Source organism: Agathobaculum hominis, from assembly GCF_014288055.1.
In the GTDB taxonomy this organism is placed as follows: Bacteria; Bacillota; Clostridia; order Oscillospirales; family Butyricicoccaceae; genus Agathobaculum; species Agathobaculum hominis.
On record NZ_JACOPK010000003.1, the window covers coordinates 56,866 to 170,402 of the forward strand.

103 protein-coding genes, 1 tRNA gene and 2 riboswitches (2 of these 106 only partly in view) are annotated in these 113,537 nt (G+C 59.5%); of the genes, 60 read left to right on the plus strand and 44 right to left on the minus strand.

All coding sequences use genetic code 11. The annotated features are described in order from the left end of the window. Positions 1-115: the 3' portion of a F0F1 ATP synthase subunit epsilon gene (locus tag H8S02_RS03785; protein WP_118686003.1), read on the plus strand. Its footprint begins 284 nt before the window's first position; 115 of the gene's 399 nt are visible here — the last part of the coding sequence; its start codon lies off the left edge, out of view; the stop codon is at positions 113-115. 299 nt (positions 116-414) lie between these two features. On the opposite strand, the gene H8S02_RS03790 is transcribed toward H8S02_RS03785, so the two are convergent. The 3 genes from H8S02_RS03790 to H8S02_RS03800 are packed head-to-tail and all read right to left on the minus strand — an operon-like array spanning position 415 to position 2,254. After that, entirely contained in the window at positions 415-1,257 is an 843-nt protein-coding gene (locus tag H8S02_RS03790; protein ID WP_186969370.1) for a TlpA disulfide reductase family protein, read from the minus strand. Then, complete coding sequence (locus H8S02_RS03795; protein WP_186969371.1) at positions 1,258-2,136, minus strand: 4Fe-4S binding protein; 879 nt, start codon at positions 2,134-2,136, stop codon at positions 1,258-1,260. Continuing rightward, positions 2,129-2,254, minus strand: a complete 126-nt coding sequence (locus tag H8S02_RS03800) for a CD1871A family CXXC motif-containing protein (RefSeq protein WP_456236873.1) — start codon at positions 2,252-2,254, stop codon at positions 2,129-2,131. The genes H8S02_RS03795 and H8S02_RS03800 overlap by 8 nt, the downstream gene beginning before the upstream one ends. A 329-nt stretch (positions 2,255-2,583) precedes the next feature. Next, a riboswitch (cyclic di-GMP riboswitch) is annotated at positions 2,584-2,675 on the plus strand. Between the two features lie 137 nt (positions 2,676-2,812). Then, positions 2,813-2,901, plus strand: a riboswitch (cyclic di-GMP riboswitch). 46 nt (positions 2,902-2,947) lie between these two features. Here H8S02_RS03800 and H8S02_RS03805 point away from each other — a divergent pair. From H8S02_RS03805 to H8S02_RS03815, 3 genes are all read left to right on the plus strand, one after another. Further along, a complete protein-coding gene (locus H8S02_RS03805; protein ID WP_186969373.1) occupies positions 2,948-6,712 on the plus strand; it encodes an S-layer homology domain-containing protein in 3,765 nt (1,254 codons plus the stop codon). A 312-nt stretch (positions 6,713-7,024) separates the two neighbouring features. After that, positions 7,025-8,530, plus strand: a complete 1,506-nt coding sequence (locus tag H8S02_RS03810; protein WP_186969374.1) for a carbon starvation CstA family protein — start codon at positions 7,025-7,027, stop codon at positions 8,528-8,530. A gap of 81 nt (positions 8,531-8,611) precedes the next feature. Further along, positions 8,612-9,625: an ATPase P gene (locus tag H8S02_RS03815; protein ID WP_186969375.1), complete on the plus strand. Its 1,014-nt coding sequence runs from the start codon at positions 8,612-8,614 to the stop codon at positions 9,623-9,625. A 90-nt stretch (positions 9,626-9,715) separates the two neighbouring features. Here H8S02_RS03815 and H8S02_RS03820 read toward each other — a convergent pair whose 3' ends face one another. From H8S02_RS03820 to H8S02_RS03830, 3 genes are all read right to left on the minus strand, one after another. Next, entirely contained in the window at positions 9,716-11,071 is a 1,356-nt protein-coding gene (locus H8S02_RS03820) for an MATE family efflux transporter (RefSeq protein ID WP_243166409.1), read from the minus strand. 821 nt (positions 11,072-11,892) lie between these two features. Then, on the minus strand, positions 11,893-12,624 hold the full coding sequence (locus H8S02_RS03825) for an amidohydrolase family protein (protein ID WP_118723180.1): 732 nt from the start codon (positions 12,622-12,624) through the stop codon (positions 11,893-11,895). Between the two features lie 13 nt (positions 12,625-12,637). Then, complete coding sequence (locus tag H8S02_RS03830; RefSeq protein WP_118723181.1) at positions 12,638-13,144, minus strand: ECF transporter S component; 507 nt, start codon at positions 13,142-13,144, stop codon at positions 12,638-12,640. A gap of 186 nt (positions 13,145-13,330) precedes the next feature. Between H8S02_RS03830 and hcp the strand changes: the two genes are divergently transcribed. Beyond that, positions 13,331-14,902, plus strand: coding sequence for a hydroxylamine reductase (hcp, locus tag H8S02_RS03835; RefSeq protein WP_118723182.1), 1,572 nt, complete (start codon positions 13,331-13,333; stop codon positions 14,900-14,902). Positions 14,903-14,906: 4 nt separating this feature from the next. Here hcp and H8S02_RS03840 read toward each other — a convergent pair whose 3' ends face one another. Beyond that, entirely contained in the window at positions 14,907-15,782 is an 876-nt protein-coding gene (locus H8S02_RS03840; RefSeq protein WP_186969376.1) for a LysR family transcriptional regulator, read from the minus strand. Positions 15,783-15,972: 190 nt separating this feature from the next. Here H8S02_RS03840 and H8S02_RS03845 point away from each other — a divergent pair, with 190 nt between their 5' ends. Continuing rightward, entirely contained in the window at positions 15,973-17,373 is a 1,401-nt protein-coding gene (locus H8S02_RS03845) for a sodium-dependent transporter (protein ID WP_186969377.1), read from the plus strand. Positions 17,374-17,476: 103 nt separating this feature from the next. On the opposite strand, the gene H8S02_RS03850 is transcribed toward H8S02_RS03845, so the two are convergent. From H8S02_RS03850 to mgtE, 3 genes are all read right to left on the minus strand, one after another. After that, complete coding sequence (locus H8S02_RS03850; RefSeq protein WP_186969378.1) at positions 17,477-17,902, minus strand: hypothetical protein; 426 nt, start codon at positions 17,900-17,902, stop codon at positions 17,477-17,479. Between the two features lie 76 nt (positions 17,903-17,978). Further along, positions 17,979-21,530 (minus strand): S-layer homology domain-containing protein, encoded by a 3,552-nt coding sequence (locus H8S02_RS03855; RefSeq protein WP_186969379.1) that lies wholly within the window; start codon positions 21,528-21,530, stop codon positions 17,979-17,981. A 233-nt stretch (positions 21,531-21,763) separates the two neighbouring features. Next, positions 21,764-23,158 carry a magnesium transporter gene (mgtE, locus tag H8S02_RS03860; protein WP_186969380.1) on the minus strand — a complete coding sequence of 465 codons (1,395 nt, stop codon included), beginning with the start codon at positions 23,156-23,158 and terminating at the stop codon, positions 21,764-21,766. A gap of 394 nt (positions 23,159-23,552) precedes the next feature. Between mgtE and H8S02_RS03865 the strand changes: the two genes are divergently transcribed. Genes H8S02_RS03865 through H8S02_RS03875 form a run of 3 tightly spaced genes read left to right on the plus strand, consistent with a single transcriptional unit; the run spans position 23,553 to position 25,659 of the window. After that, positions 23,553-24,134 (plus strand): L-2-amino-thiazoline-4-carboxylic acid hydrolase, encoded by a 582-nt coding sequence (locus H8S02_RS03865; protein WP_186969381.1) that lies wholly within the window; start codon positions 23,553-23,555, stop codon positions 24,132-24,134. 27 nt (positions 24,135-24,161) lie between these two features. Further along, positions 24,162-24,461 carry a hypothetical protein gene (locus H8S02_RS03870; RefSeq protein WP_186969382.1) on the plus strand — a complete coding sequence of 100 codons (300 nt, stop codon included), beginning with the start codon at positions 24,162-24,164 and terminating at the stop codon, positions 24,459-24,461. Between the two features lie 25 nt (positions 24,462-24,486). Beyond that, a complete protein-coding gene (locus H8S02_RS03875) occupies positions 24,487-25,659 on the plus strand; it encodes a Gfo/Idh/MocA family protein (protein WP_186969383.1) in 1,173 nt (390 codons plus the stop codon). Between the two features lie 59 nt (positions 25,660-25,718). Here H8S02_RS03875 and H8S02_RS03880 read toward each other — a convergent pair whose 3' ends face one another. Next, positions 25,719-26,624, minus strand: a complete 906-nt coding sequence (locus H8S02_RS03880) for a LysR family transcriptional regulator (RefSeq protein ID WP_186969384.1) — start codon at positions 26,622-26,624, stop codon at positions 25,719-25,721. Between the two features lie 286 nt (positions 26,625-26,910). Here H8S02_RS03880 and H8S02_RS03885 point away from each other — a divergent pair, with 286 nt between their 5' ends. Then, positions 26,911-27,627 (plus strand): GntR family transcriptional regulator, encoded by a 717-nt coding sequence (locus H8S02_RS03885; RefSeq protein WP_186969385.1) that lies wholly within the window; start codon positions 26,911-26,913, stop codon positions 27,625-27,627. Positions 27,628-27,742: 115 nt separating this feature from the next. Here H8S02_RS03885 and H8S02_RS03890 read toward each other — a convergent pair whose 3' ends face one another. After that, the gene (locus tag H8S02_RS03890; RefSeq protein ID WP_186969386.1) at positions 27,743-27,952 is read right to left on the minus strand and encodes a hypothetical protein; all 210 of its coding nucleotides are present in this window, start codon (positions 27,950-27,952) and stop codon (positions 27,743-27,745) included. A 108-nt stretch (positions 27,953-28,060) separates the two neighbouring features. Here H8S02_RS03890 and H8S02_RS03895 point away from each other — a divergent pair, with 108 nt between their 5' ends. Then, positions 28,061-29,542 (plus strand): hypothetical protein, encoded by a 1,482-nt coding sequence (locus tag H8S02_RS03895; RefSeq protein WP_186969387.1) that lies wholly within the window; start codon positions 28,061-28,063, stop codon positions 29,540-29,542. Positions 29,543-29,601: 59 nt separating this feature from the next. Here H8S02_RS03895 and H8S02_RS03900 read toward each other — a convergent pair whose 3' ends face one another. From H8S02_RS03900 to H8S02_RS03930, 7 genes are all read right to left on the minus strand, one after another. Next, entirely contained in the window at positions 29,602-30,036 is a 435-nt protein-coding gene (locus H8S02_RS03900; protein WP_186969388.1) for a hypothetical protein, read from the minus strand. A gap of 42 nt (positions 30,037-30,078) precedes the next feature. Next, a complete protein-coding gene (locus H8S02_RS03905) occupies positions 30,079-30,621 on the minus strand; it encodes a YgjV family protein (RefSeq protein WP_186969389.1) in 543 nt (180 codons plus the stop codon). A gap of 146 nt (positions 30,622-30,767) precedes the next feature. Next, positions 30,768-32,273: a Y-family DNA polymerase gene (locus H8S02_RS03910; protein ID WP_186969390.1), complete on the minus strand. Its 1,506-nt coding sequence runs from the start codon at positions 32,271-32,273 to the stop codon at positions 30,768-30,770. A 36-nt stretch (positions 32,274-32,309) separates the two neighbouring features. Continuing rightward, positions 32,310-32,885 carry a hypothetical protein gene (locus H8S02_RS03915; RefSeq protein WP_186969391.1) on the minus strand — a complete coding sequence of 192 codons (576 nt, stop codon included), beginning with the start codon at positions 32,883-32,885 and terminating at the stop codon, positions 32,310-32,312. An 18-nt stretch (positions 32,886-32,903) separates the two neighbouring features. Then, positions 32,904-33,800, minus strand: coding sequence for a hypothetical protein (locus H8S02_RS03920; RefSeq protein ID WP_407926392.1), 897 nt, complete (start codon positions 33,798-33,800; stop codon positions 32,904-32,906). 10 nt (positions 33,801-33,810) lie between these two features. Beyond that, complete coding sequence (locus H8S02_RS03925) at positions 33,811-34,335, minus strand: ImmA/IrrE family metallo-endopeptidase (RefSeq protein WP_330601924.1); 525 nt, start codon at positions 34,333-34,335, stop codon at positions 33,811-33,813. Between the two features lie 6 nt (positions 34,336-34,341). Continuing rightward, positions 34,342-34,752, minus strand: coding sequence for a helix-turn-helix domain-containing protein (locus H8S02_RS03930; RefSeq protein WP_186969393.1), 411 nt, complete (start codon positions 34,750-34,752; stop codon positions 34,342-34,344). A 178-nt stretch (positions 34,753-34,930) separates the two neighbouring features. Here H8S02_RS03930 and H8S02_RS03935 point away from each other — a divergent pair, with 178 nt between their 5' ends. Next, the gene (locus H8S02_RS03935) at positions 34,931-35,179 is read left to right on the plus strand and encodes a hypothetical protein (protein WP_186969394.1); all 249 of its coding nucleotides are present in this window, start codon (positions 34,931-34,933) and stop codon (positions 35,177-35,179) included. A gap of 56 nt (positions 35,180-35,235) precedes the next feature. On the opposite strand, the gene H8S02_RS03940 is transcribed toward H8S02_RS03935, so the two are convergent. Beyond that, positions 35,236-35,424 (minus strand): hypothetical protein, encoded by a 189-nt coding sequence (locus H8S02_RS03940; RefSeq protein ID WP_186969395.1) that lies wholly within the window; start codon positions 35,422-35,424, stop codon positions 35,236-35,238. 174 nt (positions 35,425-35,598) lie between these two features. Between H8S02_RS03940 and H8S02_RS03945 the strand changes: the two genes are divergently transcribed. The 5 genes from H8S02_RS03945 (at position 35,599) to codB (ending at position 43,528) form a co-directional block, all read left to right on the plus strand. Further along, positions 35,599-36,153, plus strand: a complete 555-nt coding sequence (locus H8S02_RS03945; RefSeq protein ID WP_186969396.1) for an RNA polymerase sigma factor — start codon at positions 35,599-35,601, stop codon at positions 36,151-36,153. Beyond that, a complete protein-coding gene (locus H8S02_RS03950) occupies positions 36,140-36,490 on the plus strand; it encodes a DUF4179 domain-containing protein (protein WP_186969397.1) in 351 nt (116 codons plus the stop codon). The genes H8S02_RS03945 and H8S02_RS03950 overlap by 14 nt, the downstream gene beginning before the upstream one ends. Positions 36,491-36,815: 325 nt before the next feature. After that, positions 36,816-40,871, plus strand: a complete 4,056-nt coding sequence (locus H8S02_RS03955) for a hemoblobin-interacting domain-containing protein (protein WP_186969398.1) — start codon at positions 36,816-36,818, stop codon at positions 40,869-40,871. Positions 40,872-41,159: 288 nt separating this feature from the next. Then, entirely contained in the window at positions 41,160-42,257 is a 1,098-nt protein-coding gene (locus H8S02_RS03960) for a hypothetical protein (RefSeq protein WP_207722057.1), read from the plus strand. A 32-nt stretch (positions 42,258-42,289) separates the two neighbouring features. Beyond that, complete coding sequence (codB, locus tag H8S02_RS03965; RefSeq protein WP_186969399.1) at positions 42,290-43,528, plus strand: cytosine permease; 1,239 nt, start codon at positions 42,290-42,292, stop codon at positions 43,526-43,528. Between the two features lie 220 nt (positions 43,529-43,748). Here the strand turns inward: codB and H8S02_RS03970 are convergent, their stop codons facing one another. From H8S02_RS03970 to yedF, 3 genes are read right to left on the minus strand one after another with little or no spacing between them, the layout of a single operon-like run. Further along, positions 43,749-44,885, minus strand: coding sequence for an aminotransferase class V-fold PLP-dependent enzyme (locus H8S02_RS03970; protein WP_186969400.1), 1,137 nt, complete (start codon positions 44,883-44,885; stop codon positions 43,749-43,751). A 15-nt stretch (positions 44,886-44,900) separates the two neighbouring features. Beyond that, positions 44,901-45,143, minus strand: a complete 243-nt coding sequence (locus H8S02_RS03975; RefSeq protein WP_186969571.1) for a DUF3343 domain-containing protein — start codon at positions 45,141-45,143, stop codon at positions 44,901-44,903. Continuing rightward, positions 45,143-45,751 carry a sulfurtransferase-like selenium metabolism protein YedF gene (gene yedF / locus H8S02_RS03980; RefSeq protein WP_186969401.1) on the minus strand — a complete coding sequence of 203 codons (609 nt, stop codon included), beginning with the start codon at positions 45,749-45,751 and terminating at the stop codon, positions 45,143-45,145. The genes H8S02_RS03975 and yedF overlap by 1 nt, the downstream gene beginning before the upstream one ends. Before the next feature lie 220 nt (positions 45,752-45,971). Here yedF and H8S02_RS03985 point away from each other — a divergent pair, with 220 nt between their 5' ends. From H8S02_RS03985 to H8S02_RS04030, 10 genes are all read left to right on the plus strand, one after another. Further along, positions 45,972-46,637 carry a chloramphenicol acetyltransferase gene (locus H8S02_RS03985; protein ID WP_186969402.1) on the plus strand — a complete coding sequence of 222 codons (666 nt, stop codon included), beginning with the start codon at positions 45,972-45,974 and terminating at the stop codon, positions 46,635-46,637. A 281-nt stretch (positions 46,638-46,918) separates the two neighbouring features. Then, positions 46,919-48,316: a Wadjet anti-phage system protein JetA family protein gene (locus H8S02_RS03990; RefSeq protein ID WP_186969403.1), complete on the plus strand. Its 1,398-nt coding sequence runs from the start codon at positions 46,919-46,921 to the stop codon at positions 48,314-48,316. After that, positions 48,313-48,945, plus strand: a complete 633-nt coding sequence (locus H8S02_RS03995; RefSeq protein WP_186969404.1) for a DUF4194 domain-containing protein — start codon at positions 48,313-48,315, stop codon at positions 48,943-48,945. The genes H8S02_RS03990 and H8S02_RS03995 overlap by 4 nt, the downstream gene beginning before the upstream one ends. After that, positions 48,914-52,264 (plus strand): ATP-binding protein, encoded by a 3,351-nt coding sequence (locus H8S02_RS04000; protein WP_186969405.1) that lies wholly within the window; start codon positions 48,914-48,916, stop codon positions 52,262-52,264. Before H8S02_RS03995 ends, H8S02_RS04000 begins: the two co-directional genes overlap by 32 nt. Positions 52,265-52,738: 474 nt before the next feature. Continuing rightward, complete coding sequence (locus H8S02_RS04005; RefSeq protein WP_186969406.1) at positions 52,739-53,923, plus strand: ABC transporter substrate-binding protein; 1,185 nt, start codon at positions 52,739-52,741, stop codon at positions 53,921-53,923. A gap of 198 nt (positions 53,924-54,121) precedes the next feature. Then, the gene (locus H8S02_RS04010; RefSeq protein ID WP_186969407.1) at positions 54,122-55,003 is read left to right on the plus strand and encodes a branched-chain amino acid ABC transporter permease; all 882 of its coding nucleotides are present in this window, start codon (positions 54,122-54,124) and stop codon (positions 55,001-55,003) included. 16 nt (positions 55,004-55,019) lie between these two features. Beyond that, positions 55,020-56,105, plus strand: a complete 1,086-nt coding sequence (locus tag H8S02_RS04015) for a branched-chain amino acid ABC transporter permease (RefSeq protein WP_186969408.1) — start codon at positions 55,020-55,022, stop codon at positions 56,103-56,105. A gap of 3 nt (positions 56,106-56,108) precedes the next feature. Further along, positions 56,109-56,867: an ABC transporter ATP-binding protein gene (locus tag H8S02_RS04020; RefSeq protein ID WP_186969409.1), complete on the plus strand. Its 759-nt coding sequence runs from the start codon at positions 56,109-56,111 to the stop codon at positions 56,865-56,867. Positions 56,868-56,886: 19 nt separating this feature from the next. Next, positions 56,887-57,594, plus strand: a complete 708-nt coding sequence (locus H8S02_RS04025; RefSeq protein WP_118685968.1) for an ABC transporter ATP-binding protein — start codon at positions 56,887-56,889, stop codon at positions 57,592-57,594. A gap of 22 nt (positions 57,595-57,616) precedes the next feature. Continuing rightward, positions 57,617-58,243 (plus strand): cytidylate kinase-like family protein, encoded by a 627-nt coding sequence (locus H8S02_RS04030; protein WP_186969410.1) that lies wholly within the window; start codon positions 57,617-57,619, stop codon positions 58,241-58,243. A gap of 140 nt (positions 58,244-58,383) precedes the next feature. Here H8S02_RS04030 and sdaAA read toward each other — a convergent pair whose 3' ends face one another. From sdaAA to H8S02_RS04045, 3 genes are read right to left on the minus strand one after another with little or no spacing between them, the layout of a single operon-like run. Beyond that, positions 58,384-59,253: an L-serine ammonia-lyase, iron-sulfur-dependent, subunit alpha gene (sdaAA, locus tag H8S02_RS04035; protein WP_186969411.1), complete on the minus strand. Its 870-nt coding sequence runs from the start codon at positions 59,251-59,253 to the stop codon at positions 58,384-58,386. Positions 59,254-59,268: 15 nt separating this feature from the next. Beyond that, on the minus strand, positions 59,269-59,937 hold the full coding sequence (gene sdaAB / locus H8S02_RS04040) for an L-serine ammonia-lyase, iron-sulfur-dependent subunit beta (protein WP_118685965.1): 669 nt from the start codon (positions 59,935-59,937) through the stop codon (positions 59,269-59,271). A 12-nt stretch (positions 59,938-59,949) separates the two neighbouring features. After that, positions 59,950-61,170: a dicarboxylate/amino acid:cation symporter gene (locus H8S02_RS04045; RefSeq protein ID WP_186969412.1), complete on the minus strand. Its 1,221-nt coding sequence runs from the start codon at positions 61,168-61,170 to the stop codon at positions 59,950-59,952. A gap of 306 nt (positions 61,171-61,476) precedes the next feature. Between H8S02_RS04045 and H8S02_RS04050 the strand changes: the two genes are divergently transcribed. The 3 genes from H8S02_RS04050 to fliB all read left to right on the plus strand — a co-directional run bounded on the left by H8S02_RS04050 (position 61,477) and on the right by fliB (position 63,519). Beyond that, positions 61,477-61,785 carry a LysR family transcriptional regulator gene (locus H8S02_RS04050; RefSeq protein WP_186969413.1) on the plus strand — a complete coding sequence of 103 codons (309 nt, stop codon included), beginning with the start codon at positions 61,477-61,479 and terminating at the stop codon, positions 61,783-61,785. A gap of 144 nt (positions 61,786-61,929) precedes the next feature. Continuing rightward, positions 61,930-62,020 (plus strand) — tRNA-Ser (locus tag H8S02_RS04055). A 428-nt stretch (positions 62,021-62,448) separates the two neighbouring features. Beyond that, on the plus strand, positions 62,449-63,519 hold the full coding sequence (gene fliB, locus H8S02_RS04060; protein ID WP_186969414.1) for a flagellin lysine-N-methylase: 1,071 nt from the start codon (positions 62,449-62,451) through the stop codon (positions 63,517-63,519). 57 nt (positions 63,520-63,576) lie between these two features. Here fliB and H8S02_RS04065 read toward each other — a convergent pair whose 3' ends face one another. Continuing rightward, positions 63,577-63,813 (minus strand): hypothetical protein, encoded by a 237-nt coding sequence (locus tag H8S02_RS04065; RefSeq protein WP_186969415.1) that lies wholly within the window; start codon positions 63,811-63,813, stop codon positions 63,577-63,579. Positions 63,814-63,983: 170 nt separating this feature from the next. On the opposite strand from H8S02_RS04065, the gene H8S02_RS04070 reads away from it, so the two are divergent. Both H8S02_RS04070 and H8S02_RS04075 read left to right on the plus strand, forming a co-directional pair. Further along, entirely contained in the window at positions 63,984-64,226 is a 243-nt protein-coding gene (locus H8S02_RS04070) for a hypothetical protein (protein WP_186969416.1), read from the plus strand. Then, a complete protein-coding gene (locus H8S02_RS04075) occupies positions 64,223-64,480 on the plus strand; it encodes a phage holin (RefSeq protein WP_186969417.1) in 258 nt (85 codons plus the stop codon). Before H8S02_RS04070 ends, H8S02_RS04075 begins: the two co-directional genes overlap by 4 nt. Positions 64,481-64,527: 47 nt before the next feature. Here H8S02_RS04075 and H8S02_RS04080 read toward each other — a convergent pair whose 3' ends face one another. From H8S02_RS04080 to H8S02_RS04100, 5 genes are all read right to left on the minus strand, one after another. Beyond that, positions 64,528-65,202 (minus strand): glycerophosphodiester phosphodiesterase, encoded by a 675-nt coding sequence (locus H8S02_RS04080; RefSeq protein WP_186969418.1) that lies wholly within the window; start codon positions 65,200-65,202, stop codon positions 64,528-64,530. A gap of 519 nt (positions 65,203-65,721) precedes the next feature. Further along, a complete protein-coding gene (locus tag H8S02_RS04085; RefSeq protein WP_186969419.1) occupies positions 65,722-66,567 on the minus strand; it encodes an ABC transporter permease in 846 nt (281 codons plus the stop codon). A 98-nt stretch (positions 66,568-66,665) separates the two neighbouring features. Then, a complete protein-coding gene (locus tag H8S02_RS04090; protein ID WP_186969420.1) occupies positions 66,666-67,847 on the minus strand; it encodes an extracellular solute-binding protein in 1,182 nt (393 codons plus the stop codon). Positions 67,848-67,975: 128 nt separating this feature from the next. Then, on the minus strand, positions 67,976-68,947 hold the full coding sequence (locus H8S02_RS04095; protein ID WP_186969421.1) for an ABC transporter ATP-binding protein: 972 nt from the start codon (positions 68,945-68,947) through the stop codon (positions 67,976-67,978). 40 nt (positions 68,948-68,987) lie between these two features. After that, entirely contained in the window at positions 68,988-69,824 is an 837-nt protein-coding gene (locus tag H8S02_RS04100) for an ABC transporter permease (RefSeq protein ID WP_330601925.1), read from the minus strand. Between the two features lie 543 nt (positions 69,825-70,367). Here H8S02_RS04100 and H8S02_RS04105 point away from each other — a divergent pair. From H8S02_RS04105 to H8S02_RS04130, 6 genes are all read left to right on the plus strand, one after another. Further along, on the plus strand, positions 70,368-70,937 hold the full coding sequence (locus H8S02_RS04105; RefSeq protein WP_186969423.1) for a glycerol-3-phosphate responsive antiterminator: 570 nt from the start codon (positions 70,368-70,370) through the stop codon (positions 70,935-70,937). Between the two features lie 391 nt (positions 70,938-71,328). Next, entirely contained in the window at positions 71,329-72,771 is a 1,443-nt protein-coding gene (locus H8S02_RS04110) for an NAD(P)/FAD-dependent oxidoreductase (RefSeq protein WP_186969424.1), read from the plus strand. Further along, positions 72,768-74,030, plus strand: coding sequence for an NAD(P)/FAD-dependent oxidoreductase (locus H8S02_RS04115; protein ID WP_186969425.1), 1,263 nt, complete (start codon positions 72,768-72,770; stop codon positions 74,028-74,030). Before H8S02_RS04110 ends, H8S02_RS04115 begins: the two co-directional genes overlap by 4 nt. Next, positions 74,027-74,371 (plus strand): DUF1667 domain-containing protein, encoded by a 345-nt coding sequence (locus tag H8S02_RS04120; protein ID WP_186969426.1) that lies wholly within the window; start codon positions 74,027-74,029, stop codon positions 74,369-74,371. Before H8S02_RS04115 ends, H8S02_RS04120 begins: the two co-directional genes overlap by 4 nt. A 226-nt stretch (positions 74,372-74,597) precedes the next feature. Further along, on the plus strand, positions 74,598-75,293 hold the full coding sequence (locus tag H8S02_RS04125) for an MgtC/SapB family protein (protein WP_407926393.1): 696 nt from the start codon (positions 74,598-74,600) through the stop codon (positions 75,291-75,293). Between the two features lie 14 nt (positions 75,294-75,307). Continuing rightward, entirely contained in the window at positions 75,308-76,000 is a 693-nt protein-coding gene (locus H8S02_RS04130; RefSeq protein ID WP_186969428.1) for an MgtC/SapB family protein, read from the plus strand. Positions 76,001-76,215: 215 nt separating this feature from the next. Here H8S02_RS04130 and H8S02_RS04135 read toward each other — a convergent pair whose 3' ends face one another. Further along, complete coding sequence (locus tag H8S02_RS04135) at positions 76,216-76,965, minus strand: glycerophosphodiester phosphodiesterase (RefSeq protein ID WP_186969429.1); 750 nt, start codon at positions 76,963-76,965, stop codon at positions 76,216-76,218. 295 nt (positions 76,966-77,260) lie between these two features. Between H8S02_RS04135 and H8S02_RS04140 the strand changes: the two genes are divergently transcribed. The 10 genes from H8S02_RS04140 (at position 77,261) to dnaJ (ending at position 89,210) form a co-directional block, all read left to right on the plus strand. Next, positions 77,261-77,995 (plus strand): polyphosphate polymerase domain-containing protein, encoded by a 735-nt coding sequence (locus H8S02_RS04140; protein WP_186969430.1) that lies wholly within the window; start codon positions 77,261-77,263, stop codon positions 77,993-77,995. Beyond that, complete coding sequence (locus H8S02_RS04145) at positions 77,988-78,665, plus strand: DUF4956 domain-containing protein (RefSeq protein WP_186969431.1); 678 nt, start codon at positions 77,988-77,990, stop codon at positions 78,663-78,665. Before H8S02_RS04140 ends, H8S02_RS04145 begins: the two co-directional genes overlap by 8 nt. A 265-nt stretch (positions 78,666-78,930) precedes the next feature. Then, positions 78,931-81,390: a carbohydrate-binding domain-containing protein gene (locus H8S02_RS04150; protein ID WP_186969432.1), complete on the plus strand. Its 2,460-nt coding sequence runs from the start codon at positions 78,931-78,933 to the stop codon at positions 81,388-81,390. A gap of 85 nt (positions 81,391-81,475) precedes the next feature. Beyond that, positions 81,476-82,237, plus strand: a complete 762-nt coding sequence (locus H8S02_RS04155; protein ID WP_186969433.1) for a sigma factor — start codon at positions 81,476-81,478, stop codon at positions 82,235-82,237. Continuing rightward, on the plus strand, positions 82,222-82,782 hold the full coding sequence (locus tag H8S02_RS04160) for a hypothetical protein (protein WP_186969434.1): 561 nt from the start codon (positions 82,222-82,224) through the stop codon (positions 82,780-82,782). Before H8S02_RS04155 ends, H8S02_RS04160 begins: the two co-directional genes overlap by 16 nt. A 221-nt stretch (positions 82,783-83,003) precedes the next feature. Next, positions 83,004-84,023: a Gfo/Idh/MocA family protein gene (locus tag H8S02_RS04165; protein WP_186969435.1), complete on the plus strand. Its 1,020-nt coding sequence runs from the start codon at positions 83,004-83,006 to the stop codon at positions 84,021-84,023. A gap of 431 nt (positions 84,024-84,454) precedes the next feature. Further along, positions 84,455-85,504 carry a heat-inducible transcriptional repressor HrcA gene (gene hrcA, locus H8S02_RS04170; protein ID WP_186969436.1) on the plus strand — a complete coding sequence of 350 codons (1,050 nt, stop codon included), beginning with the start codon at positions 84,455-84,457 and terminating at the stop codon, positions 85,502-85,504. Between the two features lie 15 nt (positions 85,505-85,519). Beyond that, complete coding sequence (gene grpE, locus H8S02_RS04175; RefSeq protein ID WP_186969437.1) at positions 85,520-86,056, plus strand: nucleotide exchange factor GrpE; 537 nt, start codon at positions 85,520-85,522, stop codon at positions 86,054-86,056. 48 nt (positions 86,057-86,104) lie between these two features. Further along, complete coding sequence (gene dnaK, locus H8S02_RS04180; RefSeq protein ID WP_186969438.1) at positions 86,105-87,952, plus strand: molecular chaperone DnaK; 1,848 nt, start codon at positions 86,105-86,107, stop codon at positions 87,950-87,952. Between the two features lie 106 nt (positions 87,953-88,058). Then, positions 88,059-89,210: a molecular chaperone DnaJ gene (gene dnaJ / locus H8S02_RS04185; protein ID WP_186969439.1), complete on the plus strand. Its 1,152-nt coding sequence runs from the start codon at positions 88,059-88,061 to the stop codon at positions 89,208-89,210. Between the two features lie 412 nt (positions 89,211-89,622). Here dnaJ and H8S02_RS04190 read toward each other — a convergent pair whose 3' ends face one another. The 6 genes from H8S02_RS04190 to gpr form a co-directional block, all read right to left on the minus strand. Continuing rightward, complete coding sequence (locus H8S02_RS04190) at positions 89,623-89,958, minus strand: arsenate reductase family protein (protein WP_186969440.1); 336 nt, start codon at positions 89,956-89,958, stop codon at positions 89,623-89,625. Positions 89,959-90,018: 60 nt separating this feature from the next. Next, positions 90,019-90,825, minus strand: a complete 807-nt coding sequence (locus tag H8S02_RS04195; RefSeq protein ID WP_186969441.1) for a hypothetical protein — start codon at positions 90,823-90,825, stop codon at positions 90,019-90,021. Beyond that, positions 90,818-91,447 (minus strand): Ger(x)C family spore germination protein, encoded by a 630-nt coding sequence (locus tag H8S02_RS04200; RefSeq protein WP_186969442.1) that lies wholly within the window; start codon positions 91,445-91,447, stop codon positions 90,818-90,820. The genes H8S02_RS04195 and H8S02_RS04200 overlap by 8 nt, the downstream gene beginning before the upstream one ends. After that, the gene (locus H8S02_RS04205; protein ID WP_207722059.1) at positions 91,444-92,892 is read right to left on the minus strand and encodes a spore germination protein; all 1,449 of its coding nucleotides are present in this window, start codon (positions 92,890-92,892) and stop codon (positions 91,444-91,446) included. Before H8S02_RS04205 ends, H8S02_RS04200 begins: the two co-directional genes overlap by 4 nt. 279 nt (positions 92,893-93,171) lie before the next feature. Continuing rightward, a complete protein-coding gene (gene spoIIP, locus H8S02_RS04210) occupies positions 93,172-94,230 on the minus strand; it encodes a stage II sporulation protein P (RefSeq protein ID WP_186969444.1) in 1,059 nt (352 codons plus the stop codon). A 59-nt stretch (positions 94,231-94,289) separates the two neighbouring features. Then, positions 94,290-95,174, minus strand: coding sequence for a GPR endopeptidase (gene gpr / locus H8S02_RS04215; protein ID WP_186969445.1), 885 nt, complete (start codon positions 95,172-95,174; stop codon positions 94,290-94,292). 139 nt (positions 95,175-95,313) lie between these two features. Between gpr and rpsT the strand changes: the two genes are divergently transcribed. The 5 genes from rpsT (at position 95,314) to H8S02_RS04240 (ending at position 98,219) form a co-directional block, all read left to right on the plus strand. Beyond that, positions 95,314-95,577, plus strand: a complete 264-nt coding sequence (gene rpsT, locus H8S02_RS04220; RefSeq protein ID WP_118685930.1) for a 30S ribosomal protein S20 — start codon at positions 95,314-95,316, stop codon at positions 95,575-95,577. A gap of 159 nt (positions 95,578-95,736) precedes the next feature. Then, positions 95,737-95,970: a hypothetical protein gene (locus tag H8S02_RS04225; protein WP_186969446.1), complete on the plus strand. Its 234-nt coding sequence runs from the start codon at positions 95,737-95,739 to the stop codon at positions 95,968-95,970. Then, complete coding sequence (locus H8S02_RS04230) at positions 95,970-96,254, plus strand: autorepressor SdpR family transcription factor (RefSeq protein ID WP_186969447.1); 285 nt, start codon at positions 95,970-95,972, stop codon at positions 96,252-96,254. Before H8S02_RS04225 ends, H8S02_RS04230 begins: the two co-directional genes overlap by 1 nt. Next, positions 96,238-96,888: an SdpI family protein gene (locus H8S02_RS04235; protein WP_186969448.1), complete on the plus strand. Its 651-nt coding sequence runs from the start codon at positions 96,238-96,240 to the stop codon at positions 96,886-96,888. Before H8S02_RS04230 ends, H8S02_RS04235 begins: the two co-directional genes overlap by 17 nt. Before the next feature lie 221 nt (positions 96,889-97,109). Further along, on the plus strand, positions 97,110-98,219 hold the full coding sequence (locus H8S02_RS04240; protein ID WP_186969449.1) for an S-layer homology domain-containing protein: 1,110 nt from the start codon (positions 97,110-97,112) through the stop codon (positions 98,217-98,219). 68 nt (positions 98,220-98,287) lie between these two features. Here the strand turns inward: H8S02_RS04240 and H8S02_RS04245 are convergent, their stop codons facing one another. Both H8S02_RS04245 and H8S02_RS04250 read right to left on the minus strand, forming a co-directional pair. Continuing rightward, the gene (locus tag H8S02_RS04245; RefSeq protein WP_186969450.1) at positions 98,288-98,707 is read right to left on the minus strand and encodes an acyl-CoA thioesterase; all 420 of its coding nucleotides are present in this window, start codon (positions 98,705-98,707) and stop codon (positions 98,288-98,290) included. A gap of 647 nt (positions 98,708-99,354) precedes the next feature. After that, positions 99,355-103,086, minus strand: coding sequence for a phosphoribosylformylglycinamidine synthase (locus H8S02_RS04250; RefSeq protein ID WP_186969451.1), 3,732 nt, complete (start codon positions 103,084-103,086; stop codon positions 99,355-99,357). 426 nt (positions 103,087-103,512) lie between these two features. Here H8S02_RS04250 and H8S02_RS04255 point away from each other — a divergent pair, with 426 nt between their 5' ends. The 6 genes from H8S02_RS04255 (at position 103,513) to H8S02_RS04280 (ending at position 107,803) form a co-directional block, all read left to right on the plus strand. Beyond that, the gene (locus H8S02_RS04255) at positions 103,513-103,998 is read left to right on the plus strand and encodes a GNAT family N-acetyltransferase (RefSeq protein WP_186969452.1); all 486 of its coding nucleotides are present in this window, start codon (positions 103,513-103,515) and stop codon (positions 103,996-103,998) included. After that, a complete protein-coding gene (locus H8S02_RS04260; protein WP_186969453.1) occupies positions 103,995-104,945 on the plus strand; it encodes a D-2-hydroxyacid dehydrogenase in 951 nt (316 codons plus the stop codon). Before H8S02_RS04255 ends, H8S02_RS04260 begins: the two co-directional genes overlap by 4 nt. A gap of 15 nt (positions 104,946-104,960) precedes the next feature. Continuing rightward, the gene (locus H8S02_RS04265) at positions 104,961-105,269 is read left to right on the plus strand and encodes a hypothetical protein (protein ID WP_186969454.1); all 309 of its coding nucleotides are present in this window, start codon (positions 104,961-104,963) and stop codon (positions 105,267-105,269) included. 117 nt (positions 105,270-105,386) lie between these two features. Continuing rightward, on the plus strand, positions 105,387-106,070 hold the full coding sequence (rpe, locus tag H8S02_RS04270; RefSeq protein WP_118723393.1) for a ribulose-phosphate 3-epimerase: 684 nt from the start codon (positions 105,387-105,389) through the stop codon (positions 106,068-106,070). Between the two features lie 141 nt (positions 106,071-106,211). After that, positions 106,212-107,189: an ROK family protein gene (locus tag H8S02_RS04275; RefSeq protein ID WP_118685919.1), complete on the plus strand. Its 978-nt coding sequence runs from the start codon at positions 106,212-106,214 to the stop codon at positions 107,187-107,189. Continuing rightward, positions 107,186-107,803, plus strand: a complete 618-nt coding sequence (locus tag H8S02_RS04280; protein ID WP_186969455.1) for an HAD family hydrolase — start codon at positions 107,186-107,188, stop codon at positions 107,801-107,803. Before H8S02_RS04275 ends, H8S02_RS04280 begins: the two co-directional genes overlap by 4 nt. A 56-nt stretch (positions 107,804-107,859) precedes the next feature. On the opposite strand, the gene H8S02_RS04285 is transcribed toward H8S02_RS04280, so the two are convergent. Continuing rightward, positions 107,860-108,834: a serine aminopeptidase domain-containing protein gene (locus H8S02_RS04285; protein WP_186969456.1), complete on the minus strand. Its 975-nt coding sequence runs from the start codon at positions 108,832-108,834 to the stop codon at positions 107,860-107,862. Positions 108,835-109,820: 986 nt separating this feature from the next. Here H8S02_RS04285 and ftsH point away from each other — a divergent pair. Continuing rightward, a complete protein-coding gene (gene ftsH / locus H8S02_RS04290) occupies positions 109,821-111,644 on the plus strand; it encodes an ATP-dependent zinc metalloprotease FtsH (protein ID WP_186969457.1) in 1,824 nt (607 codons plus the stop codon). Positions 111,645-112,026: 382 nt separating this feature from the next. Here ftsH and H8S02_RS04295 read toward each other — a convergent pair whose 3' ends face one another. Both H8S02_RS04295 and H8S02_RS04300 read right to left on the minus strand, forming a co-directional pair. Continuing rightward, positions 112,027-113,499: a D-alanyl-D-alanine carboxypeptidase family protein gene (locus H8S02_RS04295; RefSeq protein WP_186969458.1), complete on the minus strand. Its 1,473-nt coding sequence runs from the start codon at positions 113,497-113,499 to the stop codon at positions 112,027-112,029. Beyond that, positions 113,489-113,537, minus strand: partial view of a hypothetical protein gene (locus tag H8S02_RS04300; RefSeq protein ID WP_186969459.1) — the 3' portion only. 194 nt of this gene lie beyond the right edge of the window; the window shows 49 of its 243 coding nt (coding positions 195-243); its start codon lies beyond the right edge, outside the window — the gene reads right to left on this strand; its stop codon occupies positions 113,489-113,491. The genes H8S02_RS04295 and H8S02_RS04300 overlap by 11 nt, the downstream gene beginning before the upstream one ends.

Genomic DNA, 113,537 nt, shown 5'->3' on the forward strand with positions numbered 1-113,537 from the left:
GCGCGCCCGCGAGCGCGCCGAGGAGCGTCTGCGCCAGAAGCAGAGTATTCGTGAATATCATCTATCCAAGGCGGCGCTGGCTCGTGCCATGGCACGACTCAAGGCGACCCGCTGACCTCTCTCCCAGCGCCTGCCCCGGTGTCATCAGATGGAACATCGGAGCAGGCGCTTTTTCGATAAAAAAGCAGGGGCTGACTCAGAATGATTGCATGAAATCACCTGAGTCAGCCCCTTTAGGGCAACACCGCACAATTAAAGCTGCGGCGCTTTGCGGAAATTTTGTGCCCTGACTTTGTTGCGATTTCACGGTAATACATCAAGTATTACCGCAAAACCGCGCCTCGTCAGCACGCAAAATTTGCTCGCAAATCGCTCTTGTTCAATTATGCGGTATTGCCCTAGCTGTGCTCTGTCTTATTTTTGATCGGCGGCGAGGGCGGCGTCGATGTTTTTCTGGAGCTGCGCCAGATTATCGGCGTTGTCGATGCCGCCGAGCAGCGGCTCGCCGACTGCGTTTCCGTTCCGGTCGAACACATAGGTCGTCGGGAAGGCCATGATGCCGAGGGCGAACGTACCGGCGTCGCTCGAGGAATCAAAATAGATGTTGCGGTAGGTCGCGCCCTTGGTTTGCAGGATCTCCTTTGCGGTGGCGATGGCATCGGCGTTGCCGTCGAGCGTTTCGGTATTGATGCCGATCACCTCGCCGCCCTGCTGCTTTGCGGTCTGGTTCAGCTTGTCCAGCTCGCCCAGCTCAGCGACACAGGGCTTGCAGCCGCTGAACCAGAAGTTCACGACCGTGTAGGCGTTGTTCGCGAACAGGCTGCTGTCGACCGCATTCCCGTCGAGATCCTTGCCTGTAAACTCCGGGAACGCACTGGCCGCAGCCGTTTCGCTCTGGCCGGCGCTGTCGTCGGCGGGCAGGGCCGCGATCTGCTCCTCGATCGAGCGGATGCTCTCAGCATCGCTTTTCAGCGTCTGATAATCCCCGTCGGAGAGCTTGTCCCGGCAGTTCTCCAGCGCGCTCAGCAGGACATCGCCGTAGTTTTCCGCCGTTGCGGGAGAGGATTTGTCCATGGAGGCGAAAACCTGATTCCACAGCTCCTGATGTGCGTCGAGGATGGCGTTTTCCTCCTCGAGCAGCTCCGCAGAGGTCTTGCTGCCGGTATCGGCAGCTTCAGAGTCGGACTTGCCGCACGCAGCGGCGCCCAGCAGCAGGCTCAGGCTGAGGGCAAGGGCGGTTGCACGTTTGATATTCATTTATGAGTTCTCCTTTGTTTTTTCGTTGCCGAAGCCGTACCGGTAGCAGATCGCCTCTGTCGGGCAGGCCTTGATGCATCGGCCGCAGCGGATGCACTCGGCGTGGTTTGCATTCTGTGTGATGTCTACATCCATCGGGCAGACGTTCGCGCATTTTCCGCAGGAAACGCAGCGATGGGAGTTTACCTGCATCTGAAACAGGGAAACGCGGTTGAACAGCGCGTAAAACGCGCCCAGCGGGCACAGCCATTTGCAGAACGGCCGCCAGAACAGCACGCTGAGAAGGATCACGGCGGCCAGCACAGCCGCCTTCCAGGTGAACAGTGCGCCGAGCGCCGAGCGAATGCCGGTGTTCACCAGGGCGAGCGGGATCGCGCCCTCGAGGATTCCCTGCGGACACAGGTATTTGCAGAAGATCGGGTCGCCCATGCCGAGTTCGTTCACCAGAACGGTCGGCAGCAGCACTACCATCACGAGCAGCACGGCGTACTTGAGATACCGCAGCGGCTTCAGCCGTTCGGAGGACAGCTTCGGGGAGGGGATATGGTGCAGCAGCTCCTGAAGCCAGCCGAACGGGCAGAGAAAGCCGCAGATGAACCGTCCGAGCAGCACGCCCAGCAGGATCAGCAGGCCGGTGATGTAATAGCAGAAGCGGAAGCCGGACGAGCCGACGACTGCCTGAAACGCGCCGATGGGGCACGCGCCCGCCGCGCCCGGGCAGGAATAGCAGTTCAGTCCGGGCACACAGACCCGCTTGCCGTTGCCCTGATACAGCCTGCCGGAAAGGAAATTCGGCAGGTGGATGTTGGTGAGCAGGGCGGCGGCGGCCTGTATCGCGCCGCGCAGGCGGACGAGCAGGGGGAGCGGTCTTTTACCCAATGCCGACGCACTCCATGCACAGGCGTATCGCCTTGGATAACACGACGCCGGCCTCACCACGCCAGACGCCGAACAGGACCATCGCGCCGCCGAGCAGCAGCAGAAGGACCTGCGTCATTGTTTTGCTGTGTAACATAGTTTCTCTATCCTTTCCTGTGATGGGAAAAGTATATACCATCTAAAAGGAGATTGAAAGGAGAAAAAACAAAATTTTTGTAAACTTTAGTCATTGCCGTCTGCGCTGCGGGAGTTTTCTTCTTTTATAGGAAAACGGTTGACAAAGCTGCCTGCAATGGGGTACACTTTATATAGGAAAGATTAGGCAGCGCTGACGCGGGACTTTTTGTCCGTCCGTGCAGCGAAGTTCGGTATGCGCCCTTCGCATATCGTCTTAAACAGCAGACATCAACTGAAAATCTGTGCATGACTCCCGGGAACGGGTGCAGGTACAGATAAAGGCACAGCCGGTGAAAGCCGGTGCCGCAAAGCCAGATGGGCCTAAACGGAGCTTGTCCTCCGCATGGCAGCCGGCTGCCAACGATACTTTGTACCCTCCTTGCAGAGCCGTGCGCACTGTAAGGGGGGATTTTATTTGGAAGCTGAATCGTCTCTGTACTGTCCAAAACGGTTCCAGGAAAAACTCAATCATCTGTGCTACTCATTAAGGAGTAAGTTGTGCAGACAAGGGCACGATCGGTGAAAGCCGGTTTCGCAAAGCCAGGGGCCTAAACGGAAGACTTTTCCGCATGGCAGCCGGTTTCCTGATGCAGCTTCTTCATAGTAGTCTATTGCTACTGAAGGAGGGATTTTCATGATGAAAACAGGAAAGAACAAGCGATTATTAGCCAGCATACTGGCGGCGTCCATGCTGCTGGCAATGTCTCCGTTCGCGTTAGCGGATGAAAATACGCCGGATACGACAAATCCGGGGCAGAGTCAGTCCACCGAGGGCGGCGGCACTGAGCAGACATGCGTTGCAAAGATCGGTGAGAACAAGTATTCGACTCTTGCCGGTGCGCTTGCTGCTGCAAACATTTATGCTGCAAACAGCGATGTCACCATCGTCATGCTCCGTGATGTTACGGAAAATATCAAGATTAACAAGTCTCTGACGCTCGACCTCGGCGGGCGTACGCTGTCGGGTGATGCGAATGCGGCCGTTGTGACCATTTCCGGTGATAAACCGCAGGTTACCGTGAAAAATGGTACGGTTACCGGCGGCAGAAATCCGCAGAATGGCGGCGGCTTCGCAATCGACAGTGCAGGCGTTCAGCTCGAAGATTTGACCATAACGGGTAATGAAACAGTCGGCGGCAACGGCAATGGCGAAGTCGGCGGCGGCGGTATCTATGCGTCGCACGCAGATGTATCCATGCAGAATGTTACCGTGTCCGAAAACAGAGTTACGGGAAACAGCAGCGACGGCGGCGGTATTTTGGTTAGATACGGTTCTCTGACCATGGACGGCTGCCATGTTGAGGGGAATACTGCTCCGGACTGCGGCGGTGGCATGCTTCTGAGACATTCTGTGCTGAACGCTGCAAAGTCCTTTTTTGAGAATAATACCGCAAAATACGGTGCAGGTATCTATTTTGGCGATACGCCGAACGAAGCAGAAGAAGGCTGTTCCGGCGAGCACAACCACCTTATCACCGATTCCACAATCTCCGGCAATAAGGTTCTCGACCTTGAAAACGGTATCGGCGGCGGTATGTATGTCGGCACAACCTCTAATCTGACTCTCCGCAATTCTAAACTGTTGAATAACAACGGTGCATCGCAGGGCGGCGCAATCGTAGCTTACAGTGCCGGAACAATCGAACTTGACGACGTTTCGATTTCTGAAAACAAGGCACAGAGCGGCGCAGGTATCTTTGCTCTGTGTACTGCTGTCTGCAATACGGACATTCGCCTGCTGAACGGCACGGCAATCGACAAAAATACGGCAACCGGCTATGGCGGCGGCATCTACGCAGATGCACTGGCTAACACCCTTAGCGTTACGGCGGAAAACAGCTCTGTCAGTGGCAACAAGGCCGCAGGCGGCGCAGGTATTTTCACTTACAAGGATGGCTCGGCGGTTATCAATGTGGATCTTCAGTCCGGTGCTGTGATGCACGATAATGCAGCGACAGGCATGGGCGGCGCAATTTACGCCTATAATGATGCAAACATCAACATCGCAAAGAACAGCGCAGTGTACAATAACACCGCAAAGACCGCAGGCGATGACCTGCTGTTCAACGGTTCGACCTTTACGCTCCCGAACGCAAAGGACATGAGCGGCGACCGCATTCTGTCCTCCAACAAGGCAGAGATTACCGGCTGGTATCATGATGGCTGGTTTAAGTGGAATGCTGCGGCTCAGGACGGTAAGGGCGGCTATGAGGAGATCGGTCGCTGGACGGAGGAAACGGCTGACGAATACGTCCCGGTAGAAAACGATTCGCACGCTGTTTCGCTCAAGGCGGCTACGAAAAAATCCTCCGGCGGCACCGAGGACACCGACCCCATTGAGTGGAACGTTTCCCGATCCAAGACCGCAACGGCGCTGGATACGAACACCTGGACCTCCAATGTGACGCTGTCTCTGCCGAGTGCAGAGGAAAAGTTGGCCTCCGATGTGGTATTTGTACTGGATAAGTCCACGAGTACGGAATTGGAAGACCAGGCGCTGGGTATGCTCGCTGCGCTGAAGGAGAAGGCGGCAAGCACGAAAGCAAAGGTCAAGGTCGGCGTTGTAATCTTCAATAAACAGGCAAACAAGACCGCTCCGCTTACGGATCTTGCAACCGGTTACGAGACCATTGAAAACGCAATCAAGCAAACGATTGAAAGCGGAACAAACACCCACGCCGGACTTCTTGCGGGCAAGCAGCTGCTGGACGAGGATACCGAAGTTGCCGCAAATCGGAAATACCTGATTTTCGTAAGTGATGGTATTACCTATATGTATAATGCGGAGCCTACTGTTACCGCATGGAGTTTTTTTGCTGATGCCTGGAAACACTGGGCTGGCCCCGACAACTGGAAATCTAAATATGGCAGCAATAATCCTCCTGCTAGCTGGTCTGCACGGATGACCGAGATTGGTAAACAGGTTGAGGCTCAGGGCACGAAATATGAATATCCTTACGGTGGAACAGCAACAGAATGTACTCCCGAGGATGATTCTTCTAAGAATTATGCGAACTCCATTGATAAGGCTCTGTATTTGACCTATCAGGTTTATCAGGAAGCACAGGCGGCGGGATACAACTGCTACGCAGTTGTTAACGGACGCCCGACCGACTATCTTTGGGGTCCGGATTTTATGCGCTACCTGGCCAATGGCCAAACGGTAGACTTCGGCAAGATCCAGAACGACATCCTCTACGCAGTCAGCGCCGGTTCCACGGTGGAGGACCAGATGGGCGATGCGTTCGATTTTGTTCCCGGCTCGCTGAAGCTGACTGTCGGCGGCACGGAGCTGAAATCCAAGGCAAACGGCAACATGACCTATTTCGGAGATAATGCCGAAGATCTGAGCGAAACCAACTGCCGTTTCAAGGTGCTGTACGCTCCGGATGCGGATGGCTTCGTCTGGACCATCAACGAAAATGTTTCCAATTTTGCACCGGTTCAGCTGACCTATACCGTCAAGCTGACCAAGCCCGAAACCGATCCCGGTACCTACGGCACGGAGGATCTGAAGGGCGAAAAGAATGTTCCTGCCGACAAGGCACTGTTCACCAATAAGCGCGCCGTTCTGAACGCCATCAACAGCGCCGGTGCGCCGCTCAATCCTCTGGACTTCCCGAAGCCTTCGGTGTCCTATACCGTGAAAAAATCCTCCTCCGGCGGCGGCGGTGGCGGCCACCACCGCAGACCTACCGTTACCATTCCGGATGATGTACCGACCGGTCTGAACGGTGACGATCACTATGCGTACATCGTCGGCTACCCGAACGGCAACGTTGAGCCGAACGGCAACATCACCCGCGCAGAAGTGGCAACCATCTTCTTCCGTCTGCTGACCGAGAAAGTCCGCACCGCAAATTCCACCCAGTCCAACAGCCTGTCCGATGTGACGCGCGGTCAGTGGTTTAACCATGCTGTCTCCACGCTGTCCTCGATGGGCATTGTGAAGGGCCATAACGATGGCACGTTCGCGCCGAATGCGCCGATCACCCGTGCGGAATTTGCCGCAATCGCCGCTCGCTTCGACGATAAGAACACGGATACGTCCTCGAAGTTCACGGATATCGCATCTCATTGGGCAAAGAATGAGATCGGTATCGCCGCAAACAAGGGCTGGATCAACGGCTATCCGGATGGTACGTTCCGTCCGAACCAGTATATCACCCGCGCAGAGGCGATGACGCTTGTCAACCGCGTACTCAACCGTCTGCCCGAGAACAGCAGCGATCTGCTCGACAGCATGATCAAGTGGCCGGATAATTCCGATGCTTCTCAGTGGTTCTATCTGGCGGTACAGGAGGCCACCAACAGCCACTATTACAAGACCAAGGAGAACAAGTTCGAGAAGTGGACCGAGCTTCGCGAGACCCGCGACTGGACCGAACTGGAAAAGTAAATTTTCACTGCATCCCCCGGCTTTCGCCGGGGGATGTTTTTTGCCCGGATGCACCGTGACAGGCGTTGCTTTTCCGGAGACGCAGAGAGGAAAATGCGGTGTAATATACGGAAAATTCATAAGCACTATAATGCTTTTTCATAGTTAGAAAATTCGCCCAAAATACACTGTTAAAATTATGACATATTGCCCTTGTATTTTATTTTCACAGGTTCATAATAGGAATTACCGAAAGAGGGGAAGGGAAAAATCTTTTCGGTAATTTTCATGCGGAAGCATCACTTTCGCAGCCGGTTTTAAGGAGGAGATATTATGATCAGCTTTATTCTGTGTTTACTGCTGTTGATCGCCGGCTATTTTACTTATGGTAAGATCGTAGACAAAACCTTCGGCCCGGATGACCGCGAGACTCCGGCGGTACGCATCAATGACGGCGTGGACTACGTCGTTATGCCGCAGTGGAAGCTCTTTCTGGTTCAGCTGCTGAACATTGCCGGCCTCGGCCCGATCTTCGGCGCACTTCAGGGCGCGCTCTGGGGCCCGGTCGTATTTCTGTGGATCACCTTCGGCACCATCTTTGCCGGCGGCGTACACGACTATTTCTCCGGCATGATCAGTGAGCGAAACGACGGCGCGTCCATCGCGGAGGTCACCGGCAAATACCTCGGCCACGCGATGCAGAACGTTATGCGCGTGTTCTCGGTCATCCTGCTGATCATGGTCGGCACGGTATTCGCAGTCGGCCCGGCCGGCCTGATCGTTACGCTGTGCAAGAACAACGGTGTTTCCGGCGTTCTCTCGACCACGCTGTTCTGGCTGATCGTTATTCTGGCGTACTACTTCATCGCAACCTTTATTTCGATCGACAAGATCATCGGCAAGGTCTATCCGCTGTTCGGCATGTGCCTGATCATCATGGCGGTCGGCGTTATCATCGGTATCTTCACCAACCCGGCTTACACCATCCCGGAGATCTGGACGCATATGTACAATATGCATCCGTCCGGCACGCCGATCTGGAGCTTCATGTTCATCACGGTCGCGTGCGGCGCAATTTCCGGCTTCCATTCCACGCAGTCTCCGCTGATGGCGCGCTGCATGAAGAACGAGAAGCAGGGCCACTTCGTATTCTACGGCGCAATGGTAGCAGAAGGCATCATCGCTCTGATCTGGGCGGCGGCAGGCTGCGCACTGTATGAAGTTACCGGCGGTCTCAACACCGGTCTGGCAGAGGCGCTTGCAGGCGGTCAGTCCGCAGCGATCTACGACGTATGCTCCAAGACCATGGGCGGCGTTGGCATCGCGCTCGCGATGATCGGCGTTGTTGTCTGCCCGATCACTTCCGGCGATACCGCTTTCCGTTCCGCTCGCCTGACGCTGTCCGACTGGTTCCATATCGACCAGGGTACCTACGCAAACCGCCTGAAGCTGTGCGTACCGGTTCTCGGTATCGGTGCGATCCTCGGCATCGGCAACGCGACCGGCCTGATCGACTACACGGTCATCTGGCGCTACTTCAGCTGGACCAACCAGACGCTCGCGATGATCGTTCTGTGGGCAGCAGCTATGTTCCTGTTCACCGAGAAGAAGAATTTCTGGATCGCTGCCGTTCCGGCGACCTTCATGAGTGCGGTCTCCTGCACCTACTTCATTCTCGCACCGGAGTGCCTCGGCGGTCTGCTGAACGGCAAGACGGCAGACGGCGCTGTGATCTACAATACCGCCGTAGCGTACCCCATCGGCATTGTATTCGCAGCAATCCTGCTCGCTGTGTTCATTCGCGCGACCAAAAAGCACGGCACGAAGAAAAACGCATAAATGATAGAATAAGATGCAGCCGGCCGTTCGTTCTGTTCGACCGGCTGCAATCATCCGCAGAAGTAATTGAGGTGACGGAAAATGATGTTCAAACCTTATCCGCTCGGTTCCGGGCGCATAGATGACGCGGCGCTCGCCGAGGATAAAAAAAGCTGCCGGAAGATCGGCCCGTGCGGCATCGGCAGACGCGCGCTCTATTTGAACAGCTTTTTCATCGACCGGCGCTATTATGTCCCGCTCTCCATGGTAACGCGCGTGTACAAGCGCGTCGCGATGAGCAGGGGCGGTTTTTCCGGCAAGGGCATTTTCGCGACGCTGTCCTATCTGGTCGTTGAGTTCGACGGCGGGCAGCAGAAAGTATGCAATTTCAAATACGAACAGCAGGTCGATGATTTTCTGAACGTCATCCGCGCCGAATATCCCTCCATTCCGTGCGTGAGCGCGGCGGCGGAGCAGCGCCTTGCAGAGCAGAAGGCGCGCCGTGAGGAGGAGGAGCGCAACCGTCCGCCGATGAGCGCGCAGGCAGAGAAGACCGTGCGCACGCTCGATCAGGCGCTCGACTATCTGGAGCGCCGCCCCGAGTTGACCGAGCAGCTGAGCGCGGCCGCAAAACGCCGCCGCAATTTCCAGTGCACGCACGGCAGCTACCGCTGGGCCGCCATGGCGATCACTCTGCTCGGCTTCGCGGCTCTCGCCTACGGCATCGTTTCCTTTGTGCGCCACGGTTCGTTCGCGATCTACTTCACGCTGTTCGGCCTTGCGGCGATCTTCACCTTCGCCGGCTTCAGCGTGCTCCCCACTGCGCGCAACAACCGCACCTCGATCATGCGGAACGATGAGCAGGCGCAGCAGAAAATGCAGGAATATGTTTCGGCGTATCTGGACTTTCCGCTTCCGGCGCGCTATGCGCATCCGGTCGTGCTGCGCCGCATGAAGCGCGCTGTCATGGACGGCCGCGCTGTGACCACCGCGCAGGCGCTCGATGTCGTGAAGGACGACCTCAGGGCGCTGAATGCCGACGTCGAGGTCTCGCAGGAGGAATATGATGAGGTCGTCGCCATCAAGCCGCTTTTCCTCAACGCAGAGTATCAGTAAACAGAATAAAATCCCATGCCGCAGTTCACAGTTCAGACTGGCATGGGATTTTTTCTGTTATTGGGTCCCGGACGCATAAACAGACGCGGTTTACATGCTTCGCGCCGTCCGGCGCATCTGCCGCACATATACGATCAGGAGCGCCGCGCCGGTGAAGATCCACGAGGCAGGGTAGACGTTCATCAGCATTTCATAGGTCGGGAAGAGGCGGAACACGGTCGCCATCCAGATCAGGCGGAACACGACCGTGCCGAGGATGGTGAAAACGGCAGGCTCGAGCGAGCGGCCCATGCCGCGCAGAGAGGCGCTTTCGACCTCGTAGGTGGCGGTCAACCCCTCGAGCGAGCAGACATGCCGCATACGGCTGACCGCGAACACGGCGACCGCGCTGCTCGAGGTGTAGATGCTGACGAAGAAATCGTCCCAGACCATGAAAACCGCGCTCAGGATTTCGGTGAACACGATACCGAACAGCAGGCAGAGACGGAAGATCCTTTTGCATCGTCTGATGTCGCCCGCGCCGAAATTCTGACTGGTGAAGGTGACAGCAGCCTGCGCGAAGGCATTCGCGATGTCGTAGGTAAAATATTCGAAGTTGAGTGCGAGCGATGAGCCTGCGATGGCGTTTTCGCCGAACGAGTTGATGCCGCTCTGGATGAACACGTTGGAAACAGAGAAGATCGCGCCCTGAATGCCTGCCGGGATGCCGATCTGCAAAATACGCAGGAGCGGTTCCTTCTCGATGCGCATGCGGCGGAAGCGGAACGCGAAATCGTCGTCGCGGCGGATGAGGTGCGTGATGACCATGACCGCGCTGAGCACGTTGGAGATGACCGTTGCGATCGCGACGCCGGCGACGCCGAGCTGCATCACGATGACAAGGAACAGATTGAGCACCACGTTGACCGTGCCGGAGAGCAGCAGATAGTACATGGGACGGCGGCTGTCGCCGTAGCTGCGCAGTACGGCCGCGCCGAAATTGTACACGACCATGAACGGAATGCTCAGAAAATAGATGAATATGTAAAGCAGCGCCTCGTTCAGCACGCTTTCCGGCGTGCCGGAGAGCACGAGGATGGGTCTGGCCGACAGCCACCCGACGAGCATCAGTCCCGCGCCGAGCGCCGCGCCGAACGTGAGCACGGTGTGAAGCGTGCGGTTGATCTCGTCGCGGCTGTTCTGCCCGATGAGCAGCGCGAGCACGGCGTTCGGACCGACCGACAGACCGACGATCAGATTGACGAAAATGCCGACGAGCGCGACGCAGCTGCCCACTGCCGCAAGCGCGGCATCGCCTGCGAAGCGGCCGACGACCGCGACGTCTGCGGAGTTGAAAAGCTGCTGTAAAATGCTGCTGAAGGCCAGCGGCAGGGCAAAAAGGATGAGCCTGCCGGCCAGACCGCCGTGCAGCATGTCCATTTCTCTGTGTTTTGCGGTTTTTGCCATGATTCGTGCGTCTCCCTTGTGCGGTTTACCAGAACTATCTTACCATGCGCGGAGGGGATGCGCAAGGCGGTATTTCTGCGGTTTTCATGTATGAAAAAGCACCCGGCTCTGCCGCTTGACAAAGCCGGGGCGCATGGATATAATATAAGAAGAAAAGGGACGCTGTTACAGCAGTCAGACCCTCAAGTCATCAAAATTTATTTATGATGACCGTTCGTGTGTCAGACGAGCGGTCATCGCGCTTTTATACAGAAAATGTACAGCAGAATTACTGTACATACGAAAAGCTGAAAAGCCTTTTTCTGCACACGCGCCACCTCCTTCCTGCCGCAGACTGCGGGAAAGGAAAAGAGGGTCTGACCGCCAAAAGTAACAGCGTCCGCCTGTATTATAGCATGCACTGTCGGATTGTGTCAATTTAACGGTCCTGGCTCCGCTGCTTGACAAAGCCGGGGCGCATGGATATAATATAAGAAGAAAAGGGACGCTGTTACAGCAGTCAGACCCTTAGTTTAGTCAATTTTAAGTCATTGACCGTTCGGAGTCGACCCGAGCGGTCAATGCGCTTTTATACAGAAAATGTACAGCAGAATTACTGTACATACGAAAAGCTGAAAAGCCTTTTTCTGCACACGCGCCACCTCCTTCCTGCCGCAGACTGCGGGAAAGGAAAAGAGGGTCTGACCGCCAAAAGTAACAGCGTCCGCCTGTATTATAGCATGCACTGTCGGATTGTGTCAATTTCTTGATCTTACGGTACTCTCCGGAGCTTTCCGACAGTATAAAGCGCCCCTGACCTTCGGTCAGGGGCGCTGCTGTTCTTATTCGCCGAGCAGCTTTTTTGCGTTGTTGTAGAACACATCCTGCATGGCGGCTTCGTCCAGTCCGCAGGTAAGGACCTTCTGGATCTCCACCGAAGGATGGTGGAACGGATAATCCGTGCCGAACATGATGCGGTCGTGACCGACCTCTTCATAGGCCTGACGGATCTTTACGCCCATCGGCATGCCGGACATCTCAAGATAAATGTTCGGGAAGCGCTTTGCCATCTTGAGCGCGGCGTCGATGTAAACGCCGTGTCCGTGACCCATGTGAATCATTACGGTCTTGACCTCGGGGAAACGCTCCGCGAGCAGCGCGATGCTCCACGGCAGCGAATACGGAGGATGGCCGGAGTGAATGAACACAGGAAGATGACGGCTGCGCGCCATCTCCATTACCGGATCGACCGCGGTATCGTCCGCTACGAACGCATGGCGCAGCGGATTCATCTTGATGCCGCGGAAGCCCTTTCCGTCGACATAGGTCTCGACTTTTTCGCGGCAGATGTCCGCGCCCTCGAGCGGATTGAGGTACACGAGCGGGATAAAACGGCCCGGATAACGGGCGGCCGCCTCTGCGACACCCTCGTTTCCCGTGTGATCCTTCGCGCAGAGCACAGTCTGCTCGATTTCGTATTCATCCATGAACGCGATCAGCTGCTCGGGGGAGCCGTCTACACCGGCCCAGCTGCCGAAGTCACCGATATGTGCATGTGCATCGATCTTTTTCATATTGCCGCTCCTCTCAGCTGCGCTTGAGGCGCTCGATCAGGTTGGAGGACTGCATGATCGTGATCACGACCGAGGCGATAACGATACCTGCAATCGTCTGCATGGTGATGGTGGGAATGGTGGCGATTGCCGCCGCAGGGCTGATGAGCACGATCTTGACGAGCTGATAGCCGACGATCTGGCAGACGCCGCCTAGAACCTCGCCGATGAGCCAGCCGTACCGGTGCTCCGGCATGAGCTTTTCGACGGCCAGCCCCATGATGAGCGCCATAATGCCTTTGATGATGAAGGTCGGCAGGACCCACAGCATCGCGCCGCTCAGCAGGTCGGAGAGGGCTGCACCCAGCGCCGCCGCAAGTGCGCCGTCCTTTCGGCCGAGCAGCATAACGCCGACAAAGATCGCGCAGTCACCCAGATGCGTATAGCCGCCGGTGATGGCGATCGGTATCTTGAAGGTGTACGTTCCGGCGAAAATGAGCGCCGCCATCATGGCGATACGCACGATTCGTTTTAAATCCATAACTGTTTTCTCTCGCTTTCCATATTCGTCTTTTATCCATTATATCAGACTGTGAACTGTTTGATAGCGTCAGTTCGCGGATTTTTATTAAGGTCAGATGGAGCGGGATGAACAGCTGCGAGAGCACATTTATCTGCATAACATCTGTTCCGTGGGAAACACTATCCGAAAAAGGAGCGTGTTTTCATGTCAGAAATGTTTTGCTTTCAGTGTCAGCAGACGGCAGGCGGAAAGTGCTGCGTCAGCACAGGTGTGTGCGGCAAGCAGCCGGAGACAGCGCATTTACAGGACGAACTGGTACGCGAGCTGATCGGTCTGGCGGAGGCGGCGACAGCGGCCGGACAGCGCACGCCGACGGCCGACCGGCTGTTGGCGGACGGTCTGTTCACCACACTGACCAACGTCAATTTTGACAATCGTGCGATCGCGGAATTTACCGCGCGCGTGCGCGCAGAACGCGACAGCTTCGGCGGCGCGCCGTGCAAGGTCGTGGAGCTCTGGAAGGGCGACACGGATACGGTCTCTCTGCGGTCGACGCTGCTGTTCGGCATGAAGGGCATGGCGGCGTATGCGCATCACGCGATGAACCTCGGCTACGTGGACGACGAGGTGAGCGCGTGGTTTTATAAGGGACTGTGTGCGGTCAACCGGCCGCATTCTGTGGAGGAATGGCTTGCGCTCATCGTCGAATTCGGACAGATGAATTTCCGCTGCATGGAGCTGCTCGACCGTGCCAACACCGGCACCTTCGGTACGCCGCAGCCGACAAAGGTGCCGACCGACATCAAAAAAGGCCCGTTCATCGTGGTTTCGGGTCATGATCTGGCCGATCTTGCGCAGCTGCTCGAGCAGACCGAGGGCAGGGGCATCAATATCTATACGCACAGCGAAATGCTGCCTGCGCACGGCTATCCGGGACTGAAAAAGTATCCACAGCTTGTGGGTAACTTCGGCACGGCGTGGCAGAGCCAGCAGCGCGAGTTCGAGAACATCCCGGCGCCCATCCTGTTCACGACGAACTGCCTGATGCCGCAGCGGCCGAGCTATCGGGACCGTGTGTACACCACATCGGTGGTCGGCTATGAGGGTCTGCGCCACATTGAGGCGGATGCCTGCGGACGCAAGGACTTTTCGCCGCTTATCGAGCAGGCGCTTGCGCTCGGCGGCTACGAGCATGACCACAGCATGAGCGGCATCAACGGCGGCCATATGCTCATGACCGGCTTTGCGCACGGAGCCGTGCTCTCGCACGCGGAGGAGATCATTTCGCTCATCAAGAGCGGAAAGGTGCGTCATATCTTTCTGGTCGGCGGCTGCGACGGCGCGCACCCCGGCAGAAACTACTACACCGAGTTCGTCAAGCAGACGCCGATGGATACGCTTGTTCTGACGCTCGCGTGCGGAAAATACCGTTTCAATGATCTGGATCTCGGCGAGATCGGCGGTCTGCCGCGCATTCTCGACATGGGACAGTGCAACGACGCATACAGCGCCATCAAGGTCGCGCTCGCGCTGGCGGATGCCTTCGGCTGCACGGTGAACGACCTGCCGCTCACGCTCGTGCTCTCGTGGTACGAGCAGAAGGCCGTGTGCATCCTGCTGACGCTGCTTGCGCTCGGCGTGAAGAATATCTATCTCGGGCCGACGCTGCCGGCGTTCCTGTCGGAAAACGTGGTGAAAATGCTGGTAGAGACTTACGATCTGCACCCGACCACCGCGCCCGAGCAGGATATGGACGCCATTCTGGGAAGAGGATAACCGCTCACGCGCCGCACAGATTTGCCTGCAAATATTCGAGCAGCGTCCGCGCCGTGACCGAGCTTGCGGTGCGCGCGAACGCGAGACCGATGGTGCGGAAGCTCTCCGGCACGAGCGGGCGGATCTCCACATCGTTCGCGAACGCCTGCATGGCAAGCTCCTGCGAGATCGTGACGCCGAGACCGTGCTTGACGAAGGCAACGATCAGCGTATCGTCGCGGAAGCTGTACACGGTCTGCGGCTTGTGCGGATATTTTTCCAGCAGGTGCAGAATGTCGTTGTCGCAGCCGGGCGTTTCGATGATGAACGGGTACTGGAGCAGCTCCTCCGGGGTGACGCTGCTGCGCTGCGCGAGCGGATGCTCCCGGGGCAGCACGGCGCAGAGCGCATCCTGATGCAGCGGATAAAAGGTCAGATCCTCCGCCAGAATGGACGAGAGAAAGCCGCAGTCCACCTGCCCGCGGATGATCCAGTCATGGATCTCGTCGTAGTTGCCGTCGAAAATCTGCACCTCGACCTGCGGATAGTTCTCTTTGAAAAAATGCACGACGTGCGGCAGCCACATCGCCGTCACGCTCGAAAAGCTGCCGATACGCAGTTTGCCCTCGACCTTGTTGTTGATGTTGAAGGCCGCCTGGCGCAGCTTTTCCTTCTGGTTTACCATTTCGCGGATGTAGGGGATGAGCCGCTGTCCGTTGTCGGTCAGGACGACACCCTTCTTCGCCCGCGCGAACAGCTGCACGCCGAGCTCCTCCTCGAGACCCGCCATCATCTGGCTGATGCCGGACTGCGTGTAGTTCAGCGCCTCGGCGGCCTTTGTGAAGTTGCCGGTCTCGCGGACCTTGAGAAAGATTTCGTAGCGATCGCGTACCTCGCGCATAGGTATTCCTCCTTTTCAATATTCGGTACAGTATGATGCTTGTAAAGCAATTGACGGCTGCCGCCTTGCTTTTGCACAGCATACATTACCAGATGTAATGTATAGCAGTAAAAACATTTATTTTACTTATATTCTATCATGTGGTATGTTAGCTGTACAGGAATTTTGGGGTAAGGAGAAAAATTTCACAATGGAAAAAAAGCAAAATCACTTTTCGGGACAGCTGGGGTTTGTCCTTGCCGCAGCCGGAAGCGCGGTCGGTGTGGGAAATTTGTGGCGTTTCCCGTATCTGGCGGCCAAGGACGGCGGCGGTCTGTTCCTCATCATCTACTTTATTCTGGTACTGACGTTCGGCTTCACGCTGCTGACATCGGACATCGCCATCGGCCGCCGCACGCAGAAGAGCGCGATCGGCGCGTATGAGCAGATGCGCCCGAAGTGGAAGGGTCTGGGCATCCTGACCTTCCTCGTGCCCGTGCTCATCATGACGTACTACGCGGTCATCGGCGGCTGGATCACAAAATATGCGGTCGTTTACGTCTCCGGTCAGGCGAGCGCTGCTGCTGCGGACAATTACTTCACCTCGTTCATCACCTCGCCGGTGTCGCCGGTGGTGTTCGCGCTGCTGTTCATGGGCGTTACCGCGCTCATCGTCTACAACGGCGTGCAGAACGGCATTGAAAAGGTATCGCGCTGGATGATGCCGGTGCTGCTCGTGCTGGTCGTTGTCATCGCGTGCTATTCGCTGACGCTCAGTCACACGAACGCGGACGGACAGGTCGTAACCGGCTGGCAGGGCTTTCTGTACTATCTGACGCCGAACCTCGAGGGACTGACCGTGCAGCGCTTTCTCCAGATTCTTCTGGACGCGATGAGTCAGCTGTTCTTCTCGCTGAGCGTTTCCATGGGCATCATGATCACCTACGGTTCGTATGTGCGCCCGGAGGTCGACCTCAACCGCGCGGTCAACCAGATCGAGATCTTCGATACCGGTGTTGCGTTCCTCGCAGGCATGATGATCATTCCGGCGGTCTATGTGTTCTCGGGCACTGAGGGCATGGGCGCAGGCCCGAGCCTGATGTTCGTCTCGCTGCCCAAGGTCTTTGCCGCGATGGGCAGAGCAGGCACGGCGGTCGGCATTCTGTTCTTCGTCACCGCGATCTTCGCGACGCTGTCCTCCTGCATTTCGGTTCTGGAGTCCATCACGGCCAACTGCATGGAGATCTTCCACACGAGCCGCAAAAAGACGGTCCTGGTGCTGTCGGTCATCTATCTGGCGGCGTCTGCCGTTATCACGCTCGGCTACAGCGTATTCTATGTGGAGGTGATGCTGCCGAACGGCTCGGTCGGCCAGCTGCTCGACATCATGGACTACGTCAGCAACAGCGTCATGATGCCGTTCATCGCGCTGCTGTCCACCGTCCTGATCGGCTGGGTGATGACGCCGGATTACGTCATCGACGAGATGGAGCGCAACGGCGAGACCTTCCGCCGCAAAAAGCTCTACCGCGTCATGATCCGCTATGTCGCGCCGGTGATGATGTTCGTACTGTTCCTTCAGTCGACCGGCATCCTGTCGAAGATCGGATAAAAATAATGAAAACCGCTGCATGCGGAGAGAATTTCTCCGTCATGCAGCGGCTTTTTCATGTGCGTTTTCGGCGTCAGGAATTGACCGCAGGCGGCATCAGAGGTTAACGGTCATCGCTTTTTGTGGCAAATCCCATCAAAAGCAGGAAGACCCACCAGAATAGAATGATCATGCAGAACACCATGATCATCACAAGGGGAAGGAAGATGATCTCTATGATATTGCTGCATCTCCGCCAGCAGTCGACCAGGATCACCAGTCCCACAACAGCGCCGACAATGGCAGCGATTACCGTTGCGATGATATTTCCCGTTGTCGGCGGTGTCTCGGTATATACGAAAAAGCAGGCGTAGAGCACGAGCGGTATCGCAAGGCAGCAGTCGAAAATGATCGCATCTACCCAGCCGAATACCTTATCCCAGTGCCGGCGAAACGGCAGATATACGAGGCAGCCGATGATCGTGAGATAAAAAAGGGATTGGAACCCGTAGCGTTCGAGAAAATGAAATGAAAAAATATAGCGTAACATAATTCAAACATCTCCATTTTATGATCAGCACCGCTGTCCCCGCGGCGCTGGATGCCGCGGGGCGTCTGGTGCCGCCTCAGGTCTCGTAGTCCTCCCACTCAGCGGCGAGATCGCGGTAAAGGAAGGTAACGATCTGTGCGCGCGTGCAGGTCTGCGCGGGGGAGAACAGACCGGGTGCGGTGCCGTTGGTGATGCCGTATTCGACCGCCCACGCAACCGCGTCCGCGTAGTAAGCGCGGTAAGGCACATCGCGGAAGCTGCCCGCAGAGCCGGGCTCGGGCGAGCCAGCCCAGCGCCACAGGAAGGTGACGGTCTGGGCGCGCGTCACGGTCGCGTTCGGCTCGAAACGGGTGCGGCTCGTGCCGGTCGTGATGCCCTCCTCGGCCGCCCAGAGCACGGCGTCGTGATAGTAGGCGTTCGAGGGAACGTCCGAGAACGGATTATAGCTGCTTTCGGGTTCAGGGCAGCCTGCGGCGCGCCACAGGAAGGTGACGACCTGACCGCGCGTGCAGCCCTCATAGGGACTGAATTTAGTTGCGGAGGTGCCGCTCGTGACCCCGTTTTCGACCGCCCAGAGAACCGGCTCGTAGAAATACGCGCTCTCGGGAACATCGGTGAAGCGGAAGTTATTCTCCGGCGCATCGCCGTCGAGCGTGAAGTCGACCGAGGTAGAGCTGCTCGGCTCGATGCTGCTCTCGTAAAGGCAGCCGTCCGTCAGGGGCAGGTTGTCGTAGTGCTGCTGCTTGAGGACGCGGCCGGTGCTGCTGTATGCCGTGTAGGAAACGTCCATCGTGCCTCTGTCGGTGCCCCAGATGGTGATGTTGTAGGGGCCGCCGGTCAGGCCGAGAACCTTGGTGTCGCCTGCGACAGCGGCCGAGACACCGGCTGCACAGGTCGTGACAACGCCGTCCTCGATGGTAAGAACGGTCTCGCCGTCCTCATTTTCGACGTAAACGTCTGTCGGGCAGGCGATGATGAGCTCAGACATCATCTGATCGCGGACCGCCTGACCGTGGCACATCGCGGCATCCCAGCGCAGGATCGCGAAGTTCGCGAGCGTGGTCTCGGTGGTGTTGAAGTTATTGTTGCCCAGATGCAGCAGGCCCTGCGTGAAGGACTTCTCGGACGCATCGAGATAGTCCTTGTACGCCTGCAAAGCGTACATTTCGCTGGTCCGGAGCAGCATGTACGAGGCGTCGAACTTCTGCGCGGAGGACAGATCCTTCTTGTTCTTCAGCTCTTCGCGGTCGGCCTGAAGAATACCGTAAAGCGCATCCTCCACGTAATAGGAAGCGCGGATGATCTCGCGGCTCTCGACCATTTTGTCGTTGCCGGTCAGCGTATTGCTGAGCGACCAGCCGAGGTTATACGCAGCGACGACCACCGTGACATTCGTGACGTCAAGGCCGAGACAGCCGGAGAGATAATAGGTCATGACGTTCTCGGTGAGGGGAGACAGCGTGTCATAGGTCAGCTTGGCGAAGCTGGTAGTGAATTCCAGCGCTTCCGCGATGACCTCGCAGTTCAGCCAGTCATCGTACTTCTGGAGCGCTGAGCGGAAGGAAGTGGCGTAGGCGGAATTGCCCATCTTGCCGGCCACCTGATGGAGCGTCTGGATATACTCCTCGTTCAGCGCCTCATACGCATGAACGACGCTGACGTAGTTCGAGCAGCCGATGATCCAGTCGAGCGTGTTCTGGTAATCCTCCAGCACATCCAGCGCGTCGCCCACCTTGCCGAAGAAATTGGTGGTGCCGCTGATGAAATTGAGCGCCGAACGGGTGCCCTTGTCGTCGCGGTACTGCTCGATGGCGGCCGCAAGCTTTTCAAAGATGTCGGGGGAGCGCTGTTTCAGGGACTCCGGGTCGGAGAGCAGCTCCTGAATGGCAGGCTTGTAGGTGCTTTCCTTTGCGGAATAGTTCGGCTGAACCTTGAGAATCATGTCCCAGATGCTGTTGGCGAGCTTGAGGTTTTCCGCCTCGATACGGGTGTTCAGGCTGTCGACCTCGCTGCTCGTGGCGGAGAGGATGAGCTCGGTGAGCATGGCGTCATAGGGATTGTCGAAAATGCTCAGGCTCTTGAACTTGGACAGCTCGCTTGCGGTGTTCAGAATGTCATAGGCGGCTTCACCGGCGTTGGCGGCCGTGGTGTTCTGCGCGTCGGCGAGCAGCTTTGCCATGCGCTGATCCATCTGCTGACTGTAGCCGTTGGACTGCGCGAAGGAGACGTGCTGCTGAATGTACTCGCTGGCGTCGATGACCGCGGTGTCCTCGGTGGGCTTTGCGATGGGCGTCGAGCTGCCGTTTGAGAGATGGGTGAACACCTTCTGGATGGGGTAGCTCTGACCCATCGTCCAGACGGAGGAGAAGTCATACTCCGGGAAGGTGGCCTTGCTGGCCATGGAAGCGAGCGGAACGGCGGTGTAGCCTTTTTCTTCACTGGGCTTGTTCAAGACAAACGGGTCGAGCGTTCCGGCGGGGTAGTAGCAGGCGGTGAATTCGCAGCCGGGCGCATCCGAGGCCAGCCAAGCAGGAACACCTCCAAGAGAGGGACTGCTGTCCGTAATGACGCCGGAGACATAGCAGTTTTCGTACTTGGATTCGTAACCTCCGTCACCGGCCAGACCGCCCACTTTATATATTCCCGATGCGACATCCTTAATATCTACATTGATGGATAATGTTCCGTTGAAACAGCAGTTGCTAAATGTCGCTACAAAGCCACTGCCGACAATGCCGCCAATGTACCAGTATTCATAGTGGCTTTCTCCGGTGATACGGATGGTGCAGGTCGCACGGCACTGGTCTATGGTGCTGTGCCAATCTGTTTTACCTGCAATTCCGCCTAGGTGGATAGAGGACTCATTGACCAATGACGAAATGGTATCTTTTACTTCTGTGGAATTGCCGGATTCAGCCAGAATGATACCGACGTTCTCGCAGTGGGAAATGACAGCGCTGTTATCATTTATGTAAGTGATACCGCCTACGCTGACCTCACCGCCGCCGGCAGATGCATGGATAGTGCCGGTATAACGGCAGTAGTCAATCGTTCCTTTATTTTCCGATACCAGACCGCCGACGCGCACGGGCATATCCCCGCCGGCGGTAATACCTGCCGCACTGGTGCAGTTATAGATGGTTCCCTTGTTGTAGATTGCAAGGGATGCAGCGAAGCGGACAATTCCAGACTTACTGGTTAAATTGATTTGACCGGTAACGCGCAGGTTCTGAATGGTTCCTTCATTCTGATAGAACAGGGCACCGTTGTCGTACTGCTCCGCGTTAACCGTCAGATTGCGAATGGTAAAGCCGTTGCCATCCAGCGTTCCGGTGAAGCCGGAAGTATAGACTCCGGTTCTGCTGGGTTGCATAGGCTTCCAGTTTATCCCTGACAAATCAATATCGTTCATCAGGATATAGTTTGCGGTCAAATCCTCCTGCATGTTTTGCAGGTCGTCCGCATCGTAGATGGGCGTGTACCCCGAGGGTACGGAGGTCTTGGTGCTCACCTCCTGAAGCAGCGCCGTGGCATCGTCTGCGGCAGCCTCCGCCTGCGGTGACAGCGCGGGGAGCAGGCCGACGAGCATTGCCAGCGTCAGCAGGATGGACGTCAATCTTTTTCTCATAAAAAATTCCTCCTTTTGCCTTTGTCTGTACCCCTATTGTAGCGCAATCCGAAACAAAAAACAATCTGTATTAAATAGAATTTTAATAGCCTGTAACAGACAGAATAAGGGGGAATGTATGGATTCCGATAAGGATGTCGGGGAAAACGGGAACGCGCGGAAGTGCGCAAAAAAACAGACCCGCCGCAGGAGGGTTCATCCTGTGACGGGTCTGCGGAATATTCGGCTGCGCCTCAGACGAGGTGAAACAGGTCGATCAGAAAGACCCATGCCAGCCCGTAATAGGTAACGACAGCGACAAGGTCGTTGATGGTCGTAATGAGCGGACCGGAGGCGACCGCCGGGTCAATCTTGACTTTATGGAACAGCATCGGAACGAGCGTGCCGACCAGACTGGAAATGACAATGGCGGCGAGGAGCGAGAGACCGACGCAGCCCGAGATCAGAAACGCATTTGCGGCAGAATAGCCCTTGAACAGCACGATGTAAACGCCCAGAAAAACGAGCGCCATCACGCCGAGCAGCGCGCCGTTGCAGGAGCCGACCTTCATCTCCTTCGCGGCCAGATGCAGCTTGTCCTTCGCGCTCAGATTTTCGTCCATCAGTACGCGGATCGTGACCGCCAGAGACTGCGTGCCGACGTTGCCGGCCATGTCCAGAATGAGCGACTGGAAGCAGATGACGACCGGCAGCACGGCAACAACGCCCTCGAACGCGCCGACGACCGTGGAAACGCCCATGCCGAGAAAGAGCAGGATGATCAGCCACGGCAGACGCTTTTTGATGCTCTCCGCGATCGTTTCGTTCAGATCTTCCTCTGCGGACAGACCGGCGAGCTTTGCATAGTCCTCGCCCAGCTCGTCATCGACGGCCTCGACAACGTCCTGCGCGGTGATGATGCCGATGATCTTTTTGTCCCGGTTCAGAACCGGCAGGGAGTCCTCGGCGTAATCCTTGATCTTTTCGATGCTGTCCGAAATCTTCTCGTGGTCGAGCAGATAAGGATAGGCGTAGCTGATGAGCGAATCCAGCGGCACGTTTTCCCGCGCAACGATCAGATCCTTGAGGTCGATCGCGCCGCAGAAGCGGTTTCGACCGTCGACGACATAGATCGTTGCGATATTGTCGTTTTCACCGGCCTGCCGAACCAGCTCGTGCATGGCCTGGCGAATGGTAAGGCTCTGGTGGATGCAGATGTAATTGGTGGTGATGAGACTGCCGACCTCGTCGTCATCATAGGAATTGATGAGCAGGATCGCGGCCTTGGTCTGGTCGTCGATCATCGGGCGCAGCTTGACCTTGACGCTTTCGTCGATGTTCTCCCACAGGTCGACCGCGTCGTCCGCGTCCATTTCGTTGATGATCGCGGACAGCTTGTCGATGCCGATCTCGTCGACGTACTCGACCGGATCGTCAATGTAGGAGATGATCTCGGCCAGCCATTCCGCGTCCAGTGCGCTGTACAGCAGGTTGCGCTCGGCACGGTTCAGATATTTCAGACTCTGCGCGATGTCGTTGTCGTGGTAATCCCGCAGCTGCTCCCGCATTTCCTCCATGGAGGGCGAGGAGCGGATGATCCTGAGGATCTTTTCTGCGAAGATCGGTTCCTTTAATACTTCCTTCTTCATGATAAAGCCTCCTTCCGCCCCTGAAAAGGGCGTAAAAAATCCACCGTAACAGATACAGCGACACAAACATCAGTTGTGGACTTGTTCATCACGATGGAGCGAGGCTCAGCGCTTATTCAAAAGAGGATGCCTGCGGACGCCGGAAGAGCGAGGTCTGTATCCATCGTCGTATGTACAATTCGTCTGTCACAACTGTCCATAGGGCTTGCCTCCTTTTGTTTGTTTTTCGCAATGATTATAGCACTGCTGCAGTAGATTTTCAAGGTGTTTTTCGTATTTTTTACATCGGGAGCATACGTTAAGCCGCTGCATGTTTTCGACGTATGGACTGGTGCAGCGCCGGGATATATGGTATACTCAGCTTAGCAGATCAACGGGAAAGCAGTGAGCATTTATGCGCATCAGACAGCAGAAGCAGATCGGGATGTTCCTCGCCGAGAGCTTCGGCGGCGACCGAGGCGGCGCTCTTTTCGCCCGGCAGGAGGAAATCCTGCAAGAAATCATACGGAACACGCAGAACCGGTCGAAAAACCAGAGGAAAACGCTCGTTCAGACCATCCTGCCGCGCATCGCGCTGTACAAGGCCATGCAGGAGAGCCTGCCGGAGGCGGAGACGCATGCGCAGATGCGGCGCTACATGCTGGAACGGGTCGCGGCGCAGAAACACGCGGAAATGATGAGGATGGAGGCAATACCGGGGTTTTACGCGCTTTACAGTCGCATTTTTCTGCGAGTCGTGCGAAGTTCTGACCTCTGGGAGAGTGAGCAGGAGCACGGAACGGACGGCTTCTCCGTCACGATGAAAAAATGCCTCTGGCACACGGCCTGCGTGGAAAACGGCTGCGCGGAGCTGTGCCGCCTGTTCTGCGATGTGGACGACGTGACGTATGGCGGCCTGTGCAAGCTCGGCTTTGCGAGAACGAAAACCCTGGGCTACGGCGCTGACTGCTGCGATTTCCGGTTTTGCAGGAAATAACCGCTTTCTTTGAAAGGAGCAGCGACAATGAAAAAATGGAAAAAAGTTTTGCTGGCAGCTGTGCTTTTACTGGCGGTCGGTGGATATGCTGCGTTTGTGAAGATAAGCTATTACCCGATGGGAGGAAAGGTCACGACTGTTGACAAGTATCAATCTGGAGATAAGTACTATATTGTAGTTGAAGAAGCGACCGGAACAGAATTTACTTTACTCTGTCCTGAAAGTGAATACGACAAAGTAAATGCTGGAGATGAGGTGTATTGTGAGCGCGATCAGAGTATTGTCACACATAAAGGTGAAGTGCACAGAATAGAGAAAGACAACTGAAAAATACCATATGGAGGGAAAAACAATGAAAAAGCTTCGTGTCGGCGTCATCGGCATCGGTGACATCAGCAATGTATATCTGAACAATCTGAAAAAATATGATGCGGTGGAGGTCGTGGCGTGCGCGTCGCGCGGTCTGGAAAAGGCGCAGCGCAAGGCCGCGGAGCACGGCATCCCGAAGGCCTATGCGTCCGGCATGGAGCTGATCGCGGACCCGGACATCGACCTCGTGCTCAACCTGACCACGCCGCAGGCGCACTATGAGTACAACCTCGCCGCGCTCAAGGCCGGCAAGCACGTCTACACGGAAAAGCCCCTCGCCATGACGTTCGCGGAGGGCAAAGAGCTGGTCGAGCTCGCGAAGGAAAAGGGCCTGCTCATCGGCTGCGCCCCGGATACCTTCCTCGGCGGCCGCCTTCAGAACATCCGTGAGCTGATCGACAGCGGAAGGCTCGGCAGGATCACGGGCGGCGGCGCGTGGTTTGTCGGTCACGGCCACGAATTCCATCATCCGGCCCCGGCGTTCTTCTATCAGCCGGGCGCAGGCCCGCTGTACGACATGGGGCCGTATTATGTGACCGCGCTGCTCAGCCTGCTGGGCCCGGTGCGCCGGGTCTGCGCGATGGCGACCCGTGCCGCGCAGACGCGCACCGTGCCGTCCGGCCCGGCAAAGGGAACGGTGCTGCCGGTCGATGTGGACACGCACATCAACGCCATTCTCGAGTTCTGCTCGGGCGCGCAGGTGACGCTGACGTGCAGCTTTGACGTCTGGGACAGCGAGCTTCCGCGCATGGAGCTTTACGGCACCGAGGGTACGGTGCTCATCGACGAAAAGGACCCGATCGCAGGCCCGAACCTGTTCGGCGGCGACACGCTGATGCGCACGCCGGGCGAATACCGCTGGGCCGACCCTGAACGCCGCCCGGAGAATGTAGATACGCCGTGGCCGGTCGTACCGAACTGCCATCCGTTCAACTCGGTCAGCCATGCGGAAAATCCGCGCGGTATCGGTCTGGTCGATCTGGCGTATGCGCTTCAGAACGGCCGCACGCCGCGCGCCTCGGGCGACATGGCGCTGCATTCGCTCGAGGTGATGGAGTGCATCCTGAGGAGCGCCCGCGAGCACGTTTTCTGCGAGACTACGACCACGTTCGAGCAGCCGAAGGCGCTGCCGCTGAGCTTCCCGGAGGAAAACTGATACGCCATATAAAGAAAGAGCGCCGATCAGCCGCAGGCTTACGCCTGCGGCTGTTTTCTTTAGTCTATGGACAAATGCTTTTTCAGCGCCGCGACATAGGATACGGCATAACGGCTGAGCACCACGTTTTTCTTGCGGATGAGTCCGATGCGCATGCTGCCGTCCATGTCGAGCGGGCGCGCGATGATGCTCGGGCTGTTGAGCTTTTGGTCGATGATGCCCGAGCTGACCGTGAAGCCGTTCAGGCCGATGACAAGGCTGAACAGCGTGGCACGGTCGCGCACCTGTATGGTTTTCGGCATATCGAGCATGCTCAGCAGCTCCTCGGAAAAATAGAACGAGTTGCGCTCGCCCTGCTCGAACACAAGGTAGGGGTAGGGGCGCAGCTCATCGAGCGTGATGCGCGCCCTGGCGGCGAGCGGGTGGTCTCTGCTGATGAAAACGTGCGGCTCGGCGGTGAACAGCTCCTCGAACACAAGCTCGTTCTTGCGCAGCAGCTTGGAGAGCACGCTCTCGTTGCTCTCGCACAGGTAGAGCAGACCGAGCTCGCTCCGGCCGGAGGAAACATCGTCGATGATCTCGCCGGTCTGCGTCTCACGCAGGATGAAGCTGTACCGGTCGGCGTCGTACTGCTGCACTACATCGACAAAGGCGTTGACCGCGAACGAATAATGCTGGCACGACACGCAGAACCGAGGATCGCGCCGCCGGCCCGCGCCGAAGTGCTCCTGCATGATGTCGGCCTGCTCGAGCAGCATCCGGGCGAACGAGAGCAGCTCCTCGCCCTCGCGCGTGACGGCAACGCCCTTGTTCGAGCGAACGAAGGCGGTCACGCCCATTTCCTTCTCCAGATTGTGGATAGCAGCACTCAGGCTCGGCTGCGAGATGAAAAGCCGTTCGGCCGCGTCGGTGATGCTGCCGCATTCGGCCACGGCGACAAGATAGGCAAGCTGCTGCAATGTCATGAAAAGAGCCTCTTTCTGGCGCGGAGCGCCGGGATATAGCCACATCATACGCTGTCTGGGCACTGATGTCAATGTGCGCTTTCGACTTTTTCTGCGGCGTTTTGCAGGAATGTCCCTGTGATGCACAACCGGGCGCGTGGCGAACGGAGTCGGTCTTTTCGTGATTACGCTCTTGCAAAGCGGCATGGATGCTGTATAATTTTAGATGGACAGAGCGTACCAAAAAGAAAGAAAAAACTGGCATATCGCATGAACGGGTCGTGCGGATGCAGTCGGGAGGACGAAAATGAGAGGGAAATCTTCCGCTTTGCGCGCAAAAGAGGAATTTCTTGCGCTGTATCATGATGGAGCGTTCGAAGCAGGGACCAAAATACCGTCCGAGTCCAGCATGGCGGAAATGCTCGGCGTAAGCCGGGAGACCTGGCGCAAGGCGCTCGGCCTGCTGCGCGGCGAGGGCGTGCTGTATTCCAGACACGGCTCGGGCACTTATCTTCAGGAGCCGTCGCATCGCATCACGAATGACCTTTCGCAGCTGAAAAGCATGTCTAAGATGATCGCGGAGGCCGGACTGCGCGAGCAGGGCTCGTGCATGACCTGTACGGTCGGCACGGCGCCGGAGGAGGTCTGCCGGTTTTTCGAAGCGCCGGAAACAGCCGAGTTTGCGATCATTCAGCATATCCGCCGCACTGAGAAGGATGTGATCGCGGTCAGTCTGGGGTACCTGCCGGAAAAATACGCCGAAAAGATGCATGGCGCAATCCCGCAGTCGCTGTTTGCCTTCCTCGAGGAGAGTGAGGGGATCTATATCAGCCGCGCGAGCACCGAGCTGTTTATCCCGGCAGAGAATGACCCGCTGTGCGAAATGCTCCGTCTGCGCGAGGGTCAGAGCGCGTTCGGCTTCAGACAGTGTCATTACGACTCGCGCGGCAACCCGACGCTGTATTCGGTCGATTATCTGCGCAGCGACCTGTTTCATTTCACGATCATGAGAATACGGCCGTAAAAACGGCATAAATCAGGCAGCCGAAGCAGGAGGCAAACTGCTTCGGCTTTTTGCTGTCTGTCGGAAACCCTGCGGAGATTTTGTGCGATGTGTATGCGGCTTGGGGCAGGGTGCATCAAGGTGTGCCGGTCTGGTAGGCGCAGGCCGAAGCGAGGTCATGCGCGCGATCTTCGGTCTCGACCCCATTACCTCCGGTTCGGTTTACCTGAACGGTCGGGAAGTCCACATCAAGAACACGCGCGACGCCATCAACCACGGCATCGCAATGGTAAACGAGGACCGCCGCACCTATTCGTCCTCCTTTTTGCTGCTTGTCAATCTGCACAATACAGACTGCGTATTTTCTTTTTTTTTATTGCGTTTCCACTATGAAATATCTCCCTTATATGCTATACTGAGGTTAGCCATCAAAGGCAGGAAAGAGGTGTTTCGCATGAACGAACAGGAAAAAACCACGATGAACATCATCGAACCGGAGGGGCTGTCGAGCTGTGGGGCGGACAGCGGCACATGGTGCGGTCAGGCGCTCACGCGCGTGCTGATCGGCATGACCCTCACGGGACTGACACTGAATGTGCTGTGCCTGAATTACATTCTCCCGGCGATCGGCATGGTGTTTCTGCTGGTCGGCCTTCGCGCACTGCGCCGGGAAAACGCAGGCTTCAAGGGCGGCTATGTCATCGCCATCATCCGCACGTTCTACATTACCGTGTGGATGATACTGGATACGACGATCTATGCGGATGTGCTGACGGGGACAACGGCCGCAGTGGTGCTGACGTTGTTTAATCTGGTGATAGTGCTGGCGCAGGTGGTCTGCCTGTGGAGCGGCCTGAAGGCGCTGCGGCAGAAGGCAGGCTTTGAGGCGAAATGCGGTGCGGCCGCCGCGCTGATCGTATGGAATGTCGTGCTGTGCGCGCTCGGTGTGATGAACTGGAGCGGCTGGATTGTGTTCGGCATCATCATGATTGTCCTGTACATCATCATCATGCGCAGGCTGTTCGCGCTCGCAGGCGAGCTGGATAACGCAGGCTGCACGATCACGCCCGTTCCGGTCAGGGTGAAGGACTGGCAGCTCGTGCTGTCGCTCGCCGTGCTCCTCGCGGCAGGCATGGTCTGCGGCTATGCGTTCGGCGGCAGCTATCCGATGGAGTGGACGCCGCTCGATAATTCGGCGCAGGCCGAGGTGCAGAGCACAAAGGCGAAGCTGCTCGAGCTCGGCTTTCCCGAGGCGGTGCTGAACGACCTCAGTGCGGAGGACATCGCCTCGTGCGAGGGCGCGACGCAGATTTTGAGCCGCACGGAGGACAAGCCGGTGAACGACGGCAGGGAAGTGACGACGCAGACCGGCGAAAACAGCTATCAAATCGACACGGTGTACGATGCGAAGGAGCTGCGCCTGACCGGCGTGGCGGTCCGCGTGAAGCAGACCGACGGCACGGAAAGATGGATCATCTTCCATCACTTCCTCTGGACGCAGCCGATGAACTACTACGGCACCGAGGCAGTTCAGCTGTGGCCGAGCGGGCAGAGTGACTGGTGGCCGGACGGCGACGCGACCGGCCGTGTGCTGTGCGGAAGGGACGGTCAGACGCTTACGGCGGCGTACCACTCGCTCGGCATGCAGGACACCTTCACGACCGACTTTTTCGGCAATTCGCAGAGCAGCAGCAACTTGACCGGCACGTTCTCCATGCCGCGCGGCAGCGAAAATCAGCGTGGCTACGTCTGCCTCCCGATACAGATCGCGCAGGAGGATACTTACGTCAACAGCTGGGTCAACTACACGCATCAGAACACCTGGGTGCAGTACCCGGCGCGGACTGCGAGGGACAGCATGTGGAGCAGCAGCGCGTTCAAGACCGTCCAGTTCGCGCTTCAGTTCGACGCGACAGAGGGCAGAATGCTGTACTGAGCACGGTAATTCGATACAAAAGCAGGGCGTTTCCAAAGAAGGGAACGCCCTGCTGATTTTTACCATTCATCCATATCGCTGAAGATTTCCCCCTCCATAGCGGAGATCTCGGCGGCAGGGATGACGGTGCCGTCCTGCATGATGATGCGCCGGGCGGCAGGGTCGAGCTTGCGCACAACGCCGGTCACGGTCAGATACGCGCCGCCCTCCTTGCGCTCGTCGGGTCTGAAATAGGTGATGCTGACGGTCGGACGGCTGTCGAGCGTATCCATCAGACGGCGGTACCGGCGGTTGAGCATCTCGATCGTGCCCTCGTCGAGCTCGATCTTCCGCTCGGTCAGACGCTGCGTTTCACGGATGGTATCGGCGTAGCCGGAGAGCGCCGCGAAGGGCGCGAACTGAAACGCGCGGTCGGACAGCGGCATCCGCGGATGGCTGCGCGAAACATGATGCGGATGGTCGATGATGTCATCGTATTTCGGGTTGTAGGCCATAAGACACCTGCTTTCTTCTCGGGCACGCGGAACAGGCTGCGGTCATTCCTGCGCCGCTCGACTGACTTCGGCGCTGCTGCTCTGCCCGCCGAGGCTTTTCCAGCCGTAGCGGAAGATCGAGAGGAGGATGGAGGCTTCGGTCGCGATCTCGTCCAGAATGCCGGCCCACGAGCCGATGATGATGTCGTATGCGATCCAGAGCGGCGAGTTGATGAACATGCCGACCGAGCGGATGGTGCGGGCATTATAGGTGTAGCCGCCGATGGTCGTGGCGATGTTCGCCGCGACAGGGAGGACGGACAGCCATCCCGACCAGGTGAAAACAAGGGCGAGGATCTGGAGCACGCAGATGGCCGCGCCCATGGCGCGGCTGCGCAGGAAATCGTATCTGCTGCTCAGACAGAAGGAGCGGAAGGTGTTGATCAGATAGCTGACGGCGCCGGTAGCTGCGCCGAGCAGGAACAGATGGGCGGTGTAGCAGAGATAGGACAGAAACTGCACGCGAAACAGCTGCCTGTTGTCCCGGCACTGATAGGACGCGAAGAACAGCGCGGTCCCGAACAGTCCGACGAGCTGTGCAAACATAAAAAAGGTTCTCGCTTTCTTTGGTGATCGAGTACATGAAAATGCGCTGCATTTATCGTATCATATTGCAGAAATTATTGCAAGTTTGCGGCGCTGCGGCGCAGAACAGGCCGCATATGCCGCAGCTTTAATTGTGCGGTGTTGCCTTAGGCCTTGTGGCCGCCGATCTGGCTGTTGCGGTCGCGCGCCGTCGCGCCCTCCTCGAGGTTCATGCCCTTGAGGAGGGCATTTTTGCCGAACTTTTTCTTGATGGCGAGGGCGGCCTGCTGGAGCTTTCGCTCGCGCGCAAGCGCTTCCTCCTCCTTCCGGCGCTTTTCCTCCTCGGCGGCGTAGTCGGTGAACAGGTCGAGCTGCTCACAGTCATTCCGGCGCGGCGCGTCGTTCTCGAACAGCACGCGGTTCGCGACGAGATACATACGCCGGATGAGCAGCTCGGGGTCGACAATGCGGTCGAACAGGGCGGAGGCTGCCTCCATGATCTGATGCGTGGAGGCGGTGTAGCCGTCGAGATTGATCGAGCCGTGCGCCTGTCTGGGCAGCGTGCGGCCGTAGCGGTCGACCTCGGTCTTGCCGTGATAGCGCCGACGGCGCGCCGGGTCGGTCAGATTTTCGATGTCGTAGCCGACGGTGAGCACGATCTGGTCGGTGACGAGCCGCTTGTCCACCAGATCGAGCACGAGCAGGTCGGCCATCTCGCGCAGCACGAGCCGCGCCTTGTCCGCAGGGTAGGGGCAGGTGAGCACCTGCCCGGAGCTGATGCTCTTGAGCGAGGGCGGCAGCTTTTTGATGGCCTCGATGGTGCACGGCTCCCAGCCCCAGGCGTGGTCGATGAGCAGCTCGGCATTTTTGCCGAACAGGCGGTACAGCAGCTCCTCGTCGCGCTCCGAGCAGAGCGCGACGTCGCCCATGGTGAACATGCCGTGCTGCTCGAGCTTTTTCGCGTAGCCGCGCCCCACACGCCAGAAATCAGTGATGGGCTGATGAGACCACAGTCTGCGGCGGAAGCTCATTTCGTCGAGCGCGGCAATGCGCACGCCGTTGCGGTCGGCCGGGATGTGCTTGGCCACGATGTCCATCGCCACCTTGCACAGGAACAGATTGGTGCCGATGCCGGCTGTCGCGGTGATGCCGGTCGTGTTCAGCACATCGAGGATGATCTTCATGGCGAGCTCATGCGCGGTCAGACCGTAGGTGTTCAGATAGCCGGTCACATCCATGAACACCTCGTCGATGGAGTAGACGACGATGTCCTCGGGCGCGACGTATTTCATATAGATGGAGTAAATGCGGTTGCTGTACTCCATGTAATACGCCATGCGCGGCGGTGCGATGATGAAATCGACGGCGAGGGAGGGGTTGCTCTGCAGTTCGGAGAAGGAGAACGACGAGCCGGAGAGCTGATGCCCCGGGGCATCGTGGCGGCGGCCGATATTCGCTTCCCTGACGCGCTGGCGCACCTCGAACAGCCGTCCGCGGCCGGATATGCCGTAGCTCTTGAGCGACGGCGTGACGGCGAGACAGATGGTCTTGTCCGTGCGGCGCTCGTCCGCGACGACAAGGTTGGTGTCGAGCGGGTCGAGCCCTCTTTCGCGGCACTCCACAGAGGCGTAGAAGGATTTCAGGTCGATGGCAAGATAAGTGTGAGCGGACACGTTCGCAGCCTCCTTTCGGATGTAATAACAGCAGGATTACCGTGCGCCGTTACACCAGATATTATACGCTTTGTCAACAAACTGCTGTTCGGACATCTCGGTAAACGACTCGAGTGTTTGGCCAATGCTCCATGTATACTCAGGGCAGCACCGGTATTCATTGGTGGAAAGCTCCACAAAGCGCTCTACGCACATATAAACACGGTCGCTGCGCCAGAATACAAGGCATTTATAGGTTTTTACAAGATCATCCGTATCCCATGGATATGTTTTTTCCTTTGTGATGCAGGCGATCACATCATCACGGATAACAGGATACCAGTCATCATCATAATCACGCGACGCATTGCGCTTTCGCATCGCAGCAGCTATGGCACGCTGACGTTTGGCATACAGATGACGAATAACGAGCTTTGCGGCGAACAGGACAGCCAGCAGGACCAGCACACAGACGCCGCAGACTAAGAGCTGCGTGTACCACGGCGCGGAATACAGCGCGTACAGACCGGGACGGGTGCGGCAGTCTGCACAGGTGTAAATGCTGTAGCCGAGGAAAACGCCGATGAGCGAGAACATCAGAATGGTCAGCAGGCGGTTGACTTTTTGCAGCATGGAAATCCCTCCGTTTCGTCAGAACAGGTCGAGCGTGTTGTCCAGATAGATCTCCTCGCGGACGTTCAGCTGATATTCGGGCCGGGCCATGTAGTGCAGCAGAAATTCGAGAACGAGCGCGCTGCCGAGGCTGCGGCCCTCGATCTTGAACTGCGAAAAGCCCATCGGGAGATAGATGTCTTCGATGTCGCGCACGCCGATAAACCCCGGATTTTTCATCGCCTTCGAGAAGCGGTAGCCGCCGTCTGCGTCCGGTGCGGCGCAGCGGTGCTCCGGGCAGTCCTCGCCGAGGTTCATGCGGCTGACGGTCTCGTAGCAGCGCTTCCGGTCGGTGCAGCCGAACCAGCAGCACTCGTTGCACAGAAATTCGATCTTGTCCTTCTGCGCCTGCGTGAGGGCAGAAAGTGCGTCAAACTGCCGGTTCAAGCGAAAATCCGGCACGACATAACGGAAATCCGCGCGATCGAGCTCGCTTTTGAGCTCGCGGAAATCGGTGAGCACCTTGGTGGTCGAGGACACGAAGTAAAGACCCGGCCAGCGCTGCGCCAGATACTCGAGCAGCAGGTCGGAGTGGACGATGACGCCGTTCTGCACGCCGCCGCCCTCCGCGAACAGGCGGCACAGTGCATTGCATTTCCGGTCGGACAGGTGCTCCTCGCGGAGCAGGGAATTGCTGAACGTCAGACGCGCGGAGATGCCGTATTCCTGCATGAGCGCGAGCACATCGCGCGGCGAAGCCTCTCCGAACCCGGCGCGGCCGCCGCCCCAGAGACAGTCCGCCGGTGCGCCGTAGATCGAGCCGATTTCGCACCAGTCGTAGAAGTATTCCCGGTGCTCGCGGAAAAGCGGCAGGAATACGCGGTACAGCTCGTAGAACTCGAACAGGCCGGGCAGATGAAAATATGCGGTATTCACAGCGGCCACCTCACTTCAGAAAGTCGCAGCGGTGCTCGGGCTGACGGAAGCGGCAGCCCTGCCGGTTGAGCTCGGCGGTCTTGAGCGCGACAAGGTTGATGTCCGAGTGCATCAGCTGTGCGATTTGCGCGACGTCGCAGCCGCGCATGATATACTCGAGGATTTCCTCGTCGGGCAGCGCGACCTGTGCGGCGAACATGTTGGCCTCGTATTCCATCGCGCGGTCGGCCATGTTGAAAAGGTTGAATTCCTGAAAGCCGCCGGCGGCGATGGCGGCGCTGCGGTGCAGCTGGTCGTGGCCGATCTCGTGCAGAAGGACGATATTGTGCATGACCGGATGCAGGTCCTGCTTGATGAAGATATAGCGGTTGCGTTCGATGACCTTGTATACGCCCTTCTGATGCTTAAAGGCGCGCGGCATGACGATGAGGCCGAGCGCCTCGGCCAGATGGTCGGCGTTCCGCGTGCCGTATTTCCGGACCAGCCGGTCGGCGGTGCGGACGGCCTCGTTATGGTTTTTCAGCAAGTGACTCACCCCGCTTCAAGGCTGCTGCTGATATTTTTTCGGCGTATATTTCTTGTTGCGCCGCTTGGCGTCGACATAGGCCTCCTGAATGGCGAGCATAAGCTCGTCCATGTCCTCCTCGGCCATCTCGCCGCCGGCGAACAGACCGGTCAGCTCGCCGACGAGCTTTTCCGCGCCGACGCGGCCGCGATAGCCGAATTCCTTTCCGGCCATCGAAACGAAATCGTCGTTCTCGTTGTGCAGGTAGTCCGCGCTCGTGCCGAGGATCTCGGCGAGCACGCCGTAGACCCTGCGGTCCTGCGGATAAGTAGTGCCTTTTTCGTAATTTGTAATGGTTTTCAGTCCCAGACCGGCGCGCTTCGCCAGCTCCGCCTGTGTCAGATGGCTGTCCTTGCGCAGCTTTCGGAGCTTTTCGCCAAACCTCATCGTGCTGCCTCCTTATTTTGTAATGCGTAAACGGATTGCATGAATGCTCGAAATTTCCATTGACATGCGTAAAACAAATGCGTATAATAAAAGCGTAAACTGTTTACGCATTTATCATACAATAAATTGCGCATCTCGTCAAGAGAGAGCGCGGCAGCAGCACATCGGAGGTGGCAGTATGGCTGAAAGATACACCAAAACCTATGTTTCCGTCAACGTGGATATTGATGAGGACGGCACGATGCTTCCGCGCCTGATCCGGTGGATGAACGGGCGCGTGTTCGCGATCGAGCAGCTCGGGTATAAATGCCGCGCGTCCTCGGCGAAGGTGGGCGGCGGCGGCATCCGCTATACCGTCCGGATAAACGGCCGGGAGACCTACCTGTTTCAAGAGGGCAGCCGGTGGTTCGTGGAGGCCAGGGCATAAATCGAGGCCCCGCCATACAGGCGGGGCCTCGATTTATGCAGTTTCTCGACAGCCTTTTATCCGCCGAGGCCGATGGGAGAGAATACGGTGTACATCGCGGCGAGCAGGAACGGCGCGATGACGATGGACGCGAGGCAGAGCACGATGCCGCGATTGAAATACTTCGGGATGAAGAACAGCGCCATCAGCGTCAGCCGGCGCAGAAGAATGAGCCTTGCATATGTCCGACGGGTGAGGAAAATCAAATCGGCTGGCCGTTCTTGTATTGCTTGCATTATACCTGATATGCAGAAAATGTCGAGCGTAACGTTATGCCGCCAGCACACAAAAGAGCGGTCGAAATATCTGTCCTTCTTGTAATGCGCTGCCGGTTCCTGTATAATAACGGGTAGAAAAAACGCGGAAGGGGGGCGGCCGGCATGATCTCGGACGAGACCGCATACCGACGGTATCTGAACGGCGAGGAGCAGGCCGCCGATCTGCTCGTGGAACGGTACGGCGACGCGCTGACGCTGTACATCAATGCGCGCATCCGGGATGCGCACGAGGCGGAGGATCTGATGATCGAGGCGTTTTCGCTGATCTTCGCAAAGGAGCGCCCGATCACCGGAACCGGCAGCTTCAAGGCGTATCTGTACAAAACCGCCCGAAATCTTGCCCTGCGGCACAGCCGAAAGCACCGCATCCCCTTTCTGCACATGGACGATCTGGACTTTGAGCCGCAGAGTGAGCTGCTGAGCGATGCCGCGCTCATCCAAAGCGAGCGCAGGAGCCATCTCTACGCCGCGCTCGAACAGCTCAAAGCGGAATACCGCGAAGCGCTCTATCTCGTATATTTCGAGAGCATGTCCTATCGCGAGGCGGCCTCGGTCATGCGAAAGACCGAGCAGCAGATCACCAGTCTGGTCTATCGCGGCAAGCAGAATCTGAAAACCATTCTCGAACGGGAGGGATTTGTATATGCGGACGAATAGGGAACGCGCCCGTCTGGTGCATGAGAGAACCGCGGCGCTCCGGCGCGAAATGCGCGCGAGACGGCGCCGCCGTCTGAACGCAGTCTGCATGGCGGCCTGCCTGCTGCTCGTTACCGGCATCGGCGCGCTCATGCCCATGCTGATGGAAAATGTCTCGAGCGGCGGCGTCAGCCATGCGTCGGGCACGGCCAGTCTGATCGCGGAAAACGGGGCGCTCGGCTGCATTCTGGTGGGGCTGTTCGCCTTTCTGCTCGGCGTCTGCGTGACCGTGCTGCTGTACCGGCTGCGCGGCGCGGACGAACGCCGCCGTCAGGATGAGCCGGATGATGAGGACTGAACCGGACGAAAAATTTTTATCGGCATTGTGCGGCAAGCAAGTTAGCGTAATCTAACTTGCTTGCCGCAAATTTTGTACTTTGTGTGTCGTTTGCGTGACAGGTCTGTTGACTGCTGTAAGATACAGGAGTTGACAACGCAAAGGACATATGGTATTTTATTAGCGCTTTGAGTTAGCGCGCGTTAACTTTAACCGCATAATCTGCCCGCAGAGCGCTTCTGCGCAGGCATGCGGTACTGCCTTCCATCCTTTCCGACGGGAAAGGACATTTTTTGCTGAAACGGTTAGCCTTAGGTAACTGTAACTGATAAGGAGGATATGACCCTTGAAGAAGAAACAAACCCTCGCTCTGCTGCTGGCCGGCGCGATGCTCGTACCGAACGCATTCGCCGCGTCCCCCGAGGATTTTCACGATTTTCCGACCGACTGGTCCGCCGCCGGTCTGCGCAGCGCTGTCCAGAACGGTCTGCTGAACGGCTCAAACGGCGAGATCAATGGAAACGGTCTGCTGACGCGCGCCCAGCTCGCGGCAATCGTAAACCGCGCCTTCGGCGCGGACAAAGCCGCCGACCTCTCCGGATTTACCGATGTCCGGCCGGACGCATGGTACCACAATGATATGGCGGTCTCTGTCGCGATGGGCGCGTTCCAGGGCGCGAACGGAAAGCTGAACCCGGAGTCTCCCATCACCCGTGAGGAAGCCTTTGCCGTACTGGCGCGCGCCTTCGGTCTGGACGGCGACGCTTCCGCTCTGTCGGACTACACCGACGGCGGCAGCGTTTCCCCGTGGGCAAAGAGCGCGGTCTCCGCGCTGATCGACAGCGGCTTCGTCAACGGCGCGAACGGCAGACTCAATCCCCGGAGCAGCATCACCCGTGCGGAATTCGCCAAGGTCATCAGCGGCATGGCGAGCACGTTCGCGGATAACGGCCTGTCCGATACCGTAGACGGCAATGTCATCGTGCGCAGCAGCGGCGCGTCTCTCGCCGGCAAGACCATCAACGGCGACCTCATCCTCGCCGACGGCGCAGCACAGGCTGACCTGACGAACGTCACCGTCACCGGACGCATCCTGATCCGCGGCGGCGCGGACGGCGTGACCTTCGGGAACACGAGCGCAGGCAGGGGCATCATTGTGCACAGCGATGTTTCGATCGCAGGCACGGCGGACAGCATCACGGTCGCCGGCGCGGCTGCCGTTACCGTGCAGAGCGGCGCGTCTGTCGGCTCCATCACGGTAAACGCAGAGAACGCGAAGATCACCGGCGCCGGCAAGGTCGGTGAGGTCAGGGCGAACGCCGATAACGTGAGCGTTTCCACCTCCGGCACCCGCGTTTCGGCGTCCGAGGACGTTTCCGGCGTGCAGGCAGGCAGCAAGACCGTTGCGGCAGGCAAGACCGAGACGGTTTCCCAGACTTCGGGCGGCTCGTCCTCCGGCGGCGGCGCATCCTCGGGCGGCGGCGCATCTTCAGGCGGCGGCTCGTCCTCGGGCGGTTCCTCGAATGGCGGCTCGTCCAATGGCGGCGGCAGTTCTTCGAATAACGATCAGAACGTAAACGCCGAGATCGCGGACGCCAAGGTCGTCACCACCGATGCCGGCGCTTACCTTGCGCTTTCGTTCAAGGACGGCTTCAAGGCGGACGCCACCACTGTAACGGTCGACGGCGCGGATGTGACGGCGGCGGTCTCCAAAGTAACGGACGACGGCGCGGTCTCCAAGCTGCCGCTGACGGCGAAGCCGGGCTCGGTCACGCTGACCTCCGGCGGCAGGACCCAGACGATCTCTCTCGGCACGGCGCAGGCGAACGCCGTCTACACCGGCGAGGACTACCTGCCGGACTACTTCATCAAGCACGGCCCGCTCGCCATGTGGGATTATTACCTGACCAACTACGACGACGCAGGCAGCGTCCGCGTCCTGCCCGCCAAGACGACCTTCGGCACCTCTGCTGTCCGAAGCGAGCACCCGAGCTATTCCGAGCCGCTCGTTCTGGACGAGGACGGCAAGGGCAATGTAGTTGTCATGTTCAACTATAATACCGCGGAAGAAAAGGCGTGGTTCGACAGCATTGCGGCCTTCAACGAGGATAACACGGAAGGCGCGGTGCAGCTGGTCGCATACGATCAGGAAAAGAACACATGGAACCGCAACCTTCAGTTCACCAAGGGCTTTGACGATCACCATGGCAATAAGGTCGCGACGCTGACCATTCCGTTCGGTCAGAGCAATTTCCGCTCGAACGGCCGCTATTTCGTCCGTGTGACCTCCGCGAACGCACAGGGCGTCAAGTCCTCCGCACTCGCGTCCATCCACGTGCAGAACCATGACACGCCGACCCTCAAGATCAAGGAAAATCCAGAATCGGGCAAGAACCTGCATTTTGCTGTCAGCAATCTGGTCTACGGCATCACCGACCCGATCGAAAAGGTCACGCTGACCGACCCGACCGGAAAAACCACCGCGCTTGAGAAGATCACCGACTACTACCTGTTCAGTCAGGATCTGTTCGTGCTGTACAACGACACCAATGCTGAAAGCGGCGCGAGCGACCATCTGAAGTATCAGGGCGAGTACACGCTGACCATTCAGGCGAACGGCTTTAAGACCTTCTCCTGCACCTTCAACGTCAAGGAGGGCGCGCAGCCCGCTCAGCTCAAGGCAGTCACCTATGACGCCGTCAGCCGTGCAACCGGCAGCACTTCCTCGGGCAGCGGCAGCAGCGACAGCTCGGGCGGCTACGCCGTCTCGACCGATTTCCTGTTCGACAGCGACCTTGTCGCGAATGCCTGCGTGCTGAACAAGCTCGGCCGCGATACCGCGGACTCCGCCGCCGTCCTCGAATACTGGAATTACAGCGCATCCACGCTCGACTCGGTATTCAACAAGGGCGATACCATGTATTATGACGGCACGGACTACATCGACGCGACGAACAAGGCGCTCTGGGTTCCGTTCTCCGAGTTCGTCAAGACCGCTAAGGCAGGCGTTTACCCGCCGCACGCCACAAAGGCAGTCCTTGAGGACGGTCTGCTCGGCGACATTCAGGACAGCACCGTGTCCGGCAGACTGGATTATGTCGTGCCGACCGTTTCCGGCAATCAGCAGGGCAGTGATGCTGTGCTGACCTTCGAAAACGGCACGGACTACCTCGGCAAAATCTCCGCGCTTTATCTTAACGGCGACTGGCGCGAGCTGGACGAGAAGTATTATTCCATCGAGGGCAACGTCATCACCCTCAGCAAGGACCTGTTGCATGTCGGCGAGAACGCACTCAAGATCGTATCGAACGGCTATAAGACGCAGACAGTCGAGTTTACTTACGGCAAGGTGAACGAGGAAAATCTCTCGCTCTCGGCAGAGGTCAATAAGGACGCGCAGACCGTTACCCTGACCGTCAACGGCTCGAATGGCGATTTTCTGAAAAATCTGACATCCGTAAAGCTCGGCGAAGATACGGTTTACGGCAAGGGCGTTGAGGGCAGCGACGCGGTTTACTATGTTCTGGGCGCGGACAACAAGACCATTTCGCTCTATAACGTCAAGCCGGGCAGCTATCAGCTCACCCTGTCAGCAAAGTATTACGAGGATTTGACGGCGGAGTTTACGATGAAAAAAGTAGATACGCCTGATACCAAGACTGCACCGGAAATTTCCTCGTATGAGCAGAAAAGCATTTCTGATTTCGTCGGAACGCAGTATCCGGTTTATCGCTTCAGCTTCAACGGACTGAACGCCACCGACCTGAAAGGGTATCTGAATGCAGTAACCTCGGTTAAGGTAAACAAAACCACGCTGACCAAGAACACCAGCAGTTTCAGCTTCGACGAGAAGGAATTCCGTCTGTATTCCACCGGCAGCGAGAACGGCGGCGCTATGTACGATTATGACAGGCTCGACCTCTTTGCCTCTCTGTTCAAGCAGCCCGGTACCTACACCATCACGCTTACCGCACCGGACTATGCTGATGTTTCCTATGAACTGACAGTCAGCGGTTCGACTGAACCCACCGAGCCGACTGACCCGACTGAGCCGGGCGAGAGCGAAGTAAAGGTTCCGACCGAACTGCCGGCGATTACCAAAGGCAGCAACGCATATTGTACGCTCACATTTTCCAATGCAGAAAAGTGGCTGGCGCAGAGTTTAACTGTTACTGTAAATGATGTGGCATATGACAAAACCGGCTCTATCTATAACCTTGATAACGGCGGAGCGTATTATATCGAAAAGAACAACATTTCTCTGAAGATTCCGTACGAATCGTTTGATTCCAAGACGAGTATGCTTGTAATCTCCGATGGTACTTCGACTATTAACTTTACCGTTACAGTGCCGGGGTCTTTCAGCTTTGGTGCTGAACCGACCATCGCATTTACCAAGTAAACACCGCTCCAAAGGAAGCCCCTCGCGGGCTTCTTTTCTTTACGATAGGGAAATACTGCCGCAGTTTTCATTGTGCGGTGCTGCCATAGATATAATACACTCCCCCTTATTGACAACCGCACGCTCTGTCCCGTATAATAAAGTAGTCGAAAAAAGGGAGGCGCACGGATATGCGGCACGAATACACATCATGCGGACACCCGCCCGTTTCCCCGAACAGACCTGTATGACCAAGGACCCCCTGCCCCCCAAACGGCAGCCGGTCCTTTTTTGTGGGAGGAAAATGAAATGATCGAAAACTGGAACGACGTCCACATTGTCCCGGAATTCTGCGACCAGGGCGTGGACTGCTACCGCCTCGAGGGCGGCAGCTTTCTCAACGAGTACTACATCGTTTCCGAGGCGGAGACGCGCAAGCTGATGAACCATCCCGAGGTCGTCGGCTACGAGGTCTATGCCTCGCTCGTCACCGCGACCTCGCAGATGATGTACTACCTCAAGGAGCAGAAGAAAATCACGTCCGCCAACATTCTCTCCATCCTGCGCGGCGCGCTCAACTATCCGCTCGAGGAGAGCTGCTACAAGGAGCACATCCGCGTGCACGACATCAGCTTCATGTCCAGCGAGCGCGTGTTCGGCGAGAACGACGAGATGTCGCTCGACATCAAATACTGCAAGCTGACCATGGTGCCCAACAGCACGCTCATGATCGGCGACATCATCGCCTCGGGCGAAACGCTCGTGCAGTGCCTGCGCTACGTCACCGACTACTACCGCAGACAGGGCGCGCAGCTGCGCAACATCGTGCTGTTCACCATCGGCGGCACGCAGGGCATCGAGATCCTCGAAAAACTGACCCGCGAGATCCGCACCTACTGGCCGGACTTCGAGGGCTTCATCACCGTGTACTACGAGGGCGTGTTCAGCTGCTACGAGGAGGGCGACAAGGGCGTTTCCGGCATCAACCGCGCGCTCATCGACTTCTACTGGAAGGGCGGCATCATCGCCCCGGCGTTCCGCCGCGAGACGCTTTCCATGCAGAACCCGCTGTTCGAAAAGTGCACGATCTATGACGGCGGCGCGCGCCGCTACGAGATCCATGAGCACATCGACGAGGTGCTCGAATTCTGGAACGGCATTCTCGAGCGTGCGGATAAGATCGACAAGCAGGCGCTGCTCGAGGAAAAGCTCGGCCACGCTCTGCCGATCTCCTACGAGGACTGGGTCAGGGACTGCCACTACGGAAAGCTCGATGAAAAGCTGACGCGCTGGCTGTATCAGCAGGAGCGCGGCTTCGTCGAGAGCCTGCGCGGCATCTCGCTCGAGCAGATCGCCCTTCAGCGCATCGAGGAGTTCACCTCGACGCTCAAAAAGTACATCCTGTAACAGATTCACAGCAAAAGATTGGACGGTAATCAATGAAAAAAGAACAAACGACGGTAGATATCGATTTTGCGGAGGCGGCGGTGCCGCAGTACGCGCGCCGCGGTATCGTGACCATGTTCATGATCATGCTCGGCTTCACCTTTTTCTCGGCGAGCATGTGGGTCGGTCAGGAGCTGGCCGACGGTCTGGATTTCGGCGGCTTTCTCGTCTCGCTCATCATCGGCGGCCTCATCCTCAGCCTGTACACCGGCCTGCTCGGCTACGTCGGCGCGGAGACCGGCATGAGTCTTGATCTGCTCGCGCGCAAGGCCTTCGGCAGCAAGGGCTCGTATCTGCCCTCGGCGATGATCTCCTTCACACAGATCGGCTGGTTCGGCGTCGGCATCGCCATGTTCGCCATTCCGGTCGCAAACGAGCTGCTCGGCGGCAGCACCGCGGCGGAATGGGCGCTCGTCATCATCGCCGGCGCGTGCATGACCGCTTCGGCGTACTTCGGCATCAAGTCGCTGACGCTCATCAGCTACATCGCGGTTCCGCTCGTCGCCATTCTCGGCACGATCGCCATGGTCATGGCGGTCTCGCGCGGCGACGGCACGATCATCGACCAGTTCGCGAAATCCAGCGGCACGCTGACCGTCATCGGCGGCGCGGGTCTGGTCATCGGCTCGTTTGTCTCCGGCGGCACGGCGACCCCGAATTTCTCCCGTTTTGCGCGAAACGGCAGAATCGGCGCCATCACGACCGTCATCGCCTTCTTCATCGGCAACTCGCTGATGTTCTTCTTCGGCGCGATCTCCTCGGTCTACGTCGGCGGCAACGACATTTTTGAGGTCATGATCAACCTCGGTCTGTTCTATCTGGCTATTCTGGTGCTCGGCCTCAATATCTGGACGACCAACGACAATGCGCTCTACTCGGCCGGTCTGGGTCTCGCGAACATCTTCGGTCAGAAGAAAAAGCCGATGGTCCTCATCTCCGGCATCGTCGGCACGGCGCTCGCCGTCTGGCTGTACTGGAATTTCTGCGGCTGGCTGAATATTCTGAACTGCACGCTGCCCCCGGTCGGCATCATCCTCGTCATGAGCTTCTTCATGGACCGCGAGAAGTACCGGGACGTCGAAGTCACCGAGACGGTCAACTGGTATGCGGTCGCAGGCGTCATCCTGGGCGCCGTGGTTGCAAATGTTGTGTCCTGGGGCATCGCCTCCATCAACGGCATGATCGTAGCCGCTGTCTGCTACCTGATCGGTCACGCCCGGAAAAACAGATAATCTCGTATTCGGGATGATCTGCATCCTGTCTGCGCGGATCGATAAGGAAAACAGAAACCGGAGCATAGTTCACTTTTCTGTTTGATACAGCAAAGCCCCCGTTCACAAGAACGGGGGCTTTGAGATTGCCGACAAACTTCGTTCTTCCGACAATCCGTGTTTTGCCTTCGCAGAACACGGATCGTCCGCAAACCGAGGTACACGCCGCGCGGTTTGTGCTTTATTCCTCGGCAAGCTCCCGGACGGCGGAAACGGCGGCGTCCGCTTCCTCCTCCGTATTAAAAAAGGAAAAGCTGAACCGCACCGCACCCTGCTGTACCGTGCCGAGCGCCTCGTGTATACGCGGCGCACAGTGCGCTCCGGCCCGTGTCGCGATGCCGTAGTCCTCGGCCAGAATATCCGCGATCTCGGCCGAGTCGTAATCCCGGATGTTGAGCGTCACGATCGCAGCGCGCTCCGGCGCGGTAAAATCGCCGTAGACCGTCACACCGGGAATGCTGCGAACGCCCTCGTAAAACCGGCGCATCAGCTGCCGCTCCCGTGCGCCGATGGACTCCGCGCCCTGCCGCAGGATAAAATCGAGCGCCGCGTGCAGCCCGGCAAGGCCGTGACCGTTGAGCGTTCCGGCCTCGAGCCGCGCCGGATATTCCTTCGGCTGTTCCCGGTCGTAGGAGTGCACGCCCGTGCCGCCGCGCAGCAGCGGCCGCAGCTCCACGCCCGGCCGGATGCACAGGCCGCCGGTGCCCTGCGGCCCCATCAGACCCTTGTGGCCGGTAAAGCAGAGCACATCAATGCCCATTTTCTGCATATCGATCAGCGCCGCCCCGGCGGTCTGCGAGGCGTCGATCACCAGAAGCGCGCCGTGCGCGTGCGCCATCGCGCCGATCCGGGCAATATCGAGCATATTTCCGGTCAGATTGGAGGCGTGAGTGCAGACGACCGCCCTTGTGTTCGGGCGGAACAGCGCCTCCATGTCCTCGTATCGGATGTTTCCGCGGCGGTCTGCGCGGACAAAATCGACCGCCGCACCGCGCGTCTGCATATCGTACAGCGGGCGCAGCACGGAATTATGCTCGAGATCGGTCGAAATGACGTGATCGCCCGCCGAAATCAGTCCGTAGACCGCGATATTCAGCGCCTCAGTCGAGTTTGCCGTGAAAACGACATGGTCGGCGCGCGGACAGCCGAACAGCTCCGCCAGTCTGCTCCGCGTCTCGAATACCATGCGCGACGCAGACAGCGACGCGCCGTGCGCGCCCCGCGCGGCATTCCCGGTGGTCAGTATCGCGTTTTTCACCGCCTCGGCAACCTCCGGCGGCTTGTGCAGCGTTGTCGCCGCATTATCCAGATAGATCATGTCTGTCTCCATTTGTCAGCCGTACATTTGGACGACCGCGTCCGTTTCGTAGCCGCAGCCTGCCTGCGCCAGAGCCGCAAGGAGCTGCGGCCTTTCGTCGACCTCCGCCTTCCATGCGAGACCGCAGCCGGCGCTGACCTGCGACGGGATGGGGATCATGCGCCCGGGCAGGCCGCTGTTCGTAAACAGCGCCTCTGCGGCAAGCGCCTGCTCGGTCGAGGAAAACGCGATCACGAGCACCGGCCTTCTGCGCCGCATCACGGACGAAGGACCAGATCGGCCTGCATCTGCTTTTCGGTGATAACGTACATGTTGGTAACGCCGCCGACCTGAAGCCGGTCGGTCAGGCCGTAGTGGCTCAGGCAGGTGCCGCAGGTCAGGATCTCGACGCCGAGCGCGGCGAGATTTTTCAGATCCTCGAGCGACGGCGAGCCCTCGCAGGTAACGCGCGCGCCGCCGTTGTAGAACAGGAGGGTCGACGGCAGCTTTTCCTGCTGGGTGAGCGCGAACAGGAAGCCCTTGAGCAGGATGCGGCCCAGCTCGTCGTCGCCCTCGCCCATGTGGTCGGCGGAAATGACAACGACGGTCTTTTTCTGCGCGGCCGGTACGGTGCAGGAAATTTCCTCGTCTCCGCTCTCTGCGACCGCGCCCTCGGTCGTGATGGTCACGCAGAACTCCTTTTCGCCGCGCTTTTCGGTCCGGATGGCGCAGCCCTTGCTCTCCGCAAGGCGCGTCAGATTCTGCACCGCGATCTCGTTGTCCACGAGCGTCTGCACCGTGCCGGCGCCGTTCAGCTCCTGCAGTGCGTGCAGTGTTTTTACGACCGGGATCGGGCATGCCTCGCCCATCGCATTTACCTCAATCATCAAACTTCCTCCTTCGGGATATTCTGCTGTTATTATAGCACGACAGTGCGCCCTTTTTCAATCGTTCTCCACATTGCGCAGGAGACAGCCGGGAAACGGCGTTTTTCTGTCCTTCGGGAGATCCGCCGCAAAAAACGCTTGCGTTTCCGCGTGTTTGCGGTATGATGAGAGTATAATATCCATCCGATCTGCCGCAGTACAAAAGGAGATACAGCCGAAAATGGAGCACTACACAAAAATCGACATGGCAACCTGGCCGCGCCGTGAGCACTACCGCTATTACAGTCAGACGCTCAAGGTCGAATTCAATATGACCGCACCCGTAAACGTGAAAAATCTGCTCGGTTTCTGCCGCGCGAACGGATACCGCTTTTACCCTGCGGCGATCTACTGCGTCACCCGGACGCTCGGCCGCATCGAGAATTTCCGCATGTTCCGGAATGCGGACGGCGAGCTGTGCGTCTGGGACCGGGTCGTTCCCAACTACACGATCTTTCACGCGGATGACTGCACGTTTTCCGACTGCTGGACGGATTTCTCCGACGATTTCGGCACGTTCTACCGCGCGGTCACGGCGGATATGCAGACCTTCGGCGGCAATCACGGCATCAAGGCGAAGCCGGGTCAGCCGGCGAACTTCTACTGCGTGTCCTGCACGCCATGGGTCTCGTTCACCGGCTGCGGCAGCCGCGTGACGGGCAGCAGCGAACCGGCCTTCTTTCCCATTATCGTGATGGGAAGATATGAGGAGAGCGGCGGCGCGGTCAGAATGCCGGTCGCGCTGTCGATCGCGCACGCCGTTGCGGACGGCTATCACGCTGCGCTGTTCTTCCGTTATCTTCAGGAGGAGATGGACGCGCTCGCGGCCTCCGAGGCCGGACTTTGACGCGGATGCTCCTCCGGAAACGGCCTGCTGTCTGCAAAACGCGGACGGCGGGCCGCTTTCGTTTTTCTGATGCGCCCGCCGAGGGCGCTCTGCGGCAGCTCAGCAGGATATCGTACAGCGCGACCTCGTCCCTGTGCGCCCTGGCGGTGGAGACCGGACTGCCTTTGCGTGGAAAGGGACTTTTCCGACAAGCTGCACATTGTAAAATCTGCGCGGAAACCGTATAATTGTATCAGACGAAAAACGAGCGGAAGGGCTCCTTCCGCAGGAGGATACCGTTTATGAAATTTTTTGAAGCCGTGCCGGACGAGCTGTTCTCGCCGCTCGCGTCCCCGAACCGGGCGCTGTACGCGGACGCGCTCGATGTGCTCTGCATGGCATACCGGCAAAAGCTCAGGCTGCCCGAGGACGAGCTGTACTCCATGCTGCGCAGCCGCCTGGAGCAGCAGCTCGCGGACGCGACCTTCGAGGGCGAGGACATCGACGAAAACGAGCTGCGCGATATTTCCGGACGCGCGCGCTTTCTCATCCGCAAGCTGTGTGCGAAGGGCTGGTTCGAGAAGGAGCGCGGCCCGGATTTCCGGGAGTACATCACCGTGCCGGGCTACGCGAGCCGTCTGCTCGAGCTGTTCCATGAGCTGCGCGATGACAGGCCGGCGCGCGGCTTTTCCTATGTGTTCGGCACCTATTCCGCGCTCCGGGTCGCGGACGAGACCGGCTCTGCCTATGAGAAGATGGCGGCGGTCTATACGGCCTTCGACAATACGCAGGCGCTCATCCGCCTGCTCCGGCTGGTCTATCACAACGTAAAGCACTATTTTCAGATGCAGCTCGAGCTGCACGACGTCGGCGAGGTGCTTTCGTCCTATTTCGATGATTTCGGTCAGAAGGTCATCGAGGCGTACATCCGTCCGCTCAAGATCAAGGACTCCGTGCCGAAATACCGCGTGCCCATCCGCACGGTGCTCATGCGCTGGGCGGAGGACGACGAGCAGCTCGCCGCCATGGCGAGGGCGGCGCAGCAGGAGCGGCGCGGCGGCACGATGGAGGACTGCCGCGCGGACATCCTGCGCCGGATATTCTGGGTGCAGGAGTGCTATGACGATCTGGAGCACGACTATCTCGATGAGATCGACGCACAGGTGCGCCGCTATACCCGCGCCGCGACGCAGAAGATCGAAAACCTCACGAGCCGGGAGCAGAACGTTCGCGGCGACCTCGACGCCGTGCTGACCGCGCTCTCGCACAGCCGCAGGGCGGACGGCCTGACCGACAGGCTGCGGCCGGTGTTTCAGCTGTATGAGCAGTCGTATCTGTCGGAAAAGAGCCTGTGGTACCGGAAACGCCCGGGAAAGCGGTCGAGAGCCGCTGCGGTGCTGATCGAGGAGAACGAAACCGACGCCGCCTCCGCCGCGCAGGCGGCCGCGCTGCTGCACTCGGAATACGGCCGCGCCGCCGTCGCCGCCTGCGTGCAGGGCTGGCTGGGAGACCGGGATACCTGCCTGTCGACGGACATTCCGCTCGAGAATGACAGGGACTATGTGATGAGCCTGCTCGCCGTGCTGTCCGGCGGCTCGAGGCGGGCGGCGTATCAGGTCGAGGAGCTCGGCGGCTCGGTCTGTGAAAACGGATATTCCATTCCAAAGGTGCAGTTCAGCCGGAAGGAGAACGAGAAATGAATCTGGATTTTATAAGCAGCGCGACCGCGAAGGAGCTTCAGCAGTTCAAGTCGGTCTGCAATCAGCTGCTCAGCCGCACCTTTGTCGTGCGCACGCTGTACCGCCCGGGCAGGGAACGCCTGAACAACCCGGACTATACCTTTCTGTCCATCCATTTTGAGGCCGTGCGCGATTATCTCAGTCTGCTCGACTGGGATCTGCGGCACGACGAGGCGAACGGCTGCTTTTACGTCATCAATACGGACGAGGCAAACCGCCTCATCCTCTCCAAGAGAGAGACCGCCATCCTGCTCGCGCTGCGCATGCTGTACGACGAAAGTCAGGAACGTCTGGGGCTGGAGCAGGACGCGCTGTGCACCGTGCGCGAGGTGCTCGAAAAGGTCGTGACCGACTACGCCATCCTCCCGGCAAAGCCGAACATGGATGAATTCAGGCGCGCGATGCTCGTGTTCGAGAACCACTCCGTCATTCAGCGCATCGAAGGCAGATACAATCAGGCGGACTGCCGCTTTGCCATTCTGCCGACCATTCTGACCGCCGTTTCCGCGGAGAGACTGCACGAGGCGGCGGCTGTGCTGAGAAAGGAGGAGAATGCCGATGAAGAAGCTGAAGAAAATACTGCTGATTAACTGGCTGTATTTCGACAGGGAGCTGATCGAGGTAGGGGACGTGAACTTTCTGACCGGCAGGAACGGCGCCGGCAAGTCCACCGTCATCGACGCGCTCCAGATCGTGCTCCTCGGCGAGACCAACGCGCGGAACTTCAATCTCGCCGCGAACGAGCGCTCGCAGCGCACGCTGGACGGCTATCTGCGCGCCGACATGGACGAGAACAATCCGCGCTCGCGCCGCGGAAAGGATTTTTCGAGTTATATCGCCTGCGAGTTTTATGATGATGCGGAGCGCAGCAGCTTTGTGTGCGGCGTCATGTTCGACTGCCGCCGCGACGGCAGCCGCCGCGACCATTTCTTCATCTACACCGGCACGCTGCCGGAAAACTGCTTCATCGAGAACGGGGAGGCCATCGACCTGCCGAGCCTGCGCCGCTTTCTCAAGGAGAACTGCCGCCGGGCGGAGGTCTGCGAGACCCAGTGGGAATACCGCCGCAATCTGCTCTCGCGCTGGAATGTACATACCGAGCAGGTGTTCCGCATGCTGAAAAAGGCGGTCTCCTTCCGCCCAATCGTCGATATCCAGCAGTTTATCACCGAGAATATCTGCGATGTTCCGGACAAGCCGGACATCGAGGCGATGCAGCAGAATATCCGCGACTACAAGCGTCATGAGCAGATGGCGCAGCGGCAGGAGGAAAAGCTCGCCGCGCTGAACGAGATCGCGAAGCTGTACGGGGAGATGCGGGACACGGCCGGGCGCTGGAAGCTCGAGTCGTTTCTTGTGCACTGGTCGCGCAGCGAGACGCTTCAGGCGCAGATCGACGGCCGCGAGCAGGAAAAGCGCACGTGCAGCGAGGAACGCGCGGCGGCGCAGCAGAAGATCGACTGTCTGGCGGCCGAGGTACAGCAGAAGGAGGCGCAGCGGCAGGAATACATCCGCAAAAAGGACAGCAGCAATGCCTGCCGGGAGCTTGAGGAGCTGGACAGGGCAGGCCGCCGTCTGCTCGACGAGCAGGAAAAGCTGACGCGCAGGCTGGAGAACGAGGCGCTCGAGATCAAGCGCGAGGCGCTGCGTCTGGAGCATCTCGGAGAAACGGTCCTGAGCTGGGACGAGGAAGGCTCCCTCGACGCCGTCTGCGCGGCGGCGCAGCAGGTGCGCGGCGCATATGAGCCGCTGAAGAGCGGCGAAATGAGCATTTTCGCGCAGCCGCAGAGCGTGTTCGAGGCGGCGCAGGAGGCGACGGACGCGCTGATGAACGCCATGCAGGAGGCTTCTCACCGGCTCGGAGACCGTCTCACGGAGGCGCGGGAGCAGCTCGGAAAGAGGAAAAAGGTGCTCGCCGGTCTGCGCGATAACGTCAAGGACTATCCGCGCGGCCTGCTGGCGTGCCGGTCGCGGCTCGAGAGCGAGCTTGCGCAGCAGGTCGGCTCGCCGGTCGCCGTCAACATCCTCGCGGATGTTCTCGAGATCGCGGACGAGGCATGGCGCGGCGCGGTCGAGGGCTATCTCGGCAGTCAGAAGCTGTATTTCCTTGTCGAACCGGCGTATTATCCGCAGGCGCTGCGCCTTTACGACAGTATCAGGCGCGACCCGAAATTCCGCGCCTTCGGCCTTGTCGACATCGGCAGCCTGCGCGAAAAGGAGCAGCTCCGTCCGATGGACGGCAGTCTTGCCGGAAAGGTCGAGACCGAAAACCCGCTCGCGCGCACCTATGTGGACTATCTGCTCGGGCGCGTGAAGTGCTGCGCGTCGGTCGACGAGCTGCGGCAGTACAGGACCGCGATCACGGCGGAGGGCATGCTGTATCAGGGTTATGTCGCCCGTGCGCTCAGCCGCGAGAGGATGGATGACGCCTTTATCGGCCGCTACGCGGTCACGCTGCGCATCCGCCGTCTCGAGGAGGAAACGGCGCAGCTCGAGGACGAGCTTGCACGCAGGGAGCCGGTCTTTTCCGTACTGTCCCGGCAGAAGCAGCCGCTCCTGCTGCCGTATTTCGTGCAGAAGGTCGTGCCCGAACGGCAGGGCGATTACCTGCGCGTCGAGGAGATACGCGAGGAAAATGCGGCGCTCGAGGAGCAGCGCGGGCATATCAATCTGATGTGGATCGAGGAGCAGGAAGCGCTGATCGAGCGCCTGAGCGGGGAGATCCATGCGCTGAGCCGGCAGAAGGAGGAGCAGATCTCGCTCCGCGGTCAGCTCGACGAGCGCATCCGTCAGCTGACAGATGAGATCCTGCCCGGACAGTACCGCGAGCAAAGCGAGATGCAGACCTTGCTCGAGAGGGAGTACACCGAGGCGTACCGTGATGAAACCGGCGTGCCGCGTTACCGCATGGAGCTTGCGCGGCTGAAAAAGCCGGAAAATGTGCTCCATGCGTTTTCCGAGAGCCGTGAGCAGGCCGAGAAGGACACGGAGACCGCGCGCAGCCGTCTGTTCGCGGCGCGCCGCGCGTATGCCGAGCGCTTTGCGCCGTGCCCGTTCCGCGCGGAGGCGCTCGACAACGACGAATTCGACGCGGAGCGCCGTGCGCTCGAGGAGAGCGAGCTGCCGCGTTACCGCCGCAAGATCAGGGCGGCGCGCGAGAGCGCGATGGAGCAGTTCCAGAACGACTTCCTCTCCCGGCTCAAGAGCAGCATCGAGCAGGTGCAGGCACAGGTGAGAAATCTGAACCGGGCGCTGCGGCAGGCGCAGTTTGGCACGGACAGCTATCAGTTCCGCGTCGACCGCAGTCCGGATTACGCGGATTACTACGACATGATCATGGCGCCCGAGCTGATGGAGGGCGATATTACGCTGTTCTCCGCGCAGTTTCAGGAGAAATACGGTCCGCTGATCGACAGGCTGTTCAGCCAGATCACGATGGCGGACGATACGCAGCCGAGTGCCCGCAGGCAGAGCGAACTGCAGGAAAACATCGAGCGCTTCACGGATTTCCGCACCTATCTGAAATTTGACCTCGAGACCACAGACCAGAACGGCTCGAAGCAGCTGCTTTCGCAGACCATGGGCACGAAATCGGGCGGCGAGACGCAGACGCCGTTTTATATTTCGGTCCTCGCCTCCTTCGCGCAGCTCTACCGCGTCAGCGATACCTCGAGTCTGGGCAACACCGTGCGGCTCGTGGTGTTCGACGAGGCGTTCAACAAGATGGACAGCGAGCGCATCGTGGAAAGCGTGCGCCTGCTGCGGGGGATGGGGCTTCAGGCGGTCATCTGCACGCCGCCGGACAAGGTCGCAGACCTCATGCCGATCGCGGACCGCACGCTGCTGGTCGACAAGCAGAAATACCGTATGCACATCCTGCCGTTCGGCAGGGAGCTCGCGCAGGAGTAAGAACCGCGCAGGCGCATCCAAACCGAGGGCGTGTACCTCGGTTTTGTTGCGTCCGGAGGGAGAAGGTTTCCGCATGGGAACGTTCGGACGACTCGTGTTCTGCGCAGTCAGAATACAGATTGTCGGAAAAACGATAGTTTTTTCGACAGGTTCAAACCGGGGACAGGCTCCCCGGTTTTTTTGTAGAGGAAAAGCTCCGGAAACGGACAGGAAAACACGCCTGCGGGACACATCGCAGAACGGACTGCACGGGGAGAAAAAACTGCATCCTTCCTTGCGATACGGACAAATGTCTTTATGCAGAAAACACAAAAATGAACGAATTGATTTTTTAATAATCGGTAGATTATCTGAAATTGTTGAAAACTCAAAAAAAAACGTGCCGATGAGCCGAGAGAGTAGTATAATAAACACAATAATCAGACGGGATGGATAGGAAAACCTCCATTCCAGAGATGAAAAGGAGAAATCACCATGAAAAAGACACTCAGTATGCTTCTGGCCGGCGCAATGCTGGCTGCGGCGCTGACCGGCTGCGGTTCTTCCGCTTCCACCGGCTCCGACAGTGCAGACAGCTCGACCGACAGCTCCGCTTCCGGCGCAGCCTTCAAGCTCGGCGGCACCGGCCCGCTGACCGGCGCAGCCGCAATTTACGGCAACGCCTGCAAGAACGGCGCACAGATCGCGGTTGACGAGATCAACGCCGAAGGCGGCGATATTCAGTTCGAGCTGAACTATCAGGACGACGAGGGCGACGCCGAGAAGGCCGTTAACGCCTACAACACCCTGAAGGACTGGGGCATGCAGCTGTCCCTCGGCTCCGTAACCTCCAAGCCGTGCGAGGCTACCGCAGCAGAGACTTACAGCGACCGCATTTTCGCTCTGACCCCGTCCGCTTCCTCCACCGGTACCACCGAGGGCAAGGACAATATGTTCCAGATGTGCTTCATCGACCCGGCGCAGGGTACTCTGGCTGCTGACAAGATCGCAGAGAAGAAGCTCGGCACCAAGATCGCTATCATCTGGAAGAACGATGACGTTTACTCCACCGGTATCCACGACAAGTTCGTAGAAGAGGCAAAGACCAAGGGTCTCGAGGTCGTTTCCGACATGACCTTTACCGATTCCTCTGCGAACGATTTCTCCGTACAGCTGAACGACGCCAAGAGCAAGGGCGCGGAGCTCGTGTTCCTGCCGATCTACTACCAGCCGGCTTCCCTCATCCTGACGCAGGCGCATGACATGGGCTTCCAGACCACCTTCTTCGGCGTAGACGGCATGGACGGCATCCTGACCCTTGAAGGCTTTGATACCTCTCTGGCTGAGGGCCTGATGCTGATGACCCCGTTCAACGCAAACTCCACCGATGAAAAGACCGCTTCCTTCGTTAAGAAGTATCAGGAGCAGTTCGGCGAAACCCCGAACCAGTTCGCAGCTGACGCTTACGACTGCGTATACGCTTACAAGCAGGCTCTCGAGAACGCGGGCGCTACCCCGGATATGTCCGCTGAGGACCTGTGCGACAAGATGATCGAGCAGTTTACCTCCATGACCTTCGACGGCCTGACCGGTACCAGCGCAACCTGGAGCACCGAGGGCGCTGTCACCAAGGACCCGACCGTTGCTGTAATCAAGGACGGCAAGTACGTAAACGTATAATCCACTGAAATATATTTCATAGCGGATTGCTCAAAGGCGAGTGAAGGAGGGCTGTTTTGCAAGCCCTCCTTTCCGCCTATTCTTCTGCATTCCATCTGTTTTTTATGGGGTGGGGCGACGGCTTGACGCGGCTCGCCGAGCCACCGCCCCATTTCATAAGCAATTTTTGAGAGAAATATGATTTGAGGTGTTCCAAACATGAGCTTTTTGAACCATTTGATCAGCGGCATCAGTCTGGGCAGCATCTACGCGATCATCGCACTGGGCTATACGATGGTTTACGGCATTGCGAAAATGCTGAACTTTGCCCACGGCGATGTCATCATGGTAGGCGGCTATATGTGCTTCTGCGCGACGACCTATCTCGGCTGGCCGGCATGGATGGGTGTCGTGCTCGCGATCATCGTCTGCACGGTGCTCGGCATGGCGATCGAAAGACTGGCCTACAAGCCGCTGCGCGCGGCTCCGTCGCTCGCCGTTCTGATCACCGCCATCGGCGTTTCCTACTTCCTCCAGAATGCGGCGCTGCTGATCTGGACCTCCAACCCCAAGAGCTTCAGCTCGGTCGTCACCGGCGACGCGATCAGCCTGTTCGGCGGTCAGCTCCAGATTTCCCGCGTGACACTCGTCACCGTGTTCGCCTGCGTCGTCATCATGGTCGCGCTCATGCTGTTCACCGGCAAGAGCAAGGTCGGCACCGCGATGCGCGCGGTATCCGAGGACAAGGGCGCGGCGCAGCTGATGGGCATTAACGTCAACACGACCATTTCCATCACCTTCGCCATCGGCTCGGGCCTCGCGGCGATCGCAGGCGTGCTGCTCTGCTCCGCCTATCCGACCCTGATGCCGACGACCGGCTCCCTGCCCGGCATCAAGGCCTTCACCGCAGCCGTATTCGGCGGCATCGGCTCGATCCCGGGCGCGTTCGTCGGCGGCGTGCTGCTCGGCATCATCGAGATCTTCGCCAAGGCGTACATTTCCACCCAGCTGTCCGACGCGATCGTGTTCGGCGTGCTGATCGTGGTGCTGCTCGTCAAGCCGGACGGCCTGCTCGGCAAGCACGTGAGCGAAAAGGTTTAAGGGGGAGGCATCGGATATGAACAAGTTAAAATCCTATGCGGCGTCCAGACGCGGACGCGATACCCTGCTTTCGTTCGGTATCGTCATCGCTGCATTCATCATCGTACAGGCGCTCATCGCGGGCGGCATGATCTCGAGTCAGATCAAGGGCCTGCTCGTGCCGATCTGCGCGTATGTCGTCATGGCGATCTCGCTCAACATGACCGTCGGTATCCTCGGCGAGCTGTCGCTCGGCCACGCCGGCTTCATGTCGGTCGGCGCGTTCGCCGGCATCGTCACCACGACCTGCCTTGCGGACGCCATCCCGCTCGCGCCGCTGCGTCTGGCTGTCGCCATGATCGTCGGCGCGGCCTTCGCGGCGCTCGCCGGCGTCATCGTCGGCGTGCCGGTGCTCCGCCTCAAGGGCGACTACCTCGCCATCGTTACTCTCGCCTTTGGCGAGATCATCAAGAACATCGTCAACGTCATGTACCTCGGCAGGGATGCGGACGGCCTGCATTTCAGCCTGGTCGAGCAGAATTTTCAGCTCGGCGACGGCGGCAAGATGATCATCAACGGACCGATCGGCGTATCGGGCGTTGCCAAGATCTCGACGTTCACCTCGGGCGTCGTTCTCATCCTCGTGACCCTGTTCTTCGTGCTGAACTTTATCAACAGCCGCACCGGCCGCGCAGTCATGGCGGTCCGCGACAACAAGATCGCGGCCGACTCCATCGGCATTTCGGTCACGCACTACAAGCTGCTCGCCTTCGTCGTTTCCGCGGCCTTCGCCGGCATGGCAGGCACGCTGTACGCGATGAACTTCTCGACCGTTACTGCGGCGAAGTTCGACTTCAACACCTCTATCCTCGTGCTCGTATTCGTCGTTCTGGGCGGCCTCGGCAACATCTGGGGCTCGATCATCGCGGCGGCGCTGCTCACGCTGCTGCCTGAGCTGCTGCGCGGCCTGAGCAACTACCGTATGCTCATCTACGCGATCCTGCTGATCGTGATGATGCTGTTCAACAACTCCTCGCTCAAAAAGCGCATGCTCGAAAAGCGCGGCATGAAGCAGATGGAAAAGCTCGAGAGAGCGGAGAAGTCCGGAAAGGAGGGCGCGTAACTCATGGCTATGCTCGAAGTAACCTCGCTCGGCATTTCGTTCGGCGGCCTTCGCGCCGTTGACGAGCTGAGCATGAAGATCGAAAAGGGCGGTCTGGTCGGTCTCATCGGCCCGAACGGCGCCGGCAAGACCACCGTCTTCAATATGCTGACCGGCGTATACCGCCCGACTGACGGCGGCATCCGTCTGGACGGACAGAACCTCATCGGCAAGAAGCCGCACGAGATCTGCAAAATGGGCGTTGCCCGCACCTTCCAGAACATCCGCCTGTTCTCCGAACTGAGCGTTCTGGACAACGTAAAGACCGGTCTGCACAACCAGATCACCTACTCGTTCGCGGAAAGCATGTTCCACCTCGGCTCCTACCGTAAAAAGGAGAAACAGATGGACGAGAAGGCGATGGAGCTGCTGAGCGTGTTCGGTCTGGAGAGCGTCGCGGACTACCGCGCGGCCAACCTGCCATACGGCAAGCAGCGCAAGCTCGAGATCGCGCGCGCGCTCGCGACCGAGCCCAAGCTGCTGCTGCTCGACGAGCCGGCAGCCGGCATGAACCCGAACGAGACCGAGGAGCTGATGGAGACCATCGAAGTCGTCCGCAAGCGCTTCGGCGTCACCGTCCTGCTCATCGAGCACGACATGAAGCTGGTCTCGGGTATCTGCGAATATCTGTATGTACTCAACTTCGGCCGTCTGCTCGCGGAGGGCACGCCGAAGGAAGTTCTGAGCAATCCGGAAGTCGTCAAGGCTTATCTGGGCGAATAAGAGAGGAGGAAACAAGCTTATGGCAATGCTCGAAGTCAAGGACATCAACGTTTACTACGGCCTGATTCATGCGCTGCGTGACGTTTCCTTCGAGGTAAACGAGGGCGAGGTCGTCGCGCTCATCGGCGCGAACGGCGCCGGCAAGACCACCACGCTGCACACCATCACCGGTCTGCTGCCGTCGAAGGGCGGCACGGTCACCTTCGAGGGAAGGGACATCACCCGCAAGCCGGGCCACGCCATCGTGCGCCTCGGCATGAGCCACGTTCCCGAGGGTCGCCGCGTGTTCGCCGGTCTGACGGTTGCGGAAAACCTGCGCATGGGCGCATATACCCGCCCGGCAGGCGAGATTCCCGAGTCGCTGAAAATGGTCTACGAGCGCTTCCCGCGCCTGGAGGAGCGCAAAAATCAGGCGGCCGGCACGCTGTCCGGCGGCGAGCAGCAGATGCTCGCGATGGGCCGCGCGCTGATGAGCAAGCCGCGCATCCTGCTGCTCGACGAGCCGTCGATGGGTCTGTCCCCGCTGTTCGTCGGCGAGATCTTCAAGATCATCGAGGACGTTTCCAAGGCGGGCACGACCGTGCTTCTGGTCGAGCAGAACGCGAAGAAGGCGCTGTCCATCGCGGACCGTGGCTACGTTCTCGAGACCGGCAGGGTAGTCAAGACCGGCAGAGCCTCCGATCTGCTGAACGACGACTCGATCAAGAAGGCTTATCTCGGCGAGTAATTTGGAAAAGAGGGTTGGTTTTATGAAGCCTTATATCATTACGATCGCCCGGCAGTACGGCTCGGGCGGCAAGACGGTAGGCAAGATGCTGGCGGAGCGGCTCGGCATCCCGTTTTACAACCGTGAGATCATCACCATGGCCTCCGAGGACAGCGGCGTAAACGCGATGCTGTTCTCCGACGAGCGCCTCAAGAGTGATTTCATCGCGCGTCTGCACGCCCGTTACCGCGGCGATATACCGGTGCCGAACGACTCCTCGAAATCCTACCTCAGGGACGAGGCGCTGTTCTCCTATCAGGTCAAGATCATCGAGCGGCTCGCCGATCAGGGCCCGTGCGTGCTCATCGGCCGCTGCGCGGACTACATTCTCAGGAACCGACCGGATGTCGTGCGCGTGTTCGTCCATGCAGACCCGGAGTTCTGCGTCGAGCAGGCGATGAAGGTCGATTCTCTCCCCGAAAACGAGGTCAGAAAGAAGATCAGCGAGATCGACGACTACCGTGCGCGCTACTACAAGCACCACACGGGCCACGACTGGTACGATGCGAGAAACTATGACCTCTCGATCAACAGCGGCGTGCTCGGCTTTGAGGGCGTGGTCGAGGAGATCGTCAGATATATGGAAGTCCGCAGCGAGTTCTGCAAGTAAATAAGCGAAAGGGCGCTCCCGAACAGGGAGCGCCCTTTAGACTGTCGCGAAAACGTACATAATCGCAAAAGGCCGTTCCCGAGGAGTATGTGAGGGGACGGCCTTCTGCTGTATATAAAGTGTATCGGATGTGGTCTTGCTTATGAGCACAGCCCGCATTTTTCGCAGGCGGACGGGGTGGCGGCGCAGCCGCCGAGGGCGGTCTCGCGCAGCTCGAGCGGAATGCGGCGGCCGACAGCGTACATGGTGTCGAGCATTTCGTCGAACGGGATGAACTGGCGGATACCGGCGAGCGACAGTTCTGCGGCAACGAGGGCGTTCGCCACGCCTGCCGCGTTGCGGTTCTGGCACGGGTACTCGACCAGACCGCCGACCGGGTCGCAGACCAGACCGAGCATATTCATCAGCACGGTGGACGCCGCGTCGAGGCACTGCTCGGGAGAGCCGCCCATCAGCTCGACCGCGGCGCTCGCCGCCATGGCGGAGGCGACGCCGATCTCGGCCTGACAGCCGCCGACCGCACCGGCAACAGTCGCGTTGCGCATGGCGAGATAGCCGATGGCGCCGGCGTTGAACAGCGCGTCGAGCAGCCGCTCGTCCGACACCTTGTAGCAGTCCTGAAGCGCGAACAGCATACCCGGCAGCACGCCGGCGCTGCCCGCGGTCGGCGCCGCAACGATGAGGCCCATCGAGGCGTTGACCTCGAGCACCGCCATCGCATACTGCGCAGCCTTGTGCAGCACATCGCCGCAGATCGAGCGGCCCTTTGCATCGTGCTGCGCGAGCTTTTTCGCCTCGCCGCCGATCAGTCCGCCCATGGACTTGACGGGCGTTTTGAGCGGCGTCATGGCGGAGGCGCGCATGATCTCGAGCGCGTGCGTCATGCGGTGCGTGACCTCGTCGCGCGTGCTCTCGCCCAGCTCGCATTCGCGGCGGCGCATGATCTCGGAGATAGGGAGCTGCTGCTGTGCGCACAGCGCGAGCAGCTCGGATGCGTTTTTGAAATCCATAATCTGCTCTCCTCCTTACGGTTCGATGATCATGACGTCGCGGACGTTCGGGTTGTCGCGGAGCGGCTCCTCGATGCCCTCGGGGAAGCGGCCGTCCGACTCGACGATGGTGTAGGCGGTATGTCCCTTCGCCTCGCGGAACAGGCGCATGAACGCAATGTTTACGCCCTTGTCGCTGAGCACCTTGGTGATGTGCGCCACAACGCCCGGCTTGTCCTGCTGAACGACAATGACCGTGCTGTATTCACCGGTAAAGTCGACCTCGACGCCGTTGATGCGCGCGATGCGGCATTTGCCGCCGCCGAGCGACTCGCCGCGGATGGTCATGACCTGACCGGCGGCGTTCTCCATGCGGATGTCAACCGTGTTCGGGTGGACATCGGTTTCGGTCTCGCACGGCGTGAACGAATAGGCAAGGCCGCGCTCGGTCGCGATGGAAAACGAGTCGCGGATACGGGTGTCATCGGTCGAGAAACCCATGATGCCGCCGAGCAGGGCGCGGTCGGTGCCGTGGCCGTGGTAGGTTTTGGCGAACGAGCCGTACAGGGTGAAATCCGCCTTTTTGAGCGGCGGCGCGATCATTTTGTGCGCGAGATACGCGATGACCGCCGCGCCGGCGGTATGTGAGCTGGAGGGACCGATCATATTCGGTCCCAGCACATCAAAAACACTGATAAAGGACATAGGGGATTCTCCTTACCGAGCGGCGGATTTGCAGATAAACTTGCGGTAGATGGTCTCCACAATCACGCCGATGGCGTTGTCGCCGGAGACGTTGCAGGCGGTGCCGAACGAGTCCTGCGTGATGTAGAGCGCAACCATGATGGCGCAGATCGGGCCGCTCGGGTCGCCGGCCTCGGTGCCGAAGATCATGTACAGGAAGGGCAGGGCGGTCATAATGGAGCCGCCCGGAGCGCCGGGAGATGCTACCATGGCAATGCCGAGCGTCATGATGAACGGAATGACCGTGCCGATGGAGATCGGCAGCTGGTTCATCAGGCAGACTGCGGTCGCGCAGGCGGTGATGGTGATCATCGAGCCTGCCATGTGGATATTTGCGCACAGCGGAACGGTGAAGTTGCGGATCTCTGCGGAAACGCCGTCTGCCTCAGCGCACTGGAGGTTGACCGGAATGGTGGCCGCAGAGGACTGCGTGCCGAGCGCGGTCGCGTAGCCGGGGATCTGGTTGCGGATGAGGGTGAGCGGGTTCTTGCGGCTGATGAGACCGGCGATCACGAACTGGATGCAGATGCAGATCAGGTGCATGATGATAACGACGATGAATACCTTCCAGAGAATGCCGAGGATGGCGAAGGTCTTGCCGGACTTGGTCATGTCGGTGAACGTGCCGCAGATGTAGAGCGGCAGCAGCGGGATGATGACGTTGTGCAGGACGCAGTCGATGATGCCGGAGAAATCGGAAACGCCGTTGTAGAGCGTGTCGCCGATGGTCCTGCCGCGCAGGCTGGACATGCACAGGCCGAGCACGAACGCGAGCACGACGGCGGACAGCGTGTTCATCAGCGCCGGGATCTCCAGTCTGAAATACGGCTCGAGCGAGTTGCCGGCAGTCGCGGCGATCCTGTCGAGCGCGTCAGCGCTCATGAAATGCGGGAACAGGGTGTCGGCGACGAAGAACGAGGCCGAACCTGCGATCAGGGTCGAGCAGTAGGCGAGCGCGACCGTGATGAGCAGCAGCCTGCCTGCGCCGCTCTTGAGGTTCGCGATGCCCATGGTGACGTAGGCGAGGATCATCAGCGGAATGATGAACGACAGGAACTGGCTGAAGAACGACGAGAGCGTCACCACAAAGCGGCAGAAGCCCTCCGGCAGGAACTGGCCGAACAGGATGCCGATGATGATGGCGATGATGAGTTTGGGCAGAAGCCCGAGCTTGAACTTTTTCTTTTCTTCCATTTCTTTTCTCCTCCTTGATTTTGCGGCGCAGACCCCTCGTTATACTTCTCTGTCTGCTGCCGTGAAAGACTGCCGCGGTCTCTGCCGCATTTTGGGCACAAAAAAACCACTTATTTTCGGCAAAATGCTGTAAAATAGATGGCTGGGTTTGTGGACAAAGTGCAAAAGAGAAATTCTGTGGCAAACTTCCAAATTCCTTCTTGACCCGTTTACGAATTTAGTATATTCTGTTTATGCAATTAAGTCAAATTCATATATTCTATCATTTGGATTAAAATTATTTATAACAGACGAAGGGGAAAACACATGGAGATCCGTCAGCTTGCAACGTTCATCCGCGTGGCGCAGTTCAACAGCTTTTCGCGCGCAGCGGAGAGCCTCGGCTATTCGCAGTCGGCTGTAACCGTACAGATCCGCCAGCTCGAGGTTGACCGGGGTGTGTCCTTTCTGCCGTGGTACGCGGTCGAGAGCGGCGTACAGCAGGGCAGGCTGATCCGGCTGTCGGTCGAGGACTGCTATATCTCGCTCTACCGTCAGATCTTCTGCCACAAGGAGAAATGGCGCACGCGCGAGATGGATGAATTTGTGCGTGTCGCGAAGCTCGCAGACGAGTGAAAGCAGCGGGGCGGAGAGACCATTTTCCGCCCTTTAAAAATTTTTTGAAAAATTTCAAAAAAACTATTGACGAAACGACAAAAGGTCTGTATAATACATATTGTTCGCTGCGGTTGACACCGACGAACAACAACTTAACAAGATGGAGAGTTGGCTGAGTGGTCGAAGGCGCACGATTGGAAATCGTGTAGGCGTGATGAGCGTCTCTAGGGTTCAAATCCCTAACTCTCCGCCAGAAGTGAGCTGTAATCGAAAGATTGCAGCTCTTTTTGCATGCGGCGATAAAAACAGAAAAACCGCCCGGAAGGGCGGCAAATTGACAAGGAAAGTCGCTGCATGATATAATATGTGCGCCAGTATGAGACGGCAAGGTTATTCCCTCGAGTAAGGGGGTGACGCGCATGACAACAATGGAGGTACTTACACTTCTGATGCTGCTTGCGACGGTTATCTTCGGTATTTTGAACTACACGAAGAAATAGCCGCCACCTGAAAGGCAGCGGCGTTTTCCTCAAGCTGTAAACTTATGCAGGGGAACGACCGCACCGGCAAGTGAAAGCCGTTCTCATACCGGTATTATACTTCAAACGTTCCGGCTTTGTCAAGACAACACCGGGACGGTTTGCATTGTGACAAACCGAAAAGACCTGAGAGGTGATCGGGATGGGCTACATTCGCCGTCCTTCCTATTATAAAGACTTCCGCTGCATCGCGTCGGACTGCACGGAAAACTGCTGTATCGGCTGGGAGATCGACGTAGACGAGGATACGCTTGCGTACTATAAAAGCATCGGCAGCGACTTTTCAAGGCGCCTGTGCGCCGCGATCGCGCCGGCAGACGAGCAGGCGGGGGAGAATGCGCACTTCATTCTCGATGAGCGCGAGCGCTGTCCGTTCCTCAATGACAAAAACCTGTGCGAGGTATATCTGAACCTCGGTGAGGAGCACATGGCGCAGATCTGCACCGACCATCCGCGCTACTACGAGTGGTTCGCAGGCGGCCGCGAGGACGGCGTGGGTCTGTGCTGCGAGGCGGCGGCCGAGCTCATCCTGCGCCGCAGAGACCGTCCGGAGTGGGATGTGACCGGCGAAGCGGACGAGGAGCCGGATGAATTCGAGCAGGCGCTGTTCGCGATGCGCGACCGGCTGTTCGCCATCATCAAGCCGGAAACGCCGGTTTCCTTCGATGAAAAGCTGGACCGGCTGCACCTTGCCTGCTGTAAAATGCAGAACGAGTATGACGACCTGCTGTTCCCTGTGGAGGGGGACGCCGAATACGCAGACGAGGAGGACGAGCCGTTCCGCTGGTCGGCCATGTTCTGGTCCGAAGCGTGCCTGAAGGCGCTGACCGAGCGTTTTATGTCTCTGGAGATCAACAAGGACGACTGGCGCGGACTGCTTGCAGACGTACACGCGCGTATCCCCGAGCTGCTCGCGCGCCGCGCGGATTTCCTTGCCGCTTATGCAGACCGGCTGTATGAATATGATGAGCTGCTCGAGTATTTCGTCTACCGCCACTTTATGAAGGCGCTGGGCGACGATGTGCTGATCGAAAAGGTGCAGTTCGCGCTCATCTGCACGTGCTTCATCCAGCTGCTCGGCATTTACCGCTGGCTGACCGACGGCAGGCTGACCCATTGGGAGCAAATCTGCCTGTGCAAGGCCTGCTCGCGCGAGATCGAATACAATGAGGACAACGTAGAGGCCGTTTCGCGGTTTCTGACGATGGATTAAGTAGATGAAATCCCCTGCATCGAAACGCTGTGAGCGCCGGTGCAGGGGATTTTTGTCTCATGGGAGCGCATCGAGCACCGCGTCGGTCAGATGAACGGGCGACAGACCGCACTCCGTGCAGCGCTGCGCGAACGCGCGGATAAATTCCTCGTCGCATGAAACATCCGAAAGCGTCAGAAGCGGCACCCATCCGCGTCCGGTCTCGGTCTCCGCACGCAGTCCAAAGGTCGTATAATGCCCGAGCAGAGCGGAAAAACAGTTTTCCTTTACCGGAAGATAACGGCATGTCTGCATGAAAATCCCTCCTTTTCTCCATCATACGCCATGCAGAGCGCGAAGGGGCGCGAACGCTGTCGAACAGAAAAATTTTCGGAAATTTCATGAGAGATTGACCGAATGAGGTCAATTTTCGCGGTTTCCGCGCTATGGGTAGAGGGATCTTCGGCGACGGGAGGTGAAAGCACATGACGACCGAGGTGATCATCGCAGGCATGAGCCTGCTCGGGACGCTCGCCGGCTCATTCGGCGGGATTTACGTTTCGGGCAGCCTGACGCAGTACCGTCTGCGTCAGCTCGAGGAAAAGGTGAACCGCCATAACAACCTGATCGAGCGCACATTCAGGCTGGAGCAGGAATGCGCCGTGCTCGAGGAACGGGTGCGCGCGGCGGACCGGCGGATCGACGGACTGGAGGAGGAACAGGCATGAACTGGAAGGTAAGAATGAGAAATCCGTGGTTCTGGGTGGGCATCGTGAGCGCGGTCGTGAGCGCGCTGCGCGTGGATGTGAACGCACTGACGAGCTGGGGAGCGGTGTGGAGCTGCCTTGCCCGCATTATCGAAAACCCGGTGCAGCTCGGAACGCTGTGTCTGACCGTGCTGAGCGTATTCATCGACCCCACGACCGCCGGTCTGGGAGACAGCGCCCGTGCGCTGACCTACAGGAAGCCGGCCGATTTCTAAAGAAAACGCCATCGCTCGAGAATGTTCTCTCTGCGATGGCGTTTTGTTTACCTGTCGCGCAGACGGAGTGCGAGTGCAGGTCTGCGCGTCGTGATATTGCGGACGCCCTGTTTGAGGAACCAGTCGAGGAAGATCTCCTCGTTGACCGTCCAGGCGGAAAGGGCGATACCGCTGTCCTTCAGCGTTTCGATGAAGCGGCGCGTGATGAGCACCTGATTCATGTTGACCGTCGCGATGCCGTGTTCGCGGCAGACCTTCGTGATGATCTCGGCGGCGGTCAGCTCGAAATCCGGGATGTTGCGGTAGTTCAGGTAAAGATCGGGGACGTATTCCTCGATGTTGAGGTAGACCTCAGCGCAGTCATGCAGTTCGGGATGCGCGGCGAAGATACCCACGTCGACCGAGCCGGATAAAATAAGTCGGCCGGACATGCCGCATTCTGCGGCGAGCGCCGCGACAGCCGGTTCAAGGCCGCGTTCCTTGAGGTCGCAGTTGATGCGCACGCCGGGCTTTGCGGCGGCGAGGGCAAGCACCTCGCGCAGCGTCGGCGCGGTATGGTCGGCGGCATCGTGGCCGAGCGCGAGCGTTCCGTCCGCAAGGCGGCGCACATCGACCTCGAAGGCGTCGACTGCGGTCGAGAGCGCATATTCGACGCAGGCAAGGCTGTTGTCGGGCGTGCCGTCCGAGCCGGAATGCGCAGTGATCTGGATGTTATCTGACATGGAAAAACTCTCCTCCCACGGGAAAATCAAAGCGTGAGAGCGAGATGCTCACACACTCTATTATAAGCCCGAACCCGGCCTCGGAACAAGTCTGGAGCACGCGATTTTACGATAATTTTGCGGAAACGGAATTGTCAGTTTCCCGCGCTGCCGCGCGCCCTTCACCTCTTTCGCGCGGCAGTGCGCATAAAATAGAATTCGCAAGGCAAATTCATCAAAACCGGGGGCGTGTCTGGGGCAACACCACACAATTGAAGCTGCGGCGCTTTGCGGAAATTTTGCACCCTGATTGCGTTGCGATTTCTTGCAATACGTAAGTATTGCTGCAAAACCGCGCCTTATCAGAGCACAAAATTTGCTCGCAAATCGCTCTTGTTCAATTGTGCGGTATTACCCTCGGTTTTGATACCCCGACTCAGCCGCCGGGGGCGGCGTCGTTCGGGTATTTTTTGCCGGTTTCTTCGGAACCGGCAAAAAAATATAGGGGGCTTTTGAAGCCCCCTATAAAGCGTAAGCGTTTTACTGCTCCCAGTCCTTCTCCTTGAGGTTGGTGTAAATATACACGCCTGCGGAAACCGAGCAGAGCAGGAACATGATGACCGACAGCGCGGCCGAACGGTTGTAGGCCAGATACTTGTTGAACTGGTCGAACAGCGCGATACCCAGCATCTTCGGGGAGTTGCCGCCCATCAGGTACGGGGTAGTGAACGAACCGACGTTGGTCATGAATACGAACGTGCCTGCGATGATGACGTCCTTGAGGGACAGCGGCAGGATCATGGAGGTGAATACCTTGAACTTGCCTGCGCCGACATCACGAGCAGCCTCGATGATGCTGTCCGGGATCGCGCCCAGACCGGCGGTGATCATCATTGCCGCAAACGGAATGTTGAACCAGAGGTTCATGATGATCATGCCGTTTGCGTGGTACATCAGACCGAGCTTGAGGTCCATGCCGAAGTGCAGACCGATGCGGTTGATGAGACCGGAATCGCGGATGATCGTGATCATGGCGTAAACCGCGCACATCGCCGGTACGAAACGCGGCAGGAGGTACAGCGTGCCGATGCTCTTTGCGATGCCCGAATGGACGAAGCGCAGATAGAGCGCGAGCAGGTAGGCGACGACCAGCGCGATAACGACGGTCGCGATAACGACGAACAGCGTGTACAGGATGTTCATGCGCTGTGCCGGCTCGGTGAAGAAGTAGGCGTAGTTGTCCAGCGTGAAAGCGCCGGTCTTTTCATCCTGAAAGCTCTGGATGACAGCGGAAACGATCGGATAGGCAACGGTCAGCATAACGACGAGAAACGCCGGCAGAACCAGTGCATAAGCGACCAGCTTTTGCTTCAGGGTTTTACTCATTTTATTATCCCCTCGTATCTAAGTTCATGCGTGGCTTCAAAAGCACGGGCTTCAGGTCGGGGCGGCCCCGGAGGACCGCCGCGATCACAATGTGCTTTTTAGCCGATGGAGCCGATCTCGTTGTCCCAGCGCTCGTTGAACTGAGTGCCCAGATCGCCGATGGACAGGATGCGGAAGTTGGAAACGTCCAGACCCTGGAGATCTTCATAACCGGTCATATCCATTTTGCTGGTGTCGATCAGCGGGATAGCGGCCATGTCGTTGACCATGATCTGCTGTGCCTGCTCGGAGAGCATGTAGTTCATGAATGCGTAAGCGCCTTCCTCGTTGGAGCCGAAGGTCGGGATGGTCAGAGTCTGCAGAGAGCCGGTCAGAGACGGTTCGATCTGGGTGATCTTGATGGAGTCCTTGATGGCGCCCTGTGCACGCTGGCTCAGGACCATGTCAGCCCAGTTCGGGCACATGTCGATCTCGCCCTGGTTGAGCAGGTCCAGAGTACCCTGGTTCTTGTTCGGGTAAACGATGGAGCCGCCGGACTTGTACATGTACGGATGGATGGACTTGAGGAACTCGAAGCCCTTGTCCCATTCGCCGACCCACTTCTCGTCGCCGGAGGTGATAGCCTCTTCTGGCAGGAAGTTGTAGACCGAGGTGCGAGCGAAGGAGTCGCCTGCGCCGCCGGTGCCGGGAGCGTTGTAAGCGAAGCGGCCCGGATTCGCCTTCATCCATTCGACCAGCTCGTCCATGGTCTTGGGCGGGTTCGGAACCTTCTCGGAGTCGTAGGCAAGGATAACGGTGGTGCCGCGGTACGGCTGAGCGTAATCCTGCGCGACCGCGCTCTTCGCCTCAACAGATGCAGCGTTCGGGATCTTGGACTTGTCGAGCTTTACGAAGGACTCCTCGCCGATCTTGGACATGATCTTCGCCAGGTCGTCACCGCTCCAGTCGACGATGTCGTAGTCGGTGTTGGTCTGGCCTGCCTTGCCGGCAGCTGCTACCATGTCTGCGAGGCCCTGCGCGCCGGTACCGGAGAGCATGAACTGCAGCTCAACCTGATACTGATCCTTGTATTCGGAGTTGGTGTTGAAGTCCTCGGTCAGCTTCTCGAAGATGGAGCGGACGTTGTCCGAGCCGGTCGCCCACAGGGTAACGGTGGACTTGCCGCCCTCAGCCTTGGAGTCGCCGCCTTCAGCCTTGGAATCGCCGCCGCCGCAGCCGGTGAGGGCTGCCGTCATCATTGCTGCTGCAAGGAAGATCGAACCTAATCTCTTCAGTTTCATTTGTACATTCTCCTTTTTCTCTTATACATACTCTAAGGGGATCGACAGGGGCGTGAAGCTCACCCGGTGTCTACTCATTCAGGCGCGTGACGCGCGGTTTTCCCGATAAAGGATGTTGTGGTCGAAGTTTACTTGTCGAATACGGTGTGCTTGCCGATGTGCATGCCGACGGACTGGCCGACGGACAGCTTCTCGCTGATGTCGCGGTCGACGAAGCACTTGATAACGTTTTCGCCGTGCTGGACGTTGACTACTACGTAGTGGCCGAGGACCATGATGGTGCGGACCGTGCCGGTGAAGTCGCCCGAGCCGTCGATGGAAACGGTGACGTCCTCCGGACGGACGGCGATGGTCTTGTCGCCCTTGTCGATGAAGTTCATCTCGCCGATGAAGGAGGCGACGTGACGGGTGGCCGGTTTGTCGTAGATCTCGGTCGGGGTGCCGATCTGCTCGAACTTGCCCTTGTTCATAACGACGATGCGGTGGGAGAGGGACATGGCCTCCTCCTGATCGTGGGTTACGAATACGACCGTGATGCCGAGGTCGCTCTGGATCTTCTTGAGCTCCTCGCGCATCTGCTGGCGGATCTTCGCGTCGAGCGCGGAGAACGGCTCGTCGAGCAGGAGCAGCGAGGGCTTGAGGAGCAGGCTGCGCGCGATGGCGATGCGCTGCTGCTGGCCGCCGGACATCTGGTTCGGATACTTCTTCTCGCAGCCGCTCATGGATACGAGAGCGAGCATCTTCTTGATGTCTGCGTCGATCTCAGCCTTGGGCACCTTGCGGAGCTTGAGGCCGAAGGCGAGGTTTTCGTAAATGGTCATGTGCGGCCACAGGTTGTAGCTCTGGAATACCATTGCGGTCGGGCGCTTCTCGGGGGGCAGGCCGATGATGGACTGGCCGTCGATGGTGATGTCGCCGCTGGTAACGTCGAGAAAGCCGCCGATGGTGCGCAGGATGGTGGTCTTGCCGCAGCCGGAGGGGCCGAGGAAGGTGACGATCTCACCCTCGTAGATATCGAGGTTGATGTGCTCGACGCCGTCGCCGTTGTCGTACTTTTTGGTCATATCCTTGATCTGGAGCTTGATCTTACGTTCGCTCATGGGTTATATATCCTCCTGTATTTCGATGGCAGATGCTGCCTTATTTCATCTTGAAGCCGCCGGAGATCGCTTCCGGACCGATGTACTTGCGCATTGCGAAGATCATGAGTGCGGACGGGATGATCAGCAGGATGGCAAATACCGCGCCGATCTGGACCGCCGAGGAGTCGAGCACGATGCCGTACATCGCGACCGGCATGGTCTGAACCTTGGCCATGCCGACGAGCATGGTGCCCTGCGCTTCTTCCATGGAGCCGAGGAAGGTGTAGAGCGTTGCGACCGAGATGCCCGGCATTGCCATCGGGAGCGTTACCTTGAAGAAGGTGCGGATCGGGCCTGCGCCGACATCGCGGGCAGCCTCTTCCTGCTGGCGGTGTACCGCGCGGAACGCGCTCGACGGGAGCCATACCATGAACATCATGGAGTTGATCATGTGGATGATGACGACGCCGGTGTAAGTACCCATCAGGTTGTACTTGTAGAACAGGACCGCGATGGAGGTGTAGATGCCGAGCTTCGGGAATGCGTTGGTCAGCAGGAAGGACAGCATGAACATCTTGCGGCCGGGATACTTGAAGCGTGCGATGGAGTAGGCCGCCGGGATACACAGGATCATGGAAACACCGGTGGTGATGATCGCCACGATGAAGGACTGTGCGATCGAGGAGACCAGACTCTTCTGGCTGAATACGTAGCTCCACCATTTGAAACCCCACTGCTGCGGAAGGATGGCCGGAGCCTGATACTCGTTTGCGAAGGCGAGCATCAGCATATTGATCATTGGTCCGTAGAAGAACAGGATGAACGCCGCCAGCAGGATAAACTCAAGAAACTTGCGTCTGCCTACCGCATGGTAGAAGCGTTTTGGATTGAGCATTTTGAACATTGAATTCTTACACCCCTTTTTTCTTTCGCCTGCCCGGAAAGATGCTCTCTCTTTCATCGACCGGAGCCGGCACCACTCATTTCGGAACGCGCTGTTTCCCCCGAAAAGGACAAAAAAACAGCCAGATATAACACACGACAGTTCTTTCCCACCCGGAAAAGTACGCCCATGTTACTCTGACTCAAATCTCTGAAAGCAACATTCCTTAACCTTGACCTCAGTATAGCACGCCCTTCGGGGGTGTGCAAGTGCAAAATCGCAAAAAGCTGACTTTTTACACAAATCTAACATAATGCGAACATGAGTTTTATACAAAATGACGAAGAAAAAGCGCCGCACACGGTTCCGCACGTAAGATCAGCGGAGTGAAATTTGTGCAGATTGACTGAGCTGCGCCTGCCGTACGGAGCGCCGTCTGTGCAGCATCACCGGGGCGGTTGCAGTTTTGCCGCGAGATATGCTATAATGAGGATATCATTTCGATGGACCCCAAAAAACGAGGCGCAGCGGCAGCCGCGCTGATGGAGGATAAAAATGGAGCACAAGAGAGAAAAAATGGTGGACGCGCTGCAGGACTGTCCGGTGATCGCCGCGCTCAAGAGCGATGCCGGTCTGGAAAAGGCGGTCAGGAGCGACTGCACGACCGTATTTTTTCTGTACGGTACGATCCTGAACATCGCCTCGCACGTCGAGCGGGTCAAGCAGACGGGCAAGATCGTTTTTGTTCATGCCGACCTGATCGAGGGTCTGACCGCGCGGGACATCACCGCGGATTTCATCGCGCAGAACACACAGGCGGACGGCATCATTTCGACCCGCCCGAACATCATCCGCCGGGCAAAGGCGCTCGGCCTGCTGACCATCCAGCGCTTTTTCCTGTTCGACTCGCTCTCGTTCGAAAACGTGCTGCGCCAGAGCTCGAACGCGGACGCGGTCGATCTGCTCCCGGGCACCATGCCGCGCGTGCTCGAGCGGCTGAAGCCGCAGATCCGCCAGCCGATCATCGCGAGCGGTCTGCTCGCGGACAAGCAGGACGTCGTCGCGGCGCTCTCCGCCGGCGCGCAGGCGGTCTCGACGACAAAGCCCGAGCTGTGGGAGATCTAAATACTGTCGCAAAGCTGACGCTTTGCCGACAATATGTGTTCTGACTTCGCAGAACACGGACGGAGAAAAGTTCCTGTGCAGAAACTTTTCTCTCTTTCAGAGTAAAAAAACCGAGGCGCATGTCCCCGATTTTTTTGCGTTTGCAGGCAAACGCTTTTCATGCGCGCTGACGCGCGAAAACGGCAGGTAAAAATTTTTGCCGCCCTTTTAGCGATTCTGCGCAAAAGAAATCCCTTGCAATCTGACAGAAGCTGTGCTATATTGAGAATAACGAAAGTGAATATGTATGTTTGCTTGGAGATTAGAGTCAAAGTAAGCCGTTGCCGCAGAGCGAAAGCACTGCGGTGTGGTTGCTTTGGCTTTTTTTTGTTGGGAAAATGGAGGGAAAAGTATGTATGATGTAACCATCGTGGGCTGCGGCGTGGTCGGCGCATCGCTTGCCTATACGCTCTCGCAGTACAGGCTGCGCGTGCTCGTGCTCGAGCGCGAGAACGACGTTGCCATGGGTACGACCAAGGCCAACAGCGCCATCGTTCACGCGGGCTACGACCCGGAGAACGGCACGCTCATGGCAAAGCTGAACGTTCGCGGCTCGGAGCTGATGGAGCAGCTGTGCAGCGACCTGTCGGTCGGCTACAAGCGCATCGGCTCGTTCGTTCTGGCGTTTGACGAGGAGCAGAAAAAGCATCTCGAGCACCTGCTCGAGAATGGCGTCCGCAACGGCGTGCCGGGTCTGCGCATCCTCGACGCAGAGGAGGCGCACGAGATGGAGCCGAACCTTGCGGAAAACGTTGCCGCAGCGCTGTACGCACCGAGCGCCGCGGTCATCGACCCGTGGGGGCTGTGCATCGCAGAGGCGGAGACCGCCGTGCGCAACGGCGTTGAGCTCAGGCTGAGAAGCGAGGTCACCGGTCTGGAGGACAAGGGCGGCCATGTGCTCGTACATACCAAATCCGGCGATTACGAAACAAAGGTCATCGTCAACTGCGCCGGCGGCTGGGGCGGCGATATCTGCGCGATGACCGGCGAGACCGAGTGGGAGGCGCAGCCGTCGCGCGGCGAGTATTATCTGCTCGACAAGTCGAGCGGCAATCTGGTCAGCCACGTTATCTTCCAGTGCCCGAACAAGCTCGGCAAGGGCGTCCTCGTTTCGCCCACTGTGCACGGAAATCTGATCGTCGGCCCGAACGCAGTCGATGTTGACGCGCCGGACAGCAGGGAGAACACGCTTGCAGGCATGGACTTTGTCGCGGAGACCAGCCGCAGGAGCGTTCCGTCGATCGATTTCCGCCAGTCCATCCGCAATTTTGCAGGCGTTCGCGCGAACACGAGCGAAAGCGACTTCATCATCCGCCCGGCGAAGAATATGCCGCGCCTGCTGCATATTGCCGGCATCAAGTCTCCCGGCCTGTCCGCAGCGCCTGCGATCGCAGAGTATGCCGCCGGTCTGCTGGAGGACATGGGCATCGTCCTCGAAAAGAAGGACGAGTGGAACGGCAGACGCGAGCAGATCCGCTTCAAGCAGCTCTCCGACGAGGAGAAGGCGGCTCTCATCGCGAAGGACCCGCGCTACGGCCGCATCATCTGCCGCTGCGAGACCATCACCGAGGGCGAGATCGTCGCCGCGATCCACTCTCCCATCACGCCCTGCTCGCTCGACGGCATCAAGCGCCGCGCAGGCTCGGGCATGGGCCGCTGTCAGGGCGGCTTCTGCGGCCCGCGCGTGCTGGATATTCTCGCGCGTGAGCTCGGATGCAGTCCGCTCGACATTCAGCAGGACGGCGACGGCACCTTTATTCTGATCGGCACCACCAAGGGAGGCACACTGGCATGAAATATGAACTCGTGATTATCGGCGGCGGCCCGGCAGGCCTGTCTGCTGCAAATGCCGCATGGGAAGCAGGCTGCCGCTCGATCTGCATCGTCGAGCGCGACCGCGAGCTGGGCGGCATCCTCAACCAGTGCATCCACAACGGCTTCGGTCTGCACTATTTCAAGGAAGAGCTGACCGGCCCGGAGTATGCCGGCCGCTTTATCGACATGGTAGGCCAGACCGGCGTGGACGTCCGTCTGGACGCCATGGTGCTGGACATCACCCCGGACAAGCACGTTCACATCGTCTCCTCCGAGGGCGGCTATGAGGACCTTGAGGCAAAGGCCGTCATCCTCGCGATGGGCTGCCGCGAGCGCACCCGCGGCGCGATCGCCATCCCGGGCACCCGTCCGGCAGGCGTTTTCACCGCCGGCGCTGCACAGCGCTACCTTAATATCGAGGGCTACATGGTCGGCAGGCGCGTCGTCATTCTCGGCTCGGGCGACATCGGTCTCATCATGGCGCGCCGCATGACGCTCGAGGGCGCGAAGGTGCTCGCCTGCGTCGAGGTCATGCCGTATTCCGGCGGTCTGACGCGAAACATCGTGCAGTGCCTCAATGACTTTGACATTCCGCTTTATCTCTCCCACACCATTTCGGACATTCAGGGCAAGGACCGCGTGGAGCGCGTCGTCGTTTCCGAGGTCGGCCCGGACCGCCGTCCGATCCCGGGCACCGAAATGACCTTCGACTGCGACACGGTCCTGCTGTCGGTCGGTCTGATCCCGGAGAACGAGCTGAGCCGCGGCGCGGATATTCAGATGGACCCGCGCACGAACGGCCCGGTCGTATACGAAAACATGGAGACCTCCATTCCGGGCGTGTTCGCCTGCGGCAACGTGCTGCACGTACATGATCTGGTCGACTTCGTAACCGCCGAGGCGGCGCGCGCAGGCAGGGCTGCCGCTGCATACTGCGCAGGAAAGCAGACCGCCGAGGGCAGGACGCTCGACATCAGGAACGGCAGTCTCGTCGGCTACACCGTGCCGCAGCACGTTCGCATGGACGCCGACTTCACGGGCGTAGACGTATTTTTCCGTGTCCGTGCGATCTGCGGCGCGAGCCGCATCGCGGTCAGGGACGAGAGCGGCGCACAGATCGCGTCCTTCCGCCGCGAGCATATGGCGCCGGGCGAGATGGAGAACATCAGACTGCCGCGCGTCCTGCTCGAAAAGGCACAGGGCGCAGTCACGGTATCGGTTGAGGAGGAACAGGCATGACCAGCATTATCTGCATTACCTGCCCCAAGGGCTGCCGCCTTTCGGTGGATGAAGAAAACGGCTATAAGGTAACGGGCAACGGCTGCCCGCGCGGCGAGATCTACGGCAAAAACGAGCTTCAGCACCCGGTCCGCGTCATCACCTCGACCGTTAGGATCGAGGGCGCTGCGGTGCCGCGCCTGCCGGTCAAGACCGACAAGCCGCTGCCGAAGGAGAAGATGTTCGAATGCATGCACCTGCTCGACAGCATCACCGCGAAAAGTCCGGTCAGGATCGGAGACCGGCTCGCAGAGCATATCCTCGGCACGGACGTCAATATCGTCGCGACAAAGGCGTTGTAAAACGGCACTTTTCAGGTCTGTAAAAAAATTTGCAAAAAAGTTTACGCAAACGTTTGCATTCTTGTTAAGAATATGTTAATATAAATATACTCAATGACGGATGAGCACAGGGCGCATGTTTTGCCGGGCAGCAATGCCCGAACGAACCATGCGCCGGTGTTTATTTTCATTTTTTCAGAAAGTGAGGCGGACGTCAGTGAACGGAGTAATTCCATATCTGCGTGAAATGAATTTTGTGTCGGTGATGTTCCGACTTATACTTGCCATGGTGTGCGGCGGCATGATCGGTCTGGAGCGAGGGCGAAAACGCCGGCCTGCCGGTTTCCGAACATACATGCTCGTGTGTCTGGGCGCGGCGCTGACCATGCTGCTCAGTCAGTATGAGTTTGCGATGGTCATGGGTCCGTGGAATGGCATTGCGCAGGAGCTTGGCATGAAGACCGACGTTTCGCGCTTCGGCGCGCAGGTCATCAACGGCATCGGCTTCCTCGGCGCGGGCACCATCCTCGTCACCGGCCGTCAGGAGGTCAAGGGCCTGACCACGGCGGCAGGTCTGTGGGCGTCGGCCTGCATGGGTCTCGCCATCGGCGCAGGCTTTTATGAATGCGTTGTGCTGTGCACGGTGCTCATCTTCCTGTGCATGCGTTTTCTCCCGGCGTTTGAGAATTACCTGGTCGAGAGAGCGCGCTTTATCAACATTTATGTAGAATTCCGCTCTCTGGATGACCTCGGCTCGATCATCAGCCGCATCAAATCACAGGGCGCGCGCATCTGCGACGTGGACATCAACCGCGGCCGCACCGAGCGCTCGATCAATCCGAACGCGGTATTTGCCATCCGGCTGCAGCAGAAGCAGCCGCATACGCAGGTCCTCACGGCGATTGCCGCGCTGGACAGCGTATACACGATCGACGAAGTCTGAAAGGGGGGGACGAAATGCTTTCGATTTTTAACGGAGTCCGCGATATTACCATGCTGTCGGTCACGGTGCGTCTTTGTCTCGCCGTGCTGTGCGGCGGCATGATCGGTCTGGAGCGCGCGTTCAAGCGCCGTCCCGCCGGTTTCCGCACGCATATCCTCATCTGCCTCGGCGCATCGCTCACCACGATGACCAGTCAGTATCTGTATCTGAATATGCACTATTTCACCGATATGGCTCGTCTCGGCGCGCAGGTCGTTGCCGGTATCGGCTTCATCGGCGCCGGTACGATCATCGTGACGCGCCGTCAGCGCGTCAAGGGACTGACCACGGCGGCCGGTCTCTGGACGAGCGCGATCGTCGGTCTGGCGATCGGCGGCGGCTTCTATGAGGGCGGCATCGCGGTAAGCGTGCTCGTGCTCCTGGCCGAGCTGGTGTTCTCGCGCCTCGAGTACCGCATTCTGGATAACGTGCCCGAGATCAACCTGTACATGGAGTATTCGGATAAGGACTGCCTGGAGAACGTGCTCCAGCTCCTGCGCCAGAACCGCCTGAGCATCTCGAACATGGAGATCACGCGCTCGGCAGGCAGCGAGGAGCACAACGCCTGCGCCATCTTCGCGCTGCACCTGAAAAAGGGCTGCCGCACGGAAGACCTCATCCAGAAGATCCAGCGCATTGAAGGCGTAGTGTCGGTAGAGGAAATTTAACAGGAACCAGGAGAAAAGTCAAAGAGCGCGGACACAGGTCCGCGCTCTTTTCATCTGTATTATGATGTAATTTGCCGATAACGCTGCTGCTGCGAAAAACATCACTCGCGCGGCAGAACACATACTGCCGGAAAAACTTTGTTTTTCGGCAATATCAAACGGCCTGTCTCCGAAGAAACAGACCGTTCGAGAAAAAGAGAATGAGAGAGGTTGTCTTAGTGAACGCCTTCCTCGGTCGCGACGCGGCAGAGTACATCCGCGTGGTTGGAAATGATGGCGTCAACGCCGCGATGGATCATATCGCGCATGTTTTCCTCGTCGTTTACCGTCCAGGTGTTGACCTTCATGCCGCGGCTGTGGTACAGATCGACCAGTTCCGGCTGATACTGGAGCAGCATATAGCGCGGGTGCATGTTGTCCGCGTTGGAGCGCTCGATGTACTTGTCGATGTCGAGATACGGCTTGTCGTAGAGCAGGCCGGTCTTGATGTCCGGGCAGAGCTCCTTGAACTTCTGCATGGAAATATGGTTGAAGGAGGAGACGAATACGCGGTCCTGCATCTTGTGCGCGGAGATGGCGTCAATGACGCGCTGCTCCAGACCCTCGTAGAATACCTCGTAGTTCTTCAGCTCCATATTGAGCAGCATATTGGTCTCGTCGCAGAAATCGAGCAGCTGATCAAACGTCCAGATGTGCTGTCCTGCGAATTCGGGGGACTTCCAGGAGCCGATGTCCAGCTGGAGCATCTCCTCGTAGGTGTGGTCCTTAATGAAGCCGGTGCCGTTCGAGGTGCGCTCTACCGTTGCATCATGGAAAATAATGAGCTTGCCGTCCTTCGTGATATGAACGTCGCTCTCAAAGCCGTCTGCACTGGTCTCCTCGACCGCCTTGTGGAATGCAAGCGGGCTGTTCTCCGGGTATTTGCCCGAGAAACCGCGGTGCGCGAGCAGCATGACCTTTTTCATATTTCGTTCGCCTCTTTCGTAAAAATAAAAAAGCACATACCGATACTGAGTCCCCGGTATGTGCTCGCTCAACAAATCTCATGCACATATACATTATATCATAAAGCCGGCGGAATGCAAACCCTTCTTTCGTGCATTCCGCATATTTTTTTGTTCGCCGCACACCGGGGGCGGTGCCGGTTTATGTAAAATCCGTGTAAAAAGCGTGAGCCTTGTGTGATACCACCGAAAATACGGGTCTGCTCTCCGCATTAGCTTACAGAAGCAAAAGAAAACAGCAAAGGAGTTTTGCCTTATGGGATACCAGAGTGTGTTTCGCCGCTACGAGAAAAAATACCTCGTAACGCAGGAGCAGTACGACCGGCTCGCGAAGGTGTTCGCCCCGCGCATGGAGCGCGACCGGTTTTCCGAGTCCACCATCAGCAACATCTATTATGATACGCCGGATTTCCGGCTCATCCGCCGCTCGCTCGACCGGCCGGTGTACAAGGAAAAGCTGCGGCTGCGCACCTACCGCACGCCGCACGCGGACACGGAGGCCTTCGTCGAGATCAAGAAGAAGTACGACCATGTGGTCTACAAGCGCCGCATCGGCATGAATTATCAACAGGCTGTGGATTATCTGGACGGCGCCCCGGCGCCCGAGGAGAGCCAGATCTCTCGGGAGATCGACTGGTTCTGCCGGTTCTACGAGGGACTTCAGCCGGCGATGTGCATCTTTTACGACCGGCTTGCGGTGTTCGACCGCGAACAGCCCGACCTGCGCGTCACGTTCGATTCGGGCATCCGCTGGCGCACGGACGACCTCGATCTTGCGCACGGCACGCGCGGCAGACTGCTGCTCGATCCGTCGATGTGCCTGATGGAGATCAAGATCCCCGGCGCGGCGCCGCTCTGGCTCGCCCGTGCGCTCTCGGACGCAGGCGTGTTCCCGAGCCGCTTTTCCAAATACGGCGCGGCATATCAGACCATGCAGCGCGAAGAAAAAACCATCCGCTTTAACGAAAAAGGAGAAATCTACTGTGCTTGAGACTTTATTTGGTTCGGTTCTGACCGCCGGCATCACGGCCGCCTCGTTCACCGTCTGCCTGATCGCGGCGCTGGCGCTCGGCGCGCTCGTCGCGGCGGTATATATGTATAAAAACACCTGTACGCAGTCCATGGCGGTGACGCTCGCGCTGCTGCCCGCGATGGTGCAGATCATCATCCTGCTCGTCAACGGCAACCTCGGCGCAGGCGTTGCGGTGTCCGGCGCGTTCGGCCTCGTCCGCTTCCGCTCCGCGCCCGGCTCTGCGCGCGACATCACCTGCATCTTTCTTGCCATGACGCTCGGGCTCGCGACCGGTATGGGCTACATCGGCATCGCGGTCATGACCGGCGTTGTGATGTGCCTGCTGCTGCTTGTCTATGCGGCGATGTCCTTCGGCCGCAGGCCGGAGGAGGAGAAGGAGCTTAAGATCACCATCCCGGAAAATCTGGACTACACCGGTCTGTTTGACGATCTGTTCGCGCAGTATACGCGCGCATCCGAGCTGGTCTCGGTCCGCACGACCGGCATGGGCAGCCTGTATAACCTGCATTATCATGTAACGCTCGTCTCGTCCGAGGTCGAAAAGCAGTTCCTCGACGCCATCCGCTGCCGCAACGGCAATCTGGACATCGTTTGCGGCAAGGTGCCGCAGGCGAAGGAAGCGCTCTGAGCCTGTCGGAAAAACTTCGTTTTTCCCGACAAACTGTGTTCTGACGAACGCAGAACACGAGTCGTCCGAAAGTTCCCATGCGGAAACTTTCTCCCTCCAGAAGTATCCAAACCGAGGTACACGCCCCCGGTTTGGATGGCTTTGCGAAGCAAAGCCTGTTAAATGCGCGCTGACGCGCGAGTTCTGAATGCGCTTGATGAGCGACTTCATCGACAAATTGTTCCACATTTATGCTATTTCGAATTTAAGAAAGGTTCTGACTGATATGAAAAAGAAATTACTCGCAGCGCTGCTGGCTTCGGCGCTCGCGGCGGGCATGCTGCCGACCTCGGCGTGTGCGGTATCATCTGCCTATACCTCCTCGAACGCGACTCTCATCAGCTTCACCGACTCCGCCGTGACGGCGGACGGCAAATACAGCGGCTATGAGATCGAGGGTACGGACGTCTCCATCACGGCGGCGGGCACCTATGTGTTCTCCGGCGACTGCGACGACGGCTCGATCACGGTCAAAAAGGGCGTCACAGGCGTTACGCTCGTGCTGAACGGCCTGACGCTGACGAATGCGGACAGCGCGGCCATCACGCTGAACAAGACCGCCGAGGCGGCGCTCATTGCGGCGGCAGGCAGCGAGAACACGGTAGCCGATACTGCGGGCGCGAACGACGAGAATGCGGCGGTCAAGGTCAAGAGCGGCGCGTCGCTCTCGCTCAGCGGCACCGGTACGCTGACCGCCTGCGGCAACGTGAAAAACGGCATCAAGGGCGCGTCCGACGCAGTTATTACGGTGGATGAGATGACGCTAAATATCGAGGCGGCGGACGACGGCCTGTCCTGCGATGACGAGCTGACCATCAAGGGCGGCCGGGTGAACATCACAGCAGGCGGCGACGCCGTCAAGGCTTCTCCGGATACGGACGATACCGAGAATCCGGATACGACTTCGCTCGGCAGCGTCACGATCTCGGGCGGCACGATCACCCTCGAGGCAGCGGAGGACGGCGTTCAGGCGGACGGCGACCTGACGATCTCGGGCGGCACATTTGCCGTGACCGCGAACGGCGGACATACGACCACGATTTCGGACGAGGATGCGTCCTGCAAGGGCCTCAAGGCCGGAAAGACGCTGACCGTTTCGGGCGGCACGTTCACGGTGGACAGCGCAGACGATGCGCTGCACGCGAACGATGTGACCGTTTCGGGCGGTACGCTGACGCTCGCCTCGGGCGACGACGCGGTGCACGCGGACAATGACCTCGTGGTCGGCGTGCAGGGCTCGTCCTCGACCTCGAACCCGAAGATCAGCATCACCGCAAGCTGTGAGGGACTCGAGGGCACGACCGTCAGCGTTTACAGCGGCGACATCGACGTTGTGGTGTCGGACGACGGCGTGAATGCCGCGAACAGCGAGCTTGGTGAGCACAGCGACAAATTCGCCATCAATATCGCAGGCGGCGACCTTTATATTGATGCAGGCTCGGACGGTCTGGACTCGAACAACGACATCAGCATCACCGGCGGCCGGGTCGAGGTTTACGGTGCGGACGCCATGATGGATGCAGCCATCGACTATGACGGCACGTTCACGCTCTCGGGCGGCACGCTGTTCGGCGCGGGCATGGAGCCGGGCGCGGGCACGCAGGCGTATATCGCGGTCGGTGAGACCTCGCCGAGCGGCGGCAAGGGAGGCCACGGCGGCATGGGCGGCGGAGCGAACGGCGGTCAGGACATGACACCGCCGAATGATGCCGGCGGTACGGCCGGCACGGCGAACGGCAATCCGCGGACGCCTCCGGCGAATGCGGACGGCAGCACCACGCCGCCGAGCGGTGATCAGAACGGTCAGCAGAGCGGCGCCCGTCCGGAAAAGACGTCGGGTGGCAACGGTCAGCAGGGCGGCAAGCCGACGAATCGCGAGAGCGCCCTCGGCATCGAGAAGGGCAGTGTCATCACCGTGCAGGACGCGGACGGCAGGACGCTTTACACCGCGACCGCGCTCGGCAGCATGAGCAGCGTTATCTTCTCCTCGTCCGACATCAAGGAGGGCGAGACCTATACGGTGCTCGTGGACGGCGCCTCGGTCGGCACCGCGACCGCAAAGCTCGGCACGAGCAGCAGTTCCTCCGGCTCGCTGGGTCCGGATCAGAACGGCGGTCAGCCGGGCAGTGATCGGCAGAACGGTCAGCAGGGCGGCGTCTCCGGCTTTCAGGATGTCGGTCAGAATGACTGGTTCGCCAGCGCTGTCCGCTATGTGACCGGAAAGAGCCTGATGAACGGCGAAAGCACCACGGCTTTCGCCCCGAATGAGAACATGAGCCGTGCGATGCTCGCGACCGTGCTGTACCGCATGAGCGGCGAGACCGCCGAAGCAGACAGCAGCTTCCGCGACGTTTCCTCCTCGTCCTACTATGCCGCGGCGGTAAACTGGGCGTCGAGCGAGGGCATCGTAAACGGTACGGGTGCGGATGTGTTCTCTCCGAACGCGAGCATCACCCGCGAGCAGCTCGCCGCCATGCTCTACCGTTATGCCGGTGAGCCGAGCGTGAGCGCCGACCTGTCCGCCTACACGGATACCGTCGACATCTCGCCCTACGCATCGAAGGCAGTCGAGTGGTGCGTGGCGAAGGGCATTCTGAGCGGCGAGAGCGCGACGCGCCTTGCGCCGCAGGACACCGCAACGCGCGCGGAGTGCGCCGCCATGCTCCAGCGGTTTGCCGCGCTGTAAATTCCCGAAAACGCAACATATTAAACACAGATTCAACACAGGCGGACGGTAGACTGATTGCAGAGAACAAAAGGAGGCGGCTTTTATGCAGTCGAGCAGTCAGGCAGTCCGCGCGAAGGAGGATGAACCGTTCCTCGAGCGCTTTATCGAGGCGCACGAGGGCTTCATCCTGCGCACGGCGTCCCGGCACGCCGGTCACACGGTGACAAGGAGCGATGATGAATACTCGGTCGCGCTGATGGCTTTCTACGAGGCCGTCAAGGGCTACGACCCGGCAGGCGGCCCGTTCGGCGCATATGCGTCGCTCGTCATCGGCCGCAGGCTGGCGGACTACTACCGCGCATCGCACCGGTTCGATGCGGAGGTCAGCCTTGCGCCGCAGACCTTCGACGGAACGATAGAGGAGGACGCGGCGGACGCAGGCGTGCAGCTCGCGGTCGTAGAGAAGCTCGGAGAGATGCGCACGGTCTGCGCCGCTGAGGAGATCGAGAGCGCGGACGAGCAGTTCGCAAAGTACGGCTTTTCGTTTTACGATCTGGCGTCCTGCTCGCCGAAATCGGATAAAACGCGCCGCAGCTGCGGCATGGCGGCGGCGGCTCTCAGCCGCAGCAGCGTACTCGTCGCCTCGCTCCGGCGCACACACGAGCTGCCGGTCCGTGCGCTCGCGAAGGAGAGCGGCGTATCCGCACGCCTCATCGAGCGCCACAGAAACTATATCGTTGCCGCGGCGCTGCTGCTGGACGGAGACTATCCGGTGCTCAGCAGCTATCTCGGCAGCATCAGAAGGTATCTGCACGAGGCAGAAGGGCAGAATGGAAGGGAGGCGGCGGTATGCGCGCAGTCGTGACCGAGATCAGAGAAACGAGCGCAGCGGTGCTGTGCGAGGACGGGCAGATCCGGCTGATCCCGGCGCAGAATTTTCACAAAGGGCAGGAGATCACGCTCAGCGCGGGCAGGCGCCGCATCCGCCGTCCGCTCATGTGGGCCGCGTGCGTCGCGGTGCTGTGCGCGATGGCGACGACGAGCGTTTACGCGGTGTGCGAGCCGTATTCGAGCGTGACCGTGGACGGGGAGGAGAGCGTGGAATACACGCTCAACCGCTTTGACTGGGTGATCGGCACGCGCGTTTCCGGCGAAAAGCCGCCGAAGGGCGAGTCCGTGCCGCCCTTCACGCACGCGAGGGACGCCGTCCGGCAGGCGGTCGAGCGGGAGTACGCGAACGGACAGGAAAACGTCAGCATCACGGTCTCCTCGCACGACAGCGGCAGGGCAGAGGGGCTGCGCGAGATGCTCGAGAAGCCCGGAGACGGGCACGGAGACGATGGGGCGGAGCGCCCGGCGCTGCGCATCCGGACCGCACCGCCCGCGAGCGAAAAGACGGGAGATATGTGACGCACAGTGAACAATCAGCAACGTGCGGCGTGCCCGAAGGCCTTGGGCGGTTTGCCTATAAAAACCATGTGCAATTCGGCTAATGCGCGGAAAATTTTCGCGCGGACACGGGTCTGCTTGCCAAACGGCGGTGAGGAGTGGTAAAATGATTGCAGAAACAAAAAGCAAGAGAAAACCTCCTGATGAGAGAGAAAACCCGTGCTGAAAAGGAGAAAACTGCAATGAAGGATATCAAAGTCGGTATTGTAGGTCTGGGCCGTCTAGGCTCGGTACACGCACAGAACCTCGCGTTCAAGATTCCGGGCTGCAAGCTGGTCGCTGCCTGCTCGCTCGAGCAGAAGGAGCTGGACTGGGCGAAGGACTACCTCAAGGTAGAGTACACCACCACCGATTACAAGAAGATGGTCGATGAGGCAGACATCGAGGCTGTCGTTATCGTTTCCTCGTCGCCCGAGCACTGCTGGATGATCGAGTACGCGCTCGACGCCGGCAAGCATGTGTTCACCGACAAGCCGCTGGGCTGCTCTCTCGAGGAGTGCAAGCGCGCCGAGGCCGCTGTTGAGCGTCATCCGGACAAGCTGTTCTTCCTCGGCTTCATGCGCCGCTACGACCCGTCCTACGCAGATGCGAAGGCACAGATCGACGCAGGCCACATCGGCAAGCCGTATCTCGTCAAGGCGACCGGTCTGGATCCGGAGGCTCTGGTTGAGAGCTGCATCAAGTTCTCCAAGACCTCGGGCGGCATCTTCATCGACGCTGCGTCCCACGACATCGACCTGATGCGCTGGTTCCTCGGCGGCGAGGTCACTGAGGTTTATGCCGCAGGCACCACCTTCAAGCATCCGGAGTTCGCCGAAAACGGCGACACCGAGACCGGCATGGCGATGCTGAAGTTCGACAACGGCACGGTCGCATTCCTGCACGTCGGCCGTACTGCGCCGCACGGCTACCACACCGAGACCGAGATCGTCGGCACCGAAGCGCACATCCGTGTTGCCGGTGTGCCCTGGAAGGACCGCGTCATGGTATACGACCAGTACGGCGCACGCCAGGAGATCGTCGAGAACTTCCCGCAGCGCTTTGCGGAGGCATATCTGCTCGAGATGGTCGACTTCATCGACTGCATCCAGAAGGGCCGCAAGCCGGAGCTGACCGTTTACGACGGCACCAAGGCTACGCTCGTTACCTATGCGATCACCGACTCGTTCCATACGGGCAAGCCGGTACAGGTGAAATACTAACGCATTTCAGTATAAGGGGGACGCTGTCCCCCTTATATACGTTTCCGGTTCCCAGGGAAACCGGAAACGATAACCCCCTCTCGTCCGCACGGCAGACGAGGCCGCGCCGCCGCGGCGCGGGCAGCGGAGTAAAAGTCCGGCAGAGCTGGACTTTTACGGGGATTTTTTATGCGGCGCTCTGCGGAGCGCCTGTCCTGCCTGTTTTGCCTTCGGCAAAATGCGGCAGGAGATTAGCAGTGAGAAGGGCGGTGCGCCAGAAAGGGCACCGCCCTTTTTCTGCATTTTTCAAAAAAGTTATCGTTCAGGATGAAGCTTTTACATTTTATTCACAAACGACACTTGACATTAGGGCGCAGTGGTGATAAATTATGTTTAGCACTCAGAGAGATGGAGTGCTAAAAGAAAAACAGATACGAAAGGAGTCCGCATCGGTGGAGCTGTCAGCAAGAAAAAAGCAGATACTAAAGGCCATCATCGGAGACTACATCCGAACGGCAGAACCGGTCGGCTCCAAGGCGCTCACCGAAGGGCACGAGCTGCCGTTTTCGTCCGCCACCATCCGCAACGAGATGAGTGAGCTCGAGGAGATGGGATATCTCGAAAAGCCGCACACCTCGGCCGGACGCATCCCCTCGCCGCAGGGCTACCGCCTGTACGTCGACGAGCTGATGGAAAAGCCGGGCGAGACAGCAGACGACGACGGTGCGGCTCTTCAGCAGACCGTACTCGCAAAGGTGCGTGAGCTCGACCATCTGGTGCAGGAGGCAGGCAAGCTGCTCACCTCGCTGACCAATTACGCATCGGTCGCGATCACCCCCGCGCTCGCGCAGATCTCGATCCGCCAGTTCGAGATCATCGCGGTGGACAAAATGAATTTTGTCATTGTCGTTGTGACCGACTCGGGCACCGTCAAGAACAAAATGGTCCGGACGGTCTCGGAGGTCACCAAGGACGAGGCGGAGCTTCTGACCTATGTGCTCAACCAGACCCTCACCGGTCTGCCGCTCTCGAACATCACGGCCGAACGCTTCGACATCGTGCGCCGGGCCGCAGGCCTGACCGCGCTGCTCGCGCCGGTGGCCGAATACATCGCCGAGCTGATCGCGGAGCTGAGCGACCAGAAGGTCTACCTTGACGGCACAAGCAAGCTGCTGCGCTTTCCGGAATACCGCGATACGAAAAAGGCGCAGACGCTGCTCGATTATATGGAGGACGACAGCAGGCATCTGCTGCCGGCGACCAGAAAGATCGACGGCATCCAGTTTTTCATCGGTCCGGAAAACGGTGAAAATCCGCTGAGTGAGACCTCAGCGATTTACGCAAAATATGACATCGGCAAGATCGGACAGGGTGCGATCGGCATCGTAGGCCCGACGCGCATGGACTATGCAAAGCTGTCCGCCCAGCTCAGCCGCTTCGCGAAGGGGCTGAACAGGCTGATCGCCGAAACGTTTTTAGACGATAAAGACGCAAAACACTGACGGAGGCATCCAGAAATGAGTAAGAAGAAGCAGCCGGAACAGGCTGAGACCGAACAGACCGAGGCAAAGCAGGCTTCGGAGGAAAAGACCGAACAGCCGGCGGAGGCAAAGACGCCTGCGGCCGACTGGGAGGCGAAGTACAACGACCTCAACGACCGCTATCTCCGCATGGCGGCAGAATATGACAACTTCCGCAAGCGCAGCCAGCGTGAGCGCGAGCAGGCGTACACCGACGCGGTAAGCCGCGCAGTCACCGCTCTTCTGCCGACGTATGACAACCTTGAGCGCGCGCTTAAGGCAGAGACCGCGGACACTGAGTATAAAAAGGGCGTCGAGATGACCATGACGCAGCTCGTTGAGAGCCTCAAGGGCATCAATGTCGCCATCATCGACGCGGCGGCAGGAACCGCCTTCGACCCGAATTTCCATAACGCAGTGATGCACGTGGAGGACGAGTCGCTCGGCGAAAACGTCATCGCGGAAACCTTCCAGCAGGGCTTCCAGATCGGCGACAAGGTCATCCGCCACGCGATGGTGAAAGTAGCCAACTAATTGTTAACAAAGCAAACTAAATCCTAACTTTTAAGGAGTGTATTTATCATGGGTAAGATCATTGGTATTGACCTCGGTACGACGAACTCTTGTGTAGCGGTTATGGAGGGCGGCGAGTCCGTCGTTATCCCTAACGCAGAAGGCGCACGTACCACCCCGTCTGTTGTAGCATTTTCCAAGGACGGCGAGCGCATGGTCGGTCAGGTCGCAAAGCGCCAGGCTGTTACCAACGCAGACCGCACCATTATTTCCATCAAGCGCCACATGGGCACCGACTACCGCGTAAACATCGACGGCAAGCCGTATTCTCCGCAGGAGATCTCCGCGATGATCCTTCAGAAGCTGAAGGCTGATGCGGAGGCGTATCTCGGCCAGCCGGTAACGCAGGCTGTCATCACTGTTCCGGCTTACTTCTCCGACTCGCAGCGTCAGGCGACCAAGGACGCCGGCAAGATCGCAGGTCTGGAAGTTCTGCGTATCATCAACGAGCCGACCGCTGCTGCGCTGGCTTACGGCGTAGACAAGGAAGCCGAGCAGAAGATCATGGTTTACGACCTCGGCGGCGGCACGTTCGATGTCTCCATCCTCGACATCGGCGAGGGCGTTCTCGAGGTTCTGTCCACCGCAGGCGATACCCACCTCGGCGGCGATGACTTCGACCAGCGCATCATCGACTGGATGGTTTCCGAGTTCAAGAAGTCCAACGGCATCGACCTGTCCGGCGACCGCATGGCTATGCAGCGCCTGAAGGAAGCTGCTGAGAAGGCAAAGATCGAGCTGTCCGGCATGAGCCAGACCTCCATCAACCAGCCGTATATCACCGCAGACGCTACCGGCCCGAAGCACCTCGAGCTGACGCTGACCCGCGCTAAGTTCAACGAGCTGACCGCAGACCTCGTTGAGCGCACCATGGGCCCGGTTCGTCAGGCAATGAGCGATGCAGGCCTGTCCGCTTCCGACCTGTCCAAGGTTCTGCTTGTCGGCGGCTCCTCCCGTATCCCGGCTGTTCAGGAAGCAGTCAAGGGCATCACCGGCAAGGACGGCTTCAAGGGCATCAACCCGGACGAGTGCGTTGCGATCGGCGCATCCATTCAGGGCGGCGTTCTCGGCGGCGAGGTCAAGGACGTTCTGCTGCTCGACGTAACCCCGCTGTCCCTCGGCATCGAGACCCTCGGCGGCGTATGCACCAAGCTGATCGACCGCAACACCACCATCCCGACCAAGAAGAGCCAGGTATTCTCCACCGCGGCCGACAACCAGCCGTCTGTTGAGATCCATGTCCTTCAGGGCGAGCGTGAGATGGCAGCAGGCAACAAGACCCTCGGCCGCTTCACCCTCGACGGCATCGCTCCGGCTCCGCGCGGCATCCCGCAGATCGAGGTTACCTTCGACATCGACGCGAACGGCATCGTAAACGTATCCGCAAAGGACCTCGGCACCGGCAAGGAGCAGAAGATCACCATCACCGCTTCCACCAACCTCAGCCAGGATGAGATCGACAAGGCAATGCACGAGGCTGAGCAGTATGCGGAGCAGGATAAGAAGAACAAGGAAGCTGTCGAAGTGCGCAACAGCGCAGAGCAGCTCGTGTTCCAGTCCGAGAAGGCACTGACCGACCTCGGCGACAAGCTGTCCGCAGACGAGAAGGCAGGCGTTCAGGCTGAGATCGAAAAGGTCAAGGAAGCACTCAAGGGCACCGATTCCGACATGATCAAGGCAGCAACCGAAGGCCTGTCCAAGAAGTTCTCCGATCTGGCCGGCAAGATCTATCAGCAGCAGGCGCCGCAGGGCGACCCGAACATGGGCGGCCAGCCGGGCGCAGGCGCACAGAGCGGCCCGCAGGGCGACTTCGTAGACGCTGACTTCACCGAAGTCAAGGACGACGACAAGAAATAATTCATAGAATGAGGCATCAGCAGCGCGGGGAACGCTCCCTGCTGCTGAAAGCCGATGGGAGAGGCGCGCTTCGGTGCGCCTGTCCGCGTGTACAGGTGATATTTTTATGGCAGACAAAAGAGACTATTACGAGGTGCTCGGCGTGCAGAAGGGCGCGGGCGAGGACGAGCTGAAAAAGGCGTACCGCAAGCTCGCGCGCAAGTACCACCCCGACCTCAACAAGGATAATCCCGAGGCGGCCGACAAGTTCAAGGAGGTCAACGAGGCGTATGAGGTGCTGTCCGACAAGGACAAGCGCGCAAAGTATGACCAGTTCGGCTTTGCAGGCGTCGACCCGAGCTACGGCGGCGGTGCAGGCGCAGGCGGCTTCGGCGGCGGCTTCGACATGGGCGACCTCGGCGACCTGTTCGGCTCGTTCTTCGGCGGCGGCTTCGGCGGCGGCCGTTCGCAGCGCCGCAACGCACCGCAGCGCGGCGAGTCCATCCGCCAGACCGTTGTCCTGTCCTTCGAGGAGGCGGCCTTCGGCTGCGAAAAGGAGATCACGGTCGAGCGCATCGAGACCTGTGGCGACTGCGGCGGCACCGGCGCAGCCAAGGGCACGACGGCGGAGACCTGCCCGAACTGCCGCGGCACCGGCGTCGTGACCCAGACCCAGCGCACGCCGCTCGGCATGTTCCAGACGCAGGGCGCCTGCCCGAACTGCCGCGGCACCGGCAAGATCATCAAGAAGCCGTGTCCGAAGTGCGGCGGTCAGGGCCGCGTGCGCAAGACGCGCAAGTTCAAGGTCAATATCCCGGCCGGCATCGACGACGGCCAGTCCATTCAGCAGCGCGGTCAGGGCAATGCCGGCGCAAACGGCGGCCCGGCAGGCGATCTGTATGTAACGGTCGCGATCCGTCCGCATCCGATCTTCACCCGTGACGGCTCGGATGTCTATGTTGAAATCCCGATCTCGTTCGCGCAGGCGGCGCTCGGCGATACGCTTCAGGTGCCGACCATCGACGGCCGTGTCGAGTACAAGGTCCCGGAGGGAACCCAGACCGGCACGATGTTCCGCATGCGCGGCAAGGGCATCCAGAACGTCAACGGCCGCGGCCGCGGCGATCAGTATGTCCGCGTCAATATCGAAGTCCCGAAGAACCTCACCGACAAGCAGAAAAAGCTGCTGCGTGAGTTCGAGGAGACCTCGACCGACGAAAACCAGATCAAGCGCAAGAGCTTCTGGGATAAGGTCAAGGACGCCCTGAAGGATAAATAAAGAACAAAGCAAAAGAGAGTGCAGACGAAAAAGTCCGCACTCTCTTTTTGCGTTTTTATCCTGCCGTGTTTCATAGCATATGTTCTATCCGCAGCGCCGCACCTGCCCCACGCCCGCCCGCAGCAGGACGCAAACGCCCTGCACCGACTGGCCGCGCACTGTCATGCGCGGCGCTTTACGCAAGCGAACCTCAGGGCATTACAGCCACCCATGAGCGAAACGACGCCCGGAACCGAGCCCCCGTACCCCCGTTTCGCCGCACATCTCCGATGTGTCGGCGCAAAGGAAGATTAGGGGGAGTCAAGAGGGGGATAAGAAACCATATTGGTGTCTTATCCCCCTTTTGTCTCCGCCGCCAGACGGCGGAAGGTCTACCCTCAGCAGAGGGTAAAGAAGAAAAAGAAGCGGGAACTCATTCCCACTTCTCCCAGACCTCCGGACAGTACCCGACCGTCGCCTGTCTGCCGTTCCGCACGACCGGCGTTTTCATCAGCGTGCCGTCCTCGAGCAGCTTTTCCTTCCTGTCCTCGTCGTAGGCGAGGTATGCGAGCGACGCATAGCCGCGGCTCTTCTCGTCGATGAGCGCGTCAAGACCGCCGACTGCCCGCACTACGCTGTCAAGCTCGCCCTTGCTCATGCCCTTCTGCGCAAGGTCGATCATCTGGAATTTGATGCCGCGCTCCTTGAACCAGCGCTGTGCCTTTTTGGTGTCGAAACACTTGTTTTTGCCGAAAATCTGAATGTTCATGCTCGTTCTCCTTTGCTCTGCTGAATAAAGTATAGCAGAACGGGAAAGGGAAAACAAGCCTCAGCTGCGCCGCTTCGGCAGCACGTGCAGGATCACGCTCATGAGCGCGGCGCAGCGCCCGGTCTCGCACAGAATGAGCGGCACCGCGAAAAATACCTCGCCGTGGCGTGCAAAATCCCCGATCGCGGCAAGCCCGGCAGCAGAGAAGTTCGGATAGGGAAGCAGGGCGGCGGTGTGAGGGCCGAGCAGCAGAACCGTGCGGAGCGACAGCAGCGCAAGCAGCGCACCGCCTGCCGTGAGTCCGCGCGAGGCCGCCCCGGCAAGACTGCTGTCGCGCAGCGAGAGCGCAAGGATGAGCGTGCCCGGCAGCAGCAGGCGCAGCAGCGACCAGAACTGCGGCAGGAGCGCCGCTGTCGGTGCGGCAAGACGCGAGAGCCGCAGCTCACCTGCGGTCAGCACGCCGGACAGCACCGCGACCGCCCCTGCCAGAAACACCGCAGGCAGCGCCCACATCGCGCAGACGTTCAGTCCGCTCAGCGCGTGCGCAAGGGCGCAGAGCGTCAGCGCGAGACAGAGCACCCACAGCGGCACGCGCGTAAACACGGTCGCGCGGAGAAAGCTGCTCATGCGCGAGAGCGAGCACACGAGCGGAAAGAGCGCTGCGAGCGCGAGCAGGAGCTGCACGCCCGGCCGCGCCGCGACAGCGCCCGAGAGGCGTGCCGCTCCGGCGGCGAGCAGTCCGGCCGCCGCACAGGCCGCCGCTGCGGCGTAGAGCGACTGCGCGTCCGCCGGGAGGTAGAGGATCTCACTGAGCGGCAGGAGCGCGAACAGCGCGCCGCACCATCGGGGGAACAGTCTGTCAGGCAAAGCGCTCGCCTCCGATCATGCCGCCGTCGAGAAAGCAGCTCAGTTTTCCTTCCGTGAACACGGCCGTCCCGGACGGGGCGGTCTGTCCGAAGCGGTCGAGCGAGAGCGAGGGCAGGATGGCCGTGCCGTCGGTCTCGAGCGCCTCGGTAACGCGGTACAGCGGCATATCGGGCAGCGTGCCGGTCTCGGCGGCGCGGTCGAGCAGGTCGCTCAGCGCGTAGATCTCCTCGTCGTTTTCGAGCAGGTCGGACGCCGCGCCGCCGCGCACGACGGCGCACCGGAGATTGAGCCGAATGTCGTTATCCCGGCACAGATATTCCGCGAGCGGCGTTAGATCGTCCTCGGCGGCCTGCTCGCTCAGCAGGAGCACCTGTGCGTGCGACAGGTACAGTTCGCCCGGGAGCAGTCCCTCGAGCGCGTGCAGCGCGTCGGTGAAGCTGTCGCCCTGCGCGGCGAGACAGGAGGGAACGGCGGCGTCCTCGGGCGTGTCCTGCCGGACGAGCTCTGCGGTGAGGCGACAGCCGTTCCCGGCGCGGTCGAGCGCGAGAGCGGAGACCGGAGAGGGTTCGCGCGCGCAGCCGCACAGCAGCGCGAGAGGGAGAAGAAGCAGCAGCTTTTTCATGGTCTCTTCCTCCCAGCAGTACGGAAAAAGGAAAAACGGTCGTATTTCATGAGGTACCACGGCACGCGCAGCCAGGCATCCTCGGAATCGGTCTCGACGCGCGGCACGAGGTTGATGAGGTAAGGTACGCCGCACGAGCTCATGCGGCACAGCAGGACGAGCGTGAGCGAGAGCGCCAGTCCCACGCCGTACAGACCGCCTGCGGCGGCCGCCCCGAGCAGGGCGAACCGCAGCCAGAGCGCGGCGGTCTGAAGGCGTGGCGCCATCAGTCCGGTCACACCGGCTACCGCCACAACGATGACCGTGGGGGCGGCGGAAAAACGCGCTGAGACCGCCGCCTGCCCGAGCACAAGACCGCCGACGATGCTCATGGTCTGCCCCATCGCGCCGGGCGTGCGTGCACCGGCCTCACGCAGTACCTCGAGCACGATGAGCAGCAGCAGCACCTCCCACCCGACCGGCAGGGGAACCCCTCTCTGCGCCGCCGTGACGGCGAACAGCAGCCGCGCCGGGACGAGCTCACGGTGATAGAGCAGCAGAGCGGTGTACACCGCCGGTATCGTCACCGAGCAGAGAAAGCCGAGCGTGCGCAGCACGCGCGATACGTTGGTCCGAAGAAAGCTGATATAGTAGTCGTCGTTCGACTGAAAGCATTCCTGAAGCAGGTGCGGCGCGGTCAGCACGACCGGACTGCCGTCCACGACGAGTGCGCACCGTCCCTCGAGCAGCCGCGAGGCCGCGACATCCGGCCGCTCGGTCGTGCCGAGGGTGGGGAAGGGCGAAAATCGGTGGTCGCACAGGCATTCCGCGATATAATTCGCGTCGAGCACGCTGTCGAGTTCGAGGACGCTGAGCCTTGTCCGCATCTCGTCGACAAGCGGGGCGGGACACAGTCCGTCGATATAGCACAGGCAGACCGCGGTGTTCGTGCGGCCGCCGACGCGCAGGAAATTGAATTTGAGCCGTGTATCGCGCACGCGGCGGCGGATGAGCGCAAGGTTTGGCATGAAGCATTCGGTAAAGCCCTCGCGCGGACCGGACAGCACGCGCTCGTTCTCCGGCTCCTCGGGCGAACGCCGGGCGAAGCCCTTTGTGTTGACGACCAGAGGACGCGCGTCGCCTTCGGTCAGCACGAGCGTGTCGCCGTACAGAAAGGCGGCGAGCGCCTTGTCCATGTCGGTCTCGACGCGGCAGTCATCCGCCTGCAGAATGCGTCCGGCAAGCTCGTCCGCCGAGGCGCGGCGCCTGTCGGACAGCAGGACGGGCCGCACCAGACTTTCGTTGATGGTGAACGAGTCCACCATGCCGTCAAAGAAGAACATCGCGCAGTGCAGGCCGTTCCGGCCCGTCGCCTCGCGCACGATGAACGTGTCGTCGCCTTCGAATATCGATTGCATGAGCGCGATGTTGTGCGCAAGATTTTCTGTAAATGTGATTTTCTGCATAAAGTCACCCCACGGGTTGATAAGATATGTATTCAGCGTGGGAATGACAGCAGATGCGCGACAGCGCACATTGAATAGAATTTGCGAAGCAAATTTCAAAAATCCGGGAGCATGTATCTCGGATTTTTGTCTTTGGGAGGGAGAAAGTTTCTGTACAGGAACTTTCGGACGACTCGTGTTTTGCAAAGTCAAAACACATATTGTCGGCGAAACTGTAAGTTTCGCGACAGTATCACCCCGGAAACAGTCTTTCCGGGGCGGCAGCAGATTATTCGTGGTTTACATCCCTGTCATCTCATCCGCGAGCACATCCGCGAACAGGCGCACGGCGGAGAGCGCCTCGGGCAGCGTGTTGCCGGACGAGCCGACCTCGACGAGCAGCGAGCCGGGGCTTGCGTGCTGGTCGAAGCGCTGTGTGCGCAGGTTGACCGGCCGCATGAGTGACGGATACGCGCGGTTGAGCGCGTACTGGAGGGTGGAGACGAAGTTCAGATTGTCGCGCCAGTCCGGATGATACAGCCCTCCGGCGTCCGTGCCGACGACGAACATCAGCTGCGCGGTCTCCGCGCCGTCTACCGTGCAGGAGGTCTTGTAGGCCTCGCCCTCGTCGGTCAGGATGGAGTCGCGGTGCAGGTCGATGACCACCTTGACAGACGGATTTTCCTCGAGCGCCTGCTCGACCGCCGCGAGCGAGCGGTCGTAGGAACCGGCATAGGTCGGCGTATCGAACAGCGAGCGAATGTGCAGCGTCTCAATGCCGCGCTTTTCGAGCGCGGTGCACAGCTCGTCGCCCACGCGCACTACATTATACCGCGTGTCGGTCGTGCGCTCGGTCTCGGTCGGCGTATAGGGGAAGGCCGCGTCAGGGGTATAGCTCTCGCTCGCGTGGGTGTGGAACACGAGCACCTGCGGCCCGTCGCCCTCGGCGCGGATGTGCGTGTCCGAGGCGAGACAGGCGGCAACGTCTACATCATAGTCGGTATCGTTGTTGATGGTGAGGGTCGCGGCCTTGTCCGGCGCGGAGAGCACAGGCGCGGCATCCTCGGGAGCGGAGGGCACATAAACGCTCTCGCTCTGCGGCTCGGCGGCGTCTTCGTCCCGTGCGGCAGCAGCTGCGCGCGGCACATAGACCTCGGCCGCGTCCGCGCGCACGCCGAATTCGAGCGCGGTGACGCAGGAGAGAAAGCCGGGACTGCGGGCGAGCTTCGAGAGCGCCGCCTGCGCTCCGGCCTCGCCGCCCAGCTGCGCCGCCGCAAGCAGCACGCCTGCCGCCGCGAGCGCGCACCATGCCGCAGGCCGCACGCCTGCCCGGCTCCTGTTCCGTCTGCGTCGCTTCATCCTGTCCGCCCTCCCGAAATCCGTTTGGTCAATCCTATGCGGCGCGGAGCGGCGGTATGTCAGCTGAGATACAGGTCGATCTCCTCGACAGAAATATGCTGGAGGGCCATGTTGACCGCGTAGCCGATGAGCCGGGCGGTATCCGCGACCTCGCGGTCGATGTCGCGCGTGGTGATGATGAACGGCTGAGACAGGTCATCGAGCGCCTCGCACTGTGCGCCGTCGAGCTGCTGCGCGATCTCATGGGCGAGCGAGCCGCCGTCCGCGACCGTGGGCACGCCGATGGACACCACCGGAACGCCGAGCGTCTGTCTGTCGAGCGCGGCGCGCGCGTTGTTTACGCCCGAGCCGGGGACGATGCCGGTGTCGGCAAGCTGCACGGTGCGCACAAGGCGGCTGAGGCGGCCGGCCGCGAGCGCGTCGATGGCGATGACCGCGCGGGGACGCACATGGTCGAGCACGCCCCTGACGATCTCGCCGGTCTCGACGCCCGTCTGACCGAGCACGCCCGGCGCGAGTACGCTCACCGGACGCCAGGATGCGAAAAATTCGGGCGAGCGGGAGATGAGGTGCCGCGTCGCGATCACATGGTCGGCCGAGCGCGGGCCGACCGCGTCCGGCGTGATCGAGCGGCTGCCGAGTCCTGCGATGAGCACGGGGGCGGCGCTGTCCAGCGGCGGCAGCAGCGTTTCGATGAGTGCGGCGAGCACGCGCACGCTGCGCGGAAACGCCTCTTCCTCGCGCCGCGAAAGCGCCTCGAGCGACAGGGTAAGATAGCGGCCGCAGGGCTTTCCGAGCAGCCGCGCGGCCCGTTCGGTCGTGACCTCGGCCTCGTGGATGTGCAGACCCTCGCGCTCATATTCGCGCTCGCTGACGCCGGAAAGCTCGTCCCTGCCGCGCAGATTTTCCAGCAGCTCGACCGCAAGATCGGTCCGGTATGCCATAAAATCACTCCTTTCCGGGGAGTATGCGGCGGGATGAAAAAAATATGTATTTTTCTCGAAAAAAATGCTTGCAATTTTTGAGGTTTGATGTTAAAATAGAAACACTGACAAATAGTAAAACAAAGGAGGTGTTTTCGGAATGCCCAACATCAAGTCTGCTAAGAAGCGTGTCAAGGTTAACGCAGTCAAGGCGCTGAACAACCAGATGGCTAAGAGCGAGCTCAAGACCACCCTGAAGAAGTTCGACGCAGCTATTGCTGCCGGCGATAAGGCGGAAGCGACTGTTGCTTATACGACTGCCGTCAAGGCTGTCGATCAGGCGGCTGCCAAGCACCTCCTGCATAAGAACAACGCATCCAACAAGAAGAGCAAGATGACCACCAAGCTGAACGGCATGGCATAAGTCCTGTTCCGACAATGCGAAACGAGAAGAGTCTGCAATGCAGGCTCTTTTTTCATGTCTGAAAAACATTTAGACAAACATCAAAATATATCTTGACTTTCACAAATGCTGTGGTATTCTATATTTAGATAAACGTCTAAATGAAAGGGGACGGAGCATATGAAAACGACCATTGCGATCTGCGCAGCGGGACTGCTGCTGGCGGCAGTGCTCATCGTGTGGCAGGCGCGGGCGCTGTCGAAGCGCGAGCTGGTGTGCAAGTTCTGCGGAAAGCAGCTGCGCCTGCCGTGGAACAGACTGCTGCTCCGCCAGCATGTCGGGAACGAATGGTGGCTGTTCTGCCCGACATGCGGACGAAAAACATGGTTCACCGCACGAAAGAGGGGAGAATAATGGGCTTTCAGAAGAGCTTCAAGGCGCTCGGAGACCCGGTGCGGCGCGAGATCCTGTCGCTGCTGCGGCGTGAGCCGATGGCGGCGGGCGACATCGCGGCGCATTTCGACCTGTCGGGCGCAACGGTCTCACACCATCTCGCGATCCTGCGCGACGCCGGGCTTGTGCTCGACGACCGGCAGGGCAAGTACATTTACTACGAGCTGAATATGTCGGTCGTGGATGAGATACTGGAGTGGGTTTCCACATTGAGAGGAGAGGACAGAGATGAAAAAAACGAATAAAAAGCAGGTGGCGGCGTGGGTGCTGTCGCTGCTGCCGCTGGTGATGATCGCGGCGGTGTACCGCCGCCTGCCGGCTGAGGTGCCGATGCACTGGGATCTCGACGGCGCGGTCGATTACGGCGCAAAGGCGCAGCTGTGGGTGATCGCGGCGACGGCGCCGGTGCTCGAGGCGATGTTCTGCTTCCTGCCGAAGATCGACCCGAAAAACAAAAATTACGATAAGTTCGGCGACGCCTATCTTGGTATTCAGCTTGTGACGCTGCTGTTCCTCGCGGCGATGACCGGCATCTGCATCACCGAAGCGCTGCGCCCGGGCACGGTCAATGTTTCAGGCGTGGTATGCCTGCTCGTCGGCCTGCTGATGGTCTACCTCGGCAACGTCATGCCGCGCTTCCGCATGAACTGGTACTGCGGCTTCAAAACGCCGTGGGCGCTGTCGAGCGAGACGGTCTGGACGCGCACGCAGCGCGTCGCCGGGCGGCTGCTGTTCGCGGCGGGCCTCATCGGCGCGGCCGGTTCGTTCGCGCCGGGGGACACGGCGAAGTTCGTGCTGCTGCTCGCGCCGCTCGTGCTCGCCTGCGGCCTGTCGACTGTCATGAGCTGGAGATTTTACCGCGAAGAGAGCAGGAAATGACAGGAAAAGCAGAGCAAAATAACCATACACAGACCTGTGTTCGACAAGTTTATCTGTAATTTAACTTGCCAGGTGGGGAACAATATGATATAATATTGCAGAAAGTTTGCATAGGTGGGGAACCGGAACTGTCCGGGGCTATGCGGAAAACGAAGAAGGCAATACCGCCGCGGCTTTGCTCGTGCGGTGCTGCCTGAACCCATCCAGGCAAGGAGAAAGTTATGAAGAGAACGTGTAAGCTGGCAGCGGCAGCGCTGCTCACGGCTGCCGTTACGGTGGGCACAGTCACCGCTTGCGCAGCAGCGGAAACTGCGGTCACGACCGAGACATACGCCTATCTGCCGGACCATTCGGTTTACTTTTACGACGTAGACGACGGCTATTCGTGGGCGTTCCGCGAGGTGGATACGCTCGCGGTCGCGGGCGTCATTCAGGGCCGGGGCGACCATCTGTTTTATCCGAGGAACGCGATCACGCGCGCGGATTTCATCGTTATGCTCGACCGCGCCTACGGCATGAGCAGCGCGCTCGAGAGCGGCGCTGTGACGGCGCAGCAGGACTTCAGCGACGTCCCGTCCGACAAATATTACGCAAAGTCCGTTGCGGCGGCGCGTGCGCTCGGCGTGGCGACCGGCACGGCGGACAACCGCTTTCTGCCGCAGCAGACCATGAGCCGTCAGGACGCGATGGTGTTCCTCAAGCGCACCATCGACCGCACGGAGCTGACGCTGCGGGACGGCGCGATCACCGGCTTTTCCGACGCGGCCGAGGTCAAAAGCTATGCGCAGGAGGCTGTCGGCGCGCTGACGAGCGCCAAGGTCATCGGCGGCACGAACGGCAAACTCAACCCGAACGCGCCGGTTACGCGCGCGGAAATGGCGGTCATGCTGTATCGTGCGCTGCATCTGACCGAAAACGGCGGCTCGGGCGGCGCGGTCTACCACGAGCGCAAGGACACGGTCAATCTGTGCATCGGCGCACAGAGCTACAGCGACGTTGTCATCGAGAACTATGACTCGTCCGTGACCTATGAGGGTCTCGTGCAGTATTCCGGCCTGCATCAGGACGGCAGCACGATGTATGTGTCCATCGACGGCGCGCATGCCATCGACCGCACGGCCGAATATAAAAACGGTACGTTTACGTTCGATACCGATGCGGAAAATGACGGCATCACAGGCGATTATCCGGCCGCTGCGGACTGCGTAGCAATCGACGCCGGCGAGCCGTACCATCAGATCGCTGAACCGGTCAGCACCGGCTCGGAATACCGCGTCTGCTATCCGTCCGTAAGGGACGGCGAGGTCGTCGCGGTGTATTATGTCAAGTAAACAGAGATAGAGAAAACCGGCTCTGCCGAGGGGAAACACCTCTGGCGGAGCCGGTTTTTTGTTTGTCTTTATTTTTCGACGGTAACGTGGGACGCGAGCGCGGCGTCGAATTCCGGCCAGCAGCGGCGCAGGATCGCCGGATGGCCGTCGGAATTGATGAAGCAGTGGCGGCTGTCGCCGGTGCAGCGCACCTCGCCGGTCGCCTTGTCGAAAACGTCGTAGTGCAGCGTCATGCGCACGCCGTTGTACTGGGTGATCGCGGCTTGAATGCTGACCGTTTCACCGAATTTGGACATGGTCTTATACTGGCAGGAGACCTCGAGGACGGGGCCGCTGTAGCCTGCGGCCTCGATGCGGTCGTAGCCGAAGCCGAGCTGCTCGAGCAGATCGACGCGGGCCTCCTCGAACCAGCGGATGTAGTTCGAGTGATGGACGATACCCATGCCGTCGGTCTCGTAGTACTGGACCTTGTGTTCACAGGGGTTCATGAAAACACCTCAATTCTTCGAATTATTTGCTTTACCGTCAGCAGACGATGAAGTTTCTGCCGCTCCAGCGGCGCGCCGGTGGAGGCGACTTGACGCTTAAAGTAAGCGTGCACAGTGGCCGCCTTCGGCGGCTGGGAGTGTCGCCGCCCGGCGACGGGGGCAAGAGGGGAAAGACAACCAAGGTTTTCTTTCCCCTCTTAACTCCCCAAACTTTCCTTTAAGCCGCTCAGCGAAGCATTCGCGGCTAAACGGGGGTTACGAGGGCTCGGTTCCGTGCGTCGTTTCGCTCATGGGACGCTGTGCTGCCCTGAATTTACTGAGCGCCATCTGCACTGGCTCTGCTTCCATCAAAAATGAATCCTTGGAGCACCAAACGCATCTGTGGGCCCCTCGTTTTTAGACGCGCAACCGAAGGGCGTCGCGTCCGAAGGAAGGTAAGGGGAGTCAAGAGGGGACAGGAAACCATACTTGGTGTCCTGTCCCCTTTTGCCCCTGTCGGTGGGCACCGACATCCCTCGACCGTGGGGACGGCCAATCCCACCTCCAGCGGTGCGCCGCTGTATCGGCGGAAGGTCTGCCGTCAGCAGACGGTAGAGAGAAAGAGGGGGCGCCCTCTTTCGAGAGCGCCCGACAGGTAAATCGCTGATTTACTTGAAATACTTTACGCCGTTTGCGAACAGCGGCTGATACTTTTCGCCGTAGATATTCTTGCCGACAAACGGGCTGTAACGCTCGGTATGACCCATCTTGCCGAGAACACGGCCGTCCGGAGAGGTGATACCCTCGATCGCGCACATCGAACCGTTCGGGTTCCACGCAATATCCATGGACGGCTCGCCCTGAAGGTCGGTGTACTGGAACGCTACCTGACCGTTCTTGATAAGCTCATCAATGACGTGCTGCGGCGCTACGAAGCGGCCCTCGCCGTGCGAGAACGCGATGGAGTGCAGGTCGCCGACATTGCAGGAGGACAGCCACGGGCTCTTAACGGACGCGACGCGGGTGGTCGCGTAGCGGCTCTGGTGACGGCCGATGAGGTTGAAGGTCAGGGTCGGGTCGTCGCCGGTCATCTCGTCGCGGATCTCGCCGTAGGGCACCAGACCCAGCTTGACGAGCGCCTGGAAGCCGTTGCAGATGCCGAGCATCAGGCCGTCGCGCTGGCGGAGCAGCTCGTGGATGCTGTCCTTGATGCCTGCGTCGCGCAGGAAGGATGCGATGAACTTGCCCGAGCCGTCCGGCTCGTCGCCGCCGGAGAAGCCACCCGGCAGGATGACCATCTGCGCGCGGCGGATGGCGCTCTCGAGCTGCTCTGCGCTCTCGCGGAGCGCGTCAGCGGAGAAGTTGCGGACTACGACGATCTCAGCAGCGCCGCCTGCGTTTTCGACTGCACGTGCGGTATCGTACTCGCAGTTGGTGCCCGGGAATACCGGGATGACAGCGAGCGGCTTTGCACTCTTGACCGCCGGAGCGGACGCATTGCGCTCGGTGAAGGAGACCTTGGTCAGGTGCTCGTCGGAAGCGGCGGCCCTGGTCGGGAATACGCTCTCGAGTCTGCCCTCAAAGGCAGCGGTCAGCTCGTCGATGGTGATCTTCTCGCCCGCGATGGTGATGGTCTCGTCTGCGGTGGTCTGGCCGACATACCACTGTGCCGGCAGCTCGCAGGAAGCCTCGACGAGGATGCCGCCGAAGTTCTTCATGTAGAGCGCGTCGGTCGGGAAGCTCTCGTCGACTGCGAAGCCGACCCTGTTGCCGAGGGACATCTTCGCGATGCCCTCCGCGATGCCGCCGGTGGTCAGAGACCATGCGGAAACAGCCTTGCCGGAGGCGATGAGGTTCGCGACCTCGTTCCAGACGTGCTTCATGGTGACGTAGTCCGGCGTGCCGTCCATGTTGTACGGCGCGTCGAAGAAGTAGACCGGATGGCCGGCTTCCTTGAACTCAGGCGAGATCAGACGGGAAGCGTCCTGCGGCGCGATGGCGAAGGAAACGAGCGTGGGCGGTACGTCCATGTCATCGAACGAGCCGGACATGGAGTCCTTGCCGCCGATGGCCGCGAGGCAAAGGTTCTCCTGCGCGGTGTACGCGCCGAGCAGGGCGGACAGCGGCTTGCCGAAGCGCTTCGGGTCCTTGCCCAGACGCTCGAAGTATTCCTGGAAGGTCAGGTATGCGGTCTCGAAATCGCAGCCTGCTGCGACGAGCTTGGAGACCGACTCGATCACGGCGGCGGAAGCGCCGAGATACGGGTTCTGCTCGGTGAAGTACGGGTCGAAGCCGAAGGCCATGACGGACGCGGTCTCGCACTGACCGTTCAGCGCCGGCATGGTAGCGGCCATGACCTGCGTCGGGGTCAGCTGATACTTGCCGCCGAAGGGCATGAATACCGAGCTGGCGCCGATGGAGCCGTCGAAGCGCTCGACCAGACCGCGCTCGAGGCAGATGCCGAGGGTGGAGGCGAGGTTCAGCAGCTTTTCCTTTTCGGAATCGCCTTCCGGCGCGCAGGAGATGGACGGGGTCGGGAGTGCGCCGACCTCGGCGTCAACGTGCTTGGAGCAGCCGTTGGTGTTGAGGAAATCGCGGGAAACGTCAACGATCGTGTTGCCGTTCCAGGTCATGCACAGGCGGTTCTTGTCGGTGACGGTGGCAACGACGACAGCCTCGATGTTCTCCTTTGCAGCGGCCGCGATGAAGGCGTCGGCGTCCTTTGCGCGGACAACGACAGCCATGCGCTCCTGCGACTCGGAGATCGCGAGCTCCGTGCCGTCCAGACCGTCGTACTTCTTCGGAACGGCGTTCAGGTCGATGTCAAGGCCGTCGGCCAGCTCGCCGATGGCGACGGATACGCCGCCCGCGCCGAAGTCGTTGCAGCGGCGGATCATACGGGTAACATTGCCGTCGCGGAACAGGCGCTGGATCTTGCGCTCCTCGGGCGGGTTGCCCTTCTGTACCTCAGCGCCGCAGGTCTCGAGCGACTCCTCGGTGTGCTTCTTGGAGGAGCCGGTAGCGCCGCCGCAGCCGTCGCGGCCGGTCTTGCCGCCGAGCAGGATGACGATGTCGCCCGGCTCGGGGACCTCGCGGATGACGTTTTCGATCGGAGCCGCGCCGACGACAGCGCCGATCTCCATGCGCTTTGCAACGTAGCCCGGATGGTAGATTTCGTGTACAAGGCCGGTGGCAAGGCCGATCTGGTTGCCGTAGGAGGAATAGCCTGCGGCAGCAGTCTGGCACAGCTTGCGCTGCGGCAGCTTGTGCTCGAGCGTTTCGGAGAGGGGAGCGGTCGGGTCGCCCGCGCCGGTCACGCGCATCGCCTGATAGACGTAGGAGCGGCCGGACAGCGGATCGCGGATCGCGCCGCCGAGGCAGGTGGCTGCGCCGCCGAACGGCTCGATCTCGGTCGGGTGGTTGTGGGTCTCGTTCTTGAACATGAGCAGCCAGTCCTCGTAGTGGCCGTTCACGAGCGCCTTGACCTTGATGGAGCAGGCGTTGATCTCCTCGGACTCATCGATATTCTTCAGATAGCCGCGCTTTTTGAGCACCTTGGCGGCGATGGTACCCATGTCCATCAGCGTGACCGGGCGCTTTGCGGCCTTCTCCTCGCCGTAGACCTCGACGCGCGCGGCCATGTAGCGGTCGAAGGCGTCCTGAACCATCTGGTCCTCGAACTTTACGTCGTCGATCTGGGTGAGGAAGGTGGTGTGGCGGCAGTGGTCGGACCAGTAGGTGTCGACCATGCGGACCTCGGTGATGGTCGGGTCGCGCTTTTCGGTGTCGCGGAAGTAGGTCTGGAGGAACTTGAGGTCGTCGAGATCCATCGCCAGACCCATGTGGTGCAGCATGTCGGAGAGGGCAGCCTCATCCATGTGCGTGAAGCCGACAACGCTTGCCACGCTCGTCGGGATGGCGTACTCTACCTTGAGGGTCGAGGGCTTGTCCATGGAAGCCTCACGGGTGTCGACCGGGTTGATGAGGTAGCCGCGGATCTTGTCCATGTCCGCGGCAGTCAGCTCGCCTTCGAGGACATAGATCTTCGCTGCTGCGACGGTCGGGCGTTCGCCGCCGGTGAGCAGCTGGATGCACTGGGCGCAGGAGTCCGCACGCTGGTCGAACTGACCGGGCAGCGGCTCTACCGCGAGGACGGTATGCGCGCCTGCCGGACGGGGGAAGTCCTCGTCGTAGCACACATCAGCCATCGGCTCGGAGAAAACGATGCCCTTGGCCTTTTCATAGGTCTCCCCGCTCAGACCCTCGGCATCGTAACGGCACAGGTACCGTACATGCGTGAGGTTTTTGATCTCGAGGAGGTCGTGCAGACTGGAAAACAGGCTGCGCGCTTCGACATCGAAGCCGGGTTTCTTTTCGGAATAACAACGATTAACGCTCATTTTATCGTGTCCTCTCCTTTATGTTGCAAGATAATTTTATTCTACCTGTTTTTACGAAATAAATCAATCGCCAAGGGGTACAAAAACTGAGGATATTCGAGCATTTATTTATACCCTGTTAAGAAAGATGCCGGCTGTCGATGAGGTTCGTTTTCGCGCAGGGAAGTAATCGCGCGACAGCGCATTCAAAAGCGTTTGCGGAGCAAACGCATGAAAACCGGGGGCGTGTACCTCGGTTTTCATACTTCTGGAGGGAGAAAGTTTCCGTATGGGGACTTTCGGACGACTCGTGTTCTGCGTTCGTCAGAACACAGATTGTCGGAAAAACGAAGTTTTTCGACAGCCTGGAAAAATACGTTTGTCCCAAAGAGAGAAACATGATATACTGACTCTGCATAGAGATAAAAACGAAGGGACGGACAGCCTGTGAACATCAGAAAGGCAGAGGAGCGCGATATTTCGCGCATTACGGAGATTTACGCGCACGCGCGCGCCTTCATGGCGGAGAACGGCAACGCGACGCAGTGGAGCGGCGGCTACCCCGGCGAGGACGTCATCCGCGCGGACATCGCGGCCGGCACGCTGCATGTCTGCGAGCGGGAAGGGAAGGTCGCTGCGGTATTCGCGTTCATCCTCGGCGGAGATCCGTGCTACGCGGTCATCGACGGTGCGTGGCACGCCGCGCGTCCCTACGGCACCATCCACCGCATCGCCTCCGACGGCACGGCGAAGGGCATGGCGCGCTTTGTTTTCGACTGGTGCGCGCAGCAGATCGACTATCTGCGCATCGACACGCACGAGAACAACAGGCCGATGCAGGCGGCTGTCCTGCGCTACGGTTTTCAGCCGTGCGGCGTCGTACAGGTGCGCGGCGGCGCGAGACTCGCGTTTGATTATGAGGTGAGAGCATGAAGACAAAGGTGATCGTCTGCACGGAGTACAGCGAACAGGCGCGGGCGGAGCTGCTGACGCGCTTCGGCGACAGATTCGACATCACGTTCGACGAGCACGCCGCTTCGCTCGGCGACGCGGAGATCTGCATCGGCGAGCCGCCGCTCGCCCTCGTGCAGCAGGCGGAAAAGCTGCGGTGGGTGCAGATGACATGGGCAGGCACGGATATTTACACGCGCCGGACAGGCTTTCCGGGGCGCGTCACGCTGACCAACGCCTCGGGCGCGTTCGGCCGCACGATCTCGGAGTACGTTCTCGGCGGAATCCTCACGATGTACCGCAACTTCCCGGCCTACCGCGAGCAGCAGAAGCAGGCGGTATGGCGGACGGTCGGCGCGGAGCGCACGCTCTACGGCCGCACCGTGCTCATCCTCGGCACGGGCGACCTCGGCAGCAATGTCGCAAAGCGCCTGCGCGGCTTCGGCACGGTGAACATCGGCGTGCGCCGCGCGGCAGGGGAGACGCTGCCGTATTTTGACGAGGTGCGCGGTATCGCGGAGCTCGACGAGCTGCTGCCGCAGGCGGACATCGTCATCAGCTGCCTGCCGAATACGCCGGGCACCACAGGACTGCTTACCGAGACGCGCCTGCGCCGCATGAAGCAGGACGCCCTGCTCGTCAACGTCGGACGGGGTACGCTGCTTTCGACCGCCGAGCTCGCCGCCGTCCTTGCGGACGGCCATCTGAGCGGCGCGGTGCTCGATGTGTGCGATACCGAGCCGCTCCCGCCCTCTTCGCCGCTCTGGGGCATGGAGAACGTGCTGCTCACGCCCCACGTTTCGGGACGCGGCTTCGGCCACGACCGCGGCACCGAACGCCTCATCTGGGAGATCGTCATGGACAACCTCGCGCGGTATCTCGAGGGAAAAAAACTGCGGCATATTGTAGACATGAACCGAGGTTATTAAACAGGAGGACTTTTTATGGCTGTCACTGCTGCTTTATCCACATTTTTCTCGCTGCTGAGCATTATCTGCGGCGCGGCGGCGCTCGCGCTGCCGGTCATCGCGCTCGCAAGACGGAAGAACGCGCTGCCGTTTGCGGCGGTGAGCATGGGATTGTGCGCGTTTTCGCTGCTCGGACAGATATTCGAGTACAACACCCGTGTAAACGTGCAGGACTGGAGCGCACTGCTCGATACCTCGTATGCCGTGCTGTTCTGCGCGGCGGTGCTGGTCGCGCTCGCGCTTGTGCTCAATATCGCGGCCTGCCTGCGCGCCATGAAACAGTAAATTTATACTTAAACTTTTACAGGCAGTATGTTATAATGGAAAAAGAAAACTGCCGTGCCCTGCCGGCACGCTCGACCACACTGCGGACTGTCTCCGCGGTCACAGGAGGAAAAAGTTATGGAAATCAAGCTCTCACCGTCTATTCTGTCCGCTGACTTCGCCAATCTGGCACGCGACATCAAGATCGCGACCGATGCAGGCGCGGAGTACGTTCACGTTGACGTAATGGACGGTCATTTCGTACCGAACATCACCATCGGCGCGCCGGTCGTCAAGAGCCTGCGCAAGGCGACCGACAAGGTCCTCGACGTACATCTGATGATCTCCGACCCGGATCAGTACCTCGACGACTTCATCAAGGCAGGCTCGGACATCATCACCGTGCACTATGAGTCCAACGGCGACACCCTCGAGCAGCTGAAGAAGATCCGCGCGGCAGGCGTCAAGGCGGCCTGCGTCATCAAGCCGAAAACTCCGGCGGAGGCGCTGTTCCCGCTGCTGCCGTACTGCGACATGGTGCTCATCATGACCGTAGAGCCGGGCTTCGGCGGTCAGGGCTTCATTCCGGAGTGCATGGACAAGATCAAGGCCGTCCGCGCGGAGATCCAGAAGCACGGCTATCAGTGCGAGCTTGAGATCGACGGCGGCGCAAAGCTGAACAACACCGCAGACATCGTTGCAGCCGGCGCAGACGTCATCGTCGCAGGCTCGGCGGTATTCGGCGGCGACATCGCGGACAACGTCAAGAAGTTCCACGAGGTGTTCGAGGAAGGCGCAGCCAAGGCGGTCTGGACGAAGTAAACGAAAAATAACAGAAAAAGCGTGCAGAATAACCAAATCTGCGCGCTTTTTTCTGTTCCTGTTGACAAACAGAGAGCAATGGGTTATACTGAAGATAGTTTTTAACACACTATTAAAAACTATGAAGAAAAGAGGTGCACCATGGCAGATGCAGGGCTTCTCCGGCAGGAGAATACGGCGCTGCTGCGCCGGGCCATGCAGGACGGCGTTTTCAGCAAGAACGAGCTCGCGCGGCAGACCGGATTGAGCTTTCCGACGGTCGGACGCATCATCGACGATATGGTCGAGCGCGGCGAGGCACGGGAGGCAGGCGTGGCGGCTTCGACCGGCGGCCGATGCGCGATGCGGTACGAGCTGGATATGCATTACCGGCTGTTCCTGTGTCTGCGGCTGGAGCAGGATACGCTGCACTGGTTCGTGTGCGGCCTCGACGGCGTGCCGCTCGAGCAGGGAGAAGAGACCTGTCCGGGCGATGTGCGCGAACTGCTGGACACGCTTCTGATGCGTGTCAGGGCGCGTTACCCGCAGCTGGCGTCGGTCGCGTTCGGCTTTGCCGGCGCGATGCATGACGGCGTTGTAATGGAGTGCTTCGGCTATCCGGAGCTGCGGGGCGTGAGCCTTAGTACGCATCTTCACGATAAATCCGGACTGCCGAGCGCGGCGGCGCGCGACATGCAGATCGTCGCGGCCGGTTATGCGGCGCAGTGCAGCCCAGCGCCGCGCGCCGCGGTGTGCATCTACATCGGCAGGATGGGTGCAGGCGCAGGCATCGTGCTGGACGGCAAGGTCTGGAGCGGCGCGGCCGGTTTCGCCGGAGAGCTGCACTTTCTCCCGATCGAGCACAATATGGAATACGCGCAGACGCATTTTGCGGATGCAGATATGACGGCGTATATGGCGCAGGTGATCTGTGCGTGCGGTGCGCTCATCAACCCGGACCGGGTCGTGCTCTACACCGATCCGCTGTTCCGGAACAGGGTGGAGGACATCCGCGCCGCATGCGCGCGCATGCTTCCGCCGCACGCAGTACCCGAGATCGAGCTTTCGCGGACGTTCACCGAGGACTATGACCGGGGCCTTTTCACCATGGCACGGGATCTGATGGAGGGAAACGCATGAAATACTTCGTTTTCGATGTAGACGGTACGCTGATGAACTCGGCGGCGGTGGATCAGCAGTGCCTGAAGCAGACGCTGCACGAGTTCGGCCGCGACTATACCTTTGAGGAGCTGCGCCCGTCCTTCGGCAAGCCCGGACGGCAGACGCTCGCCGACCTCAGCTTTACCGGAGAGACCGCCGAGCGCATCATGGACCGCTGGGAGGGCCTGTCGAAGGAGCGCGCTTCTGAGGTGCTCGCCTTCGACGGCATCGAGGCGCTGCTGCGCGAGCTGCACGCACGCGGCTGCCGCTGCGGCATCGTGACCTCGCGCACGCATTATCAGTTCGACTACGGTTTTTCGCCGCTCGGTCTGGACGGGTATTTCGATGCGGTCATCTGCATGGAGGACGCGCCGCGCCACAAACCGGCGCCCGACCCGCTGCTCGAATGCCTGCGCCGCATGGGCGGCACGGCGGCCGAGGCGGTCTATATCGGCGACAGCGCGTGCGATATGGAGTGCGCCGCCGCGGCAGGCGTAAAGTCGTGCCTTGCGCTCTGGGGCATTCCCGAGGACGCGCGCATCAGGGCCGACATCGAGCTTGCAGCTCCGGCTGACGCACTAAAACTGATATAAAAAACAAAAAGGGCGGTATCCGACGAGAAATCGGATACCGCCCTTTGGCTGTACTGTTATGCTTTCTGTGTTTCGGCAGGAGCCGTCTCGGTCTGCTCGGCGAGGCGTTCCTCGAGCCAGCGCGAAATATCGCCGTAGGTCTCGATGCGGCCGAGCTCGTTGAGCAGCTCATGACGGGCGTTTTTGTAAAAAACTGCGTCGATGTTGCGGGAGCCTCCTGCACGATAAAGACTGATGACGCGGCGCACGCCGTCGCCGTAGCGGCCGACCGGGTCGCGGTCGCCTGCGAGGAAGAACAGCGGCAGGTCGCTCGGCGTGCGGCGGAAGGTCGCGTTGCTGTTTGCGCGCGCGCAGAGGATGAACAGATCGCGGAAGGCGGAGGCGGTGAAGATAAAGTTGCACTTTTCGTCCGACTGATAGAGAGAAACGACCTCTTCGTCGCGGCTGAGCCAGTCAAAGACCGAATTGGGGTGGTCGATCCTGCGGTTGTAGGCCTTGAAGGCGATGCTGTTCAGCAGGCCGCTGCGGAAGGTCACGCCACGCGTGCGTGCGATGGAGTCTGCGATATGGGCCGCGCTGAGGGCGGCGGCGTTCGGGCCGGCGGTGCCGATGAGGATCGAGCCTGCAAGCTCCGTGCCGCACTCGGGCAGGCACAGGCGGACGATGAGCGAGCCCATGGAATGACCGAGCATGAAATAAGGGAGGTCGGGATAGCGGCGGTGCATCAGCTCGCGCAGGTGGAGTACGTCCTGAATGAGGTATTTCCAGCCGTCATGCGCGGCGAAAAAGCCGAGGTCAGCCGGCCGGGAGACCGAAGCGCCGTGGCCGATGTGGTCGTTGCCGCAGACGATGAAGCCGAGGCCGCAGAGATATTTGGCAAAGGCAGTGTAGCGCGAGAAATATTCGCACATGCCGTGGCTGATCTGAACGATGCCGCGGATATGGGAGTCCTCGGGCACGAGAATGTAGTAGGCGACATTGGAAACGCCGTTCGCGCTTTTATAAATATTCTGAGTGCATTTTATATTCATAAACCCACGTCCGATCGCAGAAATAGGAGACAGGCCGCCGGAGACTGACAGACGCTGTCAATGGTTATGTTAATATCATACCACATAAAAGCGGAATTGTGCACATTATTTGATAAAGTTCACAAAGCGTTTATAAATTCAGCGAACGCGCCGCGCCTTTGTACTTTTTACCGTCTGCCGACGGTATGCCTTCCCGCCGATACAGCGGCGCAGCCGGTGGAGGCGAGACTGGCCCTTCCGGGCAGGGGGATGTTCGCCATGACATGGCGTGGCATTGCCGCCGTCTGGCGGCGGGGGGATTGCCGGGGTCTCCCGGCGGAGACAAAAGGGGCAGGGAAACCTTGGTGTCCCTGCCCCTCTTGACTCCCCAACCTTTCCCTCGGACGCGACTCCCTCCGGTCGCGCGTCTAAAAGCGAGAGGCCCACAGGGACGTCTGGTGCTCCAAGGCATAACCCTTGATTGAAGCGGAGCCGGTCGCAGCACAAATCAAGCGCCCTGCACCGTCTGGCCGCGCACTGATATGCGCGGCAAATCACGCAAAGTAAATTCAGGGCATAACAGCGTCCCAAAATCTGCCCGACGCCCGGAATCGTGCTCCCGTAACCCCCGTTTCGCTGCACATCTCCGATGTGTCAGCGCAAAGGAAGGTCTGGGGAGTCAAGAGGGGACAGGAAACCATTGGTGTCCTGTCCCCTTTTGTCTCCGCCGCCAGACGGCGGCACTCTCGGCCGCCGAAGGCGGCCACTCCGCCGCGCCCTCCGAGGGCGTAAAGTCACCTCCACCGGCTGTGCCGCTGTATCGGCGGAAGGTCTACCGTCAGCAAACGGTAAAAAAGAAAGAGCCGATGCCTGGTGGGGGACAATTTGCAAAATGTTCACATTTGAACCATTGACGCAGGATGAAAAAACGGCGTATATTATATAGTAATCCCAAAGCACTGCGCGCGGTGCGCCGCGCTCTCCCGACAAAGGACAGGTGAATCCATATGCCAACAAACAAGGGGCAGAAATCCCCTAAAAGACCGCTGATCTTCTACTATGCTGTGACGCTCATCGTTCTGATGCTGCTCAACTGGCTGTTCTTCCCGTCTCTGCTCAGCCGGCAGGTGACCGAGATCGGCTACGACGAGCTGGTCAGCATGGTGGACGACGGAAAGGTCGAAACCGTTTCCTACGACAGCCAGGACCACGAGATCGTTTTTGAAGCGAAGGACGACAAGGGCAAAACCGCCCTCTACAAGACCGGCATCTTCCCGGATGACGCGCTTGTTGACCGCCTGCTGAAGGGCAACGTCAAGTTCGCCGCCGAGATCCCTACGCAGGCTTCGCCGCTCGTCAGCATGCTCGTCAGCTATATCGTGCCGATCGTGCTCATTATCGCCGTCGGCCAGTGGCTCCAGAAGAAAATGATGAAGAACATGGGCGGCAACATGATGAGCTTCGGCAAGTCGGGCGCGAAGATCTACGCCGAGAACGAGACTGGCAAGACCTTCTCTGACGTCGCCGGTCAGGACGAGGCCAAGGAGGCTCTGACCGAGATCGTTGACTTCCTGCACAACCCGAACCGCTACGCCGCCATCGGCGCGAAGCTGCCCAAGGGCGCGCTGCTCGTCGGCCCTCCGGGCACCGGCAAGACCCTGCTCGCCAAGGCTGTCGCGGGCGAAGCGCACGTTCCGTTCTTCTCCATCTCCGGCTCGGAGTTTGTTGAAATGTTCGTCGGCATGGGCGCGGCCAAGGTGCGCGACCTGTTCAAGCAGGCCGGTGAGAAGGCGCCCTGCATCGTGTTCATCGACGAGATCGACACCATCGGCAAAAAGCGCGACGGCGCAGGCATGGGCGGCAACGATGAGCGCGAGCAGACGCTCAACCAGCTGCTGACCGAGATGGACGGCTTCGACGGCACCAAGGGCGTCGTCATCCTCGCCGCGACCAACCGCCCGGAGTCGCTCGATCCGGCGCTGCTGCGTCCCGGCCGTTTCGACCGCCGCATTCCCGTACAGCTGCCCGACCTGCAGGGCCGTATCGCCATCCTCAAGGTGCACGCCAAGGATGTGCACATGACCGGGCACATCGACTTCAACGCCATCGCGCGCGCGACCTCGGGCGCGTCCGGCGCTGACCTTGCGAACATCATCAATGAGGCCGCGCTCCGTGCCGTCCGTCTCGGACGCAGCGCCGTGGAGCAGGCTGATCTCGAGGAGAGCGTCGAGACGGTAATCGCCGGTGCGCAGCGCAAGAACGCCGTGCTCAGCGCAAAGGAGAAGGAGATCGTCTCCTATCACGAGATCGGCCACGCGCTCGTCGCGGCCAAGCAGACCAACTCTGCGCCCGTCACCAAGATCACCATCGTTCCGCGCACCTCGGGCGCGCTCGGCTACACCATGCAGGTGGACGAGGGCGAGCATAACCTCATGACGCGGGACGAGCTGCTGAACAAGCTCGCCACACTCACCGGCGGCCGTGCGGCCGAGGAGCTGATCTTCGGCTCGATCACGACCGGCGCGTCCAACGACATCGAGCAGGCGACCAAGCTCGCACGCGCCATGATCACCCGCTACGGCATGAGCCGCAAATTTGACATGGTCGCGCTCGAGACCGTTACGAACCAGTATCTTTCCGGCGACACCACCCTTGCCTGCTCGGCTGAGACCGCCGCGCAGATCGACGAAGAGGTCATCGCGACCGTCAAGGCTGCGCACGAAAAGGCCATCGAGATTTTGCAGGACAACATGGATGTGCTGCATCGCCTTGCGCATCATCTGCTCGAGAAGGAGACCATCACCGGCGACGAGTTCATGAGCATGCTGTAAACAGAAAAGCCGCCCCGAAGGACGGCTTGACAACAGCAGAAATAACAGGTATACTGAAAATACAAAGAGGCACTGTCGGCAGACGGTCAGCCCTCAAAGTTTTTCAATCACGTAGTGACCGCTTACTTTCTCAGGGTAGGGCGGTCACTTCGCGTATGTAATAAGCATGTCGAGCACGAATGCTGCGCATACCAGAATGCGAAAGAGTTTCTTTCTCATACGCATCACCCCCTCTCGCAAGGGAGTGGCTGACCGTCCGCCGTCTGTAACAGCGCCTCGGGGACACCGAGGTGTCCTTGTCAGCATTATAACAGAGTTCGACAAATAACGCAAGAAAGCAAAGGACAGAACCCGGAAAAGGGCTCTGTCCTTTTGTTTTTGTTTATTTTCTGTGGCGTCGCTGATAGGTGCTGTCGTTATAGCGCGAGCGGGAGGAACGGCGCCGTCTGCGGCGGCGGACACCGCCAAAGACAAGGCCCGTAAAGATATGCAGCAGGAAGAAGGCTGCGGCGGCGAGCAGCAGTACCTTGAACACGATGCTCTGGGAGAACGAGCTGAGCTTGTCCGCGTAGAACAGGACCGTGCTGCGCGAGATGTCGTTGAGGGCGACAAGCTCGACCGTGCCGTAGTCGCGGCCGTCATAGGTATAGGTCACGCTGCCGATGGTATCGCCGGCCTTGATGGGAGCGTCGACCTCCTCGGGGATGTCGGACTGAAGCTCGAGATCCTTTACGTCGAGCTCCCTGGGCAGCAGGGAAACGAGATCGTTCTTCGCGGTGAGGATGACCTGATTGGTGTCGGTCGAGAGCTTGACTTTGGTGTAAGTGACCTCCTCGCCCTGCCGGGCGAGGGTCTTGGAGGTGAAGTTCTCAAAGCCCCACTGGCACAGGCTCTTGGTATCGGTGAAGCTGGCGGCGACGGTCGGGTATTCCTTCGAGCTGCTCGAGCAGCCGAGCACGACCGAGAACAGCTTTGCGTCGCCGTATTCGGCGTAGCCGACGAAGCAGTTGCCTGCCTGCGAGGTATGGCCGGTCTTGATGCCGAGACAGTTTGCGTAGCTCCACGGCTGGAACGAGCTGAAGATCAGCTGGTTGGTGGTGAGGATAATGCGCTCCTCGTGCAGGTTGGTCTTTGCCATGCGGTGCTGCACGGTGCTCACGATGTCGCGGAAGGTCGCGTCCTTCATGGCTTCCTTCGCGATTAAGTACAGGTCGTGCGCGGTGGTGTAGTGGTCGTCCTCGTGCAGGCCGCAGGGGTTGCAGAAGTGCGTGCCGGTGCAGCCGAGCTCGGCGGCGCGTTCGTTCATCATGTCGACGAACTGCTCCCAGCTGCCGCCGACGTGGCGCGCGAGCATGTAGGCCGCCTCATTCGCGGAGGGCAGCATGAGTGCGTACAGCAGATCCTTGACCGTGACCTGCTCGCCGACCTTGATGCCGGCGTTCGAGCTGTCTGAGGTCACGTTTTCGAAGTCGCTGGCCTCGGCGGTCACGACCACGCTCAGGTCGGAGACGTTCTCGAGCGTCAGCAGGGCGGTCATGATCTTGGTGGTCGAGGCGGGATAGCGCTTTTCGTCTGCGTTCTTCTCATAGAGCACCATGTCGCTCTCCGGGCTGACGAGCAGGGCGGCCGTCGCGTCGAGAGCAGGCGCGTTCGCGGCCGCCGCCGTGACCGTCGGGTCGTTGTCCGCCGTCGTAACCGCAGTTTTGTCGGCCGTATCGGTGCTGTCCGCGCTGTCAGAGGACGAGGCGTCGGTGTCGTCCTCGACCGCAAAGGCCTGCGGCAGGGGCGCGGCGTTCAGCAGCAGCGCCAGACCGAGCGCGAGCGCGCTCAGCCGGCGAAGTATTTCATTTTTCATCGTCCATGTCCCCCAGAGAAAAGTCAGCGTTGGTGAAT

What these genes read in the sequence shown, in the direction of transcription:
- gpr (WP_186969445.1), bottom strand. Translation starts at nt 95,174, where the DNA reads ATGGCATACCGGACCGATCTTGCGGTCGAGCTGCTGGAAAATCTGCGC.
- H8S02_RS03870 (WP_186969382.1), top strand. Translation starts at nt 24,162, where the DNA reads ATGAAAAAATGGAAAAAAGTTTTGCTGGCAGCTGTGCTTTTACTGGCG.
- H8S02_RS03975 (WP_186969571.1), bottom strand. Translation starts at nt 45,143, where the DNA reads ATGCGGCGCAGAAGGCCGGTGCTCGTGATCGCGTTTTCCTCGACCGAG.
- H8S02_RS04065 (WP_186969415.1), bottom strand. Translation starts at nt 63,813, where the DNA reads ATGCAGACATGCCGTTATCTTCCGGTAAAGGAAAACTGTTTTTCCGCT.
- H8S02_RS04260 (WP_186969453.1), top strand. Translation starts at nt 103,995, where the DNA reads ATGAAGACAAAGGTGATCGTCTGCACGGAGTACAGCGAACAGGCGCGG.
- H8S02_RS04115 (WP_186969425.1), top strand. Translation starts at nt 72,768, where the DNA reads ATGAAATATGAACTCGTGATTATCGGCGGCGGCCCGGCAGGCCTGTCT.
- spoIIP (WP_186969444.1), bottom strand. Translation starts at nt 94,230, where the DNA reads ATGAAGCGACGCAGACGGAACAGGAGCCGGGCAGGCGTGCGGCCTGCG.
- H8S02_RS03895 (WP_186969387.1), top strand. Translation starts at nt 28,061, where the DNA reads ATGAACGAACAGGAAAAAACCACGATGAACATCATCGAACCGGAGGGG.
- H8S02_RS04020 (WP_186969409.1), top strand. Translation starts at nt 56,109, where the DNA reads ATGGCTATGCTCGAAGTAACCTCGCTCGGCATTTCGTTCGGCGGCCTT.
- H8S02_RS03990 (WP_186969403.1), top strand. Translation starts at nt 46,919, where the DNA reads ATGAAATTTTTTGAAGCCGTGCCGGACGAGCTGTTCTCGCCGCTCGCG.
- H8S02_RS04110 (WP_186969424.1), top strand. Translation starts at nt 71,329, where the DNA reads ATGTATGATGTAACCATCGTGGGCTGCGGCGTGGTCGGCGCATCGCTT.
- H8S02_RS04025 (WP_118685968.1), top strand. Translation starts at nt 56,887, where the DNA reads ATGGCAATGCTCGAAGTCAAGGACATCAACGTTTACTACGGCCTGATT.
- H8S02_RS04130 (WP_186969428.1), top strand. Translation starts at nt 75,308, where the DNA reads ATGCTTTCGATTTTTAACGGAGTCCGCGATATTACCATGCTGTCGGTC.
- H8S02_RS03830 (WP_118723181.1), bottom strand. Translation starts at nt 13,144, where the DNA reads ATGGATTTAAAACGAATCGTGCGTATCGCCATGATGGCGGCGCTCATT.
- H8S02_RS04235 (WP_186969448.1), top strand. Translation starts at nt 96,238, where the DNA reads ATGAAAAAAACGAATAAAAAGCAGGTGGCGGCGTGGGTGCTGTCGCTG.
- H8S02_RS04015 (WP_186969408.1), top strand. Translation starts at nt 55,020, where the DNA reads ATGAACAAGTTAAAATCCTATGCGGCGTCCAGACGCGGACGCGATACC.
- H8S02_RS04165 (WP_186969435.1), top strand. Translation starts at nt 83,004, where the DNA reads ATGAAGGATATCAAAGTCGGTATTGTAGGTCTGGGCCGTCTAGGCTCG.
- H8S02_RS04105 (WP_186969423.1), top strand. Translation starts at nt 70,368, where the DNA reads ATGGAGCACAAGAGAGAAAAAATGGTGGACGCGCTGCAGGACTGTCCG.
- H8S02_RS04155 (WP_186969433.1), top strand. Translation starts at nt 81,476, where the DNA reads ATGCAGTCGAGCAGTCAGGCAGTCCGCGCGAAGGAGGATGAACCGTTC.
- H8S02_RS04030 (WP_186969410.1), top strand. Translation starts at nt 57,617, where the DNA reads ATGAAGCCTTATATCATTACGATCGCCCGGCAGTACGGCTCGGGCGGC.
- H8S02_RS04140 (WP_186969430.1), top strand. Translation starts at nt 77,261, where the DNA reads ATGGGATACCAGAGTGTGTTTCGCCGCTACGAGAAAAAATACCTCGTA.
- H8S02_RS03855 (WP_186969379.1), bottom strand. Translation starts at nt 21,530, where the DNA reads ATGAGAAAAAGATTGACGTCCATCCTGCTGACGCTGGCAATGCTCGTC.
- H8S02_RS03970 (WP_186969400.1), bottom strand. Translation starts at nt 44,885, where the DNA reads ATGATCTATCTGGATAATGCGGCGACAACGCTGCACAAGCCGCCGGAG.
- H8S02_RS04050 (WP_186969413.1), top strand. Translation starts at nt 61,477, where the DNA reads ATGGAGATCCGTCAGCTTGCAACGTTCATCCGCGTGGCGCAGTTCAAC.
- H8S02_RS03840 (WP_186969376.1), bottom strand. Translation starts at nt 15,782, where the DNA reads ATGCGCGAGGTACGCGATCGCTACGAAATCTTTCTCAAGGTCCGCGAG.
- H8S02_RS04275 (WP_118685919.1), top strand. Translation starts at nt 106,212, where the DNA reads ATGGCAGATGCAGGGCTTCTCCGGCAGGAGAATACGGCGCTGCTGCGC.
- H8S02_RS04190 (WP_186969440.1), bottom strand. Translation starts at nt 89,958, where the DNA reads ATGAACATTCAGATTTTCGGCAAAAACAAGTGTTTCGACACCAAAAAG.
- H8S02_RS04285 (WP_186969456.1), bottom strand. Translation starts at nt 108,834, where the DNA reads ATGAATATAAAATGCACTCAGAATATTTATAAAAGCGCGAACGGCGTT.
- H8S02_RS04245 (WP_186969450.1), bottom strand. Translation starts at nt 98,707, where the DNA reads ATGAACCCCTGTGAACACAAGGTCCAGTACTACGAGACCGACGGCATG.
- H8S02_RS04230 (WP_186969447.1), top strand. Translation starts at nt 95,970, where the DNA reads ATGGGCTTTCAGAAGAGCTTCAAGGCGCTCGGAGACCCGGTGCGGCGC.
- H8S02_RS04240 (WP_186969449.1), top strand. Translation starts at nt 97,110, where the DNA reads ATGAAGAGAACGTGTAAGCTGGCAGCGGCAGCGCTGCTCACGGCTGCC.
- H8S02_RS04100 (WP_330601925.1), bottom strand. Translation starts at nt 69,824, where the DNA reads ATGCTCAATCCAAAACGCTTCTACCATGCGGTAGGCAGACGCAAGTTT.
- H8S02_RS04280 (WP_186969455.1), top strand. Translation starts at nt 107,186, where the DNA reads ATGAAATACTTCGTTTTCGATGTAGACGGTACGCTGATGAACTCGGCG.
- H8S02_RS03950 (WP_186969397.1), top strand. Translation starts at nt 36,140, where the DNA reads ATGCGGACGAATAGGGAACGCGCCCGTCTGGTGCATGAGAGAACCGCG.
- H8S02_RS03905 (WP_186969389.1), bottom strand. Translation starts at nt 30,621, where the DNA reads ATGTTTGCACAGCTCGTCGGACTGTTCGGGACCGCGCTGTTCTTCGCG.
- H8S02_RS03800 (WP_456236873.1), bottom strand. Translation starts at nt 2,254, where the DNA reads ATGACGCAGGTCCTTCTGCTGCTGCTCGGCGGCGCGATGGTCCTGTTC.
- hcp (WP_118723182.1), top strand. Translation starts at nt 13,331, where the DNA reads ATGTCAGAAATGTTTTGCTTTCAGTGTCAGCAGACGGCAGGCGGAAAG.
- H8S02_RS03935 (WP_186969394.1), top strand. Translation starts at nt 34,931, where the DNA reads ATGGCTGAAAGATACACCAAAACCTATGTTTCCGTCAACGTGGATATT.
- H8S02_RS03885 (WP_186969385.1), top strand. Translation starts at nt 26,911, where the DNA reads ATGAGAGGGAAATCTTCCGCTTTGCGCGCAAAAGAGGAATTTCTTGCG.
- H8S02_RS03930 (WP_186969393.1), bottom strand. Translation starts at nt 34,752, where the DNA reads ATGAGGTTTGGCGAAAAGCTCCGAAAGCTGCGCAAGGACAGCCATCTG.
- H8S02_RS03850 (WP_186969378.1), bottom strand. Translation starts at nt 17,902, where the DNA reads ATGTTACGCTATATTTTTTCATTTCATTTTCTCGAACGCTACGGGTTC.
- H8S02_RS04200 (WP_186969442.1), bottom strand. Translation starts at nt 91,447, where the DNA reads ATGAAAAAGCTGCTGCTTCTTCTCCCTCTCGCGCTGCTGTGCGGCTGC.
- mgtE (WP_186969380.1), bottom strand. Translation starts at nt 23,158, where the DNA reads ATGAAGAAGGAAGTATTAAAGGAACCGATCTTCGCAGAAAAGATCCTC.
- H8S02_RS03820 (WP_243166409.1), bottom strand. Translation starts at nt 11,071, where the DNA reads ATGGCAAAAACCGCAAAACACAGAGAAATGGACATGCTGCACGGCGGT.
- H8S02_RS04135 (WP_186969429.1), bottom strand. Translation starts at nt 76,965, where the DNA reads ATGAAAAAGGTCATGCTGCTCGCGCACCGCGGTTTCTCGGGCAAATAC.
- dnaJ (WP_186969439.1), top strand. Translation starts at nt 88,059, where the DNA reads ATGGCAGACAAAAGAGACTATTACGAGGTGCTCGGCGTGCAGAAGGGC.
- H8S02_RS03880 (WP_186969384.1), bottom strand. Translation starts at nt 26,624, where the DNA reads ATGACATTGCAGCAGCTTGCCTATCTTGTCGCCGTGGCCGAATGCGGC.
- H8S02_RS03985 (WP_186969402.1), top strand. Translation starts at nt 45,972, where the DNA reads ATGGAGCACTACACAAAAATCGACATGGCAACCTGGCCGCGCCGTGAG.
- sdaAA (WP_186969411.1), bottom strand. Translation starts at nt 59,253, where the DNA reads ATGGATTTCAAAAACGCATCCGAGCTGCTCGCGCTGTGCGCACAGCAG.
- H8S02_RS04120 (WP_186969426.1), top strand. Translation starts at nt 74,027, where the DNA reads ATGACCAGCATTATCTGCATTACCTGCCCCAAGGGCTGCCGCCTTTCG.
- yedF (WP_186969401.1), bottom strand. Translation starts at nt 45,751, where the DNA reads ATGATTGAGGTAAATGCGATGGGCGAGGCATGCCCGATCCCGGTCGTA.
- H8S02_RS03960 (WP_207722057.1), top strand. Translation starts at nt 41,160, where the DNA reads ATGATCGAAAACTGGAACGACGTCCACATTGTCCCGGAATTCTGCGAC.
- H8S02_RS04075 (WP_186969417.1), top strand. Translation starts at nt 64,223, where the DNA reads ATGAACTGGAAGGTAAGAATGAGAAATCCGTGGTTCTGGGTGGGCATC.
- H8S02_RS04090 (WP_186969420.1), bottom strand. Translation starts at nt 67,847, where the DNA reads ATGAAACTGAAGAGATTAGGTTCGATCTTCCTTGCAGCAGCAATGATG.
- H8S02_RS03945 (WP_186969396.1), top strand. Translation starts at nt 35,599, where the DNA reads ATGATCTCGGACGAGACCGCATACCGACGGTATCTGAACGGCGAGGAG.
- H8S02_RS04010 (WP_186969407.1), top strand. Translation starts at nt 54,122, where the DNA reads ATGAGCTTTTTGAACCATTTGATCAGCGGCATCAGTCTGGGCAGCATC.
- H8S02_RS03815 (WP_186969375.1), top strand. Translation starts at nt 8,612, where the DNA reads ATGATGTTCAAACCTTATCCGCTCGGTTCCGGGCGCATAGATGACGCG.
- codB (WP_186969399.1), top strand. Translation starts at nt 42,290, where the DNA reads ATGAAAAAAGAACAAACGACGGTAGATATCGATTTTGCGGAGGCGGCG.
- H8S02_RS04265 (WP_186969454.1), top strand. Translation starts at nt 104,961, where the DNA reads ATGGCTGTCACTGCTGCTTTATCCACATTTTTCTCGCTGCTGAGCATT.
- H8S02_RS04250 (WP_186969451.1), bottom strand. Translation starts at nt 103,086, where the DNA reads ATGAGCGTTAATCGTTGTTATTCCGAAAAGAAACCCGGCTTCGATGTC.
- H8S02_RS04080 (WP_186969418.1), bottom strand. Translation starts at nt 65,202, where the DNA reads ATGTCAGATAACATCCAGATCACTGCGCATTCCGGCTCGGACGGCACG.
- H8S02_RS04000 (WP_186969405.1), top strand. Translation starts at nt 48,914, where the DNA reads ATGAAGAAGCTGAAGAAAATACTGCTGATTAACTGGCTGTATTTCGAC.
- H8S02_RS04295 (WP_186969458.1), bottom strand. Translation starts at nt 113,499, where the DNA reads ATGAAAAATGAAATACTTCGCCGGCTGAGCGCGCTCGCGCTCGGTCTG.
- rpe (WP_118723393.1), top strand. Translation starts at nt 105,387, where the DNA reads ATGGAAATCAAGCTCTCACCGTCTATTCTGTCCGCTGACTTCGCCAAT.
- H8S02_RS03805 (WP_186969373.1), top strand. Translation starts at nt 2,948, where the DNA reads ATGATGAAAACAGGAAAGAACAAGCGATTATTAGCCAGCATACTGGCG.
- H8S02_RS03900 (WP_186969388.1), bottom strand. Translation starts at nt 30,036, where the DNA reads ATGGCCTACAACCCGAAATACGATGACATCATCGACCATCCGCATCAT.
- H8S02_RS04095 (WP_186969421.1), bottom strand. Translation starts at nt 68,947, where the DNA reads ATGAGCGAACGTAAGATCAAGCTCCAGATCAAGGATATGACCAAAAAG.
- H8S02_RS03875 (WP_186969383.1), top strand. Translation starts at nt 24,487, where the DNA reads ATGAAAAAGCTTCGTGTCGGCGTCATCGGCATCGGTGACATCAGCAAT.
- rpsT (WP_118685930.1), top strand. Translation starts at nt 95,314, where the DNA reads ATGCCCAACATCAAGTCTGCTAAGAAGCGTGTCAAGGTTAACGCAGTC.
- H8S02_RS04070 (WP_186969416.1), top strand. Translation starts at nt 63,984, where the DNA reads ATGACGACCGAGGTGATCATCGCAGGCATGAGCCTGCTCGGGACGCTC.
- H8S02_RS04150 (WP_186969432.1), top strand. Translation starts at nt 78,931, where the DNA reads ATGAAAAAGAAATTACTCGCAGCGCTGCTGGCTTCGGCGCTCGCGGCG.
- H8S02_RS04205 (WP_207722059.1), bottom strand. Translation starts at nt 92,892, where the DNA reads ATGCAGAAAATCACATTTACAGAAAATCTTGCGCACAACATCGCGCTC.
- H8S02_RS03845 (WP_186969377.1), top strand. Translation starts at nt 15,973, where the DNA reads ATGGAAAAAAAGCAAAATCACTTTTCGGGACAGCTGGGGTTTGTCCTT.
- dnaK (WP_186969438.1), top strand. Translation starts at nt 86,105, where the DNA reads ATGGGTAAGATCATTGGTATTGACCTCGGTACGACGAACTCTTGTGTA.
- ftsH (WP_186969457.1), top strand. Translation starts at nt 109,821, where the DNA reads ATGCCAACAAACAAGGGGCAGAAATCCCCTAAAAGACCGCTGATCTTC.
- H8S02_RS04125 (WP_407926393.1), top strand. Translation starts at nt 74,598, where the DNA reads ATGAATTTTGTGTCGGTGATGTTCCGACTTATACTTGCCATGGTGTGC.
- grpE (WP_186969437.1), top strand. Translation starts at nt 85,520, where the DNA reads ATGAGTAAGAAGAAGCAGCCGGAACAGGCTGAGACCGAACAGACCGAG.
- H8S02_RS04005 (WP_186969406.1), top strand. Translation starts at nt 52,739, where the DNA reads ATGAAAAAGACACTCAGTATGCTTCTGGCCGGCGCAATGCTGGCTGCG.
- H8S02_RS04225 (WP_186969446.1), top strand. Translation starts at nt 95,737, where the DNA reads ATGAAAACGACCATTGCGATCTGCGCAGCGGGACTGCTGCTGGCGGCA.
- H8S02_RS03790 (WP_186969370.1), bottom strand. Translation starts at nt 1,257, where the DNA reads ATGAATATCAAACGTGCAACCGCCCTTGCCCTCAGCCTGAGCCTGCTG.
- H8S02_RS04045 (WP_186969412.1), bottom strand. Translation starts at nt 61,170, where the DNA reads ATGGAAGAAAAGAAAAAGTTCAAGCTCGGGCTTCTGCCCAAACTCATC.
- H8S02_RS04085 (WP_186969419.1), bottom strand. Translation starts at nt 66,567, where the DNA reads ATGAGTAAAACCCTGAAGCAAAAGCTGGTCGCTTATGCACTGGTTCTG.
- fliB (WP_186969414.1), top strand. Translation starts at nt 62,449, where the DNA reads ATGGGCTACATTCGCCGTCCTTCCTATTATAAAGACTTCCGCTGCATC.
- H8S02_RS03915 (WP_186969391.1), bottom strand. Translation starts at nt 32,885, where the DNA reads ATGCTGCAAAAAGTCAACCGCCTGCTGACCATTCTGATGTTCTCGCTC.
- H8S02_RS03810 (WP_186969374.1), top strand. Translation starts at nt 7,025, where the DNA reads ATGATCAGCTTTATTCTGTGTTTACTGCTGTTGATCGCCGGCTATTTT.
- H8S02_RS03995 (WP_186969404.1), top strand. Translation starts at nt 48,313, where the DNA reads ATGAATCTGGATTTTATAAGCAGCGCGACCGCGAAGGAGCTTCAGCAG.
- sdaAB (WP_118685965.1), bottom strand. Translation starts at nt 59,937, where the DNA reads ATGTCCTTTATCAGTGTTTTTGATGTGCTGGGACCGAATATGATCGGT.
- H8S02_RS03825 (WP_118723180.1), bottom strand. Translation starts at nt 12,624, where the DNA reads ATGAAAAAGATCGATGCACATGCACATATCGGTGACTTCGGCAGCTGG.
- H8S02_RS04160 (WP_186969434.1), top strand. Translation starts at nt 82,222, where the DNA reads ATGCGCGCAGTCGTGACCGAGATCAGAGAAACGAGCGCAGCGGTGCTG.
- H8S02_RS03865 (WP_186969381.1), top strand. Translation starts at nt 23,553, where the DNA reads ATGCGCATCAGACAGCAGAAGCAGATCGGGATGTTCCTCGCCGAGAGC.